At 62.5% G+C, this 114026-nt stretch carries 102 protein-coding genes and 2 pseudogenes (2 of these 104 only partly in view); 45 read left to right on the plus strand and 59 right to left on the minus strand.

What is annotated here, in order from left to right:
* Nucleotides 1-196 carry the beginning of a hypothetical protein gene (locus AB7A72_RS11200; RefSeq protein ID WP_369460001.1) on the minus strand. Its footprint begins 245 nt before the window's first position, so only the first 196 of its 441 coding nucleotides appear in the window; it begins with the start codon at nucleotides 194-196; its stop codon lies off the left edge, out of view.
* Nucleotides 197-554: 358 nt separating this feature from the next.
* Between AB7A72_RS11200 and AB7A72_RS11205 the strand changes: the two genes are divergently transcribed.
* A complete protein-coding gene (locus AB7A72_RS11205; RefSeq protein ID WP_369460002.1) occupies nucleotides 555-4637 on the plus strand; it encodes a CheR family methyltransferase in 4083 nt (1360 codons plus the stop codon).
* A 323-nt stretch (nucleotides 4638-4960) separates the two neighbouring features.
* Here AB7A72_RS11205 and AB7A72_RS11210 read toward each other — a convergent pair whose 3' ends face one another.
* On the minus strand, nucleotides 4961-5452 hold the full coding sequence (locus AB7A72_RS11210) for a hypothetical protein (protein WP_312463207.1): 492 nt from the start codon (nucleotides 5450-5452) through the stop codon (nucleotides 4961-4963).
* A 298-nt stretch (nucleotides 5453-5750) separates the two neighbouring features.
* The gene (locus AB7A72_RS11215; RefSeq protein WP_312835963.1) at nucleotides 5751-5918 is read right to left on the minus strand and encodes a hypothetical protein; all 168 of its coding nucleotides are present in this window, start codon (nucleotides 5916-5918) and stop codon (nucleotides 5751-5753) included.
* Between the two features lie 97 nt (nucleotides 5919-6015).
* Here AB7A72_RS11215 and AB7A72_RS11220 point away from each other — a divergent pair, with 97 nt between their 5' ends.
* Nucleotides 6016-6858: an aminoglycoside phosphotransferase family protein gene (locus AB7A72_RS11220; RefSeq protein ID WP_239812729.1), complete on the plus strand. Its 843-nt coding sequence runs from the start codon at nucleotides 6016-6018 to the stop codon at nucleotides 6856-6858.
* Nucleotides 6859-6957: 99 nt separating this feature from the next.
* Here AB7A72_RS11220 and AB7A72_RS11225 read toward each other — a convergent pair whose 3' ends face one another.
* The gene (locus tag AB7A72_RS11225; protein WP_369460003.1) at nucleotides 6958-7707 is read right to left on the minus strand and encodes an SDR family oxidoreductase; all 750 of its coding nucleotides are present in this window, start codon (nucleotides 7705-7707) and stop codon (nucleotides 6958-6960) included.
* Between the two features lie 135 nt (nucleotides 7708-7842).
* On the opposite strand from AB7A72_RS11225, the gene AB7A72_RS11230 reads away from it, so the two are divergent.
* Entirely contained in the window at nucleotides 7843-8760 is a 918-nt protein-coding gene (locus AB7A72_RS11230; protein ID WP_369460004.1) for a LysR family transcriptional regulator, read from the plus strand.
* Here AB7A72_RS11230 and AB7A72_RS11235 read toward each other — a convergent pair.
* The gene (locus AB7A72_RS11235; RefSeq protein WP_369460005.1) at nucleotides 8754-9389 is read right to left on the minus strand and encodes an HAD family hydrolase; all 636 of its coding nucleotides are present in this window, start codon (nucleotides 9387-9389) and stop codon (nucleotides 8754-8756) included. The genes AB7A72_RS11230 and AB7A72_RS11235 overlap by 7 nt on opposite strands.
* A 261-nt stretch (nucleotides 9390-9650) precedes the next feature.
* Between AB7A72_RS11235 and AB7A72_RS11240 the strand changes: the two genes are divergently transcribed.
* Complete coding sequence (locus tag AB7A72_RS11240; RefSeq protein WP_369460006.1) at nucleotides 9651-10118, plus strand: GNAT family N-acetyltransferase; 468 nt, start codon at nucleotides 9651-9653, stop codon at nucleotides 10116-10118.
* A 119-nt stretch (nucleotides 10119-10237) separates the two neighbouring features.
* The gene (locus AB7A72_RS11245; protein WP_369460007.1) at nucleotides 10238-10624 is read left to right on the plus strand and encodes a hypothetical protein; all 387 of its coding nucleotides are present in this window, start codon (nucleotides 10238-10240) and stop codon (nucleotides 10622-10624) included.
* Nucleotides 10625-10770: 146 nt separating this feature from the next.
* Here AB7A72_RS11245 and AB7A72_RS11250 read toward each other — a convergent pair whose 3' ends face one another.
* Nucleotides 10771-12153 (minus strand): midcut-by-XrtH protein, encoded by a 1383-nt coding sequence (locus AB7A72_RS11250; RefSeq protein ID WP_369460008.1) that lies wholly within the window; start codon nucleotides 12151-12153, stop codon nucleotides 10771-10773.
* 462 nt (nucleotides 12154-12615) lie between these two features.
* On the opposite strand from AB7A72_RS11250, the gene AB7A72_RS11255 reads away from it, so the two are divergent.
* Both AB7A72_RS11255 and AB7A72_RS11260 read left to right on the plus strand, forming a co-directional pair.
* On the plus strand, nucleotides 12616-13290 hold the full coding sequence (locus tag AB7A72_RS11255) for a response regulator (RefSeq protein ID WP_369460009.1): 675 nt from the start codon (nucleotides 12616-12618) through the stop codon (nucleotides 13288-13290).
* A gap of 9 nt (nucleotides 13291-13299) precedes the next feature.
* Nucleotides 13300-15072, plus strand: coding sequence for a hybrid sensor histidine kinase/response regulator (locus tag AB7A72_RS11260; protein ID WP_369460010.1), 1773 nt, complete (start codon nucleotides 13300-13302; stop codon nucleotides 15070-15072).
* Nucleotides 15073-15184: 112 nt separating this feature from the next.
* Here the strand turns inward: AB7A72_RS11260 and AB7A72_RS11265 are convergent, their stop codons facing one another.
* The gene (locus tag AB7A72_RS11265; protein WP_369460011.1) at nucleotides 15185-15484 is read right to left on the minus strand and encodes a hypothetical protein; all 300 of its coding nucleotides are present in this window, start codon (nucleotides 15482-15484) and stop codon (nucleotides 15185-15187) included.
* 631 nt (nucleotides 15485-16115) lie between these two features.
* Here AB7A72_RS11265 and AB7A72_RS11270 point away from each other — a divergent pair.
* The 6 genes from AB7A72_RS11270 (at nucleotide 16116) to AB7A72_RS11295 (ending at nucleotide 22287) form a co-directional block, all read left to right on the plus strand.
* Nucleotides 16116-17153 carry an aliphatic amidase gene (locus AB7A72_RS11270; protein WP_239812576.1) on the plus strand — a complete coding sequence of 346 codons (1038 nt, stop codon included), beginning with the start codon at nucleotides 16116-16118 and terminating at the stop codon, nucleotides 17151-17153.
* Nucleotides 17154-17227: 74 nt separating this feature from the next.
* Nucleotides 17228-17710, plus strand: a complete 483-nt coding sequence (locus tag AB7A72_RS11275; RefSeq protein ID WP_239812575.1) for an AmiS/UreI family transporter — start codon at nucleotides 17228-17230, stop codon at nucleotides 17708-17710.
* A gap of 5 nt (nucleotides 17711-17715) precedes the next feature.
* Nucleotides 17716-18558: a CbbQ/NirQ/NorQ/GpvN family protein gene (locus tag AB7A72_RS11280; RefSeq protein ID WP_369460012.1), complete on the plus strand. Its 843-nt coding sequence runs from the start codon at nucleotides 17716-17718 to the stop codon at nucleotides 18556-18558.
* A 13-nt stretch (nucleotides 18559-18571) separates the two neighbouring features.
* Nucleotides 18572-20374: a nitric oxide reductase activation protein NorD gene (locus AB7A72_RS11285; protein WP_369460013.1), complete on the plus strand. Its 1803-nt coding sequence runs from the start codon at nucleotides 18572-18574 to the stop codon at nucleotides 20372-20374.
* 141 nt (nucleotides 20375-20515) lie between these two features.
* Nucleotides 20516-21661, plus strand: a complete 1146-nt coding sequence (locus tag AB7A72_RS11290) for a transporter substrate-binding domain-containing protein (RefSeq protein ID WP_369460014.1) — start codon at nucleotides 20516-20518, stop codon at nucleotides 21659-21661.
* A 2-nt stretch (nucleotides 21662-21663) separates the two neighbouring features.
* A complete protein-coding gene (locus tag AB7A72_RS11295) occupies nucleotides 21664-22287 on the plus strand; it encodes an ANTAR domain-containing response regulator (RefSeq protein WP_239812571.1) in 624 nt (207 codons plus the stop codon).
* A gap of 142 nt (nucleotides 22288-22429) precedes the next feature.
* Here the strand turns inward: AB7A72_RS11295 and AB7A72_RS11300 are convergent, their stop codons facing one another.
* Nucleotides 22430-22987 (minus strand): GNAT family N-acetyltransferase, encoded by a 558-nt coding sequence (locus tag AB7A72_RS11300; protein WP_369460015.1) that lies wholly within the window; start codon nucleotides 22985-22987, stop codon nucleotides 22430-22432.
* Nucleotides 22988-23264: 277 nt separating this feature from the next.
* On the opposite strand from AB7A72_RS11300, the gene AB7A72_RS11305 reads away from it, so the two are divergent.
* The 8 genes from AB7A72_RS11305 to AB7A72_RS11340 all read left to right on the plus strand — a co-directional run bounded on the left by AB7A72_RS11305 (nucleotide 23265) and on the right by AB7A72_RS11340 (nucleotide 32841).
* Nucleotides 23265-24488 (plus strand): ABC transporter substrate-binding protein, encoded by a 1224-nt coding sequence (locus AB7A72_RS11305; RefSeq protein WP_312461086.1) that lies wholly within the window; start codon nucleotides 23265-23267, stop codon nucleotides 24486-24488.
* Entirely contained in the window at nucleotides 24488-25318 is an 831-nt protein-coding gene (locus AB7A72_RS11310; RefSeq protein WP_369460016.1) for an SDR family NAD(P)-dependent oxidoreductase, read from the plus strand. The genes AB7A72_RS11305 and AB7A72_RS11310 overlap by 1 nt, the downstream gene beginning before the upstream one ends.
* 52 nt (nucleotides 25319-25370) lie before the next feature.
* Nucleotides 25371-26354: a Bug family tripartite tricarboxylate transporter substrate binding protein gene (locus tag AB7A72_RS11315; RefSeq protein ID WP_369460017.1), complete on the plus strand. Its 984-nt coding sequence runs from the start codon at nucleotides 25371-25373 to the stop codon at nucleotides 26352-26354.
* 63 nt (nucleotides 26355-26417) lie between these two features.
* Nucleotides 26418-27596: an acyl-CoA dehydrogenase family protein gene (locus AB7A72_RS11320; RefSeq protein ID WP_313330860.1), complete on the plus strand. Its 1179-nt coding sequence runs from the start codon at nucleotides 26418-26420 to the stop codon at nucleotides 27594-27596.
* A gap of 3 nt (nucleotides 27597-27599) precedes the next feature.
* Nucleotides 27600-28751 carry an acyl-CoA dehydrogenase family protein gene (locus AB7A72_RS11325; RefSeq protein ID WP_369460018.1) on the plus strand — a complete coding sequence of 384 codons (1152 nt, stop codon included), beginning with the start codon at nucleotides 27600-27602 and terminating at the stop codon, nucleotides 28749-28751.
* An 11-nt stretch (nucleotides 28752-28762) separates the two neighbouring features.
* On the plus strand, nucleotides 28763-30880 hold the full coding sequence (locus AB7A72_RS11330; RefSeq protein WP_369460019.1) for an acetate--CoA ligase family protein: 2118 nt from the start codon (nucleotides 28763-28765) through the stop codon (nucleotides 30878-30880).
* Entirely contained in the window at nucleotides 30877-31452 is a 576-nt protein-coding gene (locus AB7A72_RS11335) for a nuclear transport factor 2 family protein (RefSeq protein ID WP_369460020.1), read from the plus strand. The genes AB7A72_RS11330 and AB7A72_RS11335 overlap by 4 nt, the downstream gene beginning before the upstream one ends.
* Nucleotides 31453-31647: 195 nt before the next feature.
* On the plus strand, nucleotides 31648-32841 hold the full coding sequence (locus AB7A72_RS11340; protein WP_369460021.1) for a porin: 1194 nt from the start codon (nucleotides 31648-31650) through the stop codon (nucleotides 32839-32841).
* Between the two features lie 66 nt (nucleotides 32842-32907).
* Here the strand turns inward: AB7A72_RS11340 and AB7A72_RS11345 are convergent, their stop codons facing one another.
* The 4 genes and pseudogenes from AB7A72_RS11345 to AB7A72_RS11360 form a co-directional block, all read right to left on the minus strand.
* Entirely contained in the window at nucleotides 32908-33555 is a 648-nt protein-coding gene (locus AB7A72_RS11345; protein ID WP_369460134.1) for a TetR/AcrR family transcriptional regulator, read from the minus strand.
* Nucleotides 33556-33899: 344 nt separating this feature from the next.
* On the minus strand, nucleotides 33900-34673 hold the full coding sequence (locus tag AB7A72_RS11350; protein WP_021028139.1) for an enoyl-CoA hydratase/isomerase family protein: 774 nt from the start codon (nucleotides 34671-34673) through the stop codon (nucleotides 33900-33902).
* A 1101-nt stretch (nucleotides 34674-35774) separates the two neighbouring features.
* Nucleotides 35775-37805 (minus strand): hypothetical protein, encoded by a 2031-nt coding sequence (locus AB7A72_RS11355; RefSeq protein WP_369460022.1) that lies wholly within the window; start codon nucleotides 37803-37805, stop codon nucleotides 35775-35777.
* Between the two features lie 379 nt (nucleotides 37806-38184).
* Nucleotides 38185-39150 (minus strand): annotated as a pseudogene (locus AB7A72_RS11360) (integrase core domain-containing protein).
* A 414-nt stretch (nucleotides 39151-39564) separates the two neighbouring features.
* Here AB7A72_RS11360 and AB7A72_RS11365 point away from each other — a divergent pair.
* On the plus strand, nucleotides 39565-40578 hold the full coding sequence (locus tag AB7A72_RS11365) for an HNH endonuclease (RefSeq protein WP_369460023.1): 1014 nt from the start codon (nucleotides 39565-39567) through the stop codon (nucleotides 40576-40578).
* A 445-nt stretch (nucleotides 40579-41023) separates the two neighbouring features.
* Here AB7A72_RS11365 and AB7A72_RS11370 read toward each other — a convergent pair whose 3' ends face one another.
* From AB7A72_RS11370 to AB7A72_RS11405, 8 genes are all read right to left on the minus strand, one after another.
* On the minus strand, nucleotides 41024-41848 hold the full coding sequence (locus AB7A72_RS11370) for an SDR family NAD(P)-dependent oxidoreductase (protein WP_369460024.1): 825 nt from the start codon (nucleotides 41846-41848) through the stop codon (nucleotides 41024-41026).
* A 2-nt stretch (nucleotides 41849-41850) separates the two neighbouring features.
* Entirely contained in the window at nucleotides 41851-42864 is a 1014-nt protein-coding gene (locus tag AB7A72_RS11375) for a branched-chain amino acid ABC transporter permease (RefSeq protein ID WP_239812551.1), read from the minus strand.
* A 64-nt stretch (nucleotides 42865-42928) separates the two neighbouring features.
* The gene (locus AB7A72_RS11380; protein ID WP_021028133.1) at nucleotides 42929-43810 is read right to left on the minus strand and encodes a branched-chain amino acid ABC transporter permease; all 882 of its coding nucleotides are present in this window, start codon (nucleotides 43808-43810) and stop codon (nucleotides 42929-42931) included.
* A 17-nt stretch (nucleotides 43811-43827) separates the two neighbouring features.
* Nucleotides 43828-44520, minus strand: coding sequence for an ABC transporter ATP-binding protein (locus AB7A72_RS11385; protein WP_369460135.1), 693 nt, complete (start codon nucleotides 44518-44520; stop codon nucleotides 43828-43830).
* 55 nt (nucleotides 44521-44575) lie between these two features.
* Nucleotides 44576-45349: an ABC transporter ATP-binding protein gene (locus tag AB7A72_RS11390; protein WP_369460025.1), complete on the minus strand. Its 774-nt coding sequence runs from the start codon at nucleotides 45347-45349 to the stop codon at nucleotides 44576-44578.
* A 14-nt stretch (nucleotides 45350-45363) separates the two neighbouring features.
* A complete protein-coding gene (locus AB7A72_RS11395) occupies nucleotides 45364-46116 on the minus strand; it encodes an SDR family NAD(P)-dependent oxidoreductase (RefSeq protein WP_369460026.1) in 753 nt (250 codons plus the stop codon).
* Between the two features lie 48 nt (nucleotides 46117-46164).
* Nucleotides 46165-47085, minus strand: coding sequence for an SMP-30/gluconolactonase/LRE family protein (locus AB7A72_RS11400; RefSeq protein ID WP_369460027.1), 921 nt, complete (start codon nucleotides 47083-47085; stop codon nucleotides 46165-46167).
* A gap of 97 nt (nucleotides 47086-47182) precedes the next feature.
* Complete coding sequence (locus tag AB7A72_RS11405; protein WP_369460028.1) at nucleotides 47183-48835, minus strand: long-chain-fatty-acid--CoA ligase; 1653 nt, start codon at nucleotides 48833-48835, stop codon at nucleotides 47183-47185.
* Between the two features lie 254 nt (nucleotides 48836-49089).
* Here AB7A72_RS11405 and AB7A72_RS11410 point away from each other — a divergent pair, with 254 nt between their 5' ends.
* The 4 genes from AB7A72_RS11410 (at nucleotide 49090) to AB7A72_RS11425 (ending at nucleotide 56055) form a co-directional block, all read left to right on the plus strand.
* Nucleotides 49090-50754 (plus strand): flavin-containing monooxygenase, encoded by a 1665-nt coding sequence (locus AB7A72_RS11410; RefSeq protein ID WP_369460029.1) that lies wholly within the window; start codon nucleotides 49090-49092, stop codon nucleotides 50752-50754.
* 104 nt (nucleotides 50755-50858) lie between these two features.
* Nucleotides 50859-52964 carry a 3-hydroxyacyl-CoA dehydrogenase NAD-binding domain-containing protein gene (locus AB7A72_RS11415; RefSeq protein ID WP_369460030.1) on the plus strand — a complete coding sequence of 702 codons (2106 nt, stop codon included), beginning with the start codon at nucleotides 50859-50861 and terminating at the stop codon, nucleotides 52962-52964.
* Between the two features lie 57 nt (nucleotides 52965-53021).
* The gene (locus AB7A72_RS11420) at nucleotides 53022-54206 is read left to right on the plus strand and encodes an acetyl-CoA C-acyltransferase (RefSeq protein ID WP_369460031.1); all 1185 of its coding nucleotides are present in this window, start codon (nucleotides 53022-53024) and stop codon (nucleotides 54204-54206) included.
* A gap of 1 nt (nucleotide 54207) precedes the next feature.
* Nucleotides 54208-56055, plus strand: coding sequence for an acyl-CoA dehydrogenase (locus AB7A72_RS11425; RefSeq protein ID WP_369460032.1), 1848 nt, complete (start codon nucleotides 54208-54210; stop codon nucleotides 56053-56055).
* Between the two features lie 221 nt (nucleotides 56056-56276).
* Here the strand turns inward: AB7A72_RS11425 and AB7A72_RS11430 are convergent, their stop codons facing one another.
* The 5 genes from AB7A72_RS11430 to AB7A72_RS11450 all read right to left on the minus strand — a co-directional run bounded on the left by AB7A72_RS11430 (nucleotide 56277) and on the right by AB7A72_RS11450 (nucleotide 61459).
* On the minus strand, nucleotides 56277-57539 hold the full coding sequence (locus AB7A72_RS11430) for a YiiX/YebB-like N1pC/P60 family cysteine hydrolase (protein ID WP_369460033.1): 1263 nt from the start codon (nucleotides 57537-57539) through the stop codon (nucleotides 56277-56279).
* Nucleotides 57540-57629: 90 nt separating this feature from the next.
* A complete protein-coding gene (locus tag AB7A72_RS11435; protein WP_369460034.1) occupies nucleotides 57630-58217 on the minus strand; it encodes a hypothetical protein in 588 nt (195 codons plus the stop codon).
* 245 nt (nucleotides 58218-58462) lie between these two features.
* Nucleotides 58463-60166, minus strand: a complete 1704-nt coding sequence (locus tag AB7A72_RS11440; protein ID WP_369460035.1) for an ATP-binding protein — start codon at nucleotides 60164-60166, stop codon at nucleotides 58463-58465.
* Between the two features lie 310 nt (nucleotides 60167-60476).
* Complete coding sequence (locus AB7A72_RS11445) at nucleotides 60477-61106, minus strand: hypothetical protein (protein ID WP_369460036.1); 630 nt, start codon at nucleotides 61104-61106, stop codon at nucleotides 60477-60479.
* Between the two features lie 116 nt (nucleotides 61107-61222).
* A complete protein-coding gene (locus tag AB7A72_RS11450; RefSeq protein ID WP_369460037.1) occupies nucleotides 61223-61459 on the minus strand; it encodes a hypothetical protein in 237 nt (78 codons plus the stop codon).
* 620 nt (nucleotides 61460-62079) lie between these two features.
* Between AB7A72_RS11450 and blaOXA the strand changes: the two are divergent.
* The 3 genes and pseudogenes from blaOXA to AB7A72_RS11465 all read left to right on the plus strand — a co-directional run bounded on the left by blaOXA (nucleotide 62080) and on the right by AB7A72_RS11465 (nucleotide 65073).
* Nucleotides 62080-62886, plus strand: a pseudogene (blaOXA, locus tag AB7A72_RS11455) (class D beta-lactamase).
* Nucleotides 62840-63826, plus strand: coding sequence for a polysaccharide deacetylase family protein (locus AB7A72_RS11460; protein WP_369460038.1), 987 nt, complete (start codon nucleotides 62840-62842; stop codon nucleotides 63824-63826). The pseudogene blaOXA and the gene AB7A72_RS11460 overlap by 47 nt, the downstream one beginning before the upstream one ends.
* A gap of 320 nt (nucleotides 63827-64146) precedes the next feature.
* On the plus strand, nucleotides 64147-65073 hold the full coding sequence (locus AB7A72_RS11465) for an NAD-dependent epimerase/dehydratase family protein (protein WP_369460039.1): 927 nt from the start codon (nucleotides 64147-64149) through the stop codon (nucleotides 65071-65073).
* Between the two features lie 138 nt (nucleotides 65074-65211).
* On the opposite strand, the gene AB7A72_RS11470 is transcribed toward AB7A72_RS11465, so the two are convergent.
* Nucleotides 65212-65712 (minus strand): MerR family transcriptional regulator, encoded by a 501-nt coding sequence (locus AB7A72_RS11470; RefSeq protein WP_369460040.1) that lies wholly within the window; start codon nucleotides 65710-65712, stop codon nucleotides 65212-65214.
* A 236-nt stretch (nucleotides 65713-65948) separates the two neighbouring features.
* Here AB7A72_RS11470 and AB7A72_RS11475 point away from each other — a divergent pair, with 236 nt between their 5' ends.
* Nucleotides 65949-66785, plus strand: coding sequence for an alpha/beta fold hydrolase (locus AB7A72_RS11475; protein WP_369460041.1), 837 nt, complete (start codon nucleotides 65949-65951; stop codon nucleotides 66783-66785).
* Between the two features lie 221 nt (nucleotides 66786-67006).
* Here the strand turns inward: AB7A72_RS11475 and AB7A72_RS11480 are convergent, their stop codons facing one another.
* Together AB7A72_RS11480 and AB7A72_RS11485 are read right to left on the minus strand one after the other, a co-directional pair.
* On the minus strand, nucleotides 67007-68809 hold the full coding sequence (locus AB7A72_RS11480; protein ID WP_369460042.1) for an NHL domain-containing protein: 1803 nt from the start codon (nucleotides 68807-68809) through the stop codon (nucleotides 67007-67009).
* 641 nt (nucleotides 68810-69450) lie between these two features.
* Entirely contained in the window at nucleotides 69451-70407 is a 957-nt protein-coding gene (locus AB7A72_RS11485) for a DMT family transporter (protein ID WP_369460043.1), read from the minus strand.
* Nucleotides 70408-70515: 108 nt separating this feature from the next.
* Here AB7A72_RS11485 and AB7A72_RS11490 point away from each other — a divergent pair, with 108 nt between their 5' ends.
* A complete protein-coding gene (locus tag AB7A72_RS11490; protein WP_369460044.1) occupies nucleotides 70516-71490 on the plus strand; it encodes a LysR family transcriptional regulator in 975 nt (324 codons plus the stop codon).
* Nucleotides 71491-71672: 182 nt separating this feature from the next.
* On the opposite strand, the gene AB7A72_RS11495 is transcribed toward AB7A72_RS11490, so the two are convergent.
* The 10 genes from AB7A72_RS11495 to AB7A72_RS11540 all read right to left on the minus strand — a co-directional run bounded on the left by AB7A72_RS11495 (nucleotide 71673) and on the right by AB7A72_RS11540 (nucleotide 80933).
* Nucleotides 71673-72653: a tripartite tricarboxylate transporter substrate binding protein gene (locus AB7A72_RS11495; protein WP_369460045.1), complete on the minus strand. Its 981-nt coding sequence runs from the start codon at nucleotides 72651-72653 to the stop codon at nucleotides 71673-71675.
* A gap of 18 nt (nucleotides 72654-72671) precedes the next feature.
* The gene (gene catC, locus AB7A72_RS11500; RefSeq protein WP_313331778.1) at nucleotides 72672-72950 is read right to left on the minus strand and encodes a muconolactone Delta-isomerase; all 279 of its coding nucleotides are present in this window, start codon (nucleotides 72948-72950) and stop codon (nucleotides 72672-72674) included.
* 22 nt (nucleotides 72951-72972) lie between these two features.
* Nucleotides 72973-74322, minus strand: a complete 1350-nt coding sequence (locus AB7A72_RS11505; RefSeq protein ID WP_369460046.1) for an MFS transporter — start codon at nucleotides 74320-74322, stop codon at nucleotides 72973-72975.
* 30 nt (nucleotides 74323-74352) lie between these two features.
* On the minus strand, nucleotides 74353-74769 hold the full coding sequence (locus AB7A72_RS11510; protein ID WP_369460047.1) for a RidA family protein: 417 nt from the start codon (nucleotides 74767-74769) through the stop codon (nucleotides 74353-74355).
* A 99-nt stretch (nucleotides 74770-74868) separates the two neighbouring features.
* Nucleotides 74869-75666, minus strand: a complete 798-nt coding sequence (gene benD / locus AB7A72_RS11515) for a benzoate diol dehydrogenase BenD (protein ID WP_369460048.1) — start codon at nucleotides 75664-75666, stop codon at nucleotides 74869-74871.
* Nucleotides 75663-76700, minus strand: coding sequence for a benzoate 1,2-dioxygenase electron transfer component BenC (gene benC, locus AB7A72_RS11520; protein ID WP_369460049.1), 1038 nt, complete (start codon nucleotides 76698-76700; stop codon nucleotides 75663-75665). Before benC ends, benD begins: the two co-directional genes overlap by 4 nt.
* 17 nt (nucleotides 76701-76717) lie before the next feature.
* The gene (gene benB, locus AB7A72_RS11525; RefSeq protein WP_369460050.1) at nucleotides 76718-77227 is read right to left on the minus strand and encodes a benzoate 1,2-dioxygenase small subunit; all 510 of its coding nucleotides are present in this window, start codon (nucleotides 77225-77227) and stop codon (nucleotides 76718-76720) included.
* Nucleotides 77224-78588 (minus strand): Rieske 2Fe-2S domain-containing protein, encoded by a 1365-nt coding sequence (locus AB7A72_RS11530; RefSeq protein ID WP_369460051.1) that lies wholly within the window; start codon nucleotides 78586-78588, stop codon nucleotides 77224-77226. The genes benB and AB7A72_RS11530 overlap by 4 nt, the downstream gene beginning before the upstream one ends.
* Nucleotides 78589-78721: 133 nt before the next feature.
* Entirely contained in the window at nucleotides 78722-79657 is a 936-nt protein-coding gene (gene catA / locus AB7A72_RS11535) for a catechol 1,2-dioxygenase (protein ID WP_313333061.1), read from the minus strand.
* 64 nt (nucleotides 79658-79721) lie between these two features.
* Complete coding sequence (locus AB7A72_RS11540; RefSeq protein WP_369460052.1) at nucleotides 79722-80933, minus strand: muconate/chloromuconate family cycloisomerase; 1212 nt, start codon at nucleotides 80931-80933, stop codon at nucleotides 79722-79724.
* A gap of 143 nt (nucleotides 80934-81076) precedes the next feature.
* On the opposite strand from AB7A72_RS11540, the gene AB7A72_RS11545 reads away from it, so the two are divergent.
* Both AB7A72_RS11545 and AB7A72_RS11550 read left to right on the plus strand, forming a co-directional pair.
* A complete protein-coding gene (locus AB7A72_RS11545) occupies nucleotides 81077-82030 on the plus strand; it encodes a LysR family transcriptional regulator (RefSeq protein WP_312461214.1) in 954 nt (317 codons plus the stop codon).
* 526 nt (nucleotides 82031-82556) lie between these two features.
* Nucleotides 82557-83357, plus strand: a complete 801-nt coding sequence (locus AB7A72_RS11550) for a hypothetical protein (RefSeq protein WP_369460053.1) — start codon at nucleotides 82557-82559, stop codon at nucleotides 83355-83357.
* Between the two features lie 303 nt (nucleotides 83358-83660).
* Here the strand turns inward: AB7A72_RS11550 and AB7A72_RS11555 are convergent, their stop codons facing one another.
* On the minus strand, nucleotides 83661-84281 hold the full coding sequence (locus AB7A72_RS11555; protein WP_369460054.1) for a LysE family translocator: 621 nt from the start codon (nucleotides 84279-84281) through the stop codon (nucleotides 83661-83663).
* Nucleotides 84282-84385: 104 nt separating this feature from the next.
* Here AB7A72_RS11555 and AB7A72_RS11560 point away from each other — a divergent pair, with 104 nt between their 5' ends.
* Nucleotides 84386-84841: an Lrp/AsnC family transcriptional regulator gene (locus AB7A72_RS11560; RefSeq protein WP_312461222.1), complete on the plus strand. Its 456-nt coding sequence runs from the start codon at nucleotides 84386-84388 to the stop codon at nucleotides 84839-84841.
* Between the two features lie 245 nt (nucleotides 84842-85086).
* Here AB7A72_RS11560 and AB7A72_RS11565 read toward each other — a convergent pair whose 3' ends face one another.
* The 7 genes from AB7A72_RS11565 to AB7A72_RS11595 all read right to left on the minus strand — a co-directional run bounded on the left by AB7A72_RS11565 (nucleotide 85087) and on the right by AB7A72_RS11595 (nucleotide 95637).
* A complete protein-coding gene (locus AB7A72_RS11565; protein WP_369460055.1) occupies nucleotides 85087-89136 on the minus strand; it encodes an InlB B-repeat-containing protein in 4050 nt (1349 codons plus the stop codon).
* 721 nt (nucleotides 89137-89857) lie between these two features.
* Entirely contained in the window at nucleotides 89858-90772 is a 915-nt protein-coding gene (locus AB7A72_RS11570) for a dienelactone hydrolase family protein (protein WP_369460056.1), read from the minus strand.
* A 513-nt stretch (nucleotides 90773-91285) separates the two neighbouring features.
* On the minus strand, nucleotides 91286-91516 hold the full coding sequence (locus tag AB7A72_RS11575) for a HEPN domain-containing protein (protein ID WP_369460057.1): 231 nt from the start codon (nucleotides 91514-91516) through the stop codon (nucleotides 91286-91288).
* Between the two features lie 5 nt (nucleotides 91517-91521).
* A complete protein-coding gene (locus AB7A72_RS11580; protein WP_369460058.1) occupies nucleotides 91522-93468 on the minus strand; it encodes a sensor histidine kinase in 1947 nt (648 codons plus the stop codon).
* On the minus strand, nucleotides 93366-94058 hold the full coding sequence (locus AB7A72_RS11585; RefSeq protein WP_369460059.1) for a LuxR C-terminal-related transcriptional regulator: 693 nt from the start codon (nucleotides 94056-94058) through the stop codon (nucleotides 93366-93368). The genes AB7A72_RS11580 and AB7A72_RS11585 overlap by 103 nt, the downstream gene beginning before the upstream one ends.
* 112 nt (nucleotides 94059-94170) lie before the next feature.
* A complete protein-coding gene (locus tag AB7A72_RS11590; RefSeq protein WP_369460060.1) occupies nucleotides 94171-94476 on the minus strand; it encodes an excalibur calcium-binding domain-containing protein in 306 nt (101 codons plus the stop codon).
* 132 nt (nucleotides 94477-94608) lie between these two features.
* The gene (locus tag AB7A72_RS11595) at nucleotides 94609-95637 is read right to left on the minus strand and encodes a DNA topoisomerase IB (protein WP_239812516.1); all 1029 of its coding nucleotides are present in this window, start codon (nucleotides 95635-95637) and stop codon (nucleotides 94609-94611) included.
* A gap of 304 nt (nucleotides 95638-95941) precedes the next feature.
* On the opposite strand from AB7A72_RS11595, the gene AB7A72_RS11600 reads away from it, so the two are divergent.
* On the plus strand, nucleotides 95942-96163 hold the full coding sequence (locus AB7A72_RS11600) for a hypothetical protein (protein WP_369460061.1): 222 nt from the start codon (nucleotides 95942-95944) through the stop codon (nucleotides 96161-96163).
* Between the two features lie 205 nt (nucleotides 96164-96368).
* Here the strand turns inward: AB7A72_RS11600 and AB7A72_RS11605 are convergent, their stop codons facing one another.
* Nucleotides 96369-97718 (minus strand): aminotransferase-like domain-containing protein, encoded by a 1350-nt coding sequence (locus tag AB7A72_RS11605; RefSeq protein ID WP_369460062.1) that lies wholly within the window; start codon nucleotides 97716-97718, stop codon nucleotides 96369-96371.
* A gap of 144 nt (nucleotides 97719-97862) precedes the next feature.
* Between AB7A72_RS11605 and AB7A72_RS11610 the strand changes: the two genes are divergently transcribed.
* Genes AB7A72_RS11610 through AB7A72_RS11625 form a run of 4 tightly spaced genes read left to right on the plus strand, consistent with a single transcriptional unit; the run spans nucleotide 97863 to nucleotide 100426 of the window.
* Nucleotides 97863-98306: a VOC family protein gene (locus AB7A72_RS11610; protein WP_239812513.1), complete on the plus strand. Its 444-nt coding sequence runs from the start codon at nucleotides 97863-97865 to the stop codon at nucleotides 98304-98306.
* Complete coding sequence (locus AB7A72_RS11615; protein WP_369460063.1) at nucleotides 98303-98935, plus strand: LysE family translocator; 633 nt, start codon at nucleotides 98303-98305, stop codon at nucleotides 98933-98935. The genes AB7A72_RS11610 and AB7A72_RS11615 overlap by 4 nt, the downstream gene beginning before the upstream one ends.
* Nucleotides 98936-98983: 48 nt before the next feature.
* The gene (locus AB7A72_RS11620; protein WP_369460064.1) at nucleotides 98984-99829 is read left to right on the plus strand and encodes a PhzF family phenazine biosynthesis protein; all 846 of its coding nucleotides are present in this window, start codon (nucleotides 98984-98986) and stop codon (nucleotides 99827-99829) included.
* Nucleotides 99830-99850: 21 nt separating this feature from the next.
* Nucleotides 99851-100426, plus strand: a complete 576-nt coding sequence (locus AB7A72_RS11625; protein ID WP_369460065.1) for a DinB family protein — start codon at nucleotides 99851-99853, stop codon at nucleotides 100424-100426.
* A gap of 5 nt (nucleotides 100427-100431) precedes the next feature.
* Here AB7A72_RS11625 and AB7A72_RS11630 read toward each other — a convergent pair whose 3' ends face one another.
* Nucleotides 100432-100539, minus strand: a complete 108-nt coding sequence (locus AB7A72_RS11630) for an LPXTG cell wall anchor domain-containing protein (protein WP_369460066.1) — start codon at nucleotides 100537-100539, stop codon at nucleotides 100432-100434.
* Nucleotides 100540-100670: 131 nt separating this feature from the next.
* Entirely contained in the window at nucleotides 100671-100814 is a 144-nt protein-coding gene (locus AB7A72_RS11635) for a hypothetical protein (protein ID WP_369460067.1), read from the minus strand.
* Nucleotides 100815-101268: 454 nt separating this feature from the next.
* Here AB7A72_RS11635 and AB7A72_RS11640 point away from each other — a divergent pair, with 454 nt between their 5' ends.
* Entirely contained in the window at nucleotides 101269-102012 is a 744-nt protein-coding gene (locus tag AB7A72_RS11640; protein WP_369460068.1) for a sulfite exporter TauE/SafE family protein, read from the plus strand.
* Between the two features lie 199 nt (nucleotides 102013-102211).
* A complete protein-coding gene (locus AB7A72_RS11645; RefSeq protein ID WP_369460069.1) occupies nucleotides 102212-102583 on the plus strand; it encodes a response regulator in 372 nt (123 codons plus the stop codon).
* A gap of 34 nt (nucleotides 102584-102617) precedes the next feature.
* Here AB7A72_RS11645 and AB7A72_RS11650 read toward each other — a convergent pair whose 3' ends face one another.
* From AB7A72_RS11650 to AB7A72_RS11675, 6 genes are all read right to left on the minus strand, one after another.
* The gene (locus tag AB7A72_RS11650; RefSeq protein WP_239812497.1) at nucleotides 102618-104591 is read right to left on the minus strand and encodes a response regulator; all 1974 of its coding nucleotides are present in this window, start codon (nucleotides 104589-104591) and stop codon (nucleotides 102618-102620) included.
* 5 nt (nucleotides 104592-104596) lie between these two features.
* The gene (locus AB7A72_RS11655) at nucleotides 104597-105472 is read right to left on the minus strand and encodes a sensor histidine kinase (RefSeq protein ID WP_239812724.1); all 876 of its coding nucleotides are present in this window, start codon (nucleotides 105470-105472) and stop codon (nucleotides 104597-104599) included.
* Between the two features lie 65 nt (nucleotides 105473-105537).
* Nucleotides 105538-106554 (minus strand): ATP-binding protein, encoded by a 1017-nt coding sequence (locus tag AB7A72_RS11660; protein ID WP_369460070.1) that lies wholly within the window; start codon nucleotides 106552-106554, stop codon nucleotides 105538-105540.
* Nucleotides 106545-106961 carry an anti-sigma regulatory factor gene (locus tag AB7A72_RS11665; RefSeq protein ID WP_239812495.1) on the minus strand — a complete coding sequence of 139 codons (417 nt, stop codon included), beginning with the start codon at nucleotides 106959-106961 and terminating at the stop codon, nucleotides 106545-106547. The genes AB7A72_RS11660 and AB7A72_RS11665 overlap by 10 nt, the downstream gene beginning before the upstream one ends.
* Nucleotides 106939-107313: an STAS domain-containing protein gene (locus tag AB7A72_RS11670; protein ID WP_239812494.1), complete on the minus strand. Its 375-nt coding sequence runs from the start codon at nucleotides 107311-107313 to the stop codon at nucleotides 106939-106941. Before AB7A72_RS11670 ends, AB7A72_RS11665 begins: the two co-directional genes overlap by 23 nt.
* Before the next feature lie 10 nt (nucleotides 107314-107323).
* Nucleotides 107324-108160, minus strand: a complete 837-nt coding sequence (locus AB7A72_RS11675; protein WP_312526813.1) for an STAS domain-containing protein — start codon at nucleotides 108158-108160, stop codon at nucleotides 107324-107326.
* 408 nt (nucleotides 108161-108568) lie between these two features.
* On the opposite strand from AB7A72_RS11675, the gene AB7A72_RS11680 reads away from it, so the two are divergent.
* The 4 genes from AB7A72_RS11680 (at nucleotide 108569) to galE (ending at nucleotide 111542) form a co-directional block, all read left to right on the plus strand.
* On the plus strand, nucleotides 108569-109177 hold the full coding sequence (locus AB7A72_RS11680) for a hypothetical protein (RefSeq protein WP_369460071.1): 609 nt from the start codon (nucleotides 108569-108571) through the stop codon (nucleotides 109175-109177).
* A 16-nt stretch (nucleotides 109178-109193) separates the two neighbouring features.
* Entirely contained in the window at nucleotides 109194-109763 is a 570-nt protein-coding gene (locus AB7A72_RS11685; RefSeq protein WP_239812492.1) for a cysteine hydrolase family protein, read from the plus strand.
* Between the two features lie 19 nt (nucleotides 109764-109782).
* Nucleotides 109783-110262 (plus strand): DUF421 domain-containing protein, encoded by a 480-nt coding sequence (locus AB7A72_RS11690; protein ID WP_312461324.1) that lies wholly within the window; start codon nucleotides 109783-109785, stop codon nucleotides 110260-110262.
* Between the two features lie 215 nt (nucleotides 110263-110477).
* Nucleotides 110478-111542 (plus strand): UDP-glucose 4-epimerase GalE, encoded by a 1065-nt coding sequence (galE, locus tag AB7A72_RS11695; RefSeq protein WP_369460072.1) that lies wholly within the window; start codon nucleotides 110478-110480, stop codon nucleotides 111540-111542.
* A gap of 21 nt (nucleotides 111543-111563) precedes the next feature.
* Here the strand turns inward: galE and AB7A72_RS11700 are convergent, their stop codons facing one another.
* The 4 genes in view from AB7A72_RS11700 to AB7A72_RS11715 are tightly spaced (at most 21 nt apart) and all read right to left on the minus strand, a layout consistent with a single transcriptional unit that may run on beyond the window.
* On the minus strand, nucleotides 111564-112214 hold the full coding sequence (locus tag AB7A72_RS11700) for a D-sedoheptulose-7-phosphate isomerase (RefSeq protein ID WP_256460975.1): 651 nt from the start codon (nucleotides 112212-112214) through the stop codon (nucleotides 111564-111566).
* A complete protein-coding gene (locus AB7A72_RS11705; protein ID WP_239812489.1) occupies nucleotides 112211-112702 on the minus strand; it encodes an adenylyltransferase/cytidyltransferase family protein in 492 nt (163 codons plus the stop codon). Before AB7A72_RS11705 ends, AB7A72_RS11700 begins: the two co-directional genes overlap by 4 nt.
* Nucleotides 112703-112723: 21 nt before the next feature.
* Nucleotides 112724-113905, minus strand: coding sequence for a lipopolysaccharide heptosyltransferase II (gene waaF / locus AB7A72_RS11710; protein WP_369460073.1), 1182 nt, complete (start codon nucleotides 113903-113905; stop codon nucleotides 112724-112726).
* Nucleotides 113896-114026 carry the end of an SDR family oxidoreductase gene (locus AB7A72_RS11715; protein ID WP_239812487.1) on the minus strand. The gene runs 613 nt beyond the window's last position, so 131 of the gene's 744 nt are visible here — the last part of the coding sequence; the start codon falls outside the window, past its right edge — the gene reads right to left on this strand; its stop codon occupies nucleotides 113896-113898. Before AB7A72_RS11715 ends, waaF begins: the two co-directional genes overlap by 10 nt.

Consider the following 114026-nt stretch of genomic DNA (forward strand, 5'->3'; position numbering starts at 1 on the left):
AGTCGCTGCAGGTGCGGATGGCCACGCCGGCTTCTTCATCGGTCTGCAGCGCAAAAGTACGGCAGCCGCAATCGCATTTGGACGAGGCAAACCGGGTGGCCTCATGGCCATTCGCAACGCTGTAGCTGCGCAGCTCGGCTTGGGTATCGCCGGACGTCGTCCCGTACATGAAATCGCCCTTTTTCGTCAGTGCCATTGGTGTTGTTCCATTCTTCAAGGTGGGCATACCGGCAGACCTGAGCCCAGGCTGCCTCGATCGGCTGAATTTTGCCTGAATGCAGGGTGAATCGGCGCGAAGGGGCCAGGGCGGGGTGGTTGCCGACCATCCCCACGCCAAACAGGCCGCGCTGTAGGTGACCAGCACGATCCTGACTCTGTGGCGAAAGCCTCTTGGCGCTTTGGCACAAGAAAGGTACGCAATTCAGGCGCAATCTTAGGCGGGCTGTAACGGTATATCGCCCATAATGTTCCTTCGCCGATTCGGGCAACAATATCTCGCTTAGCGTTGGACTCACTACCAGGTCGGTCCTGGGCGGGCTTCAGAGGGACGCATCATGAGCGAACACAATACCAGCCCGCCGTGTAAAACCATCCAGTTGTCAACACTGCCATTTCCCGTGGTGGGCATTGGCGCTTCCGCTGGGGGCATTTCAGCAGTCATTCGTCTGCTACAGCATGTGCCGCACGACAGTGGCATGGCTTTTGTGGTGGTGCTGCACCTGTCGTCCAACCACGAGAGCCACGCGCCGGAGATATTTCAGCACGCAACGCCGATGAAGGTCGTCCAGGTCAGAGAGACGACTGCCATCGAAGCGGACCATGTCTATGTGATAGCACCGGGCTCTCAGCTGCAGATGGATGACAGCCACCTGGTCGTCGAGCCGGGCCAGCGTCCCCGCGGTGCCCTGGTGACCATCGATGTGTTTTTCCGCACGCTCGCCATCGCGCATCGTGAGCGGGCGATTGCGCTGGTTCTGTCGGGTGGCGGCAGTGACGGCTCCGTGGGCCTTGCCGAGATCAAGCAGGAAGGTGGCGTCACGATGGTGCAGAAGCCTTCGGACGCAGAGCACTCCAGCATGCCCAATGCGGCTGTGGAAACGGGCCTGGCCGACTTCATACTGCCGGTACACGAGATGGGCCAGAAGCTGGTGGACTTGTGGCAAAACGCCCGCACCATGCTGCTGCCCCAGGTGCCCGAGCCGCAGCCTGAGGCATCGTCTTCTGCAGAGATCGAGGACGAGATGGCGCAGAGAGCCATCCGCGACGTTCTCGATATTCTGTTGCAACGTACGCAGAATGATTTTCACCACTACAAGCTGGGGACGGTACTGCGACGGCTGCAGCGAAGGATGCAGATCACCCGGCAGCCCAGTCTGCAGCATTACCGCGAATACCTGGTCAGCCATCCGCAAGAAACCAGCCCGCTGCTGCAGGACATGCTGATCAGCGTGACCAGCTTCTTTCGCGACCGCGAAGCCTTTGACATGCTCGACCAGCTCTACGGGCAGTTGCTTGCCAAGCAGCGTCCGGAGCAAGCCAGAGCTTGGGTGGTAGGTTGCGCGACCGGTGAGGAGGCTTACTCGGTGGCCATGATGCTCAACGACCACGTGGCCGAGATGAAGAGCGTGAGTGCACAGATATTCGCATCGGACATCGACGAGCGGGCCTTGGCCCGCGCGCGTACGGGCCACTATCCATCGGGCGCCGCCCACGATATCTCTGCGACACGTTTGCGTCGGTATCTGGAGCCCACTGACAACGGCCTGCGTGTCAAGAAGGCACTGCGCGAGCAGATCCTGTTCACCCGCCACAACGTGTTGCGCGATGCGCCTTTCTCGCGGGTCGACATCATTTCATGCCGCAATCTGCTGATCTACCTGGACCGTTCCATCCAGATTGAGGTGCTCAAGGTCTTCCACTTTGCGTTGAATCCGGGCGGGCTGCTCATCTTGGGCTCGGCGGAAACGGCAGACGCCATGCCCAACCACTTTGCGGTGGTGGACAAGAAGCACCGCATCTACCGCGCCACCCCATTGGCGGCTCAGCGCCGCGAGTTGCTGCCGCTGCGCACGGTCTCGATCCCTACCGCACCCGTGCCTGAGCTGGAATCGCAGTCATCTCCGATTGCTGATCTGCACCAGCGTGTTTTGCAAGTCCATGCTGGCGTCAGCATTTTTGTTGATGCGCAGTTCAAGATACTGCATACCAGCAAGGGTGCGAGCCATTATTTGCGCTATGCCGAGGGCCAGCCCTCGCAAGGGCTGATGGAATCCCTGCTTCCCAAGCTCGTGCCATCGCTGCGTCCAGCGCTGTTGCTGGTGGCCCGCGAGGGCGGCAGCGCAGCTGCTCGGCCGGTCACCATCGATGGAGAAGTGGGCCCGATTGTGGTGCGCATGTCTGTGTATGGCGGCTCGCTAATGGCTGCCAGCGGCCAGCTGCTGATCAGGTTCGAAGAGGTGCATCAGGACCTGGGTATGGGCAGTGAAGGCGTCGATCCCGCCGTGGATATCCTGGAGAGGGAGCTGCAGCGGCTGGGACAGCAGCTGCAGGGGACATTGGGTGAATCGGTCTATTCGGACGAGGCATTGCGCGCCTCGAATGAGGAGCTGCAGTCGATGAACGAGGAAATGCGTTCAACGACGGAAGAGCTGGAAACCAGCAAGGAAGAACTTCAGTCGGTCAATGAGGAACTGTCTACCGTCAACTTTGAGCTCAAGCACAAGGTGGAGGAGGCGGACCGGGTCAATGACGATCTGAGCAATCTGATCGCGTCGATGAACATCGCCACGCTGTTCGTAGACCGCGATCTCCGCATCAAAGGATTCACACCGCTGGCAAGCTCGGTGTTCAGCGTTCTGTCGTCGGATGTCGGGCGGTCCTTGCTGGACCTCACCCACCGCCTCAAGCATGAGGGGCTGAGCGAAGATGTGCAGCATGTGATCGCCACCCTGAGCCCGATCGAGCGCGAGCTGGCTTCGGCAGATGGCCGCTGGTACCTGATGCGTGTCTCGGTCTACCGCACCAGCGAAAACCGTATCAATGGCGCCGTGCTCAACTTCATTGACGTAACCGAGCGCCGCCAGGCGCAGGAGGCTGTACGCGTTCGGGACGAGCGCCTGCGCATGGTGGCAGAGACCACGCGTGACTATGCGATGGTCACCATGGACAGTGCAGGCGCCATCACGGGCTGGAACCGAGGCGCCGAGCTGATGTTCGGCTACACCGAGCTGGAAGTGCTGGACCAGCATTTCCGCATGCTGTTTTCACCTGAAGACCGCCAGGCCGGTCAACCCGAAGAAGAGCTGCGCCAGGCCCTTGCAGAGGGCCGCGCTCTGGATGAGCGTTGGCATCTGCGCAAGGATGGTTCGCGCTTTTACTGCAGCGGAATCACCAGCTGCTTTTTTGAGGGCACCACCCATGCGTTCGCAAAGATTGCGCGCGATCTGACCGAGCGGCAACGCTTGGAGAAGCAGCAGGCCGATCTGCTGCGTGCCGAGCAGCAGGTGCGCAAGCGCCTGGAATCCGCTACCGCCGCGCGCAGCGAGTTTCTGGCGGTGATGTCCCATGAGCTCAAGGGGCCGCTGAACCTGATGCTCTTGAACGCCGAGGTGCTCAGCCGCGCCGAGCAGATCCAGTCCGCTGCTCCGCTGATCCGGGCCGCTGAAAACATCAAGCGCACGGTGCGCTCGCAGGCACGCATCATTGATGACCTGCTCGACCTGTCGCGCCTGAACACCGGAAAACTGGCATTGCAGCCAAGCACCTTCGCCGTTCGGCCATTGATTGATCGCATCATTGAAGCGATCCAGGTCCATGCACGCACCAAGCAGATTTCGGTGAGCTGCAGCGGAGACGATGTCACCATCGAAGCCGACCCTATTCGCATAGAGCAAGTCATCTGGAACCTGGTGAGCAACGCAGTCAAGTTCACGCCGCCTGGAGGCACGGTCAAGGTGGCGGTGGGCGAGAGCGATGGCTGGGCTTCCATCTCGGTGGCGGACAGCGGCAAGGGCATTGCGCCGCAGTTTCTCCCGTATGTCTTTGACATGTTCATGCAGGAAGATGGCAGCGCCTACACCCGCAAGTCCGAAGGGCTGGGGATTGGGCTTGCGCTCGTCAAGAGTCTTGTAGAGCTGCATGGCGGTGAGGTGGGTGTGACTTCCTCCGGGCTTGACCAAGGTGCCTGTTTTACCCTGCGTCTGCCCTTGCTGGTCGGCTCCAGGGGCAGCCCGCAGCCCGGAAAGCCCGGTGGGCTGCCGTCGCAGGGCGTGCGCGTGCTGCTGGTCGATGATGACGAAGATGCGCTGGAGCTGACATCACTGCTGCTGGAAGACAGTGGTTTTGCGGTAACCAAGGCGGGAGATGCCAGCCAAGCCATTGCGCATGCCCAGCAGTCCGATTTTGACGTGATCGTTTCCGATATTGCGATGCCCGTCATGGACGGGCGCCATATGCTCAGGGAGCTCAAACACTTGCCGGGCACGGCCAATGCAGCGGCCATCGCGGTCAGCGGCTTCGGACGGCCGGAAGATGAGCAACTGTCGCTGCAGGCGGGGTTCGACCTTCACCTGAAAAAGCCCATCACGATCCAGGTGCTGGTGACCGCCATCGGCATGTTGCTGGAGCGGGCGCGCTGAGATCAGCAACGCAGTTGCAAGCTGGGCACAGGCGGCTCCTCGTGGCTTGGGCTGATGACCTGGCCTGTGGGTGATGACGAAATGCTGGGCGGCTCCGGGGAAGCCGTCCGACACAAACCATGCGGTGGAGGCGAAGCTATGCCAAAGCAGGCAAGAGTTGCCGGGAGCGTCGGCTTGCCGCCGCCATCGGCCCAGCTTCACATCTGGCTTATTCCGCAAAAAGCGCCGACCCCACAATAAACACGGACTCCTTGGCCACCATGTGCAGCAACGTCGCAGCGATTTCTTCCGGCGTGCCAAATTGGGCCAGCGCGGCCTGAAGCTCAGTCCTCGCCGGGACGCGGATAGCCTGCATCGGCCCAACGTTGCGCAGACGCTCGGCTGAGGCTATGGTCCGGCCGGACGCGAACCTTGGCCAACGCGCTGCCATCCTCTGCGGTGGCGGTGAGGGTCGCGGAGGGATTGTCCTCGTCGGGCTCAATATCGAGAGAGACGGTCACGCGCGATCCATTCACCACGATCTGGATGTCCTTGTGCAACTGGGCCGCCAGGTGCTGCTCATGCCGCCGCATGACTTCGTGGGCAGTCTTGACGAGGGTGTTGAAGGCAGAAACGTCAAGCGGCTTGGGATTTTTCTTGTCGCGGCCCATCGTCCATGGCCCCACCAGGCTGGGCTCGGCCTGGCCGTCCTGGGTCATGGCAACCGCCCAGCCATCGTCGTCTTCATTCTTGATGACGCGGGCCTCCCAGCCGTTGTGATGCCAAAGGCAGTCTTCGAAGACGGAGGCAGCTTCTTGTTGGAGCTCTTCAGACATTTTTGGGCCTTTGTGAAAACTATCAAGGGCAGAATTTTACTGTATATTCATACAGTCTTGCGTGCTTGGGTCTTATCTTAACGGTGTCGGCTTCAGAAGGTCGTCAGCAAGCCCGGTGTTCAAAGCGGCTGACATCAAAGATCCAGGCCGCGTAGTTGCGTCAATCGCTGGCATCCACAGCCTAAAGCTGTCACTGGCAGCAAATGCGTCAACTGCAGCTTCAAGACCCAGGCAGTAACTGCGGCGCAGCGGTCTAAGCCCATGCGCCGGCACCTGCTGCCCCCACCTCACATCTGGCTCATCCCCCCATCCGCAATAATCTCTGTCCCCACAATAAACCCAGATTCCTTGGACGGCAGGCTGCCACGATGGCGCGGTGCTCGTCTTGTGACGCCTTGAGGCCGAAGCGGTGTGATGGCTGGGTGCGCAGTTGGATATCGATGCTGCGCACCAGGTCTTCGATCATCTGCAGCAGTCTGGCGCGGGCGCAGGCGGCACCTGCCCCCATGTTCATCAACGGGCTTGCCGCTGGATGCCTGGGAACTTCCACGACAATCTGGGGGATGCCAGACCTCGACCTCCATCTCTTCCAAGCCCATCTCCAGCGCTGGGGCGCGCAGCCCGCTGGCAGGCCTTTGGCCACGTCTACCAGCGATCTTCTGCCTGTCAGTCTCACGGGGAAGTGGAATGGCCTCCCGGCGATGATCAAAATCAGCCGAGACCTGGACGAGCGCATCGGCGGGCAAGTGTTGCAATGGTGGGATGGCGCCGGTGCGGCTCGCGTTTATGCCTCCGATCCGCCGTCAGGCGCGCTGCTGATGGAGCGGGCCACGGGCTCCAGGCATTTGCTGCGCATGGCTTTAGAGGGAGAAGATGACGCAGCGACGACCTGTATCTGCCTCAGCCTTCATCAACTGCATTCCCACCGGCCTTCTGCGCCGCCGCCTGAAAACCTGCTGCCCTTGGCGGATTTCTTTCGATCGCTGGCGCCGATGGCCGCGCAGCAGGGCGGCCTGATGGCTGAATGCGCAATGGTGGCGCAAGAGCTGCTGCAGGATCAGAGGGAGCAGGTCGTCCTGCATGGGGATGCACACCATAGCAATATCCTCGATTTTGAACAGCGCGGATGGCTCGCGATAGACCCTAAGCGCGTCACCGGTGAGCGGTATTACGACTACGTGAATGTGCTGTGCAACCCGGACCTGAAGACCTGTACCGACCCGGAGCGCTTTGCGCGGCAGTTGGCCGTGGTGGTCGATGTGGCAGGCCTGGAGCGTCAGCGCCTGCTCCGGTGGGTGATGGCCCATGCCGCGTTGTCAGCGGCCTGGTTTTTGGAAGACGGATGCAGAACCGAGGCCGATGAGGAGTTGGCTGTTGCACAACTGGCCAGGCAGGCGTTGGCTTGACGATCCCATCGCTGCGGTCTGCTCGGTTGCTTCCACTACCTGTTCCCCTCCGCCTGGCCCATGGGGGGGGCGTTTGCGGCAGAACGTGCGCCCACCCCCTCACATCTGGCTCATCCCCCCATCCGCAATAATCTCCGTCCCCACAATAAACCCAGATTCCTTGGACACCAGGTGCAACACCGTCGCAGCGATTTCTTCTGGGGTGCCAAAGCGGCCCAGTGGAATCTGCGTCAGGATGCCGGCAGCCATGGCCTTGGCTTGGTCGGGGGCCAGGCCCAGCTTGCCGTAGAGCGGGGTGCTGACGGGGCCGGGGCTCACGACATTCACGCGCACGCCCTGCGGCAGCAGTTCGGCCGACAAGGTCTTGGCCAGGGAGATCAGCGCGGCCTTGCTGGCGGCGTAGACGCTGGAGTTGGGCATGCCGATGTGGGCGTTGATCGAGCCGTTCAGCACGATCGATCCGCCGCGCGTCATCAGCGCCGCCAGGCGTTGGATGAGGAAGTAGGGGCCTTTGACATTGGTGTCAAAGCTGCTGTCCCACAGCGCCTCATCGATCTGCGGCAGCGGGCCAAACTTGGCCACGCCGGCGTTGATGAACACGCCATCGATCACGCCCATCTGCGTTTGCAACTCGGCCACCAGTGCGGCTTGGGCTGATACGTCACCCGCTTCACTGACCAGGGCCAGCGCGTTGGGGCCCAGCTCAGCCTTGACGCGGGCCAGGCTGTCGGCATCGCGGCCGGTGGTTGCTACCCGGGCGCCTTCACGGGCAAAGGCGATGGCGGCTGCAGCGCCGATGCCACTGCTGCCACCGGTGACCAAAATGTTTTTTCCTTCAAAGCGGTTCATGATTTTTCCTTCGGTTGTTTCGTTGATGTCTTGCTGGGTTATCAGCCCCAATGCAGGGCTGATGAATGAAGTATCTGCCGATGGATCGCGCTACAGACAGCAGGATTTCGATGAACTCGTGCAAAAATACCGAACATGTTGAGTCTCGAAGATCTCCAGCTGCTCGAAGCGGTGCGCGCCACCGGCAGCCTGTCGCGCGCGGCCGAGCGGCTGGGCAAGGCCGCGTCCACCGTGTCCTATGCGGCGCGTCAGCTGGAGGAGCGGCTCGATGCCCTGCTGTTTGACCGTGCGGGCTACCGCATCGCGCTCACGCCTGCCGGCTTGCTGCTGGTGGAGCAGGGCGCACAGTTGCACGCCCAGGCGCGGCGGCTGACGGAGCGGGTCAAGCAGGTGGCGCGGGGCTGGGAGTCCGAGCTGCGCATCGTGACCGACGAGCTGGCCAACATCGAGGCTTTGCTGCCATTGATCGCCGACTTTGACGCGCTCAAGAGTGGCGTGCGCCTGCGCATGGCCCATGAGGTGCTGGGCGGCACCTGGGAGGCCTTGCTGGACCAGCGCGCCGACCTGGTGGTGGCTGCCACGAACGAGCCGCCGGCGATGGCGCATCTGCAATGGTTTGAGCTGGCGCAGCTGGAATGGGTGTTTGCCGTGGCACCGCACCACCCGCTGGCACGCGAGGCACGAGACGGGCAACCGCTGTCGGTGGAGGCCATCGCCGCGCACCGCTCGGTCGTCGTGGCCGATACCTCGCGCCTGGCGGTCGCCCGCAGCTACGGTGTGCAGACGCACCAGGAGCGCCTGGCGCTGCCCAGCATGCGCGCCAAGATCGCTGCCCAGGTAGCGGGACTGGGCGTTGGCTGGCTACCGCTGGAGAAAGTGCGCGATCACCTGGCCCACGGCAGCCTGGTGGCGCTGGCCACGCAGGACCCGCGTGACCCCAACCTGCTATTTGTCGGATGGCATTCGCACCGCGCAGGGCCGGCGCTGCAGTGGTGGGTGGACAAGCTGCGTGATCCGCGCCTGGTGCCGCCATTGCTGCATAGGAACTACTGAGCCCGTTCGCTGATCTCCATCCCCAGTGCCCGCAATCTCGCCCGAAGATCGTCAGCACCTACAAAATGGATCGCTTGCATTCCCTGGCGCATTGCTGCCTCGACATTGCGCGGGCTGTCGTCAATGAATACCGCCGATGCAGGATTCAGGTTGAAACGGGCGATGACCAGCTCGAAAATTTCTGCTTGGGGCTTGGCAAGGCGTTCATGGCCGGACACCACGATGCCGTCGAACCAGGCAAGAAAATCGAAGCGCGCCTGCGCAATCGGAAAGGTTTCGGCGGACCAGTTGGTCAAAGCGAGCAGACGCAGCGGCTGTTGCCGCAGCTCCTTGAGGATGGCAACGGAATCGTCGATCGCTCCAGGCACCATCTCCGACCAGCGGTCGAAGTAGGCGCGAATGGCGGCCTCCTGCGCCGGATGCCGTTCAATGGCCTCGGCAATGCCTTGCTTCCACGGCCGGCCCCGATCCTGCTGGTCGTTCCACTCGGCGGTACACACCTCCGCCAGAAAGGCTTCCATGCCCGCCTCATCGCCCACAAAGATTTTCCGGTACAGATGTCTGGGATCCCACTGGATCAAAACGTTGCCAAGATCGAAGATGACGGTGTCGATGGGTGGTGTTTTCATCTGAACGGTGGGTGCGGCCCACTTTAAAAAATTGGTTCTCAGCGCCTCGGGGCGCCTTGTACAGCGGCGGCCTGTAGCTGCGTGAAAGGGGTCACCGCAGTGGAGGCCAGCGCAACGCAGCCGTTGCGATGCTTGTCCTGGCCCGGGGCACAACAGCGTGCTGCGGCGAAAGGCGCTCTTCCTGCGCTGCAAAGCCTGCTGCATCGCCTCGCGATGAGGCATGATCCTGCCAGCCAACCAGTTTAAAGGGATCCATTGCCCATGCCTGCTGTCCCCGACCTCGTATTCCGCCCAGCGCTGGACGCTGATCTGCCGCAGCTCTATGCCTGTGATCCGTATGCACAGGACCATGAAAGCAGACGGTCCGAGCTCAGGCGCATGGCCGAGCAAGCCTCCTGCATCGTGGCCGTCGAGGGCGGCCTGCTGCTGGGGTTTGCGGTGCTGGAATACCACTTCTTCGGATGCGGTTTCATACCGCTGGTGTGCGTCGCTCCCGCACACCGCGGCAAAGGGGTTGCGCTTGCTTTGCTCATCGAGCTGGCGCATCGCTGCGTCACCCCCAAGCTGTTTACCAGTACGAATGCTTCCAATGCACCGGCGCAGAGCCTGTTTGTCCGCGCGGGTTTCATGCGAAGCGGCATCGTCGAGAATCTCGACCCGGGTGATCCTGAGCTTATCTACTTCCAGGATCTAGCCAGCGGCAAGGCGCAGCAGCCGCTGCATCCATAGGGGGCGAGCACCGGGGGTGCCGTGGCGTTGGCGCTGCTTGCCCGCACCTCTGCCGGCCCACCTGGAGCCGGGATTGGCATACACTCCCCCGCATCTCTCCATTGCGCTATAACCCACCCGTGACGACCCAGCACCAGATAACCGACGCCGAACTCCAGGCCTTTGCGGCCGAGGCGGCAGCCCAACCCCGTTGCGCTGAATGCACACCGCTGTGGCGGCCGGGTTGGGAGTCGATGTCTGCCGCCGCGGGTACCGACCACCTGGCGTTGCTGGGCGCGCTGGGCAGCGAAGCGTCGTGGGAACAGCTGGAAGAGTTTCATCCAGCGGGCACCAACCTGTGGTCGCCCGATGCCCCGATAGCACCTGGCTGGCACCCCTACACCCGCAGTACCTTGTGGCGCTGCGCCCGCTGTTCGGGGGCATTTCTCCGGTACACCGAATACGGCGGCTATTACTTGGAAGAGCGCATCCGCCCGCTGTGGGCGGATCTCATCGTTCGGCGCTAGAACAGGCGGCGCCGGAGCGGCTGGACCGCCAACGGGCCGGTCTGCCGCGGCCACCGGCCATCAAGACCCGGGGCCATCAGACGGTGGAGGCTTGTTCCGCTACGCATGGCCGCTGATCAAGCCTGCATCATCGGCAACTGCCAGATTTACTGCGGCTCGTTCCAGCAGGAGTACGGCAGTGTCCAGGTCATTGTCTTGGTGTTGCCGGGTACAAACACATAGCCGTCCGGCGCGGTGGAGGTGACGATGGTGAACCCCGAGGTCAGCGCTTCCCGGTTCGACACGAAATTGTTGCTGTCGTAGGTGGCCTCGGTGGCATTGCGGACATAGCTGCTGACGGTCGTCACGCCCGTCTCATTGAAGGTGGGCTCGTTCACGAGACGCGGTGCATACGCATAGAGCAGTCCATCCAGTGGCTCGGACGAGTTGTAGGGGTAGCTGGCAATGATGTCCGTCGTGCAGGTGTTGGTGGGCGCAGCGGTGACGCTGATGGGCAGAAGCGGCGCGGGCGGTGTGCATGAATAGGCTTGCGTGGTGCAACTGGCGCCCGGTGCGATTTCTGAATTCACCGCGCAGCTTCCCGTTTCTGCGGAATTGCCGTTCGCGGTGATGCGCATGCGCACGCCACTGGTGTTGGTGACGGTCAGCAGCGGCGCAGGATCGGCGTAGGGCACGCTGCTGTCTGCCAGCGTGCCTCCCGCTGGGTTGACAAGTTCATAAGGGCCCGCTGCGCGCACTGATTCGATCCATGATCCACCCCCCAGCGACAACAGACTGACCGCCGCTGCCATGCCTGCGATGGCCAGCATGCGCGCTTTGTAGCCATCGTGGCGGCTGCGCCAGGCGAGCACTGCGATGAGTGCTGCCAATGCTGCCACTGCAAAAATGCCCAGGCTGGGAACTGGCGTGGTAGGTCCCACAGGCACCGTGACCACCGGCGTATAGCCCAAGGATATGTCGCAGGTGTTCACGACCTGGTCGGTGACCGTGATGGATATGGCGGTCGGTGGAGCGCATTTTTCCGACAAGGTTTCTGCGGTCATCTCGCCGGTGGAATTATTCATTCGGAATCCCCCAGGGAAGCACACCTGGTATTCCATTGAATACCTGCCCGGGGGCACCGAAGCGGCTGCTTTCACTGCACCCGTCGATGTATTCAGCGTCACTCCCGGATGGGACGCCGGGGTTACCACGGCCAGTTGAAAATAGTGGATGCTGGCTGGCTCCACCCTGTCCGGCTCAAAGGTGTCATCCATACTCCAAAACACCGTGTCATTCGCCAGCACATTGGCAATGGCGATCGTGTCCGCGCCGGAAGGCGTACTCCCTGAGTCTGGTGACGCGCTGAGATAGGTCGCTTCCGACACTATCTGACAGGCTTGGAGCGTGGACATGTAGATTTGGCCAGCGGGACACACCAGCAACGATGAATCCTGCGCTTGCGCCTGCGTCAGCCCGCCAAGCACAAGCAGCAAGCTGCACATCATGCGCTGTCGTGCTCTGCCAAAACAGGATTTGAAATTTATCATGGCGCCGCCTCTCGTTTGAGAATATCTAGCTGAAGTTATTCCAGTGCAGCACCATTATTTTGGTGATTTATTATTTTCTGTATGCGTGTTTTTCCTATCCCTATTAATGGCTTATAAAATGCTTTTCCAATGAATTTTTTAAGAAAACCAAAGATATTTCAAATTAATAAAAGAATTTTAATATCTGGATGTGCTAGGGATTATCTGCAAAACTCCCTGCCGTGGCCAGAATGCGGGCCCGGGCGATTTACGGCGTTGTCTTTCTTGTCTATCGCATTGCACTGATTTCAAACGACCTCTTGCGTCTCATCTGGTCCGCGCCCATTCGATGGGGTCTGCATACGATCCCCCTGGAGCGCCTGGCCGCCGCAGCGGTCAGCCCGCATCAGCAGCGGTACTGCCATCCATCTATAGGACAAATAGCTGGGGTTGCCTGCACGCGGTCCGCGTCATACTGTGCATATGCCTGCCCGTCCCGCCCATCTGCTGTTGATCGATGACCACGCCTTGTTTCGGACAGGTCTGCGCCTGATCGTGCAGGAGCATCCGGAGGTGGGTGCCATTTCCGAGGCCGGCTCCATCGCCGAGGCCTGTGCGCTCGCGCAGCGTGCCCCAGCATCGGGTGGGGGTGGGGCGGTTGACCTGGTGTTGCTCGATATCATGCTGCCCGGCATGAACGGGTTCGATGGCATGCCCTCGTTGCGCAAGGCATTTCCGCAGGCGCGTATCGTGTTTGTGTCGGCCAGCGTGGCGCCTGATGGCGTGCGCGAGGCGCGCGCACAGGGCGCCGATGGCTTTCTGTCGAAGTCCGCCAGCGGCAATGACATTCTGCAGGCCATCGGCGCGGTGCTGGCGGGGCAGCCCTGCTTTGCGGTGCCAGCGTCCTCCGGCCCGCTGCCGGATGGGGTCGCGCTTACGCCGCGTCAGCGTGATGTGTTGCGCCTGCTGAGTGCCGGCAAGCCCAACAAGGTCATTGCGCGGCAGCTCGACTTGAGCGAAAGCACAGTGCGTGGGCATGTGACAGCGATCTTTGCGCAACTGGGCGTCGACAACCGCAGCGCCGCCTTGCTGCGCGCGCAGCACCTGGGCCTGGTGGATGTATTGCCTGCCTATGCCGGGCCTGCGTCCGCGGCTTGAAGGCCTGGTATGCCCAACGACGCAAGCCTTGCCCCTCTTTGCGCCGCCGAGCAGACGGCTCTCGTGGATCTGCTCTACCGGCAGTCGCACGCGATGCTGTTCATCAATTTCGTGATCCCCATTCCAGCGGTCGCCGTCTTCTGGTCCCATCTGCCGCACGCGCTACTGCTGGCCTGGGGTGCATCGATCATGCTGGTAACGCTTGCACGCATTGCGCTGGCACGTGGCTGGAGCCGCCATACGCAGAACCCCGCAATGGCCGCAAGGGCCGACGCCAGCCGGGTCTGGGCCTGGCGCTTTGCCGTGGCCTGCGGGCTGTCCAGCGCGCTGTGGGGCGCCATGGGCTGGGCGTTCTACCTTTCAGACCAGCCGCAGTTGCTGGCGTTCCTGGCCTTTGTCATCGCGGGCATGTCCTGTGGCTCCATCACCTCCTTCGCCGCGTTTCCTCCAGCAGCCGTGGCAGCGCAAACGCTGCTGATCCTGCCCTTTGCGGTGCGCAACCTGGGCCAGGGGCATGGGTTGCCGCTCGTCTACGGGGTGTTCGCGCTGTGTCTGTATGGCGCCAACCTGTTCTATACCCGGGTCTCCTACCGCACGCTGGTGGACAGCGTGCGCCTGCGCTTCGAGAATGCCGCGCTGGTCGATCAGTTGAAGAAAGAGCGCGACCGCGCAGAAACCGCCAACCGGGCCAAATCGAAATTTCTGGCCGCCGCCAGCCACGACCTGCGCCAGCCGCTGCACGCGCTGGGACTGTTTCTGGACTCGCTGCAGCGCAGCGCCCTGTCGGAGCGGCAGGCAGAGGTGTTGGGGCATGCGCGCGCCGCCTCGGTCGCCGCATCCGAAATGCTCACGACGCTGCTGGACTATTCGCGCGTTGAAGCGGGGGTCGTGCGCACGCAGGAGGCACCCTTTGCCATCCAGCCGCTGTTGAGTGCGCTGGAGCGGGAGTTCGGAGCGCAGGCCGATGCCGCAGGCTTGGTCTACCGCTCGCGGGAAACCACGGCAGCGGCATTGGCGGACAAGGCATTGGTGGATCTGGTGATGCGCAACCTGTTGTCCAACGCGCTGCGCTATACGCAGACCGGTGGCGTTCTGGTGGCCTGCCGGCGCCGGGGCCAGCAACTGGCGCTGGAGGTGTGGGACACCGGCTGCGGCATTGCGCCCGAGCACCTGCAGTCCATCTTTGAAGAGTTCCACCAGCTGGGCAACCCCGAGCGCGACCGCCGAAAGGGCCTGGGACTGGGTCTGGCCATCGCACAACGCCTGGCCTTGCAACTGCATACCCGCATCGACGTGCGCTCGCTGCCCGGGCGTGGCTCGGTGTTCCGCCTGTGTTTGCCGCTGTGGTCGGGTGCGCTGCAGAGCGTGCCGGACCCGCTTGCAGCCCCTGCTGCATCCGAAGACCGCCTGGCCGGGCTGCACATCGTCGTGATCGATGACGACGAGGCGGCACGGCGCGCGATGCAATCGCTGCTGGAGAGTTGGCATTGCCACTGCACCTGCGCCGAGTCGGGACCGGATGCATTGCAGCAGCTCAGCGCCACAAAGCAGCCTCCGGATGCGATCATCACCGACTTCCGTCTGCGCAACGGCGAGACCGGCAAGGAAGCGCTGCAGCTGCTGCGGGAGCATGGGCAGCATCCCGTGCCCGCCATCATCGTTACCGGAGACACCTCGCCGCAACGCCTGCGTGATGCGCAGTCCACGGCGGCCCTGCTGCTGCACAAGCCGGTATCCACGGCGGACCTGCAGCAGGCGCTGATCCGGCTTTTGCACCCCTAGCCACTGCGCCATGGTCTTGGGGCATGCGCGCAGCCCAGGCGGCCCAGGCCGCAGACAGGCTGCTACCGGTCCCCGGTCGCGTGCCCGATCAGCCCGGTACCAAGGACCGGCATCACTGCGGCTCCCGGAGCAGCTGCGCGTATTGTCGGTAGCCCCCTACCGCTGCGACGACGACCCCGATACCGACTCCCCAGGCTACGGGGACACCGAAGCCCAACACCAGCAGCAGGGTCAGGCCGATGCTGACCAGCGCGATCCACACAGCGGTGACGAAGTCAAAACGGGCCACTGCGATGGCGTCATCGGCGATGCCGCGACTGGCATGGCCCCGTTTCTGGCGCTGGCGCCTGAACACCCATACATCGGCAAAGAACGCCGCGACCCCGGCGATAAGATCGGTGACGAGACTCATGGTGGAAAGGCTTTCGTTGCAGTGGTTGGGGCCTTCAGCAGATGGTTGGGCCCATGGTGCTGATTACGATCGCGAATGTAGCCGAAAAACAGGAAACCGGAGCCACCCCGGCCAAACAGGCCAAGCTGGGCATCGCGCTGTCTGCGCAGGCGGCCACGGCGGCAGGTGGTTTTGGTGGGCACTGGACCAGCGCGCGGGGGTGCTGCACTGCCAGCCTTGCACCGCTGTGCCCATAGGTGCTGTGCCTGGCGCGCATCGGTCCGGTTCCTGCAGAGGGCCAGGCGCGGCTTGCCAAATACCACCATCGCTCACCAGCTGCAACCGGTAGATGTTCTAGGCGGCCATCGCCACAATCGCTTTAACATGGCTTGGCGGCGGACCAACGCCACGCAGATTTCGTTGCAGATTTTGACATCAGCTGCCAAGGTTGCCAGCGCAGATGTCCGGCAATAAAGCCCGAATCGATTCATTCCAGAGTCGATTCGGGCTTTTTTTTGTCTGCTTTTGCATTCCCGTTTTCCGAACCCTGCATGGGTTCGCAGGCGGAGCTTTGCCTACGCTGCTCTGAAACCCCTGCGCTGCTGCCCGCCGGACCAGTCGCACTTTTTTCTCACCAACCTGGAGCACAGCCATGAGACATGGAGATATTTCGAGCAGCAATGATTGCGTAGGGGTTGCCGTCGTCAACTACAAGATGCCACGCCTGCACACCAAGGCCGAGGTGCTGGACAACTGCCGCAAGATCGCAGACATGGTAGTGGGCATGAAGCGAGGGCTGCCGGGCATGGACCTGGTGGTGTTCCCCGAGTATTCGACGCACGGCATCATGTACGACGCCAAGGAGATGTACGAGACCGCTTCGGCCATTCCCGGTGAAGAGACGGCCATCTTTGCCGATGCCTGCCGCAAGGCCAATGTCTGGGGCATTTTCTCGCTCACCGGAGAGCGCCATGAAGAGCACCCCAACAAGGCGCCCTACAACACCTTGATCCTTATGAACAACCAGGGCGAGATCGTGCAGAAATACCGCAAGATCATGCCCTGGGTGCCTATCGAAGGCTGGTATCCCGGCGACTGCACCTATGTCAGCGAAGGCCCCAAGGGCATGAAGATCAGCCTGATCATCTGCGACGATGGCAACTACCCCGAGATCTGGCGCGATTGTGCGATGCGCGGCGCCGAGCTGATCGTCCGCTGCCAAGGCTATATGTACCCGGCCAAAGAGCAGCAGATCATGGTGTCCAAGGCCATGGCGTTCATGAACAACACCTACGTGGCCGTGGCCAATGCGGCGGGCTTTGACGGGGTCTACTCCTATTTCGGGCACTCGGCCATCATCGGTTTTGACGGCCGCACCCTGGGCGAGACGGGTGAAGAGGAAATGGGCATCCAGTATGCCGAGCTGTCCAAATCGCTGATTCGCGACGCCCGCAAGAACGGCCAGTCGCAGAACCACCTCTTCAAATTGGTGCACCGGGGCTACACCGGCACCATCAACTCGGGCGACGGCGACAAGGGCGTTGCCGCCTGCCCCTACAGCTTCTACAGCCAGTGGGTCAACGATCCCGAGGGAACGCGCGAGATGGTCGAGTCGTTCACGCGCACGACAGTGGGCACCCCTGAATGCCCCATAGAGGGGATTCCGCACGAAGCGCCCCAGCACCGCTAAAGCCGGCACCCCAGTGGGCATGGCCGCCCGGTAGCGCGCAGCCATGCCATCCGATAAAAAACAAGGAGACAAGCATGCTGGGTATTGCGCTTTTTTTCATTGGTGTCGTGCTGATCGTCAACGGTGTGGGGCTGAGCGGCCGCATGGATGCGCGGGACTCTGCGCCGGTCAATCTGCTCGTGGGTTTGCTGGCTTTGTTCCTCAATGCCGTAGGCATTCTGCGTGCAGACACCGACCCCGATTTTTTCGCTGCCGCAGGCGGCCTGCTTTTTGCTTTCACCTACCTGTACCTGGCGGTGGTGCAGTGGTGGGCCCTCAAGGGCGTGGGCCTGGGTTGGTACTGTCTGTTTGTAGCGGTCAGCGCGCTGGCATTTGCCGCCACTGCGGGTGATGTCCGCGTCATCGCCATGTGGCTGGTCTGGTCGAGTCTGTGGTTTTTCTTCTTTCTTGCGCTGGGGTTGGGCAAGCAACTGCGCTTTCTGGCGGCCTACACGGTGCTGGTGGGCATTGTGACCTGCTGGATTCCAGGTTTGATGTTGTTGACGGGGAAATGGTGAACATGATGAACGCAAAAGACCCTCTGTTAGCCGCTCGCGGCGATGACCCGCTGGCCGGGTACCGCCTGGCCCAAGAGCCGTTTTACCGGTCCGCGCGCAATGAGATCGCGCTTTACGAACAGGCCTACCGGCACCGTATGCCGCTGATTCTGAAAGGGCCGACCGGATGCGGAAAGACGCGCTTTGTCGAGCGCATGGCCTGGGCGCTTCGGCGCCCGCTCATCACGCTGGCCTGCAACGAAGACATGACCGCCTCTGACCTGGTCGGCCGCTACCTGCTCGATGCCGATGGCACGGCCTGGCACGACGGGCCGCTCACCATGGCGGTGCGCTACGGTGCCATCTGCTACCTCGACGAGGTCGTGGAGGCACGGCAGGACACGACGGTCGTCATCCATCCGCTTACCGACGCGCGCCGTGTGCTTCCGCTCGACAAGAAAGGGGAGGTCGTGCACGCCCATCCGGATTTTCAGCTGGTGGTCTCCTACAACCCCGGCTACCAGAGCAGCGCCAAGGACATGAAGCCCTCGACGCGGCAGCGATTTGCCGCGCTGGAGTTTGACTACCCCGACCTTGCCACCGAGGCCGACATCGTCGCGCACGAAGCGGGCATAGACCATGCGCAGGCCGAGCGTCTGGTCGCGCTGGCCCACAGCACGCGCGCGCTCAAACACCATGGCCTGGATGAAGGCGCCTCCACCCGCATGCTCATCTATGCCGGCTTGCTGATGCGCGATGGTGTATCGCCCGCCGACAGCTGCGACATGACCATCACCCAGGCCTTGACGGATGACCCCGATACCACCGAGGCGCTGAAGAAACTCGTGCATGCCAAATTTGGTAACTAGAAAGCACACCGCCATGGCCCCACCATCCGCGCCTCTGTACAGCGAGCGCTCCGCCACCACCTGGATCGACGACGACACCTTGGCTTTTGAGCGCCTGGCCAGGCTGGCATCCGGTCTGGCGTTGACGCAGGTGCAAGTCCATCCGTTGCAGGCTGCCAGCCCGCGTCAGCAGGCGGGCGGACTGCTGGGCGGCGCAGCGGCCCGACCCGCCTCTGCGCAGCGCGCCATTGTGCTGGCTGCAGACGAGGGGGCGTCTTCAAGCGCGGTGCGCTTGGTGCTGCCGCCGCTGCACGGTGTGCCCGACGCTGAGCGGAGCCACCGGCACACCGCGATGGTGGCGCATGCTGCGGCGCATCTGCTGCATTCACCCGCGCGCCAGCCGAGCCAGGCCTTGAAGCCCATGGGCATGGCGGTCGTCTCGGCGATAGAAGACGCCCGCGCCGAGCGCCTGTTGCTGCGCGACTACCCCGGCGCACGCCCCTGGTTCGAGGCGCAGATCGCGCCTGAGCCCGAGGCGGGAGACCTGGGTTTCACCGCCTTCATCGCGCGGCTGGACCGGATCTTGTTGCAGGTGGACAGCGGTAGCGCCAACCACTGGGTGCACAAGGCGCAGCAACTTTTTGAAGACACGGTGCACCGGCATGGACTGGAAGACTATGCGGCATTCCGTGCCATTTCCTCCATCCTCGCCAATGACCTTGGCCAGATGCGCGTGCGGATGGATCCACAGCACTACGCCGGGCCTACGCTCTACCGGGATGACAACAGCTACCTCTGGGCGCATCCCGAATCTGAAGACAACCAGGACGAGGCCTTGCATCTGCCCCAGGCCGCCGCGCAACCGCAGGCGGCGCGCCCTAGAGACGCGCAACAGCCACCCGAGCCGGCGCAAACGCCCCAGGCGGCCGAAGAGTTCGAGATCGCCCGCTTTCACTACCCGGAATGGGACTGCCAGCGCGAGCAGATGAAGCACGATTGGTGCCAGGTGATCGAAAAACTCCCCGCGTGGCAGGGGCTGAGCGAGATCGGCGGCCCGCGCCCCTCCAGTACCACCCGTGTTGACCGTCTGGCGCTGCGCCATCCCCACATCCTCGACCGGCACCACCGGCTTCGCCGCCAGTGGGAGGGCGATGCGCTGGACCTCAATGCAGCCATCGAGGTGCAGGTGGACATGCGGATGCAGCTGCGCCCCGATCCGCGCCTTTTCATGCGCGCCGGCAAGGGCCCACGCCCTGGCAGCATGTTGGTGCTGCTCGACATTTCCGAATCGGTCAACGACCTAGGCCCCCAGGGCCAGAGCCTGCTGGCTTTGGAAAAGCAGGCCGCATGGTTGCTGGCGCAGGCCAGCTCGCGCAGCGCTGAGCGCTTGGCCATCCATGCGTTCTCGTCCAACACCCGTGCCGAAGTCAACTACTACCGCTTGCTGGATTTTGGCCAGGTGCACAGCCGCGCCACGGCCGCGATGATCCAGGCGGTGCGCGGGCGCTTTTCCACCCGCATGGGCGCGGCGCTGCGCCACGCCAGCAGCTTGCTGCGCAACGAACCTGAAGGGCAGCGCAGCCTGTTGGTGGTCACCGATGGCGCGCCCCACGATATCGATGTGCACGACAAGCGCTACCTGATCGAAGACGCGCGGCATGCCGTTCAGGAAGCCAAGCGTGCCGGTGTGCGCGTTTGCTGTCTGGCCGTCGATGCCCAGGCCGATGCCTATGTGCGCCACATCTTCGGCTGGCGGGGTTACGACATCGCGGACGATGCCGCGCAACTGGTGCCGCGCCTGACCAGGATGAGCGCGCGCCTGGCCGCTGGGCGCTAGATGCGCAGGGCGCTGTCCAGCCTGGCACAGAACAGGCAAGCCAGCGCCCGCAGTTGCGCTAAGCTGGCTGGCTTGCAGCCATTTCACCGTGCCCGCTCCACTGCACAGCGCAGGGGTGCGGGACAGACCAGGAGACAGGTTTTGGCAAACAACGATCCCTTGCGCGTCGGCATTCTTTTTTCGGAAACTGGCACCACGTCCACCATCGGTCAATCGCAGCTGCAGGGCAGCCTGCTGGCCATCGACGAAATCAACAACGCCGGTGGCGTTCTTGGGCGGGAGCTGGTGGCCGTGCGCTACGACCCGGCGTCCAACCCTGCCGAGTACGCGCGCCTGGCCGAGCAGTTGATCATGCACGACCGCGTCAACACCATCTTTGGCTGCTATATGTCCAGCAGCCGCAAGGCCGTGCTGCCCGTCGTCGAGAAATGGAACAAGCTCTTGTTCTACCCCACGCTCTACGAAGGCTTCGAGTTCTCGGCGAACATCATCTACACCGGCGCCGCCCCCAACCAGAACAGCGTGCAGTTGGCCGATTTCATGACCAGCAGCTTTGGTGCGCGTGTATACCTCATCGGCTCGGACTACATCTACCCGTATGAATCCAACCGCATACTGCGCGAATTGGTTCTGCAGCACCCCGAGGGCGACATCCTCGGCGAGCGCTACCTGCCGCTGACGGCCACCGAGCAGGACTACCAGACCGTCATGGACGATGTGCGCCAGAAGCGCCCTGACTTCATCTTTTCCACGGTGGTCGGCGACTCCACCGCCCGGCTGTACCGCGCCTATGCCGATGCCGGGTTCGACACCAGGGAAATGCCGATTTGCAGCCTCACGACGTCGGAGGCCGAGATCGGACAAATGGGCTTTGACATCGCAGCCGGCCACATCACCTCGGCGCCTTATTTCCAGTCGATCCCATCTGCCGCCAACCAGCGCTGCCTGGCCCACCTCAAACGGCTATTCGGCGATGACTGCCGCCCCAATCTGTGCTGGGAAGCCTCGTATTTTCAGATGCATATGTTCGCCAATGCCTTTCGCCGCTCGGGCAGCGACACCGTCAGCGAGTTGCTGCCTCACCTGCTGGGCAGCGAGTTTGATGCCCCGCAGGGGCGTGTGCGCATCGATCCCGGCAACCACCACACCTGGGTCTACCCCCGTATTGGCCGGGCCAATGCGCAAGGAGCGTTCAGCATTCTGCGCGAGGCCAAACGCGCCGTATCGCCTGACCCTTATCTGGTCACCCATTCCCTGGGCGACTGGACGGTGAAGACCGAGGTCTGAGCGTGAACCAGCAGCAGCCCCGCGCCACCTCGCAGCACCTCAAAGAGCTGCGGCAACTCAACATCATCCTGATGCACCCCGATGATGCCGATGGCTTGCTGCTGGCCCAGCAGCTCCAGCGTATCGGCTGCCAGGTGCGCAGCGTCTGGCCACCGGTGCAGCAGCTGCCGGGCGACCCGGATATCGTGCTGTTGGCGGTACGCCCTGATTTTTTACACCTGCTCATGCCGTGGGCGAGCGGCGAGCAGGCGCCCGCCCTGGTCGCGGTGGTGAACTATGAAAACCCCACCATCGTGTCTGCCGTGCTGGAGCTCAAGGCCCAGGCCGTCCTGCCTTCGCCGATTCGCTCCTTTGGCCTGCTCTCCACCTTGGTCGTTGCGCGGCAGATCCACAAGGAGCACCGGCAGATGCAGCAACACGTGCACAAACTGCAAAACAAGCTGCTGGGCCAACGCCGTGTGACCGACGCCAAAGCCATCCTCATCGCCACCCACCAGGTCAGTGAAGACCGCGCCTACGAAATGCTGCGCGAGCAGGCCATGAAAAAGCGCGTATCCGTCGAAGAGATCGCCCAGGCCATCATCGGCGCGAGCGAATTGTTGGGGATGAAAGGCAAGCCCGAGTAATTGCAGCCGGGTTGTGGGGAGGCGTGGAAGACCCTCGGTCTGCTGCAGAGATGGCCATGGGCGCATGGCACCGAGGCGAGGCTGACAGCCCGCAGCAGCCCATCTGCCCATCCCGCCGCCGTCCCATTACTGCACTCGCCGGCTACCGTGTAGAGGCATAGAGACAGCCGTTCTTCAATTGCCCCGAAGGGGTGATGCGCTCATTTTTCATCACGCCCTCCAGCAGCATCCCCGCGCTGGCGCAGGTCGCGCGGCTGCCCGCGTTGTCTTCATCGGTGCGCGCAAACACCCGCCGCGCCTTCAATTGCGTAAATGCCAAGTGCAGCACTGCCGTGACCGCTTCCTTCGCAAATCCGTTTCGGTGCATGCCAGTGCGCATCCAAAAACCCATCTCCATGCTGGGAATGTCCCAGCGGATCGTGTGCAGGCCCACGCTGCCGACCAATCGCTGCTGGTGGTCCCACACCAGAAATGCCAGGCCCGTGCCGTTTTCGCGGTCACGCATGCTCGCCAGGCAGAAGTCTTCAGAGGCGGATGCCGAGGGCTCATACAGTGCCCAGGGCAGCGAGGTGGGCCAGGCGCGCAGGCTGTCCAGGCTTTCTACGACGGCAGCGTAAACGGCTTGGCCATCGCCGGGGCCGGCTAGGCGCAAGCTCAGGCGGGGTGTTTGGATGGGGGTGTCGACACTGTCAGGGAACATCGGCGCTTTCATGGGTTGAACAAAGCCGAGCGCAGGGCGCCTGTGGCGCTTCTCAGGCCTTGGATGCCAGCCAGCATAGCCTGTGCGCCGTACCCCAAGCCCCATCCACCCCGGGCAAAACACACCCCTCCCAGCGACCAAGGGTTAGCACTGAAAGCCATTCAGGCTTTTGTTTGTACTATTTACCTGTCGGCAGGTATGTAGTCCAACACCAAGATCTGGACGGCCGGCCAAAGACACGGTTCATCGCAAAAAAAGAGCTGATCAAGGAGACAACGTGAAATCTGTACGCCCGCATGCATTGCTTTTGTCGTTACTCGCGGCCATGGCCGCGCCGTCTGCTTCCTGGGCCCAGGTCAGTGATGACGTGGTCCGCATTGGTGTGATGGGGGACCAGACGGGGCCTTACTCGGGCAACGGCGGGCCCGGCCATGCGCTGGCCGTCAAGATGGCGGTCGAGGACTTTGGTGGCAAGGTGCTGGGCAAGCCCATCGAGGTGGTGGTGGCCGATGACCAGAACAAGCCCGATATCGGCCTGAGCATCACCCGCCGCTGGCTGGATGTGGAGAAGTTCGACACGATCGTCGGCAACTCCGCCTCGTCGATCGCGCTGACGGTGGCCCAGCTGATGAAGGAGCGCAGCAAGCCCTACCTGATCGCAGGCACCACGACGGCCGACCTGACCAACAAGGCCTGCTCGCCGATGAATTTCAACTTCGTTGCCGACTCCTACGCGATGCCCAAGGCGGGGGTGAAGGCGCTGCTGAAGCAAGGCGTCAAGAGCTTCTACTTCATCGCGGTCGACTACGCCTTTGGCCAGGCCTACCTGGATGAGGCCACGCGCTTTATCAAAGAGGGGGGCGGCAAGGTGGCCGGGGTCACGCGCCATCCGCTGGGCACGGCCGATTTCTCGTCCTACCTGCTGCAGGCGCAGGCCAGCGGTGCCGAGGCGATTGTCATCATCAACGCGGGGCTGGATCTGTCCAACGCGCTCAAGCAAGCGGCCGAGTACCGCATTGCCCGGGGCGGCCAGAAGGTCGCCGTGTTTGGCATGACGATCAACAGCGTCACCGCCATGGGCCTGGATGTGGCCCAGGGCCTGCAGCTGGCGCTGCCCTTCTACTGGGACCAGAACGACGAGACCCGGGCCTGGTCCAAGCGCTTCATGGCGCGCTACAACAATGGCGCGCCCACCTACCTGATGGCCGGTGCCTACAGCGCCACCACGCACTACCTGCAGGCGGTGCAGGCCGCCGGTACCGACGAGGGCAAGGCCGTAGCGGCCAAGATCCGCGAGCTGCCGGTCAACGACTTCTTCTCCAAGCAGGTCAAGGTGCGGGCCGATGGCCAGGTGCTGCGGCCGCTCTATGCGGTGCAGGTCAAGACACCGGCGGAGTCCAAGGCCAAGTTCGACTACTACAAGATCATCGGCACCATCGCGCCGGAAGACGCCTGGCGCCCCGCCTCCGAAAGCGTCTGCGACCTGCTCAAGGGGCAGTGATGGGCCGCACCCTCGTCACCGGTGCCGCACGCGGCATTGGCCGCGCCATTGCGCTGCGCCTGGCCCAGGATGCCCATGACCAGGGCGCTAGGGCGCAGCTGACCCTGCTGGACCAGCATGCGGCTGAGCTGGATGCGCTGGCCGCCGAGCTGCAAGCGCTGGGCGCCCAGGTCCAGGTGCTGGCGGGTGATCTGTCGGGGCTGGACTTTGCCGCCCAGGCGGTGGCTGCTGCCGTGCAGCGCTGGGGCGGGCTCGATGGGCTGGTCAGCAATGCGGGCGCGGCTTTTCCCGGTGCGCTGAGCGATTACCAAGTCGCCGACTGGGACCGGACCTTTGCGCTCAATGCGCGGGCGCCGTTGCTGCTGGCCCAGGCCGCCCTGGCGCCGCTGCGTGCCAGTGGCGGCAGCATCGTGGTCATCACCTCGGTGTCGGCCAGCCATGCCACGCCGCCGCTGGGCGCCTACAGTGCCAGCAAGGCGGCAGCGCTGATGCTGGTGCGCCAGCTGGCGACCGAGTGGGGCCCGCTGGGTGTGCGCACCAATGCGCTCTCACCCGGCTTGATCGCCACGCCCGGTACCGCGCTGGCCTATGCCGACCCGGCCGCCAAGGCCCACCGCGAGCAGCGCGTGCCGCTGCGCCGCATTGGTGAGCCGGGTGATATAGCCGGTGCCGTCAGCTTCTTGCTGAGCGATGCGGCTGCCTACATCAACGGTGCCGAGCTGGTGGTCGATGGCGGACTGGCCCACACCATGATGGCCTCGCTGCCCCAACAGGCCTGGCAGGACCAGGCGGCGCAGAGCCGCTTGCCCCAGGCCGCTGCCGCAGGCTAGGCCGCAACGGGCCAGCCCCTAGCAACAACATATTTTGTGATGGAGACCTGCCGTGTCTATCTCTCAAAAATTCAAGCGGGCCGCCAGCTGGGGCGTGCTCATCGGCGCCTGGGCCGGGGCGGTGGTACAGGCGGCGGAGTTCCCTGACAAGCAGGTCACCATCGTCGTGCCCTATGCGGCCGGTGGTTTTACCGACCAGGTGGCCCGCGCCATTGCGCCGGTGCTGGCCGAGAAATGGGGCAAGCCCGTGGTGATCGACAACCGTCCCGGCGGCGGCACCACCATTGGCACGGCCCTGGTCGCCCGGGCTCCCGCCGATGGCCATACCCTGCTGCTGAGCAGTCTGGGCTACCTGACCAACCCGCTGATGATGCCCCGCCTGCCCTATGACCCGCAGGACCTCAAGCCGCTGATGATGGTGTCCGAGTCACCCAGCGTGCTCTATGTCGGCAAGCAAGTGCCCGCCAACAACCTGGCCGAGTTCGCCAGCTATATGCGTGCCAACGATGGCAAGGTGGCCTTTGCCTCATCTGGCGTCGGCTCCAGCCCGCATATCTGTGCCGAGATGCTGGCCTCGGCCGTCGGCGCGCACATCATCCACGCGCCCTACCGGGGCAATGCCCCGGCCTTGAATGCCTTGATGGCTGGAGAGGTGGCCGCCTTGCTCGATGCCCCCAGCTCGGTCAGCTATGTACAGGCCGGGCGCATGAAGGTGCTGGGCGTTGCCAGTGACAAACCGGTGCGCAGCGCCCTGCCGCTGACCCCGTTCTCCCAGTCGTCCGCGCCCGAGCTCAAGCCCTACAGCTGCAGCAGCTTCTTTGGCTTCTTCATGCCCGCCAAGGTGCCCGCAGCCCTGCAGCAGCGCATCTACCGCGATCTGCGCGCGGTGGTGGAAGTGCCCACGGTGGCCGAGGGCGTCACCCGCCCCGGCGGCGAGCTGCACCTGCTCGGCCCCGAAGACTTCACGGCTTACCTGGATGCCCAGCGCCCGCGCTGGGCCGCCGTGATCCGAGAAAAGCACATTACCCAGGAATGAGGGCAGGGGGCCCTCAGCCCCTGCCAACCCCTTGTCGTTTGATTTGACCTTGAACCCGGAAACATGACAGCAACCACCGATCCCTATGCCGACTTTCGACAAACCCTGCGCGATTTTGCGCAGCAGCACTGCCCGCCCGCGCTGAAAGCCAAGGTCCGCGCCAACGAGAAGCTGGGCCGCGCCGAGATGAGCGCGTGGGCCAAGATCCTGCAGCGCAAGGGCTGGAGCGCCCCCAACTGGCCGATCGAGTGGGGCGGCACCGGCTGGGACATGCAGCAGCGCTACCTGTTTGAAGAGGTGATGGCGCAGGAAGACTGCCCGCCGCTCTACCACCATGGCATCGGCCACATCGGCCCGGTGATCATGCACTTTGGCACGCCCGCGCAAAAGGAGCGCTACCTGCCGCGCATTGTGGACGGCAGCGAATGGTGGTGCCAGGGCTACTCCGAGCCTGGCGCCGGCTCCGACCTGGCCTCGCTGCGCACCGCAGCGGTGCGCGACGGCGATGACTATGTCATCAACGGCCAGAAGATCTGGACCTCCCATGCGCAGGAGGCCGACATGATGTACACCCTCGTGCGCACCTCCAAGGAGGGCAAGAAGCAGGCTGGTATCTCCTTGCTGCTGGTGCCGATGAATGCGCCCGGCATCGAGGTGCGCCCCATCCCGACGATTGACCACTGGCACCATGTCAACGAGGTGTTCTTGCGCGATGTGCGCGTGCCCGTGGCCAACCTGATTGGCGAAGAGGGTGGCGGCTGGGCCTGCGCCAAGTTCCTGCTTGACCGCGAGCGCCTGTCGCCCGCCACCGTGCCGCGCCTGGTGCGCCTGCTGGAGCAGATCGAGCAGCCGCTGCGCGAGCGCGGCCGCACGCAACAGGGCGCCAGCCAGCACATGCTGCTGGAGCGCCTGTTCCTGGCGCAGGCAGCCGTGGCGGGCGCCAAGGAGATGCTGATCAGCGCCATCGACGAAGAGATGCAGGGCACCCTGGCCTCGTCCAAGTCTTCGGCGCTCAAGCTGTTCTGCTCCGACCTGGCCCAGCAGATCATCGGCATTGCCTTTGACATGAGCCCCGGCTACGCGGCCCGCCTGATTCCGAGCCTGCCCGAGAGCAGCCCCGCCGATGTGGAGCTCAAGCGCGAGCTGATCCACACCTACCTCTTCTACCGCTCTCGCACCTTGGCCGGTGGTACCAGCGAAGTACAAAAAAACGTGATTGCACGCGATATCTTTGGAGCCTGACCCATGCCTTTTCAAGCCTCTCCCATGTTTCCGGGCGATTTGTACGACACAACGCTGCGGGTGGCAGCCGATGCGGTGGCGGTCAATGCCGCTTTGACCGAAGCCCAGTCCTCCGTCCAGGCCAGTGACAGCTGGCAGCAGTTTCTGGAGCTCGGCTGGCAAGCCGTGCTGGTGCCCGAAGCCAGTGGCGGCGCGGGCTCGACCTTCGCCGATGTGGCCTCGATCGCAGAGGCCGCTGGCCGCTATGGCCTGACCACGCCGCTGGTGGCACGCTGCGCCGTGGTGCCAGCGGTGCTGGGTGCCATACCCGGCCGCGACGATGTGGCCCAGATGCTGGGCCTGCTAGCGGCCGGTGAAGTCTCGATCGCCCCCGTGTTTGCGCATGACGGCAGTTGCAGCCTGACGGCGATGGTCGATGCCGAAGGCGTGCAACTGCAGGGCAGCCTGCGTGGCATCGACCTGAGCGAGCCCGCCAGCCATTTGCTTTTTCTGGCCCGCAGCGCTGCTGGCGAGGCCTTGCTGCTGCTGGCCAGCCGAGACCAATTAGGCGGCAGCCTGCAAAGCTGGGCTGGCCACGACGGCCGGCTGACCGCCGACCTGAGCCTGAAGGCCACGCGCCTGCCCGCCAGCGCCGTGCTGCAACGCGGCCGGGCGGCCGTGGCTGCTGCCGAGCGCGCCAATACCGTGGGCGCGCTGGTCTGCTGCGCGCAGATCGTCGGCGCCATTGGCGCGATGGTGGAGCAGACCATCGAGTACCTGAACACCCGCCAGCAGTTTGGCGTGCAGCTCTCCACCTTCCAGGCGCTGCGCCACCGCACGGTAGAGATGTATGTGGCCTATGAGAGCGTACGCGGCATGGTGCGCGAGCGCGTCGTGGCCTTTGACCTTGGGGATAGTGATGCGCATGCGGTGGCGCTGCTCAAGCACTACCTGTCGATCGCTGCCCGCCAGGTGGGCGAGTCGGCCATCCAGCTGCATGGCGGCATCGGCATGTCGCGCGAGCTGCCTGCCGCCCGTCTGGCCATGCATGCGATTGGCTGCAGCCTGCAGTGGGGCGACCGCTACGAGCAGCTCGACAGCCTGGCAGCCGACATGGCCGCCGAGATCGCGGCTGAAGTCGCCGCTGAATCGGCACCCACCGCCGCCCGCGCCTGAGAGGAGCCGCCATGAGCCACGCATCTTCATCCCTCGACGCCTTGTTCCACCCCCGTTCGGTGGCGCTGGTGGGCGCTTCGTCCGATCCCGAACGCATTGGCGGCCGGCCGCTGCGCTTCATGCTCGAAGCCGGCTTTGCCGCACCCATCTACCCGGTCAACCGCAGCGGCGCGCTGATCCAGGGCCTGCAGTCCTACCAGAAGGTGTCCGATATCCCTTTCCCGGTCGACCAGGCCATCATCTGCGTGCCGGTGGCCGGGGTGGAAGAGGCCGTGCGCGATGCCATTGCCAAGGGCGTCAAGGCCATCCAGGTGATGACGGCCGGCTTTGCCGAGATTGATGCAGCCGGCCGCGCGCTGCAGGACCGCATGGTGGGCCTGTGCCGCGCAGCCGGTGTGCGCATGCTAGGCCCCAACTCGCTGGGCCTGCTGAATGTGCCGGCCCGCTTTTTCTCGACCTTCTCCACTTTTCTCAACGGCGCCCAGCCCCGGCCGGGCGCCATCTCGCTGGCCACGCAAAGCGGCGCCTTTGGCTCGGCCGCCTATGGCATGGCCACCTTGCGCGGCCTGGGTTTCAGTAAGATCATCGCCACCGGCAATGAGGCCGATGTTGATGTGGCCGAGAGCATCGACTACCTGGCCGACGACCCCGACACCCGCATCATTTGCGCGGCGGTGGAATCCTGCCGCGACGGCAACCGCCTGCGCCGCGCCTTGCTCAAGGCGGCCCGCGCCGGCAAGCCGGTGCTGATCATGAAGGTGGGGCGCACCGAGCTGGGTGCCGCTGCTGCCTCCACCCACACCGGCTCGCTGGCCGGCAACGACAAGGTCTACGACACGGTGTTCCGCGAATGCGGCGCGCTGCGGCCCGAGTCCATCGAGGAGATGCTGGACATCGCCTACCTCTACACCGTCAGCGGCGTGCTGCCGGCCAATGACGAACTGGGCGTGTTCACCGGCTCGGGCGGCATCGGCGTGCTGATGGCCGACGAGGCAGGCGCGCAGGGCATGGAGCTGCCACCGTTGCCCGCCCCCGCCCGCGAGGCGACCCTGGCGCTGCTGCCCTTTGCGGTGGCCGCCAACCCGCTGGACATGACGGCCCAGGTCACCTCGGTAGCCAGTGGCACCGCGCGCACCCTGGGTGTGATGCTGGAGCACACGCGCTATGGCGCAGTGCTGGGCTACCTGGCCCATGTGGGCCTGTCGCCCGAGCGCTTTGCCAGCACCCAGCAAGAGATTGCCGCGCTGGCCGCGCAGCACCGCGAGCGCCTCACTATCCTGGTGATGCTGGCCTTGCCCCAGGTGCGCAGCGCGCTGGAGAAGCAGGGCGTTGCCGTTTTCGAGGACCCGACCCGCGCCGTGCGCGCCGTTGCCGGCCTGGCCAAGATTCGCCAGCGCAGGCAGGCGCTGTACCAGCTGCCCGGCAGCGTACCGCCCGCTGCGCCCGCGTTGGCACTGGACGATGTGCATACCGAAAGCGGCGCCAAGCGGGCGCTGTCGGCTGCCGGGCTGCCGGTGCCGCCGGAGTACCTGTGCAGCACCGCCGCCCAGGCGGCCGCAGCAGCGGCAGAAGTCGGTTTTCCCGTGGTGGCCAAGATTGTCTCACCCGACATCGCGCACAAGACCGAGGTTGGTGGTGTTCTGCTCAACCTGCAGGATGCTGCTGCCGTCGAGCGCGCCTTTGGCACCTTGATGGACCGCGCCCGCACAGCGCGGCCCGGTGCCCGCCTGGAGGGCGTGTTGATCGCCCCGATGCTCAGTGGCGGCGTGGAGGTGATCCTGGGCCTGCACCGCGACCCGACCTTTGGCCAGATGGTGATGTATGGCAGCGGCGGCACGGCGGTGGAGCTGTTCCAGGATGTGGCGCTGGCATCGGCACCGCTCAGCACAGCCCGCGCCCAGGCGCTGGTCGATGCGGTGCGCTCCAGCCAGCTGCTGCGCGGCTGGCGCGGCGGGCCGCACTACGATGAGGCCGCACTGGTGCAGGCGCTGTGCCGGCTGTCGGAGTTTGCGGTGCAGCATGCCGACAGCATCCAGAGCGTGGACATCAACCCGCTGATGGTGCGCACCCAGGGCGCCATGTGCCTGGATGCGGTGATCGAGCTGCGCGTGCAGGAGGCACAGCCATGAGCAGCGAAGCACGACTGGCCCAGCTGGAGGCGCGGCTCCAGGCACTGAGCGACCGCGAGGCGATCCGCGAAGCCCTCTACTCCTACTGCCGGGGCATTGACCGGGGCGACGAATCCGCCCTGCGCGCCGCCTACTGGCCCGATGCCACGGACCGCCATGGCGCCTACCAGGGCAGTGCGGAAGGCTTTATCCAGGCAGCGCTGCCCCAGCTGGCCAAGGGGCGCTACATCCACAACATTGCCAACCTGTCCATCCACCTGAACGGCGATTCTGCCGCGGTGGAGGCGTATTTTCTGGCCTACCAGACGGACACCGATGCCGCTGGCGCGCCGCGCGCCACCTTCTTGTGCGGCCGCTATGTCGATCTGTTCACCTGCCGCGCCACGGCCACCGCCGCGCGCGAATGGCGGGTGGCCAGGCGCGTGGTGGTTTACGACTGGCAGGACATCTGGGCCGCGCCCACGCAGGACGAAGCCACGCGCTTTGGCCGGCGCCTGCCCCTGGGCGCCAGGGCGCCTGACGACCCCTGGTACGCGTTGATGCGCGAGGTGGCCATGCCCGCCAGTCCCTAAGCGCGTCCCCGCTCTGGCGGATCGCCTCCGCCCCTTCTGCCCCTGCATCTGACTGCAGGGACTCCTTTTCTCACTGCCTTGCCTAGCGCGGTGGGGATCTGCTCGGTCTAACAAAACAGCAAAGCGTTTTCACCGTGGTCGTGCATGGGGCCAGGCCCGACCACGTCTTTCCAAAAGTACTACAGGAGACACACCATGAAAGCCAACAAGCCCAGACTTCATCCGCTGCTTGCAGCACTCATCGCTACCACGGCGGCCGGGGGCGCAGCGGCGCAAACCGCGCAGACCCAGGAACTCAAGCAGATCACGTCGCCAGCCGGGGGGCTGGCGCTGGGCAGCAGCAGCTCGGTGCAGGTCTATGGCCTGATCGACAGCAGCGTGGCCAGCGTATCGATGCAAGGCCAGCGCGCCACCAAGCTGGAGAGCGGCCACATGATGGGCTCACGCCTGGGCTTCAAGGGCAGCGAGGACCTGGGCGGCGGCCTGCGTGCCAACTTCCAGCTGGAGATGGGCATCAACACCTCCAACGGCGCGCAGCAGCAAAACCAGGGCTTTGGCGCCAAGGCCTTTGGCCGGGGCTCGCTGATCAGCCTGACCGGCAACTTTGGTGAGCTGCGTATGGGCCGTACCCTGGCATCGCTGCCGACCGAAGTGCAGGCCGTGGGTGACCCCTTTGGCCTGGGCGGCGGCGGCAACCTGCAGGGCATCCAGCCATCGCCCGGCCGGCAGAACAACAACATCCTCTACCAAAGCCCGTCGATCGGCGGCTTTATCGGCAAGGCGGCCTACACCATCAGTGAGTACACGCGCCAGAACATCGACATCGAGCACCGTGCCCACCAGTACACCCTGGCGCTGTTCTACAAGAACGACGCCTGGAGCGCGGCCGTATCGGCCACGCGCATGACCAACCCCACGGATGGATCGGCGACGCGCTATTTCAACTCGGCGCTGGCCTATGACTTCAAGGCCTTCAAGCTGTTTGGCTCGTTTGCCACCTTCAAGAACCCCGGCGCGGCCATTACGCCGACCGTGAACACCGGCCTGGACAACAGCGGCCAGCTCGCCGGCTTCCCCTCGGTGGGCTACTACGAAGGCCAGGACGACCGCAGCTTCTCGATCGGCGCCTCGGTCAAGCTCGGCCCAAGCACCTTGCTGCTCAACGCCATCGACCTGAACGACACCGGCCCGCTGAACCGCGATGCGCGCCAGTACGGCGTCGCCTATCTGTACCCCATGTCCAAGCGCACCACCTTGTACACGGACTACGGCTATGTGAAGAACAAGAACGGCGCCGGCTACACCTTGACCGGCGCGGTGACCGCTGCCGGCTTCACCAACAACGGCAACAGCAATGCCTACCGGGTGGGCATCATCCACAGTTTCTGATAGCTGACGAAAGCAACAAGGCCCAGGCGCTTGCAGCGCCTGGGCCTTGTTTGATGGGGCGTAGCTTTAGCGTGTTGGATTGCTAGCCAGCAGCCCCTGGAAGATCATGTCAATGTACTGCTGCACCACCTGGCGGGTGCTGAGCCGCCCGGTGGGCGAGTGCCAGCGGGGCAGCTGGTTGAGCACGGCCAGCAGCATGCGGCTGGCAATGGTGGGGTCCACCTTCTGGAACACCTGGCTGTCAATGGCCTGTTTGACCGCGTCGCGCAGCAGTTTTTCATACTCGTCACGCAGGGCCAGGTTCTCGGGGCGGGGCTTGGCATTGTCGCCAAACCAGAACATGTTGGAGCCAGCGATCCAGGAGTCGCGGTTGCGCTCCATATAGTCGGCTGATGACAGCATGAACTCGCGCACCTTACCCTCTGGGGTGGCCACCTTGCCCATGGCTGCAGACACGTAGTTGACGAGGGTGCGCATGCCATCGACCAGGATGCTCTCGTAGAGCGCATCCTTGTTGGGGAAGTGGTAGTAGAGCGCGGCCTTGGTGATCTGGGCCTCTTCGGCAATGTCGCGCAGCGAGGTGCCATCAAAGCCCTTGGTGGCAAACAGCCGCATCGCTATTTCTATCAGTTGCTCTTTCCGGTCTTCCACACGCATGCGCGTGCTGCTGCCTTCTTCGGGGGCGTCGGAGGGTTTCGTCGTGTTTTTTTGCATAGTCACCAAAATTTATTTGCCCTGATATCGCCCGGGAGACGGTCGATCCGCACCCGGCTGCTTGTGGCTTCTGGGCGGTGGCACCATCATAGTTCAACGAAAATCATCCATCCATCGGGCCCAGCCCGACGCTTTCTTGCGGCCGTTAAGGCTGCGCTGGCCGGGTGTGGCAGCCCTGGGCCAGCTGCAGTGATCGATGATTCTCGGCACGTGTGAGTGAGTTCCGCTCACAGGGCCCCAGCCAATACGAGGTCTGCGATGGAGGCTCGCCGCCCCCAACAAGGCTTGGCGCAGCTGGCGAGGCAAAGACCCATCAGGGTTGAGTAAGCGGCTATTAGCAGATCTCAGCGGCCCTTGTAGACCGGCTCGCGCTTTTCCAAAAACGCCTGCTGCGCCTCGCGCGTGTCTTCCGTCTTGGACAGCGCCACGGTGTTGCCTTGCTCGTAGCGGTAGGCATCGCGGGTGGGCATCAGCAAAGTCATGCGCGCGGCTTCCTTGGCCAGGCGCAAGGCGATAGGGCTCTTGGAGGCAATCTCGCGCGCCATCTCCATCGCATAGGGCATCAGCTGGTCGGCGGGCAGGCAGGCTTCGATCAGGCCCAGGCGGTACATCTCTTGCGCCGACACCTTCATGCCGGTAAAGAACATGCGGCGCGCGCGCGATTGGCTGAAATAGCGCTGCAAGAAGGTGACACCCCCCGCCAGCCCCACATTGATTTCAGGCATCGAGAAATAGGCATCTTCCGAAGCCACCCAGATATCCGAAGCCATCACCAGCCCAAAGCCAGCCCCCAGCGCTGGCCCGTTGATGGCAGCAATGATGGGCTTGGAGCACTCCATGATCGCGTTGTTCGACTCGCGCACCAGGCGGTTGTGGCGGCCATAGGCACCCGGCTCACCGGCCAGGTTAGGGCGCTCGCGAATGTCGGCACCGGCCGAGAACACCTTGCCCGTGCCCGTGAGCACGATACAGGCCACATCGTCGCGGTCAGACAGCTCGTCAAACAGCTCCATGATCTCGTTGCGGAACTCCTTGTTCTGCGCGTTGACGGGAGGGCGGTTGAGGGTGACAACGGCAATCTTGTCCTTGATATCGACGATGAGCGTGTTGTAGGCCATGCAGGGTCTCCTGGTTGAATACTAGTAATTTACCGGTCGGCAAGTAAATATTAGCGAATAACGGCGGAGGGCTCAAGCGGGTTGGTACGGGGGAGGGGTGGGGGTGTCGCTCAGGTGATTGGGGGACTGAAGGGAGCGCAGGCCAGGACGGATCCAGCCTGATTTGTCAGCTGTCGGTGATTGCAGAGGTTCGAATTTCTCGTTCCGCGACCTAAGCTTGTGGCATATACGTTGAAAGTTCAAGGATTTGGATGCGCCGTTTGGTGGGTTGACGGATCGCAGTGCTCTGAGTGCATTCGTACCACGTTACGCAGCCTTCGAAGCTGTAGTTGCAAGAGGAAACTTCAGGCGTATGGCAGTCAGTCCACTCAACCGGTTAATAGTTCGTGCTACCTGCGTTAGTTCAGCGAGTTGTCTTGCATTAAGCTACGGATCGTTGATCCGTAAATGCTCAAAGTTGTGGAGCGACTGCAAGATAAGCGTCAGTTGTGAATGGCTGTTTTAAAGATCACGAGCTTATTAGTGCCGATGCATATTGATCTGCACTGGCGATGGAATATTATCCAGGCAACGAGATAGCCTTTGAAATCATAGTCTGTGAATAATAATAGAATAGCTAATCATCTCATCCTTTTGGCGTCTATTATCTTTTCTGGCAATTTATTTGGTGCAATCCTTTTTATATTTCTGTGGCTTGAATTATCGCCGATTTCCTGCTGAGCTCTCTTTTCCCGATCCCGTATCTGGGTTGATATGCTCCATAGCCGATCGCGCTTGGGTAAGGCATTGGGGGGGCTAAGCCTCATTTTAATCTTATTGAATACTAGGCTAGTGCATCTTGAGTTATAACTGCAAAAGAGCTAGCTATGCAAATTCATTAGCTTGATCTCGTCAATCATTTCCTGGATGATGACTTTGAATCTCAATTAAAAATGATAACAGACCATTTGACACAATATAGCCTGATTTGCATTTGTGCTTTGAGGTTTAGTTCATTGGATGTGTGCTGGTATTAAATTATCTGCCAGCACAGCTCTTTGCTTTGGTAGGTCGTGCGAAGATACGCAGAGCAGATAGCGGCATCTTGTTAAAATTTGAATTTTAATCGTTCCTGATTTTATGACTTTTCAGAAGCTGGATATAATCTAAAGATCCGTGTACATCATTGCCGGAGATTATGCATCTTTTAAATGTACTGAAGTTGTTGAGAAAATCATCTTTGCCTGATGATAATCTTATCATATGAAGAAGATGCGGTACGCTTAAAAAAACGAAATCATGAATTGGATCTTGATCTTTTGATATTTTTATGATTTCAGCTCTTAATCTTGTAACGTCATCAATAGTTTTATTGCATCTCTTTATTTTATCTTGGTCATGAAATTCAGGATCTGAGAAATTCTTTCCTATAAAATTTCTCAAAATTGACATAGATATCAATCTATTCTGTAACATGCCCCAGTCAAATAGTGAAATAGAAATGCCGTCTATTTCTTCTCTTTGTTTTAAAATTATCCCATTTTTAAATTCTATTTTTTTATTTGTCAACATGCTTAAGTAGTGAGTGAGAATTTGTTTTTGAGACGAGAAGAAGGAGAGTGACAGATCAATTATTGCGGATGCAGGGTCGCCCGACAATGCTGCAGCAGTAATTGTTTTCTTTTTTGATTCTAAAAATATAGTTTTCTTTTCACTCTCAATGACAACGTCGCATTCAAAAGATTTACCTTTGAATTCATATTCTTCTGAAAATAATGTTGGTTGTATTTTCTCTTTATTTAAAAAGTCAAATAGGAATTTCTCAATAGATTCGCCGACGTTTGAATCGGTATCTTCATACACTCCTCTGAGGGTTGTCATTAATGCGGTAATTAAGCCAATGCCAGCTAATGCAGGATCTAGCATTAAATATTTATTGCCTTTTTGCCAAATGAGTGGTTTGCTGTGGAGATTTAATTTCTTTGAGTCGTTAGGGATAATATAATTTTCATTTACTTCAAAAGTTTTATGCGTAATAGAGTTAAGTATTTTGTTGACGGTGAGCTTATTCAAGCAGGTTGCTTTGCAAATACTCTCAACTGTGTAGAAAATAGTAATTCCATTGTGCGGGTATGGTTTTACGAGTATTTCAGCAATTTTAATAAAATCGTTTAAGTCCCATTGGATTTTTTCCTTGATATATTTATTGTCTACCCAGGAGAATAAATTTTTCAAGTATTCTAGACAATCATCTGGTGATAATTGTTTAAAGCTAAAAAATACTTCCCTAAGAATTGCATCAGTTATATACTTGGGCAGTGTCTCTGCATCTACAAAGTTCAATTCAAATGCATTAAATACTTCAACATCGTAAGTTGAAATAAATGCTGTAGATAGGTCAATGAAATAATTAATGCTTTCGGCTTTGACATTGTGCGGGGTTTCAATAAGGTGCTTTGACGATATGTTTAATATGTAACCGATAGGCATTGACGCACCTTCAATCGGCAGAGGGTTAGTTTTAGCTAAATTAGGAATTGAATATCTTTCATTTCTGTACCACATCCTGCCTCTCATATCTTTGAATAAATGCTGGATTATTCTTCTTCCTCCTATTTCTTTGGCTAGTTGGTTAATTTTAGTTGCGATCGATTCTTTGGTTTTGTCCGTTAATACAAATGTATTTCCGCTGATATTGACTTCGTATCCATTTTTTGCAAGAAATAAAGCATTGGCCGCTACTATTTTGTCTTTCTCAGGTACATCGATTTGATCGTCATTTATGTAGCAGGAGAGTAGTATTATTTTCTGTGTGATAGCAATCCATTTTTCCTTTTGATCTAATCTTATGGTTTCCCGATTTCCGAGATAGTAATGCAAAGTGCCGCAAATAAAGCTATACTTAAACTTTAAATCGAATAATTGCTCTCTTCTATAAAGCGCACTTTTAAGTTTTCCAAGAAAAATTCCGCCCTCGCTATTTAGTACCTGTTCTTTTAAAAATCCGCCTAAAAAATTATTTGCCCAATAACTCGTTATTTGATCAGTTTTAAAATAAACACACAAATCTTCAAGTGTGCTAAAGACTGGCGCTTTTGAAATTGCCTCATCGCATATTTCAATAAATCTAATTACATCATCTTCTTTTATCATGAAATTCCTTTGAGGATTAATGTGGTATATTAATTTTATTAACTAATTCTATCGCGCTATTGAATCTGTGCTAGTATTTAATGCTTGGTTTATAAGCTGTTTCTAAACGTCCCATTTAAATAATTTCTTGCGTAGACATGAACTTTTTAGGGCGAGTATCATAGTGTATTGTAAAAGAATGACACTTTTGGTAAATGGGGCAAGAGCATCTCTGGCGAAGAGTTATTTGTCAGTCTTCAGAAACAATACCCCGGCTGTCACAACGGTGCGCAGTTTGCCTATTATTACCACCGAGTTTTGCTAATAATTCATTACAACTCTTATCATGTTAGAGGGTAGAGGCAAGTGTGCAGAGTGGAGCAATGTCAAGAATTAAGTTTCATGCAGTTACATTTGGGTGCGGACCATTATAAGGCCGCTTATTGAATAGCTCACGATGCTTTCGGTGCCACTGCTCTACATAGCCTGGATGGGCGTTTTTGCTTTGCAGCGCTGATTGTGGTAATTGGTGGTTGTACAAGGCCGCGTAGCGCATCAGCGTTTGCTCTAAATCCTCGGCGCTGTTAAAGCGATGGGTCTTGAGGACACCAGCGATGCTGCCGCTGAAGCGTTCAATCAAGCTGTTGATTCTGGGTGTCCGGAGCCGCTTCAGGCGATGCTGGATACCCAGTTGCTCGTACAGGAAATCCAGCTCATGGCTGCAACTAGGCTCTTTTGCCAACTGGCGAACAAGGTATGTGTGAACTCCTTGCCGTTACATGTCAGCAGCCTGGTTATCTTGGTCGGAGGTACTTTGTGCAGGCCTCTCAAGAAGACCTTGGTGCCCGCTGCCGTTTTGGCAGGCCTGATCTGCACAAACACCCAGCGCGTGGCCTTGCCGATGGCCACGAACAAATAGCGGCGCTTGGTTTCGTCCTGCATCAGGGCAAGTGCTTCACATCCATGTGCAATTAGCCGGGAACATAGATCTTAAAGGCCTTGTGCCCTTTTTAGGCTCGGCGGACTTGAGGGTATTGAAATTGCCAACGTCGTGCCGTCGTTGGCACCGGTCCAGGCCCGAACGCGATACCTTGCTGCAGATGAACTCGCGGGCAACGGCCTTCCAGTCATCAAGTAGATGCAGCAGCGCTGGGCTCAGATGCACCACCGCCATTTCTTGCGCGGGTGTGAGCTATGTTTGAAGGCGATGCGCGGTGTGAAAGCGGTCTTGAAAGCTATGGCGCTTCTTCCATTTGTTGACCGTCTGCTCAGTACTGCCAAAACGCTGGGCTAGCACGCTGGTGGTCTCATCGATGGCAGCGATCAGGGCGCGAACTGTTGGGGTGGCGCGTGCATTCTTGTGCAGGCTATTTGCATGACGGGCTTCCGGTGGACTGCACCGACTGCACTAGCTCACGCAGCACCTCGTGAGTATGAACAGCAGATAGCGATTTTTTATCTGTGCAATTTACATGGATGCGGCATGTAGTCACCGAGGCAGATTATGGAAATATGCGATCAATCGGCGTTTTTTCGGACTAATTCAGCGCGCCCAACATTCAGTTGCCGACGATTTGGTTTTTTAAAATCTGTGCATGCAGAAAGATATCAATGAGCTTATACTATCTAACGATGAATTTATTTTGAAAATTTGAATTTCTCGTTGGACAAATTTTTCTTAATACCTCTTATGCAACTTGAGCCGGTGTAACTAATAGTCTCTAATTGTTAGTATAATATTGGAATTAAGCCAAATGGAATTCTAATAGTTAGGGTGTTTATGGTCGAAAAATTCAAAGTTTTTGAGGATGATGAACTCGGTTATCGAGATTGGTTAGATCAAAATAGTAATGGATTCGTGTTGAACTCAGAGCGTCCTCCACGCCCAAATTACATGCGATTGCATACGGCAGAGTGTCATCACATCAAGTATCCAGCCACGCATGCAAATACTGATCCCTTTACCAGCCGTGGATACATGAAAGTTTGCGCCAATGATCCAGCTGACCTACTTGTTTGGATGGAAGCTAAAGGCGCTACCAAATTTTCTCATTTGTGTAGCAAGTGTGGAGTCGCTGACTTAATAAAAATTGCTGAAAAATTACAGTCTAAGAGCACAAAAAATGATTGGACTGAGCAAGAATTGCGCGCTGCTGTAATCTCATATTTGAAAATGCAGTCCAAAGAATTGAATGGTGAAGCTTTTTCCAAAAAGCAATTCTACGAAATCTTAGCTGGAGAGTATGGGCGTTCTTCCAAAGCATTTGAGTATCGCATGCAGAACATATCCTACGTTCTTTCGCTGATGGGCAGGGACTGGATTGCAGGACTAAAGCCTGCAAAGAATGTTGGTAGAAAAGTTGCCCACGCTATTGAGTCGTTGGTCCTAGAGTTGACTCATAGTTTTAATTCTCCCTTTGTAGCATTTGAAATAGAGGTTCGAGAGAAAGTAGACGACAAAAGGCAAGAGATACCCATCGGCAACAGAAATCCTGGCACAACTCGCACCGAGGTAACCCAGTTTATACGCGACCCTGCGGTTAAAGCCTGGGTGTTAAAACAGGCTGCAGGGATTTGCGAGTGCTGTGGAGCCTACGCGCCTTTTGAAAACACAGACGGTCAGCCGTTCCTAGAGGTTCATCATGTTCGTAAGTTGGCGGCCGGAGGTTCGGATACCGTCAGCAACGCTGTCGCGCTATGTCCCAATTGCCATCGTGCAATGCATTATGGGATAAAAGCTAAAGAGCTTGTAGACCTATTAGTTTGCAAAGTCATTCGCTTAATTCCTGAATAAATTCTGTGGAACCATGTGAGGTTGATTATTGCTAAGGTCAGGCTTTGTATTTAATTTGGTTGCGAATGCATGCGGATAAATTGCATGCAAATCAGTCATGTTTATGCTGACCTTAGCAGCGGATCTTCTGTGGGCGGCACGTGGAGGCGTTTATGTGCGGAGGTTGAATGCAAGCTGATTGCATTAAATTTTCATCTCTCCACTGCCGATTTTTGCTGCAGTCGCTGAAGAATTTTTTGTTGAAGCGATGAGTGGCGCAGAAGTTCAATTGGTTGCTGGCGTTGAGTAATAAATTGGTACAAAGGGCAATTTGATTTTTTTAAATTCTGACACATAGTCAGCTGTTTTTGCACAAAAATCATATGCTCGCTGGTTATATGGCAAGCTAAAAACCAATGCATATAAATACTATTCAAAATTTTTCCCGCCTCAACACCTCCACCCCCTAAACCGCCACCGTCCCCCCATCCACCGGCAACGTAACTCCATTCACATAACTAGCCAGCCCCGACACCAAAAACACCGCCGGCCCGGCCAGTTCCTGCGGCACGCCAATCCGCCCGGCAGGAGTCCGCTGGATAAAGCCTTGCAGGCGCTGCGGGTTGTTGCGGGTGGCTTCGGTCATGGGGGTGTGGATGACGCCGGGGGCCAGGGCGTTGACGCGGATGCCGTCGCGGCCCAGGTCGAGGGCCAAGGTTTGGGTGGCCATTTTGACGGCGCCTTTGGAGGCGGAGTAGCCCATGGCGTTGCCCTGGGCGATAAAGGCCGCGCCGGAGGCGATGTTGAGGATGCAGCCGCGCGTAGCGCGCAGCGCAGGCAGCCAGGATTGCACCATGTTGTAGAGGCCAAAGACGTTCACATCGATGACCTGGCGCAGGTGGCGCGATGCCTGGGGGTGGTCGATGCCTTCGCGGATCAGCAGGCCGGCGTTGTTGACGAGGGTGTCGACCGGGCCGATGTCGCTGCCGACGTGGGCGGCCAGCGCCTGGCAGGCCTCCAGATCGGTGACGTCGAGCGCAAAGGCCCAGCCGTCTACGCCTGCGGCTTTTACCTGGGCCAAGGTGTCGGCGCAGCGTGCAGTGTCGAGATCGGTCACGATGACGCGGGCGCCAGCCTTGGCAAAGCTGATCGCAATGGCCTGGCCGATGCCGCTGGCCGCGCCGGTGATGAGGGCCAGGCGGCCTTGCAGCAAGCCGGGCGTCTCGGGGAAATGGCTGGGGGCCTGGGCTGGGACAGGGGCTTGCGTGGGTACGGATGTTAGTTCGCTCATGCTTATGCTCCTTGTCCAGTTTGGCTGCGGCTCTGGCGTTCGGCTTGGTTGTGGGCCTCCAGCTGCGGTGCCGCCTGTCGTGCCTGGCGGGTTTCCAGCCAAGCGTAGAGCTGGCCGATGATGCCCTTGCGGAACAGCATCACGACGACGACAAAGACGAGGCCCTGGATGATCAGCACCCACTCGGCCATGGCGACCAGGTAGTTCTGCATGCTGACGATGATGGCCGCGCCAATGACAGGGCCCAGCAAGGTCTGCAGGCCGCCGACGATGCAGATGAGCAGCGCCTCGCCCGAGGTGGTCCAGTTCACATCGTTGAGCGTGGCCAGCTGGAAGGTGATGACCTTGAGCGCACCGGCCAGGCCGGCGAGCGCGGCTGACAGCACAAAGATCACCAGCTTGTAGCGCAGCACCTGGTAGCCCAGCGACTGGGCGCGTGCCTCGCTGTCGCGGATGGCGCGCAGCACCTGGCCGAAGGGCGAGTAGACGATGCGGTAGATGAGCCAGAAGGCGGCGGCGACCAGGGTGGCGGCAAAGTAGTACAGGGTGGTGTTGTCGGCCAGCGAGATAAAGCCAAACACCTCCGGCCGGGGCACGTTCTGGATGCCATCCTCACCGCCGGTAAAGGGCAGGCGCAGCGCAAAGAAGTAGATGACCTGGGAGAAGGCCAAGGTGATCATCGAGAAGTAGATGCCATGGCGGCGGATGGCCAGCAGCCCGGTGACGACGGCCACGGCCATCGCGCAGAGCATGGCCAGCAGGATGGCGGCCGAGCCATCCCAACCCCAGACCTTGATGGCATGCGCGGCCGCGTAACCGGCCGTGCCAAAAAACATCGCATGGCCAAAGGAGAGCAGGCCGGCGTAACCCATCAGCAGGTTGACCGATGCGGCCAGCAGCGCGTAGCACATCAGCTTGATCAGAAAGACCGGGTAGGCCACGAGCGGCGCCAGCAGCAGGGCCACCAGCGCCAGCACCAGCAAGATGGTGTTGGTGCGTTGTGAGAAGAAATGCATGTTCAATCCTTGGGAAAGACAAGAGCTTGGGTGGAGACCCAGAGGGCAGGGCGGTGCGGGCGCATCAGTGCGCTCTGCCAAACAGGCCGTTGGGGCGCACGGCCAGCACAATGATCATCACGATGAAGATGACCACACCGGCACCTTCGGGGTAGATGACGCGGGTCAGGCCCTCGATGGCGCCCAGTGCAAAGCCGGTGATGATCGATCCCATGATCGAGCCCATGCCGCCGATGACGACCACGGCAAAGACGATGATCATCAGGTTCGAACCCATCAGCGGGCTGACCTGGTAGATGGGCGCGGCCATCACGCCGCTGAAGCCGGCCAGGCCCACGCCCAGCGCATAGGTCAGGGTCAGCATGCGCGGCACATTGATGCCAAAGGTGCGCACCAGCGGCGTGTTCTCGTTGGCGGCGCGCAGGTAGGCGCCCAGCTTGGTTTTTTCGATGAAGTACCAGGTCACCAGGCAGACCGCTAGGCCCGCCAGGATCACCCAGACGCGGTACATCGGCAAAAAGCTCAGGCCCACATCGATGCCGCCTTGCAGCGGGTTAGGGTAGGGCTGGCCGCTGACGCCGAACCACAGGCGGAACGCGCCCTCCATCAGGATGGAGATGCCAAAGGTGAGCAGCAGCGCGTAGACATGGTCCACCGCGTACAGGTGGCGCAGCATGGTGCGCTCCAGCAGGATGCCAAAGGCCGCCACCACCAGCGGCGCCAGGATCAGCGCCCACCAGTAGCTCAGCCCCAGGTAGTGCAGCAGGCCCCAGGCCACAAAGGCGCCCAGCATGTACTGCGCGCCGTGGGCAAAGTTCACCACATGCAGCAGGCCGAAGATGATCGACAGGCCCAGGCTCATCAGCGCGTAGAACGAGCCATTGATCAGGCCCACCACGAGCTGGCCGATCAGCGCGGCTGTCGGGATTCCGAAAAGAGTATCCATTGTGTTGTCTCCACCTGTCACAGTCCCAGCAGTGCTTCGATCTCGTCACGCCGCGTTTCCAGCTCGGCGCGGTGGAAGTGGCTGGCCACGCGCCCTTCCTCGATCACGTAGAAGCGGTCGGCCACCGATGCGGCAAAGCGGAAGTTCTGCTCCACCATCAGCACCGTGTAGCCGCGCGCTCGGATCATCTCCAGCGTCTGGCCGATCTTCTGCACGATGACCGGGGCCAGCCCTTCGGTAGCCTCATCGAGCAGCAGCAGGCGTGCGCCGGTACGCAGAATGCGGGCAATGGCCAGCATTTGCTGCTCACCGCCCGACAGGCGGGTGCCCGGGCTTTTGCGGCGCGCCTGCAGGTTGGGAAAGACCTGGTAGATGTCTTCCACCGTCAGCCCGCCGGGGTGCAGCACGGGCGGCAGCATGAGGTTTTCTTCGGTGCTGAGGCTGGCAAAAATGCCGCGCTCTTCCGGGCAATAGGCCACTCCCAGGTGGGCAATGGCCTCGGGCGGCAGGCCTTCGGTGGGCTTGCCCTGGATGCGGATCTGGCCCTCACGCTTTTTGAGCAGGCCCATGATGGCGCGCAAGGTGGTTGTCTTGCCGGCGCCATTGCGGCCCAGCATGCAGACGACCTCGCCTTCGCCGACATGCAGGTCGATACCGTCGAGCGCCAGCGTTTCGCCATACCAGGCGCGCAGGTTCTGCACCTGCAGCATCTGGCGCGGTGCGGTGTTGGTGTTGCCGTTGTTGGCGTTGGCGTTGTGGGTGTTCTCAGGCATGGGCGGCCCCTCCGACATAGGCTTCAATGACCCTCGGGTCGCGCGATACCTCGTCATAGCTGCCTTCGGCCAGCACCTGGCCGGCCTGCAGCACGGTGACGGTCTCGCACAGCTGCGATATCACCTTCATGTTGTGCTCCACCATCAGCACGGTGCGCCCCTGCGCCACCTTGCGGATGAGCTCTACCACCGGCCAGATGTCCTCATGGCCCAGGCCTGCCATGGGCTCGTCCAGCAGGATCATCTCCGGCTCCATCGCGATCGTGGTGACCAGCTCCAGCACGCGCTTGCGGCCATAGGGCAGGTCGCAGGCCTTGACGTTTTTCCAGCGCGTCAGGCCCACGCTATCGAGCAGGTCCATCGCACGTTCGTCCAGAGCGCTCAGCACCTTGACCGAGCGCCAGAAGGTGAAGGTGCCGCCGGTCTTGCGCTGCAGCGCAATGCGCACGTTCTCCAGCACCGTCATGTGGCTGAAGACAGCCGCAATCTGGAACGAGCGCACGAGGCCCAGCGCCGACACGCTGGCCGGGTCGCTGCGCGAGATATCACGCCCGTTGAACAGCACCTGGCCCGAGCTGGGGCGCAGGAAAGTGGTCAGCAGGTTGAAGCAGGTGGTCTTGCCGGCCCCATTGGGGCCGATCAGCGCATGCACCGAATGGCGCTTGACCTTGAGGTTCACGTCCTTGACGGCATAGAAACCGCTGAACTGGCGGCAGAGCTGGCGCGCTTCCAGGATGGGGGCATCGGCCTCGGGGGGAGCAGTCATCGCAGCGCCTCCGGTCAGATGAAGGACTGGGTGGCGCCGCCGTCGACCAGCATCGATTCGCCGGTGACAAAGCGGCTGTCGTCAGACGCGAAAAAGCAGGCGGCGCGGGCAATGTCCTGCACCGTGCCCAGGCGCCCCATCGGCGTCTTGGCGATGCGCAGGCGCACTTTTTCTGCATCGACATTGATGCCCACGCCTTCGGTCGGGATGGAGCCGGGGCAGACCGAGTTGACGCGGATGCCGCGTGGCCCCAGCTCTGCCGCTGCTGCGCGTGACAGGCCCAGCGCCCCGGCCTTGACGCCGCAGTACACCATGCCCTGGGGCATGCCGATAAAGGCGGCCGCCGAGGCGATGTTGACGATGCTGCCGCCGTCGTCCATGGCTTCTGCTGCCGTCTGGATGCCCCAGACGATGGAGTTGAAGCCGGTGCCCACCATGCGCTGCAGCGCCTCTGGCGTGATGTCGGCAATCGGGCCGTAGCGCACCCAGATGGCGTTGTTGACCAGGATGTCGAAGCGGCTGTAGCGCTGCTTCAGATCGGCAATCGCGCTGCGGAAGCTGTCGCGGTCGGCCACATTGCCGCCATAGGCATGGGCGCGGCCGCCCTGGGCCACGATGGCTGCGGCCACCTCAGCGGCCTTGTCCTCGGCGCGGTCCAGAATGCCGACGCTGCCGCCCTCGTCAGCGATGGCCTGGACGATGGCGCGGCCGATGCCTTGTGCGCCACCGGTCACGAGTGCGACCTTGCCTGCAAAGCGTTGTGTCATGGTGTTTGTCTCCTGGTCTCAATAAAAATAAGGTTCGCCGCACCGGTCTCAGCGGGGGCTCTGGCTGTCGTCAAAACGCGCTTCTTCCAACCCTGTCGCCGCCAGGCCGTCGATGACGAAGACGGCCCCCGCATCCGGGTGGCTGGAGCGCAGCAGGTTGCCGCTGTTGCTGATCGAGGTGAGGTAGAGGGTCTGCAGCGCCGGGCCGCCAAAGGCCGGGCAGGTGATGAAGGCATCGGCGGGGAAATCCACCGTGGCCGCCAGTTCGCCATTGGGCGTAAAGCGGGCCAACTGGCCGTTCAGCACCATGGCCACCCAGAGATAGCCCTGGGCATCGACGGTGGCGCCATCGGGCGCCAGGCCCAGTGCGGCGGTGTCGATAAAGGCCTGACGCGCGCCGCAGGCGCCGGTGGCCGGGTCATAGGCATAGCGCCAGATCTGGCGCGCCGGGCTATCGGCAAAGTACAGCCAGCGGCCGTTGGGGCTGAAGCAGGTGGCGTTCGCGACCTGAAAACCCTGGTCCAGCTCGCGCAGGCGGCCATCACCGCTCAGCTGGTAGAGCTTGCCGGTGGGCGACTGCGGCGTCATGCTCATCGAGCCGACCACAAAGCGGCCACCCCGGTCGCAGCGCCCGTCGTTCAGGCGCATGCGCTCAGCGCTGTGCTGCACCTGCACGCCCATCGGCGTGGTCTGGCCGCTGTCCGGGTCCAGAAAATGGAAGTCATCCTCCAGCGCCAGCAGCAGGCGCCCGCTGCGGCACAGCGCGATGGAGCCGATATGGGCATGCAGCGCCCACTGCTGCTGCCGGCCATCTGCCGGCCAGTAGCGGTGTACCAACTGGGCGCGGCCATCAATCCAGTACAGCGATTGCGTGGCCACATCCCACAGCGGGCATTCACCCAGCAGATCGCGCTGGGGCAGCAGAGGATGGATGCGCGCGGCCAACGCCGGCGCGGTGAGGGCGTTCATGTCTTGTCTCCTGGTGCGGCAGCCAACGGGGCGTGGCTGCTGCGGCTGCGCCGGCCTTTTCTGGTGGGGCCGTGCGCGTACCGGGCGGGTGTTTTAGTTAGTGGGCAGCTGTTGCGGCCGGCAGCTGGTAGCCTTTGAACTGCTCGCGCAGCCGGGTCTTGAGCAGCTTGCCGGTAGCCGTGTGGGGCAGCTCATCGACAAACTCCACCGCATCGGGCAGCCACCAGCGCGCGAGCCGGTCCTTCATGAAGTCCAGCACGTCCTGGCCGCTCACATCGGTGCCGGGCTTGCGCACGATGACCAGCAGCGGGCGCTCTTGCCAGCGCTCGTGGTGCACGCCGATGACGGCGGCTTCCTTCACAGCGGGGTGCGCCAGCGCCAGGTTCTCGATGTCGATCGACGAGATCCATTCACCTCCGGACTTGATGACGTCCTTGGCGCGGTCGGTGATCTGCACAAAGCCTTCGTTATCAATCCGGGCCACATCGCCGGTGCTGAACCAGCCTTGCGCATCCAGCGCCGAGCCGGCTTCTTGCCCGTAATAGGCGGAGATGACCCAGGGGCCGCGCACGCGCAGCTCGCCAGGGGCCGGATCGCCGGGCGGCAGCTGCTGCCCCTCGTCATTGAAGATGGCCACATCCACGCCATACATGGGCCGGCCCTGGCGGGCGCGCACATCGATGCGCTCATCGCGGGCCAGTGCCTCATGCTGGGGCAGCAGGGTACTGACGGTGGCAACAGGGCTGGTCTCGGTCATCCCCCAGGCCTGGTTGGCGGTCACGCCCAGCAGGCTGTCGAACTGGTCGATCATCGCGCGGGGCGCGGCAGAGCCGCCCATCATGATGCGTTCGAGCTTCAAGGCATCCTTGTCGCCGGCGGGCAGGCTTTCCACATACTGCAAAAAGCCCATCCAGACGGTGGGAACGCCCAGCGAGAAGGTGCAGCCCTCGTCGCGCATCAGCTGGTACAGCGCCTTGCCACTCAAGTCCGGCCCGGGCAGCACCAGCTTGGCGCCGCACATGGCGCTGGCATAGGGCAGGCCCCAGGCGTTGACATGGAACATCGGCACGGTGAGCAGCACGCAATCACGGGCGCGCAAGGCCAGGCCATCGGCCGCGCAAACCACCCAGGAATGCAGCACCGTGGAGCGGTGGCTGTAGAGCACGCCCTTGGGGTTGCCGGTGGTGCCCGAGGTGTAGCACAGCGATGAGGCGCTGTCTTCGGCCAGCTCGGGCCAGTCAAAATCGCCCGCGTCCTCGGCCACCAGGTCCTCGTAGCACAGCAGCGGGGCGGGCAGGTCCATGGCCGGCATCTGGCCGGGCTGGCACAGCGCCACATAGGCCTTCACGGTTGAGAGGCTGGGCGCCAGCTCGGCCACCAGGCTGGCAAAGCTCAGGTCAAAGAACACATAGTCGTCCGCCGCGTGGTTGAGGATGTAGCGGATCTGGTCGGCAAACAGGCGCGGGTTGACGGTGTGCAGCACGGCACCGGCGCCCGATACGGCGTAGTACAGCTCCAGGTGGCGGTGCGTGTTCCAGGCCAAGGTAGCCACGCGTGCACCGCTGGCCATGCCCTGGCGCAGCAGGGCGGCGGCCAGGCGCCGCGAGCGCTGGGACACGGTCAGCCAGTTCGAACGCGTGAGCGCGCCATCCGGCGTGCGGGAGACGACTTCCACCTGGGGATGAAAGCGTGCTGCATGTTCCAGCAAGCCGGAAATCCGCAGCGCGCGCTGCTGCATTAGCCCTTGCATGTTGCTCCTTGTTTTGTTTTATATACCTGTCGGCAGGTAAAAAGTTTAGCAGCCGCAGCAGCGCTGCAAGCCCGGGATTACCCTGGACCTGTCCCCTCCAAAACGCTTGCGGGGAAACCCTGTTGCTTACCGGTCGGCAAGTAGGCATGATGCAGCGAGAACAAGGCGGAGGCGGCCTGCCATCCCCTATCGAGCCGGTGCCCCGCTGCGGTGTGGCGGGGCGGCCGGCACCAGCCAGCAGGAGACAAAGAGCAATGGACAATCACACAATCCACCAGGTGGATGCGGTCATCGTGGGCGCCGGTTTTGGCGGTCTGTGCGCAGTGCACAAGTTCCGGGAGATGGGGCTGAAGATCCAGGCCTTCGAGGCTGGCGGCGATGTGGGCGGCGTCTGGTACTGGAACCGCTACCCCGGCGCGCGGGTGGACCTTCCCAGCATCGACTACAGCTTTTCCTTCTCGCCCGAGATCGAGCAGGAATGGACCTGGTCCGAGCAGTTTGCCGCGCAGCCCGAGCTGATGCGCTACTTCAATTTTGTCGCCGAGCGGCTGGACCTGCGCAAGCACTACCAGTTCAACACCCGCGTCGACAGCGCCCGCTGGGACGATGCCCGCCAGCTGTGGGTAGTACGCACCAACCGGGGTGAGTGCTATGAGGCGCGCTACTGCATCATGGCGACCGGCCCGCTGTCGGTGCCCAAGGAGCCCGAGATTGAAGGCATTGCGCGCTTTGGCGGGCAGATTTTGCGTGCAGCGCGCTGGCCGCATGAGCCGGTGGATTTCAGCGGCAAGCGCGTCGGCGTGATCGGCACCGGATCGACCGGCATCCAGATCGTGCAGGAAGTGGGCAAGCAGGCGGGCGAGCTGTTCGTGTTTCAGCGCACGCCGAGCTTTACGATGCCGATGCGCAATGTGCCGCTGGAGCCCGCATACGTGGCCGAAGTCAAGCGCCACTATGCCGGCATCCGTGAGCTGGCGCGCAACAGCAATGTGGGTGGCGTGCGGCCGCAGTCCAGCCGCCCGTTTTTCAGCGTGACGCCAGCGCAGCGCCGGGCGCTGCTGGAAGATGCCTGGCTGCAAGGCGGCCTGGCGATGCTGGGCACCTTTGCCGACCTCATGCAAAACGAGCAGGCCAACGAGGAAGTGGCCGAGTTTGTGCGCGGCAAGATTGGCGAGGTGGTGGACGACCCGGCCACCGCCGAGGCGCTGAAGCCGCGCGGCTACCCCATTTTTGCGCGCCGCCCCTGCCTGGACACCGGCTACTACGAAACCTACAACCAGCCCCATGTGCATCTGCGCGACTGCATCACGGACCCGATCGTGTCCATCACCGAGAAGGGCGTGCGCACGCAATCGGGCGAGGTGGAACTGGATGTGCTGATCTTTGCCACCGGCTACGACGGCCTGACCGGCGCGCTGCTGGCCTTTGAGGTGGAAGGGCGCGACGGCCTGACCGTGCAGCAGAAGTGGAAGGAGGGCGCGACCTCGTGCCTGGGCATCATGATGCATGGCTTCCCCAACCTGTTCATGACCACCGGGCCCAACGGCCCTTCGGCGCTGGCCAATGTGGTGCGCACCAGCGAGAACGATGTGGACTGGACGGCCGCTGCCATCCGCCACCTGCAGGCCCATGGCTTGAGCAGCATCGAGCCGAGCGCGCAAGAAGAGCAGGCCTGGATGGACCTGGTGCATTCGCTGGCGCCGCGCACCCTGCTGTCCAAGGCCAAGACCTGGTATGTGGGCGCTAACGTGCAGGGCAAGGCCCCGGGCCTGACGATGTTTACCGGCGGCTTCCAGAAGTACCGCGAGCACTGCCTGGCTGCTATCCACAAGGGCTTCAGCGGCTACCACTTTGCGCAAAAGCGCGAACGCGAGCGCGCGGCAGACGCCAGCGCAACAGTGGAAAACGCCGCGCACTGATACCCTGGGTTTTCAAGCCCCTGGACGGCCGCATGGCCCCCGGGGGCTGTGCCTGCCTGCACCCCGCAGGGGGCATTGTTGTCTTCCACCAAGAGCTGCCAGCCATGAGCAACGTCACCTTTCACAGCGCAGACGGGATAGGCCGTATCTGCATCTCCCACCCGCCGTTGAACCTGTTCTCGCACCGCCTGCTGACGGGGCTGAGCGCCGCGCTGGCGCAGTTTGAGGCCGATGCCTCGCTGCCGCTGCTGCTGATCTACTGCGAGGGCCCGTCCTTTGTCGCGGGCGCGGACATTGCCGAGTTCGACAACCCGGCCTTTTCTGCCGAGGCCATCAATGCGCTGCTGAACCGCATCGAGGCGCAGACGCGCCCGGTGGTGGTGGCCCTGCATGGCACGGTGCTGGGCGCCGGCATGGAGCTGGCCTTGGCCTGCCACTACCGTGTGGCGCAACAGGGCACCAGGCTGGGCCTGCCCGAGGTGAAGCTGGGCATTCTGCCCGGCGCAGGCGGCACCCAGCGCTTGCCGCGCCTGGTGGGCGCAACGCTGGCGCTGGACATGATGCTGAGCGGCCGCCCGGTGCCCGCGCAAGAGGCGCTGGCCAGCGGCATCGTCGATGCGGTGGAAGAGGGCGACCCGCTGGCATTCGGCCTGGCCTTTGGCCGCCAGTTGCTGGCCAAAGGCGGCCAGCCGCGCCGCTTGAGCGCGCAAAGCGCCCCGCCCGGCGAGCACAGCCCGGCCATTACAGCAGCGCTGGACGCTGCGCGCAAGAGCCCGCAGTACCCCGCCAAGGAGGCCATCGTGCTGTGCGTGCAGCAGGCGCTGAATGGGGACTTTGCCAGCGGCGCGCGTGCCGAGGCCGAGGCCTTCAACCGCCTGCTGCCATCGGCGCAGTCGCGCGCACTGCGGCATCTGTTTTTTGCGCAGCGCCGCAGCCGGCAGATTCCCGGTCTGGAGCGGCAGGTGCCGGCCGGAAAGATCGAGCAGGTCGGCATTCTGGGGGCCGGCACCATGGGCAGCGGCATTGCGATGTGCTTTTTGAACGCCGGTATCCGCACCGTGCTGGTGGATGCTGCAGCTGCTGGGCTGGAGCGCGGGCTGCAGCTGATTCGATCGACCTACGAAGCCCAGGTGGCCAAGGGCCGCATGGGTGCCGAGCAGGCCAGCGTGCGCCTGGCCTTGCTGACCACCTCACTGGACGACCAGGCGCTGGCGCCCTGCGATCTGGTGATCGAAGCGGTGTTTGAGGACATGGCGCTGAAGCTGCAGGTCTGCCGCCGCCTGGGCGAGGTCTGCAAACCCGGCGCCATCATCGCCAGCAATACCTCGACCCTGGATGTGGATGCGCTGGCCCAGGCCACCGGGCGGCCAGCCGATGTGGTCGGCATGCACTTCTTCAGCCCGGCCAACATCATGCGCTTGCTGGAGGTGGTGCGCGGCGCGCACACCGCCCCGCAGGTGCTCAAGACCGTCATCGACCTGGCCGGCAAGATCGGCAAGACGCCGGTGGTATCGGGCGTCTGCTTTGGCTTTATCGGCAACCGCATGGCCGAGGTCTACCTGCGCGAGGCCGAATTTTTGCTGATGGAAGGCGCAAGCCCCGCGCAGATTGATGAGGCCGTGCAGGCGCTGGGCCTGGCGATGGGCCCTTGCCGCATGCTGGATATGGCCGGGCTCGATGTGGGCGCCAAGACCGTCATCGAATGCGGCAAGGCCGGCGGCCTGCCGCCCGATGCCAGCTACCGCGCGGTGGTGCGCAAGATGTTTGAACTGGGCCGCTTTGGCCAGAAAACCGGCCTGGGCTACTACCGCTACGAGGGCCGCCAGGCGCTGCCCGACCCCGAGACGGGCCGCATTGCTGCAGAACTTGCCCAGGCGCATGGCATTGCCCAGCGCGGCGATATAGCAGCGCAGGAGATTGTCGAGCGCCTGCTCTACAGCATGGTCAACGAAGGCTGCAAGATTCTGGACGAGGGCATTGCCTACCGCGCCAGCGATATCGATGTGGTCTGGGCGGCCGGCTATGGCTTTCCGGATTTTCGGGGTGGGCCGATGTTCATGGCCGAGCAGATCGGCCTGGCGCAGATCGTGGAGCGGCTCGAGCACCAGGCCACGACGCGCGGCAACCGCTATGGCTACTGGAACGTATCGCCGCTGCTGCAGCGGCTGGCCGCTGAGCGCCAGGGATTTGACAGCTTGCAAGCGGCCTGAGGGCCTGAGCACCAGCGCCTCAGCGCCGCAACCCCATCACCATCCAGGAGCACCGCCATGAAAGACGCCGTCATTGTTTCCACCGCCCGCACGGGCATCGGCCGGGCCTACAGGGGCTCGCTCAACCACACCCGCTCGCCCCACCTGATGGGCCACACCATCGAGCACGCGGTGGCGCGCGCCGGGGTGGACCCGGCGGAGGTGGACGATGTGATCGTCGGCTGCGTGCTGACCGGGGGCACCGCCGGCATGAACCTGGCACGCAATGCCTTGCTGGCCGCAGGCCTGCCGATGAGCGTGGCGGGCCAGACGGTAGACCGGCAATGCGCCTCCGGCCTGATGGCGATTGCCAGCGCAGCCAAGCAGGTGCTGGTCGATGGCATGCAGGTGGTGGTGGCAGGCGGCTGCGAGAACATCACCGCCGTGCAAACGCCCTATATGGAATGGGCCAGCCGCGAGCGCGACCCGGCCGTCATCGCCCATGCGGCCCATGCCTATATGCCGATGCTGCAAACGGCCGAGCATGTGGCGCGCCAGTACCGCATCAGCCGCGAGGCGCAGGATGCCTATGCGCTGGAGTCGCAACTGCGCACCGCACGCGCCCAGGCCGCTGGCCTGTTCGACCGCGAGATCGTGCCCTTCAGCACCCAGATGGCGGTGACCGACAAGCTCACGAAGGAAGTCAGCCTGCAGGACGTGACCCTGGCCCGCGACGAAGGCAACCGACCCGACACCAGCCTGGAAGGGCTGGCCGCCCTCAAACCGGTGATCGAGGGCGGCGTCATCACCGCCGGCAATGCCAGCCAGCTGTCGGATGGCGCATCGGCCTGCGTGGTCATGGATTCGGTACTGGCCGAGCGCCGGGGCCTGGAGGTGCTGGGCATCTACCGGGGCATGGCGGTAGCAGGCTGCGCGCCGGAAGAGATGGGCATCGGCCCCATCTATGCGATCCCCAAGCTGCTGGCCCAGCACGGGCTGGGCGTGCAGGACATTGGCCTGTGGGAGCTGAACGAAGCCTTTGCCTGCCAGGCGCTGTACTGCCGCGACCAGTTGGGCATCGATCCCGAGCGCTTCAATGTCAACGGCGGCGGCATCTCCATCGGCCACCCCTATGGCATGACGGGCGCCCGCATCGCCTGCCACGCGTTGCTGGAAGGCCAGCGCCGGGGAGTGCGCTATGTGGTGGCCACCATGTGCGTGGGCGGGGGCATGGGGGCCGCCGCGCTGTTTGAGGTGGCCTGAGATGCAACTCGACTACGCCAGCATCCGCCAGACCCTGGATTTTTTGCTTTATGACTGGTTAGACGTAGAAGCGCTCAGCCGCCATGCGCGCTATGCCGGCCACGACCGGCAGACCTATGGCGCGGTGCTGGACCTGTGCGAGCGGCTGGCCGCCGACAAGTTCGAGCCCTTCAACCGCCTGGTCGACCAGCAGGAGCCGCATTTTGACGGGCAGCAGCTGCATCTGCCCGATTGCACACCGGCGGCATGCGCTGCCTATGCCGAATCGGGCATGCTGGCGGCATCGCACGACTACGAGGTGGGAGGGATGCAGCTGCCCTGCGTGGTGGAGATGGCGGCCAATAGCATGGTTTCGGCAGCCAGCATCGCCCTCAAGGCCTATTCGATGCTGACAGCGGCCAATGCCGGACTGCTGATGGCCCATGGCACGCCCGCGCAGCAAAAGGCGTTTGCGCTGCCGCAGCTGCAAGGCCGCTTTTTTGGCACGATGAACCTCAGCGAGCCGCAGGCCGGCTCCAGCCTGTCGGACATCACAACGCGTGCTGTGCCCGATGGAGATGACTTTGCCAACGACCCGCTGGGCCCGCGCTACCGGCTGGCGGGCCGCAAGATGTGGATCTCTGGCGGCGAGCATGCGATGGGCGAGAACATCGTCCACCTGGTGCTGGCCAAGGTGCCCGACGACAGCGGCCAACTGCCCGCAGGCGTGGGCGGCATCTCGCTGTTCATCGTGCCCAAAGTCCTGGTCGATACCGAAGGCCGGGTGACCGGCGAGCGCAACGACATTGCACTGGCCGGGCTGAACCACAAGCTCGGCTACCGGGGCACCGTCAACACCTTGCTGCACTATGGCGAGCAGGGCGGGGCCATTGGCTACCGCGTGGGCGCGCTGGGCGCGGGCCTGCAGTGCATGTTCCACATGATGAACGAGGCCCGCATCCAGGTGGGGCTGGGCGCCACGATGCTGGGCTACGCCGGCTACCTGCAATCGCGCGACTATGCCCGCCAGCGCCCCCAGGGCCGCCCGGTCGCTGCCGGCCAGAAGGTGGTGAAGAACGCGCAGCAGCCACAGGTGCCGATTGCCGAGCATGCCGACGTCAAGCGCATGCTGCTGGCGCAGAAAAGCTATGCCGAAGGCGCGCTGGCGCTGCAGCTGTACTGCGCCAGGCTTGTCGATACCCAGCGGGCCGGCGCGCCGCAGCAGGCCGATGCCGCCCAGTTGCTGCTGCAGGTGCTCACCCCCATCGCCAAGAGCTGGCCCAGCCAGTGGTGCCAGGAGGGCAACAGCCTCGCCATCCAGGTGCTGGGCGGCTATGGCTACACGCGCGACTACGCGGTAGAGCAGCACTGGCGCGACAACCGGCTCAACATGATCCATGAAGGCACTCACGGCATCCAGGCCCTCGACCTGCTGGGCCGCAAAATGCGCATGGACGGCGGCGCCGCCTGGGCCTTGCTGCACGCCGAGATCGCACAAACCGTCGCCGCTGCCAGAATGGTCCCCGCATGCACCCCCTGGGCCGACAGCCTGGCCACCGCCACCCAAGCCCTACAAGCCGCCACCGATGCCGCCTGGTCCAGCGGCAACGCCCAACTGGCCCTCGCCAACGCCACCGCCTACATGACCGCCTTCGGCCATGTCACGCTGGCCTGGTTGTGGCTGGATGTCGCCGTCAAAGCGCATGCTGGCATGGCCGCTGCCGATGCGAGTCAGCAGGCCTTTTTGCAGGGCAAGCTGAATTGCGCACGCTATTTTTACGCTTATGAGCTGCCGCTGGTGCAGGCCTGGCTGGCGCCAGTGATGGCGGGGGAGGGGTTGTTTTTGGAGGTGGAGGGGAGGGGGTTTTGAGAGGGCAACGATCTGTCTTCGTGGCGGATGTGTTGAGGCCCCTTTCAGCGCATGATGTAACTTCTATAGGTGGGTTGAGCGTCATTCGTTCGCTCGAAGTGAGGCTTGCTGGGCATAGCGACTTGCGAATACGCCGATTGCATAGAAGCACGACAGCTTTAGGCTGACTGCGGTCGTCCAGCTTTGGTGAGCTAATGACCGCTGAGGCCGGTAGCAGCCAATCAGAAAAGCCTCATAGGTTCGTCGACGGAGCGGGTGCGGAAACAGTCGTCGCAAAGCCGAAGCGTCCCTGGCCCGGCCGCCGGCCTGCTCACCAAGGCGTAATCACGGATCGGTTCATCCGCACAGACACTGCATACGTCAGAGCTTCCCGCCGCCTGAATGGCCGCTTCCGTCATTGCGGCTTGTTTTGGATTCCATTCGCGCAACGAAGCAAACCATTCAGGTGTATGGGGACGAAGGAGATTGGTGGGCGCGGGCTCGAGCAGTCCTCTACGCTCAAGCCAGGCAGTTGCCGCTTTGACGCGCCGAGCATGAAACTGGGTCAGGAGGTCGTACAGCTCTACCTTCAGCGCGAAGTATTGACGAGGGTGCAATGTGTTCAAGGTCACGTAACCCGCATGGTTCAGGACAAACCGGTTTTGGCACAGCTTCTCGTCTCCCAGTAGCTCTTCGCAGTATCTCTGCTTGCGTTCCCCCGAGCCATCATGCCCCTCCATCAAAGCGACGTGATACTGCCAGGAATTCCTTTCGAATTCCTCTCGCCAAAGCTCCAGGTACCTTGAAGAGCGCAGGGCTTGGACAAAGTGAGCATCTCCCTCCGGATGCTCCACTAGGTAGGCATCGATGTCGTTGAGTGATTCAATGTCAGAACACAGCTTACGGGCCTCCAGAAGCAAGGCATTGGTTGAGTCGCGCATGGCCTGGACGTTGTCAGTATCCTCACGCCAGTCCGCCTCTTCTTCCGGGCTGAGATTCCTGAGCACATTAGGCACTTCCGTAAGCGCCGCGCTCTTCATGAGCTCCCCGGGATGGCAGAAATCAGCATCTGATACCAAGTTCACGCCTGCATCGCGATAGGCTTGTGCAACCAAACGGGAGCAGAACTGCCTCCTGCCAGCCACGAAACCAGCCAACACGCTCTTGGCAGCGCCGGTCATCGTGTATCGAGTACCAACCCTAGCTCTGGCGAAGGAGATGACTGAGCGCAGTTGGTCAGTTGTCAGTGGCTCCACAAGTCGAAGCACATGACCCGCGCATCCTGGCTCAAGAATGATCCGCTCAAGGTTGCGTGCATGAACACCGTCGCCAGTAGAATCGATCACACTCGACTTACCTACACAGATCATGGCGTGAGAGATGTCTGCGCCAGTGATTTTGCGGATCGTTTGGCTCACCGGTTCGGGCGTGGTCGTCAGAACAACATCGCCGACTTGGATGAGGCCGGTGACGAAAACCCTAGGCCGCAGTTCCGATTCGCTCATTTCACAACTCCGATTGAGCACCGATTCGGCGCAGATACTGAATGAGGGGGGCGTAGCTATCTGGCGGCTCCGAAACGAGCTAAAAAACATCTACAGCAACGAGGGAAGCTGCGCGGTACAAAGGTAATCGATAAGGTCGTCATTCTCCAGCACTGATGCATAGAAAACATGCTCCCATGCGTTCAGCGACGGCTCCGCCGCTCCGACCCTGAATGTTTCCAGTGTCTGACGGATATCCTGCCCGGAGTTTCTCATCGCAGAAGTCAGCCGTAGCAGTCGCCTATACTGGTTGCGAAAGTAGGTTGCATATCTGAGATGGATTGCCAGCTCGCGTATATGCTTACGGACCAGCCCAGCGTCGGCCTGCTCCAGATGATCCGCGATCTCCAAAGAAAAGGCTGGCGCTTCAAATGGTGCCTCTATTTTCAGGTACACCACCCGTTCAGCTACAAAGACATCGAAATACGGATGGATGAAAAATCGCGGAAACCTCGCATCTCCCACCTTCGTCCCCTTGGCAAGCTGGCAGGCGTCGCACATGGGGAAGAGATTGACAGGCGTCACGCAGAAATGAGGGTAGACGTCTTTGGGAAGATAGTGATCGAGCGTATTCGGGCGCCCCAGTTCGCCGCATGCGGGGCATATCGGTAACTCGTGCTGCCGCATGTCTTGCAACATCTGGCCTTGGACTGACGTCTTTGTCGGCGAGAGATAGAGGGTCAGAAAGGATGTCTTTCGGGGCTCAATTGCAGGCCACAATGTAACGCTAGGGGGCGCCCCGGACGAATTGAGATACTGCTGGACTCTCTGCCGCCATTCGCCTTCAAGGGCCGCAAAGTACGCGGAGTTGCGCCCCCCGGCTCGCTCCGCGACCAAGTCAGACACCAGCTGAACGCTGTCGACCGTAGGCGTCGGTAAACGCATCACCACCGGGAACCACCCTTCATCGCCTTGATCTGCACGATCAGCTCTTCGTTGAGATCGTCGCCCATCGCTTCGATGAGCGCATCCGCCGAGCCGAGCTCGCGATACTTCTGCTTCAGCCACTTCTCGAATGGTTTGGAGACGACGTTGTCGCCGAAGACATACGACGAAATCCTCTGGATGTCTCCGCCAAAGGTCTGGAACGGTGGATTCGAGATCACCAGGCCGTCATCCGTACGTTGAAAGACATGCACGCAGTCAGCCGGAACTTCGCGGACGATCACCTCAGAGTGGGTAGCGAGCAGCGCCTTCGAGTTGAAGCTGGCGAGGATTTCCTTGAGCATCTCGACGAACTGGATTTCGAGGGTGGGGTGCAGGAACAACTCCGGCTCGTCGATCAGCACGAGACTGTTCCGACGGATGGCTCCCAGAAGGTTGATGACGATATAGGCGAAAAGACGCTGTCCCGAACTAAGTTCGATCTGAGCGTCGTCTTTGAAGAATGTCACGCCGGATTCGGTTAGGCAGGCATCGAGCAGGCGGCTTGGCTGCAGTTGAGGCATGGTATGGGCCGCGACCGGTACGTAACGCCGAACGCCGACTTTCGCCACAGTGGGTCCGTCTGTCACATTCTCCGCACTGAGGAAGAGGGATCGGACCCGCTTTTGCGGGTCAATCTCCACCGCTGCATAGTCGAAATCGAAAGCAGTCCGAAGCACAGCTTCCATGGTGCTGATCTTCCTGGCCCAGTCCGTGACGGCCTTGAACTTCTGATCGTCTGCGACGCACGCGATGATCGCCTGAGCAGCGTTCTTTCTCGGAAACTCATGGGACAGCCTGATCGCTCCAGGCTTGCCGTCCAGCTTTTCTTTCCCACGTCCTCTGAAGCCAAAGTACCGGTACACGTCCTTGTCTTGGACCTGCAATCCGACCATGTCCACCGGAAATCGCTCGAAGGGACTGTAGGAAACGACAACGACCTGGCTGAGATTTGGCGGCTCGCGGAAGCCAAGTTCACCCTTCGCCGGTCTGACCCAGGCATCAACCATCTGGTGCAGTACGCGCGACTTGCCAGAGCCGTTCGGCCCGATTAGAACATTGATGTCATGCGGAAGCAGGCTTTCCGAGTCGAAATCGAAAGCCACCATCGATTCCGACTTGAAGACGTCCTGGAAACTGAACTGGAAGTTCTTGGTGGCGATAGCAAGATTTTCGAGAACCTTCCAACCGTCCAGGTAAGCCGCAATGCTGCCTCGCTCCCGCTGGAGTGAGCGTTTGAAGCCGTCCGTCTTCACAAGCGCCGTCGCATTTTCGTCCAGACTGCGTCGCACCAGCAGACTGGCGTCACGGAGCGCTGTTGCGATCTCAACAGTCGCCTCAACTCCCAGGTGTGCCTTCAACTGCTGGTAGAAAGTGATCTCCGTTGGAACCGAGACGTAGTCGATTCCAGGAGCAGGAAAGACGCCATCCCATCCAGCCTGGTACAAGTCGTCCAGAACTTGGTAGGAAGTCGCCCGATCCGAAATCAGAAGACGTATTCCAGCAAGATCGATTATTTCACCATCGATTCGGCAAGTAACGCCAAAGCTCGTCTCGAAGCCAAAGTCGTCCCAGTTATCCCAAAGTAATTCAAGAGAATCACCTGAACCGACTGGCGCCGGATTCCTGCGGCCGCTACGCCTTCCCGAATAGCAAACCTTCAACTTGTTCTCCTAAATTGCTGGTGAAAAGTCTCATTATGTTACATGGAATAGTAGGGTAGAGGGCCTGGTACACACGCGCAGTTGTACGGGTCTACGGCCACTTACACAGGCTGCTCGCCTCGAGTTCGCCGCTCGTTTCATGCGGCATGCATGGAGCATACTCAAGCAGGCGCGCTTTTCTTGGTGAAGAGCTAACAGGGTCGCGCTCGACAGCAATGCTGCAGACACCGGGCGTTAAAGGCTCTCCTAATAAAGACGGAAACCGCTGCACAACAGCCATTGGCTTGGCCAGAGCAATCCCTTAGCAAAATCAATCCGCCCTCAGCAAACGAGGCCGCATTGCTGAGGGCCCCTCAACTTTCAAGTAAGCGATCCTGATCTTGAAGCGCTTTTTCAGCGATTGAAGTGCAGCTTCCAATTCGCTAGTGTCATCGGTCAAGGTTTTCACGATGAAGCGATCAGTTGCGGGATCGTAGTGGCCGCTGTATACGAGTTCCAGCAGATTTGCATCCTTGGCCAGCGTTTCGCCGATGGTCTGGTTGATCTGCGCTGCCTCGGTTTTGTTGAGCTGGCTGTTGACCAGCGTCACTAGCGCATATTGCGGCTGGGAGGCGATGTACTTTCTGTCCTGGGGGCGGAGGTTCTTGACATATACCTTCAGCGATGGGTAGCCCGCCCGGGTATTGTCCATCTCGGATTGCATGTGGCGGTCAGAAAAGTAGGCCACCAGTTCCTCGTTGAGTTGGGCGATAACGGCAGATGCCTGGATGTGTTGGTTGACGGTCCCCGGGCTCAGATCCTTGTTGCCGTTTTGAAGAAGGTTCTCCTTGACGGCTTCATAGAGGGGGCTGCCGGGCGGAAAGGTCGAGACCGTTTGCGCAGTGGCCATGCCGTTGAGAAATACGACCAGCAAACACCCAACCATACGGCTCTTGAGCATCGTCCACACCTTTGAAAAAAATGGGCATGTTGTTGCCCGAAGCCCGAATGGGGTTTCAAGCAGTGACTCTATGTGGCAGGTCAGGAGATATATGGGAGAGTTGAGGCCGTTTGCAGTCAGCCACGCAGCGACATGCCTAAATCCTGCAGATCCTGCACGCACCGTCGCAGGTGCGCCTGCATCTTCTCGGTTTGCACCAGCATCGGCTCCAGCGCATGGCTGCAAGCATCCACCGCAGCAGCAAACGCAGCCACCATCTGCACGCACACAGCATTTTGCAAAGCCGCGTAAAGCGCATCAGGGCCAGTAACACCCGCTGGCAGCACCACGGCAGCGGCTTCCGTTGGCAGCACCGGCAACCCATAGCCCCCCAAATGCCCTCGCAGTGGCTCGCGGATCTCTACCTCAACCCGCGCAGCAACCTCAGCAGACCACACAGACAGCGGACCCGCGTACAACTCCAACAACCCAGGCAGCGCTGGGATGGTCTTGCGCCAAGCGGCGCGCCGCATGGCTGCCTTGCAGTGCTGCAGCCGCTTTGCTCCTGGGCCAAAGCCAGTTGCAACTGCTGCAGCCGGGGCAGCTGGGGCAGCTGGGGCAGCAGTTCAGTGTCGATGGCGCCTTGCACGTTTTCTTCCAGGTGGTGCAGCAGCCACCCCGGCCGGTTTGCGCTGTTGGCAGGCCTGGGCGGGGGCCAGTATTTCAGTGATGGCGGGAGAGGGGTGGTTGGTGGAGGTGGCGTCGGGCAGTCTTTGAGTGGCGGCTGAAGCCCGCAACGGCGGTGCCTCGGGCGAACTGGCGCAGCTGCGCCGGCATCATTTTGTGAAATACGCGACGCGCGAGGCCAGAACACTGCGACACTACCCCCACATTGGGCCGGCATCTTCGGGTTCTCGCGGTCGCAGGACCTGCAGGACGCTCCACCGGCATGCCCGGCGCCCTAGTCCTCTCCTTTCTTTTGGAAACCTTCAACATGTGCAAACGCGCTCTCCAGGCCACTGCCGCCGCAGTGGTCTTCGTTCTTTCAGCGCCCTTCGCCACCGCACGTACGCTGTGCACGCTGATGGCAGACGCCGATTCCGGCCAGCTGCTGGTGCAGCAAGGCCCGGCTTGCTCCGAGCGCGTGACACCTGCCTCGACTTTCTAGCTCGCCATCAGCCTCATGGGCTACGACGCGGGAGTGCTCAAGGATGCTGCAGAGCCTGCCTTGCCGTACCAGGCGGGCTATCCGGATTGGGCGGGCGATGCCTGGCGGCGGGACATCACGCCGACCACCTGGATGCGGGATTCGGTCTTCTGGTACTCGCAACAGGTGGTCAAGCGGCTAGGGCAGGAGCGCTTCGCGCACTACGTGAAGGCATTCGAATATGGCAATGCCGATGTCTCTGCGGTACCGGTCGATGAACCGGGGCAGAACGGGGTCTGGGTGATGGGTTCGCTGCGTATCTCCGCCGAGGAACAGCTCGCGTTCATGCGCAAGATCGTGCGCCGCCAACTGCCGGTGAGTGCACATGCCTATGACATGACCGCCGGCATTTCGAACTACGGCACCGAGGTCAACGGCTGGACTGTGCATGGCAAGATGGGCACCGGGTCGCCGGGCAGCGACCACCGCTATGACGCGAACCATGCTTATGGCTGGTACGTCGGCTGGGCGACCAGGGGCGCGCGCAGGCTGGCGTTTGTGCGCCTGATCCAGGATGCGCAAGCCCTCAAGCCCAACGCAGGGCTGCGTGCGCGCCAAGAGCTTCTTGGGCTTTTGCCAACCGCTGACCAGTAAGAAGGGCATCGCCATGGTCGTGCTGCGTCGCGCGCTTGCCGCCGTTCTTTTGCTTTTCAGCGCGTCCTGCGTTCCTGCCCAGACCTTGGCGCTGACGTTTGATGATGGCCTGGACCCTTCAACCGAGCCTGCGGCCGCATCCTGGAACCGGCAGATCCTGAAGTCGCTCCGCGATGCGGGCATCTCGTCCATGGTGTTTCCGTCACTGGTGCGTACCGGCCAGGGTGAGGGGCTGGACCTCATCGGGGACTGGGGGCGTGCAGGCCACGCCATAGGCAACCACACGTCCCGGCACCGCAGCCTGGGGTCGCCTCAACTGCCGCTTGCGGACTTTATTGGCGATGTCAAGGAGGCCGGCGCCGTGCTGAGCCGGATACCTGGCTGGTCGAAGATGCTGCGCTTTCCGTATCTGAAGGAAGGCAACATGCTGGCCAAGCGGGACGGCATGCGCCTGTGGATGCAGGCCGCAGGCTACAGGGCGGCTCCGGTGTCGATCGACGCGAGCGACTGGTACTACAACCAGGTGTATGTGGCCTGGCTGAACGAAGCAAATGCCGCCAAGGCCGACCAGGTGAAGGCCGCGTACATCGCACATCTGCTGGACCGAGCGGCCTACTACGACGGCCTGGCCCAGCAGGTCCTGGGCCGCAGTCCAGCCCATGTGATGCTGCTGCACACCAACAGGATCAATGCTGCCGCGCTCGATGAATTGATCTGGGCATTCCGGGAGCGCGGGTGGAGTTTCACCACGGCCAGGAGCGCCTTCGATGACCCGATCTACACCGAGCAGATCGATACCTTGCCAGCAGGCGAGAGTATCCTCTGGGCCAGCGCCAAGGCGGCGGGGATACCGGGTCTGCGCTACCCGGCCGAGGATTCCGTCTACGAGGCGCCCCCGCTACGCGCCCAGGGACTGATACCGGCGCACATGCCGCAGTAATGCACTGGCAAGGGGTTTGACGATGGTGCGGCAGGGGAGCCCAGCTGGGCAGTGCCAGCAGCTCGCCGTCTCTCGGCATCGGTTTGCGCAACACCACCCAGCGCAGCGGGCGGCGGCCCTCAGCGCAGTAACTGTGCCAACCAGCGGCGGCGGGCCTGTGTACGGCCTTCGGCAGGTGGGCGATGCCCCTTTGGCGCGCAAAGCCTGCGGTCTGGTCTTCTGCCCGAAGCCGGACGGGTGCCGTGAGCGCTTGACATTCAACTTAACTTGAACCTTAAGCTCGCTGTCTTCTCACCACATCCGATGCTGCAAGGGTAGACATGCAAACCATCTTGGGGGCCAATGGCCAAATCGCGACCGAGCTGGCGCGTGCGTTGAAGCGCCACTACACGCAGAACCTGCGCCTGGTCAGCCGCCAGCCGCGCAAGGTCAACGGTACCGACGCACTGGTCCGTGCCGACCTGCTCGATGCCATACAGACCCTGGACGCAGTTCGTGGCAGTGAGGTCGTGTATTTCACCGCTGGCCTGCCGCCGGACAGCGCATTATGGGAAACGCAATTTCCGGCCATGCTGCGTAACGCACTCGATGCCAGCCGGGCAGCGGGTGCCAAGTTTGTCTACTTTGACAACACTTATATGTATCCGCAAAGCGCGCAGCGGCAAACCGAGGAAACCGTTTTTGCCCCGAGAGGGCGCAAGGGCCGCGTGCGGGCCTTGATGGCAGAGATGGTGCTGGCCGAGATGCAGCGCGGCGATATCCCCGTCGCCATTGCCCGTGCGCCCGAGTTCTATGGCCCTGGCAAGACCCAGAGCGTCACCAACACGCTGGTGATTGCGCCGCTCAAGGCTGGCCGAAAGGCCAAGGTACCGGTACGGGATGACACGCTGCGTACGCTGATCTGGACGCCCGATGCCAGCCGCGCGATGGCGATCATTGGCAATACGGAGGATGCATACGGCCAGACCTGGCACCTGCCTTGCTGGGACGAGCGCCTGACTTACCAAGCCTTTGTACACCTGGCCGCCACCACTTTCGGGGTGGCGCCACGCTACCGCGTGCTGAGCCACTGGGCGCTGGTGGCTGCGAGCTGGGTGTCCAAGCCGGTACGCGAGCTGCGCGAACTGCTACCGCGCTATGCGCACGACCTTGTTTTTGATTCGTCCAAGTTCCGGCGTCGCTTCCCGCACTTTGTGGTCACCAGCTACGAACAGGGTTTGAGGCACATCGCGCAAGCATCCTTCTGAGCACACCGCGCTCCCTGCAAGGCGCCGCCCGGCGCGAGGATGGCGGCCACCCTGTGCCGGCCAGGGCGCTAGGGCTGCCAGAGCGGAGCCGGACCGGCCCGGGAGGTGTTTGCCGCGCCATGCGATTTGAAGACCTGCTCAGGTGCCGGCGCCGTTGGCCCGCTGCTTGCGCGCGGCACGCATCAGCTGGCCCATCTTCTCTTCGGCAGCGGTTTCAGAGGGCAGGAACGCAGACTGCTGTGCCAGCACATGGGTGAGCACACGGCGCGCGTTGTCCTGGCAATCCATGTCATCTGGCCGCGCCTCTATGTCGGCCAACAAGGCCTGCACCTGCCTTTTGCTGGTTTGCAGTTGTTTTTCCATGGACTTGATGTCGGCCAGTTTCTGGCGCAAGGTGGCCACGACCCCGTCATGGTCCCATCCTTGCAGGCCGCGTGGCAGCAATGCGCGAATGTCCTCCAGGCTGAAACCCACCTTTTGCGCCATGACCACCCACTCCAGCATTTGCACCATCTCCGGCGGGTAGCTGCGGTAGCCGTTCAAGCCCCGCTGCGCCGCTGGCAGCAGACCGCTTTGCTCGTAGAAGCGGATGCGCGATGTGGACAGACCTGTGCATTTGCTCAGTTCACCAATATTCATACGTCATTCTCGTGATGCATTGAACTTCCCTGCACGTTGAAGCTTACTGCGCTGGCAAGGCCAGTGCTGCAGAGGCGGTTGGTGGTGCAGGCCCTCCACCCGCCATGCCAGCGGACGCAACCGGGCCATTGCCGCACGCGGCCCCCTGACAACGTCTTACACAGCGGTGCAACAGCCTTGTTTTAACGTTCACAGGCTTGGCACCCTTCATTTTCGTCAACCGCTAGGAGTTTTTCATGTCTTTTGTCACTACCAAAGACGGCGTCCAGATTTTTTACAAAGACTGGGGGCCCAAGGACGCACAGCCGATCGTCTTTCACCATGGTTGGCCGCTGAGTGCTGACGACTGGGACAACCAGATGCTGTTCTTTCTTGCCCAGGGCTTTCGCGTGGTTGCGCATGACCGCCGTGGCCATGGCCGCTCCAGCCAGGTCAGCGAAGGCCATGATATGGACCATTACGCGGCGGACGCTGCGGCGGTAGCCGAGCATCTCGATCTGCAGCGGGCCATCCATGTGGGCCATTCCACCGGCGGTGGGCAGGTGGCGCGCTATGTGGCCCAGTTCGGTCAGCCCCAGGGACGGGTGGCGAAGGCCGTCCTCATCAGCGCCGTGCCCCCATTGATGGTCAAGACCCCGGCCAACCCCGAAGGCACACCGATGGAAGTTTTTGACGGTTTTCGCGCCGCGCTGGCCGCCAACCGTGCGCAGTTCTACATCGACGTGCCCACTGGCCCCTTCTACGGCTATAACCGCGCTGGGGCCAAACCGGTACAGGGCACCATCCAGAACTGGTGGCGCCAAGGCATGATGGGCAGCGCCCAAGCGCACTATGAAGGCATCAAGGCATTTTCAGAAACGGACCAGACGGCCGACCTGAAAGCCATCACCGTGCCCACCTTGGTGCTGCAAGGCGATGACGACCAGGTGGTGCCCTATAAAAACGCGGCGGTGCTGCAAGACCAGTTGCTGGCCAACAGCGAGTTGAAAATCTACAAGGGCTATTCGCACGGCATGCATACCGAAAACGCGGATGCCATCAACGCAGATCTGCTTGCGTTCATCCAAAAGTAAGCGCTAGAAGACCGGGGCGCCCTGCTGATGAGCCGCCTTGGACCATGAGGCAATGGTCCATGGTGGGCGCGCCGAACGGCGCCCTGGGTGGAGAGGCACCCGCATTCAACCCATGGGGGCCTCAGCCGCTGATGGGCGTCTCCCCATCGACAGCGTTCCAGCGCAGGACAGGCTTTGGTATCTCCATCCACTGCCGTTGCGCCTTGCACGGCTTTGCGCCATCAAGACGCTGGTGGCACAGGCACGCGCTGCGCAGGCCGGCGTGCTCGCCAGCCACCGGCCATCAGCATCAACAACACCAGCAGTATCGAGCCCCACTGGCCCAGCATGGGCACTGGGGTGGCTACCGCGTTGACGGGGACGCCGCCAACGATGGTCAGCGTTGCTGGCGCCGTGTTGTTGGCGGTATTGCTGTCTGTGCTATCGGTCACAGCCGCTGTGGCAGCAAAGCTGCCTGCCGCTGTGGGCGTGCCGGTGATGGCGCAGGTGACACTGCCGCCGACTGCGAGATTGGCAATATTGCAGGCGCCTAATACCAGGCCTGCGGGCAGGCCGGTCACCGAAGCGGCAGCGCTTGCACTGGCAGGCGCCGTACCACCGTTGGTGATGGTGATACTGCCGCTATAAGTCGTTCCAACCGTGCCTGCGGGGAGGTTGGTGCTCACGGCCAGGTCTGGAAAAGCACCCACGGCAATGGTGGCGGTGGCGCTGTTGTTGCGGGGGTCGAGATCGGCCGTATCCGTGGCAGCCGCCGTCACAGCGAAGCTGCCTGCTGTGGTAGCGGTGCCGTTCACGCTGCAGGTGACGCTGGCGCCGGCGGCCAGATGGGCCACATTGCAGCTGCCCAGCGTGATTCCATTGGGCAGGCCTGTGATGGACACGGAGGCAGCGGCATCTGCCGGTCCGGAGCCGTTGTTGGTGATGGTGACCGTGCCGCTGTACGGCATGCCGACCGCAGTGCTGCCAGGCAAGGCGACTGCCATCACCAAGTCGGAAAACACCACCTTGCGGACCACCCTGTTATAGGCGTCACTGATAAACAGGGCGCCTGCGCTGTTGAACGCGACCGCCGAAGCGCCTCTCAGTTGTGCATTGGTAGCAGGACCCCCATCGCCTGAATAGCCGGCAGCACCGGTTCCGGCCACCGCCGTGTTGACGCCATTGGCGTCCACTTTGAGGACGTTGTTATCCTGCCCGTTGGAAATATAGAGATTGCCGACACGGTCAAAAGCGAGGCCCGAGGAGTAGCGGCTGGTTCCCATGTCATTGCTGAAGTTTGCTCCTGGCACCGAGCTGATGATTCCCCCGGCATCGATCTTGCGCACGACCCGGTTCTGTACATCGGCCATGTGCAGATGGCCCGCTGCGTCAAAGGCAAGTCCGGTGGGGAAGTTCAGGGCCGCGCTGGTGGCGGCTCCTCCATCGCCGCTGTAGCCCGCAGAGCCCACTCCCGCAACCGTGGTGATGGCGCCGCCGCCATCTACTTTGACAACGAGGTGTTGAAACGCCAGCGACGTATAGAGTTTGCCGCTGCTGTCCACCGCTATTCCGAATGGACTGCGGCCATTCAAATCAGAGAACAAGGTCACCGTGCCGCTGGCATCGATCTTGCGAATCCCTCCCGCCATCGAGCCCACATACAGGTTGCCAGCGTTGTCGAACGCGAGTCCGGTGATCTCGCTAAAGGAAGCGCTGGTGGCAAGGCCACCGTCCCCACTGTTTCCCGCTGCTCCATTGCCCGCAAACGTGGTGATGCTTCCATTGGTATCCACCTTGCATATGACATGGCTTTCGGCTATGTATAAATTGCCTTGGCTGTCCACTGCGATATCGTTGCCGCCGTACTCCAGATTGACCTGGGTCGCGGGCCCACTGCTGCAATTGCTGAGACCCGTACTGGTGGTGCCGGTGCCCGCCACTGTCGAGATGGTCTGCGCCTGTGCGATACCGGTAAGGGCGAGCAAGCCGGTGATGACCAGGCTTCGCCCGGCAAAAGACGAGCCAATAAAGCGCTTGAACCACATGGGAAATACTCCTGAACCCCCTAGATCTGTTATGAGGGGATGGTGATCATTGGTTTGGTATGGGTACCGTCATCCAGCTGCACGCTGAGAGGTCAATAGCCAGGGCAAGCAGCCATTCATTGGACTGGTCATTGGATGACTGGGTGCCTATAAATAGGCAATGCTTGCCGAGTCAAGGGGGTGAATGGCCGGCATCACAAAAAAATAATATATATGCTTGATGCGGGTCTATTGGGTAATAGAAGGCATGACTATGGCGGCAATATTCCATGATATGGATATCGGATGGCTGCAAAACACCTCCTGCTGGTGCCGGATAACTTTGAGGCATGACCGGCTTTTACTCCATTCGGACAATCACGTAGAAATAAACAAAGAGTTTTGAATGAAATCAAAAATACCAGCTGCGCGCTCGTTCGGATAATGGGAGGGTTTGAATGCCTGTGGCGCTGAAAATGCAAGCTCCGCGGTGTTAGCTGCGATAAACGCGTGCCATTTATCCCGCGGTGCAGCCATGCGCCCACTTTCCCGGGCAGCGCATCCCGGCCTCAGGCCTTGCCGGCGTGCCCCAGGAGGCGCCAGGTGGATAGGCAGGAGCCTGCGCTCCATGCCGCGCATGGCACCCTCTTGCCAGCGCGCAATCATGCAGCCTGCGGGCGCAGATCCTGCCAACGATAGCCCAGCACTGCCAACACGATGGTGCCCATGCCCAACCACTGAGGCAGGGTGGGGTGGGTGCCAAACCAGAGAAGATCCACGGCCAACGCAACTGCCGGGTAGATAAAACTCAGCATCGCCACTGCCGGGGCGCTCAGCCGCTGAAACGCACCGTACATCAGTCCGTACATCCACGCGGTGTGCAGCAGCCCCAGAATCAGCACGCAGACCACGGTGCTGGCACCGGGAAGACCGGTGCTGTGGCGCATGGCCTGCAACAGTGCAGGGGCGGACCAGCATGCCAATGCGGCGCCGCCTGCCAGCATCTGCACCATCGCAATCTGCGCGGGCGCGATGTTCTTGACCCGCCGGGTGCTGATGACGGTGGCGGTGTAAAGCGCGGCAGCCAGCAGCGCCAGCGCTATTCCCCATACCGGCGCGCTCGCGGACGGGGCCACACTGGCCACGGCATCCGTGCCCAGCCCACTGCTCAGTACCACGCCGCACAGTGCCGGCACCATCCATAGCAGCTTGCGCCAACCGATCGCCTCGCCGCCCAGCGCTGCCGCCAGTACCAGCATGAAAGGCTGCACATGGTAGACCACGGTGGCAACGGCGATTCCCACGTAGGCATAGGCATGGAACAGCGCCACCCAGTTGGCGACCAGGGCCACGCCACCGAGCACCATGGAGAGCCAGCCCGACCTGCTCGGCGGCACCCAGGCTCGTTGCCACAGGATCCACAGGCCCAATCCCAGCGCGCCAAGCAGGCAGCGCAGCAGGACGACATGCTCTACCGGCAAACCACTTTCGATGACGACCAGCCCGATCGTCCCTGACAGAGCCATTGCGGCCACCATGCGCCAGGTGCCGCCGCCTTGCACTGCAGTGAATGCACTGGCCTTGACTGGAGGGATGCCCGCTACGCTTGAGGAGTTCATGATTTCATCGACGAGATAAGAGGATTGCGATGGTCAGGCCTTTCGATAGAATTGACAATATGGCTTGAAATCAATTAATTGTTGCCTGTGATGCAACGATCGATGCCCATGAATACCGACTCTCTTCCGCTCGCCGACATGCAGGTATTTGTCCAGGTGGTGGCCCAGCATAGTTTTGCCGGTGCGGCGCGCCACCTGCGCCTCACCACCAGTGCCGTGAGCCGTAGCGTAGGCCGCCTGGAGTCCGAGCTGGGGGTGAAGCTGCTCAACCGCACGACCCGGTCCTTGTCGTTGACGGAGGTAGGTGCGGCCGTGCACGCCGATTGTGTGCTGATGCTGCAAAGCGCCGAGCTTGCGGTGTCGCGTGCCACTGCCCACCGCCAACAGCCGCAGGGCGTGTTGCGCATGAGTGCCCCCTTGGTCTTTGGCGATTGGTGGCTGGCCCCGCTGCTGCCCGGTTTCTGCGCGCTTTTCCCCGAAGTGCAAGTCCAGCTGACCATGCGCGATGAACTGCTCGACCTGACCGCCGAAGGGCTGGACCTGGCGATCCGCATCAGCGGGGCCGATGCGCTGCCGCCCGCGATGGTGGCTCGGCCGCTCAAGCGCATTCATTATCTGCTGGTCGCGCACCCAGCCTACCTGCAGACCCGGCCGCCCATCACCGAACCCCAGGATCTGATGGCCCATCGATGCATGAGCCTGGGTTATGGGCCGTTTCAGAACGTGGTGGAACTTGCTTGTGTTGCGAGCCCTGCTGCACCCCCCGTCAAGCTGCGGCTGAACACGCCCATCACGATTGCCAGCAGCCATGGTTTGCTCAACGCGCTGCAATCCAATGCCGTCGCTGGCATTGCGCTCATGGCCGAATTCGTGGCCTGCAACCATCTCGCCCAGGGCAGCCTGGTGGAGGTGCTGCCCGGTTGGCAGTTGGTGGGAAGCTATGCCCCTCGGACCGCCTATGCCTTGCATGCACCAGGCCCCCATGTACCTCCTAAATTGCGGGCCATGCTGGACTATTTGCAAAGCCAGACCGCCGAGGCGGTGACGAGCGGCACACCTCTTGCAAGTGCTGGTTCCAGGTAGCTCGGCAGGCAACAGCCGCCACTGGTCCGCATACCGCTCCAGCAACGCAGGCAGCGCTGGGATGGTTTGGCGCCAAGCGGCGCGCAGCATGGCCGCCTTGCTTTGCTGCAGCTGCAGCAGTTGGGGCAGCAGTTCAGTGTCGATGGCGCCTTGGACGTCTTCTTGCAGGCCAGGCTGCGGCGTCAATCCAGGCGGATGCCGCGCTCTTTGATCAGCTTGCCCCAGCGCGCCAGCTCCTGCTGCAGGTGCGTGGCCAGTGCCTGGGGCGTGCTGCCAATGGGCTCGGCGCCCACGCTTTCGAGCTTTTTGAGGGTATCGGGCTGCTGCATCGCGCCGTTGAGCACCTGGTTGAGCCGGGCCACCACCTGGGGCGGTGTGCCGGCTGGCGCAAACACCGCAAACCAGGGTGATACCTCGTAGCCGGGCAGGCCGGCTTCGGCAATGGTAGGCACATCGGGGAGTGCGGAGGAGCGCTTGGCAGTGGTCACACCCAGCGCGCGCAGCTTGCCCGACTGGATATGGGGCCGCGCCGAGGTGATGCTGTCAAACATCAAGTCGACCTGGCCGCCCAGCATGTCGGTAATGGCCGGGCCGCTGCCTTTGTAGGGCACATGCATCAGCGCCACCCCGGCGGTAGAGGCAAACACCTCACCGGCCAGGTGGATGGAGGTGCCGTTGCCAGCGGAGGCATAGCTGAGCTTGCCGGGGTTGCGGCGCGCATGGGCCAGCACATCCTGCACCGATGTGTCGGGGCTGCGGGCGGCATTGACCACCAGCACATTGGGCACCACCGCCAGCAGGCTGATGGGCGCAAAGTCCTTGACTGGGTCATAGGCCAGCTTGGCGTACAGCGCCGGGTTGGTGGCCATGCCGATCGAGGTGATCATGATCGTGTAGCCATCGGCAGGCTGCTTGGCGACATAGTCGGCGCCGATATTGCCACCGGCGCCGGGCCGGTTCTCGACCACAAAGGGCTGGCCCAGCTCGCGCGCGGCGCGATCGCCCAACGTCCGGGCAATCACATCCATCGCGCCACCCGGCGGAAAGGGCACCACCCATTTGATGGGCTTGGCCGGCCAGGCGGCATCGGGTTGTGCCATTGCGGCGCCTGGCAGCGCCAGCGCTGCCAGCAGCAGGGCCAGGGTTCTGCGTTGCATCGTCATATGCGTTTGCCTGTCTGCTTATCGGATGGAGGAGGGGTGCTTGGCCAAAGGCGTCACTGTTATCTGCATGTAGGGGAACAGCGGCAGCTGGCTCAGCGTGTTGTGCAGCTCGTCGTTGCTGGCTACATCGAAGACGCTGTAGTTGGCGTATTCGCCCACCACGCGCCACAGGTGCGGCCATTGTCCGGATTCCTGCAACTGCTGCGAATAGGCTTTTTCCGCAGCCTTGATGCGCGCGGCCTCTTCGGCGGGCACGCTGGTGGGGATGTTGACGACCATATGAACGAGATAGAGCATGGGCTTTTTTCCTGAGGAGCGATCAAACGGCGGGGCGCACGGCAGCAACGACGACCTGGGGCGCCTCTTGCTTGCCACGGTAGTAAAGGATGAAGAAGCCGATCGCGAGCGCTGCCACCAGGCCCGGCACGGCAAATACCAGGAAGTTCATCTGCAGCGGCAGCGCTGCGGCCATCAGCCAGCCGCCCAGCAGCGGGCCCACAATGGCGCCGGTGCGCCCCACACCCGAGGCCCAGCCCAGCCCGGTGGAGCGGATGGCCTGCGGGTAGAACTGGGCGGTGTTGGCATACAGCAGGATCTGCGTGCCGATGGTGGTGGCGCCGGCTATCGCGATTAGCAGGTACAGCACCGGCATGGGGCTGTTGAAGCCCAGCAGCGCGATGGCCACGGTGCCCAGCGCAAAGAAGGCCAGCACCACCTTGGGCAGGCTGAAGCGGTCCCCCAGCCAGCCGCCGGCTATGGCGCCGACGACGCCGCCAAAGTTCAGCATCAGCAGGAACGACAGGCTTGACCCCAGGCTGTAGCCGGCCGTCGCCATCAGCTTGGGCAACCAGGAGCCCAGTGCATAGACCATCAGCAGGCAGCAGAAGAAGGACAGCCAGATCATGAAGGTGCCGATCGCGCGGCCCTTGAGGAACAAATCAAGCATGGGTACGCCTGCGCCCTTGGCATCGGTCTGCAGCAGCTGCACCTCGCTGCCCAGGGCTACATCGGGCGCTACCTGCGACAGCATCTGCCGCGCCTTGGCCTGCTGGCCCTGGCGCAGCAAAAAGCCCACGGACTCGGGCAGCTTCCACACAATCAGCGGCAGCAGCACCAGCGGCAGGGCGGCGGCCAAGAACATGGCCTGCCAGCCAAAGCGCGGCAGCATGTAGATGCCCAGGCCCGCGCAGAGCACGCCGCCCAGCGAGTAGCCGCTGAACATCAGCGCCACCAGGGTGCTACGCGCGCGCCTGGGGGCGTACTCGTTGATCAAGGCCACGGCATTGGGCATCAGGCCGCCGCAGCCCAGGCCGGCGATAAAGCGGAAGATGCCAAACTCGGTCGGCGAGGTGGCAAAGCCGCTCATGAAGGTGGCGATGCTGAACAGCACAAAGCTGATGGCCACTCCTTTTTTGCGGCCGATCCGGTCGGCCAGCGGACCAAAGATGAAGGCGCCGAACATCATGCCGAACAGCGCATAGCTGCCCAGGGCGCCGGCCTGCACCGGCGAGAGGCTCCACTCCTTCATCAGCACCGGCAGCACGGCGCCGTAGATGAACAGGTCATAGCCATCAAACACCAGCAGCATGCCGCATAGTAGGGTGACCATCCAGTGGAAGCGCGTAAAGCGGGCGTTGTCTATGACCTGGTTGACGTCCAAGGTTGTCATCTCTGTCTCCTTTTATAGGGGCTGGGGGGTTCAGCCCGGTTGGGCTTCATGGGCCGGTATCACTGCAATGGCCTTGATCTCCACGATGTAGCCGGGCGCGCCGCCCAGCATGTGCGCGCCCACCGCCGTCCAGGCGGGAAGCGGGTGGTTTTGCAAAAAGCGGTTGCGCACCTGCATGAACAAGGGCAGGTCGCGCATATCGGTGTGGAAGCTGGTCAGATCGACCACATCGGCCAGGCTGGCACCTGCGGCCTCCAGCACCCGCTGCAGGTTGGCAAAGGCCTGCGTGATCTGGGCTTCGCGGTCCTCGACCAGCTGCAGATCGGGCGTGCGGCCGATCTGGCCGGATACATAGACGGTCTGCCCGACCCGGATGGCCGGGGCATAGCCGATCTGCTCGTACACCGCCTCCATGCCGGGCGGAACAATGGCTTGGCGATCAGTCATGGTGTCTCCTGGACCCGCGCATTGCTGCAGCCTTGCAGTGCGGCGCGGGCGCGGTTTTTCTTTTTTAGCGTGGGTAGGGCGGTCGGCGGCGGGCTGCGCTCAGCCGTTATCGCCACCGGCTACAGGCAGCACCGCACCGGTGATGTAGGCCGCCTCGTCGGAGGCCAGAAACAGGATCGGGCCGACCTGGTCATCGAGGCTGCCGTAGCGCTTGAAGTAGTTGGACTCGGTCACCTGCTGCACGGCCTCGCGCATCCAGGTTTGCTCCTCAGGGCTGTCGCCTGCGGCATTGCGCGGCACCCGCCGGGGCGGCGCGTTGGTGCCGCCGGGGGCCGAGGCGACGACGCGGATGTTCTGCGGCGCATATTCCATCGCCAGCGACTGCGTCAAGGCATTGACGCCGCCCTTGGCCGCCGAGTACGGCACCCGGCGAATGCCGCGCGTGGCGTTGGACGACACATTGACGATGGTGCCGCCGCCGCGTGCCAGCAGATGCGGCAGCACAGCATGGCAGGCGTACAGCGTTGGCATCAGCGAGCGGCGGATTTCTGCGTCGATCTGCGCGGGCTCGAACTCGGCAAAAGGGCGCATGCGGATCGCGCCGCCTACGCCGTTGACGAGGATGTCGATGCCGCCAAACAGCTGGCTCGCCCGCGCCATGGCAGCCTGCGCGCCCTCGTAGGTTTCCAGGTCGGCCACCAGGCCAGCGGCATGGGGGCTGCCCGCCTCGGCCGCCACCTCGGCGATAAAGTCGGCCCGGTCGACCAACAGCACCTGGGCGCCTTCGGCCACGGCGCGCAGCGCCACGCCCCGGCCAATGCCCTGGGCCGCGCCGGTCACCACCATCACCTTGCCGGCAAAGCGTTGGTAGCTTGCGGGGTGCAGGGGCGCGTTCATGCCAGCGCCTCCGCCACGGCGGCCAGCGGTTGGGTGGGCGTGAACTTCTCGTAATGGAAGTGGGTGGGCACTATGCCTTCGGCCTTGAAGTGCTGCTGCACGGCATCGACCATGGGCGGCGGGCCGCAGAGGTAGACATCGACATTGCCGCCATGCAGCGCCTGGGCTGGCAGGTGGTGGGTGACATAGCCCTGGCGCGCGTGCGCGGTCTGCGGATCGGCCACGCAGGTGCTGAAGCTGAAGCCCGGGATCTGCAGCGCATAGGCCTGCAGGCGCTCGACCAGCACCAGGTCCGCATCGCGGGTAACGCCATAGACCATGTGGATGGGCTGGGTGGCCCCATCGCGGGCCAGCACTTCCAGCATCGACAGGAAGGGCGCGAGACCCGTGCCGCCCGCCAAGAACAGCAGCGGCCGCGTGACTGCACGCAGGTAGAAACTGCCCAGTGGCCCGGTCATCTGCAGCGGCTCGCCGGCGCGGGCGCCCTGGAGCCAGCTGCTCATCAGGCCGCCCGGCACCTGCTTGATCAGGAAGCTCATGCGGCCATTGCCGGGCGCGGAGCTGAACGAGTAGGACCGGTGCAGGCTGCTGCCCGGCACGCTGATATTGACGTACTGCCCGGGCAGAAACGCGGGTGCGGCGTCTGCCACATCCAGCACCAGTTCATAGGCGGCATCGCCAAGGGGCTGCACTGCGCTGACTGTGGCGCTGAACTGGCCGGTGCCGGTCTTGCAGGCGGTGGAGGGAACCGGCACCGCGATCACGCAATCGGACTGCGGGACCATCTGGCAGGTCAGCACCATGCCCTGGCCGGCCTCATCCTCGGTCAGTGCGTCGTCGATGTAGTCGTCGCCCAGGTCGTAGGTGCCGCTTTCGGCCTTGCACTTGCAGGTGCCGCAGACGCCGTCCGAGCAGTCCATTGGCAGGTTGATGCGGTTGCGGAAAGCGGCATCGAGCACCTTCTCGTTGGCGCCGCAGTCCACAAAGCGGGTGACCCCGTCCTCAAAGTTCAGGGCAATGCGATAGCTGTTCATGGTGGTCTCCTGGCGTGTCAGATGTGGTAGACATCAATGACCTGGCGGATGTAGTCGTTCTTGAGAACGATCTTCTTGCGGGCGATCAGAAAGCTGTCAGCCACTTTGCGCAGGGTCAGAAAGACCGTGCCAAAGAAATGATCGGTCTGCTTGTAGCGGTGGCTGAGCGTGTGAAAGTTGTAGCGCAGCTCCACCGTATCGGCCTGCTCGGCCAGCACTTCCACATTGCTGATCATGTGGTTGGTGCGCGGCTCGGGCATTGAGGCGCTGGAGCGCTCGGTCTTGATGCGGAAGACCCGGTCCTCCAGCCCATTGCGGTTGGGGTAGTAGATCAGCGAGATCTGGCTGTGCGGGTCGTCGGTGAGCTGGTCATCGTCGTCCCAGGCGGGCATCCAGTACTCGGCGTCGGGCGCGTAGAGCGCCAGCCAGGGCTCCCATTCGCGGTCGTCCAGGTAGCGGGCCTCGCGGTACAGAAAGGCGCAGATGGCGCGGTGGTCGGCCGTGTTGCTGTGGCTGTCCGTGCTCATCGCTGCACTCCTGCGCGCTCTTGCTGCACGGCCTTGCGCATGGTCTTGGCCCAATAGTCGTGCTGGCAGACAAACAGGCCTTCGTCCTCGCTGCGCTCACCGCTGAGCAAGGGGGTCATGCCCATCTTCTTCGCGTTCTCGTCGGGGCCCTCGATCCACAGCGGCGCGCCCCGGCTCATGTCGTTCCAGCGCACGGCGCTGCCGGCGTAACCTGCCTGGCAGGCGCGGAACTCTTCCAGGTCATCGGCCGTGCCCATGCCCGAGACATTGAAGAAATCCTCGTACTGGCGGATGCGGGTGGCGCGGTCTTGCGCGCTTTCGCCCTTGGGGCCAAAGCAGAAGATGCTGATCTCCGTCTGGTTCACGTTCAACGGGCGGGCCACGCGGATCTGGGTGCCGAACTGGTCCATCAGGAACACATTGGGGTAGAGGCAGAGGTTGCGGGTCTGGCGCACGATGACATCGGCGCGCTCCTGGCCCACGCGCTGGGCCAGCTCTTCACGCTGGTTCCAGATCGGGCGCACCTCGGGGTTCAAGGTGTTGGTCCACAGCAGGATGTGGCCGTTCTCGAAGCCATAGACGCCGGCGACCGACTTGCTCCAGTTGTTGGCATCGGTGGCCTTGGTGCCTTCGGCATTGCGGCGGCTCATCGTGGCGGCATAGTTCCAGTGCACGGAGCTGACGTGGTAGCCATCGCAGCCGTTTTCCATCTGCATCTTCCAGTTGCCGTCATAGATGTAGCTGGAGTTGCCGCGCAGCACTTCCAGGCCTTCGGGCGCCTGGTCGACGATCTGGTCGATGATGACCCGGGTCTCGCCCAGGTAGTCCTCCAGCGGCTGCACATCGGCGTTCAGGCTGCCAAACAGAAAGCCCCGGTAGTTCTGAAAGCGCGCCACCCGGGTCAGGTCGTGCGAGCCGTTCTTGTTGAAAGTGATGGGGTACTCGGTGGTCTTCTCGTCCTTGACCTTGAGCAGCTTGCCGGCGTTGCTGAAGGTCCAGCCGTGGAACGGGCAGGTGAAGCTGCCCTTGTTGCCGTGCTTTTTGCGGCACAGCATTGCGCCCTTGTGTGCGCAGGCGTTGATCACCGCATGCAGCTCGCCTTGCTTGTCGCGGGTGATGATGATGGGCTGGCGGCCGATCGACGTGGTGTAGTAGTCGTTGTTGTCGGGGATCTGGCTCTCGTGCGCCAGGTAGACCCAGTTCGACTCGAACAGGTACTTCATCTCCAGCTCGAACAGCTCGGGGTTGGTGAAGATGTCGCGGCGGCAGCGGAAGATGCCGGCGTCCTTGTCGTCTTGCAGTGCCGTCTCGAGCAGCTGTTCGACGGCGCCGAAGCGGTCGGCAGAGGCAATCGTGGTCATGGTGAGGTCTCCTGGGGGTACAGCTCCGCCTCGCTACGCAGAGTGCGGGGCGACAGGCAAGGGGCGGGAGGATGGGTCTCGGCGCTAGGGCACTGCCTGCTCGGCAGCACCCCGGCCCTGTGGCGTCAGGCGGTCAGGCTGCCAGGCGCGGGCGGTCCACGATCTGGTTATCGACACCGTCCACCAGCGCGCTGAGCCGGATGTCGAAAACGATTTCTGCAAACGGGCCGCTCAGACCGTGGGCGCGGATGCTGGCTTCGTCGCTGCGCTCGGTCAGCGGGGGCACCAGACCTTCGCGGGTGGCGTAGGCAAAGTCGTCGAACACCAGCGGATCGCCATCGATGTTGATCTGCGTGGTGAGCTTGCGGTGGCCATCGGCCGTGACGAAGAGGTGGATGTGCGCCGGGCGGTTGCCGTGGCGGCCCAGCTGGTTGAGCAGGGCCTGCGTGGGGCCATCGGGCGGGCAGCCGTAGCCCATGGGCACGATGCTCTGGAATTTGTAGCGGCCTTGCGCATCGGCAATGATGGTGCGGCGCATGTTGAACGGCTTTTGCTCGCCGGTGGGATCGAAGTGCGAGTAAAAGCCCTTGGTGTTGGCATGCCAGACCTCGACCTGCGCCCCGGGCAGCGGCTGGCCATCGGCGCCGTAGACGGTACCGTGCATGATGAGCGTATGGCCAGCGGTGTCGCTGCCGTCATCGAGGCGGCCATGGCCGTGCACCACGGGGGCGCCTGCCACGTAGAGCGGGCCTTCAATCGTGCGCGGTGTGCCATTGGCCACGCCCAGCGCGGCGTCTTCGGCGTCCATGCGCATGTCAAAGTAGCGGTCCAGCCCCAGGCCGGGCGACAGCAGACCGGCCTCGCCGCGCGCACCGAGCTGGTTCAGGTAGGCCACGCCGGCCCAGTATTCGTCGGGTGTGATATCCAGGTCCTCGATGGCCTTGAACAGGTCGGACAGGATGCGGTGGATGATCTGCTTGGTGCGCGGGTTGCCACCGTCCTGGTTGAGGCCGCTGGCCAGACGCAGAAAATCCTGCACGTCGGGGGTGTGGAAGATAGGGGCGCTCATCGTAGTCTCCTTGTCATGAATTCTTGGGGTCAATCCGTCTGTCCGTCTGTCCGTCTCGGCGGCGTCAGGCGGCGGCTGGCGCGGCGATCGGCACGGTGATGCTGCCGCGGTCCCTGCGGAAATGCCGCACGCGGTCTTCATCCAGTGTGATGCCCAGGCCCGGGGCCGTGGGTACCGTCAGGTGGAAATCCTTGTACTCCAGCGGCGTGGCCAGAATCTCTTCAGTCAACAGCAGCGAGCCGAACAGCTCGGTGCCCCATTGCAGTTCGCGGAAGGTGGAAAACGCATGGGCCGACGCGATGGTGCCCACGCCGCCTTCGAGCATGGTGCCGCCGTACAGTTCGATGCCGGCTGCATCGGCAATGGCCGCCACCTGTTGCGCCGCCTGCAGCCCGCCCGATTGCTCTGTCTTGATCGCAAACACATCGGCGCCGGCCACGCGTGCCAGTGCCAAGGCGGAGGCCGGGCCGGTCAGCGATTCATCGGCCATGATGGCGATCGGGTAGCGGCCTTTGAGGCGGGCCAGTACATCGGCGCTGGCCACCGGCTGCTCGGCCAGTTCGCAGCCGGCATCCACCAGACCGGCCAGGCCGTGGTGCGCCTCCAGCTCGCTCCAGGCCATGTTCACATCAACCCGCACCGAGGCCAGATCGCCCAGCGCCTTCTTGATGGCCGCTACGTGGGCCACATCATCGCGCACCGCTTTGCGGCCGATCTTGAGCTTGAAGATCTGGTGGCGGCGCGTCTCCAGCATGCGCTGCGCTTCTTCGATGTCGCGGCCGGTGTCGCCCGAGGCCAGCGTCCAGGCGACCGGCAGGCGGTCACGCAGGCGGCCGCCCAGCAGCTCGGACACCGGCAGGCCGGTGCGCTGGCCCAGCGCATCGAACAGTGCCGTCTCCACCGCGCACTTGGCAAAGCGGTTGTCGCGGATGGCCTGGTTCAGCCGCGCCATCAGCGCAGGCACGCGGTTGGCGTTGGCGCCCACCATCTGCGGCACAAAATAGGTATCGATGGCCAGCTTCATGCCCTCGGGCGATTCCGCGCCATAGGCCAGGCCGCCAATGGTCGTACCCTCGCCAATGCCCACCGTGCCATCGGAGCAGCGCACGCGCACCAGCATCAGGGTCTGGCCGTTCATCGTGGCCATCGACAGCTTGTGGGGGCGGATCGTGGGCAGATCGACCAGCAAGGTCTCCACCTGTTCGACGACAACGGAGCCTGCTGCCGTATATGCCGCAGGTCGGGCGCTGTCTTGGTGCGGGTGTGTGTTTTGCATAGGTGCTATTGAACGACGCAGGCCCGCACTTGATCCAACACCAAATTTGTCTTGTTTCATACCTTGCAGGTATGGTGTGTGGTTTGATTATTAAAAAACAATGACTTAAAATCGCTGCATTCCCATGTCTATGGTTTTCCCTGATGGATCTGCGCCATATCCGGTATTTCGTGGCCGTGGCCACTACCCGCAACTTCACCCGCGCGGCTGAGCAAATGCATATTGCGCAGCCGCCGTTCAGCCGCCAGATCCAGCAGCTGGAGGACGAGCTGGGCGTGCAACTGATCCAGCGCAACAGCCGCCCGGTGCGCCTGACCGAAGCAGGGCGCCTGTTTTATGAGCAATCGCTGCAGGTGCTGCAGCGGGTGGACCAGATGAAAAGCGCGGCCCGCCAGGTGGGGCTGAACCAGCGCCAATCGATCTCGATCGCCTATGTGGCCTCCACCTTGTACGGCGGACTGCCGATGCTGGTGCGCATGTTCCGCAAGCGCTACCCGGACACCGACGTGCACCTGGTGGACATGGGCTCGATCCAGCAGATCCAGGAGCTGCGCTCGGGCCGCATCGACCTGGGATTTGGCCGCATCCGCACCAATGACACCTCGGTCGCGCGCACCGTGCTGCGCGAAGAAAAGCTGGTGCTGGCCATTGCGCCGGGCACCCCGCTGGCCGCCGACACCGGCCGCATCCGCCTGCCCGCGCTGGCAGGCCAGCGCCTCATCGTCTACCCCAAGGACCCGCGCCCCAGCTTTGCCGACCATGTGCTGGGCCTGTTGCATGACCAGGGCATACAGCCCGCCGAGGTGCATGAGGTGCGCGAGCTGCAGGCCGGTCTGGGCCTGGTCGCCGCCGAGATGGGCGTCTGCATCGTGCCCGCAGCGGCACGCCTGCGCTCGGACCTGGTCTACCGCCTGATTGACGACGAGCGCGCCACCTCACCGATCATCCTGAGCCACCGTGTCAATGACGACTCCTGGTACATCGCGGCGATCAAGGAGCTGACGGCCGAGATGTATGCGCAGAACCCGCCCTGGCTGGATTTTGAGACGAATGCGTTTCCGGCGGGGGATAGCTATGGGCTTGCTGGGAAGCGGTGAGAGGCTTGCTGAGCTCTTGGAGTCTCAATTGCGGGTGGGGGTGAGTGAGCGCTTTGTCTGTTCTCAGATTATTGCGATGATCGTAGAGACGGGCGTTGACGAATTTAATGGCGATTAACGACCCTGAGCAGAGTTGGTTTCACGCAAATGCTGTCGGTCAGACCCTTCCCCAGATCACACAATAAAGCACCAGGGTATGAATCCCTAGGCCTCTAGAAGTCAGTGCTCATCAATGACCGTCAGGTTTACCCTGGCCTCGCTGAAGGAAACCTCCAACTCTAGGCTTACAGACCCGCATACACAACCCTAGATACGTCGTTGTTTCACCTTGTCGTAGTTTGCGCTGTCTGCGGCTTCATGTCTCGTCTCAAACGTAAACCTGCGGTTTGCTGGGGTAATGCTAGCCGTTCTTGTTGCTCGTTGTCACACTAGAAGCTGCAAATTTCATTTTATGCACGTGGGAGTTTTGCACAAACTCGCCCGAGATACTTAAGATAGGGCCGGACACATCAACAGGACACACTTCATGTACCAAAGAAATTTACACAATATTGTCCTCTTTGCCTTGCCAGCCATCCTCTCGGCTTGCGGAGGTGGTGGCAATGACGATATCGCTGAGTCTGCGGATTCGGCCGCTTGCTTCAACGCCGGTTTTTACCGCCCAGGGACCGAAATTGCTTTCATGCAAACCCAAACCACACGAGCTGCTGAATCTGTCAGTCCGTCGACTTATGTAAACTCTCTTTTTCACCGGGTTGTAGGCGAAGAGGAAAAAGACGGTGTCAACATAATTCTTGTGGACTCCAATGAAGATACGTTTGGCCATTCTCGTTATGCCATCGAAAACGGTGTGCTGCTCTATTACGGTTTCGGCAATTTAGATACCCAAATTTTTTCCAGAAAACAAAGCTTGACACCAGCACGTACATCCGTGATTGCTATGCAGCCTGGCCAAGTCACTACGCAGAATTTTGTGCAGACGAATGAAGGATATTTGAAGGGTATTTATACACAGAGCATTTCTAACGTTGCTTACAACAGAACCTTTGTAGGCGTAGAAACCGTCACCACCTCGCTGGGTCAATTTTCTGCTTGCCGTTTTGATATCAAGACCCAAGCCAAGGAAGCGGATAGCGGCAGGCTCACCCTTGATGCACAGACCACTTCTTGGGTGGCTGCTACAGGTCCTTACCGAGGACTCTCCCTCAAAGAGGACTCAACTGTCACTACGTACGGCTATGTTGATACTAGCGCAACTGAAGCTACTAAATACACCAGCACTATTGCAAAAGAAACCATTCAAGTGAACCAATTCGATATCAAATAGCGGATCGGATGTGGCTTGTTTGCACTACAGGGACTTTCTGTTAATGCAAAAAACCTAATTCGGTGGATTTGAGGGGGCCTGGTGTTTACTCACAGTTTTAATGTTGAATGTCAGCTTTACGGGGATGGGCTGACTGACCGGTGATGGCCTATAGCGTACGACTGATGAGTAGAGTCATTCGATCGAAAATTTCAGAATAGTCCCTTTCAGCCGCATCCTAAGCCCATGGGTCAGCGATCTATTGACTAGGCAGAGCAGAAAACCGAAGGCGTCGTAACTGCTCATCAGCTTTCACCACATCCATCAATGCATCGCCCGCTCAGCCAGCAGCAACAACGCGATACCGACCATCAGCGCGCCAGACACACGAGATACGACCAGTGCCGCGCCTGGGCGTGTACCCAGCACGCGCTGTGCGGCCAAGCCCACGGCCAGATACACGCCGCAGCAGCTCAGCGCGTGCACGGCACCGAGCACCATGATCTGCAGTGCGACGGGCCATGCACTTTCGGCGTGCACAAACTGCGGCAGCAACGCCAGGAGCAAGAGAATCAGCTTGGGATTGAAGCCGCTGATGCCTGCGCCTTTGCATGCCCATTTCCATCCGCCTCCCACCAGCCCGGATTGGGCACTGACGCTGGCCCCAGGGCTGCGCAGCATGGCCACGCCCATCCAGAGTAGATAGGCCGAGCCGGCCACCGTGAGCACCGTCAATACCACAGGGTGGCGGGCGACCAGCGCGCCAACGCCTGCGGCCACGGCCGCAGTGGCCAGCAAGGCGCCACAGGCCAGACCGACGACCGCTGCGCAAGCCAGGCGGCGCCCCCGCAAACCTGCAGAAATGACATAGGCCCAATCGGCACCCGGGGTGATAACCAACGCAAACGACACCGCCCAGAAGGCGGCTACAGCGGTCAAAGGCACAGTACTTCTCTCGTCAAGCAAAGGACAGAAGGATAGGCAAGATGTAGCAGAATGTGCTCTCAATAAATTCCGATAAATGACAGAAAAGTGGAAGCTATTACAGAATGAATGCACTGGACCGGAAAATTCTTGCAGCGCTGGAGCTGGATGGGCGCTTGAGCCTCACCGACCTGGCTGCTCAGGTGGGGCTGAGTTTGTCCTCCTGCCACCGGCGGGTGCGCACCTTGGAGGAGGCGGGGGCCATTCGCGGCTACCGTGCCGATCTGGCACCTGCGGCACTGGGCTTGGAATTTGCGGCCATCGTGTTTGTCACGCTCAACAGCAGCAAGGTCGTGCGCGACTTTGAAAAAGCGGTCGCCGAGCTGGACAACGTGATCCAGGCCCAGCGGCTCTTTGGTGACCCAGACTATCTGCTGCAGATCGTCGTCAGGGACTTGCCTGCTTTTCAGAAGCTCTACGACGAGAAGCTGACGGCCTTGCCGGGGATGCAGCGCATGACATCGACCTTGGTCATGAAGGATGTGGTGATCAACCGCCCGCTGACCTCGGCGTTGGGTTGATCGGCGCCGCCAGGCACGGCACCCAAAGCCTGGTCCACCCTCCAGATTGCAAATTCAATGCTGGCCGCGTGCTAGGCTGCACCGCAAATGGGGCGATGCGCGCCGTGCGGCCCATCTGGCGCAGGGTGTTTTTTGAGCCTGCCATTGCGCCATGGACCAGTGGCAGCGCCGGATCGGCGTGCTTGTCTGACCACTGCTGGCAAGCGGCGCGGCTGAAGGCGCGCAGACACCTTCAACAGCATGCCCTAGGCGTTTCGCTGCCGCCAAGCTGCGAACCCGATGCCAATGGTCATCAACATCCATACCAGCTTCGCCCACTGCCCCAGCATCGGAACCGGTACCGGTACTGCGGCCGGTTGAACGGCGGTCGGCGCTACCGGGTCGACAATGGTGCCGTTCTCCTGCCAGTCGTCGTCGCCTTTCTGCCCGTCGATCACGGTGAATGTCGTGGTGTTGCCGCTCACGCGCAGGTTGCTCGGTGTGAAATAGCTGGGCGGTGCTCCAGCGCTTTCCTGCCCCCACTTGGTCAGTCCGCCGACGGGTTGCGGCCAGTCGATGCTGACCGTGACGGGGGTGGTGTCACAGCCCATCAGTTGAAATTTGAACATGCCCATGGGCAACAGCTGGCCGGCAGGCGGAGCAACGGGCGCCGCAATGAAGGCGGTGTTGGCGGCATCGACCCGGCAGGTATCACCGCCACCGGTGAAATGCGCCGTGGCCTCGCCACCGGCGGCATCCGGCGAAATGGTAATGCCGCTAAAGGTGGTGATTGGAACGAACTTCGCGGTGACCTTCTGCGGGGCTTGAACATTCAACAGGTTGCAATCAGAACCGCTGCAATCCTGCGCAAAACCCGCCAACGTAAAGCCAATGGCTGGGCTGGCCGTGCAATGGGCGTCAGCGCCATGGGGCACCGGGTTGGGGCTACAAGTGACGGTGCCACCCGCCGCTGGTTGGGCCACCACGGAAATGGAATAGGCCTTGGCCTCAAAGCGGGCTGTGACCGTTTGCTGCCCTTGCGGTTCGAACACACAGACCGGCGATGTACCCGCCGTGGAACAAGCCCCATCCCACCCAACGAAGACATGGGCATCATCAGAATGGGCCGTGAGCGTCACGTTGACGGGATCGCTTTCGCTCTGAAATTCAGCGCTGCAGGGGTGGTCGGCTGTGCACTCGGCCAATGAACCCGAGCCCGGCAGATGGGGGCTAACCGGCACACCGGTCACCACACCAGCGCCCGACACGTTGACGACCAGCGTGCGCAGACCGACACGCCGCTCCACCGCACCCACATCACAGCGCGTGCCCTGTGGCCGCGATACGCCGCGCTGGTCCATGGCCATGCCTGGTTCGCAGCCGACACCGTCGAGCAAGGGGCTATCCGGTTCGGGTACCAGCACATCGGCCATGCCGCCGTGCAACACGGACGGCTGCGAAGCGAGCCGCGCAGCCGCGACCGACGTGCTGCCTCCCGCAAAACCTCGCTGGCTGCTCATCAGATTGCCCGTGCCTTGGCTTGTACTGCTTCCGTCTCGAATGGCGTCCACCACCACCTGCGCCGTGCCGCTTACCGCGCCCACTGCAGCAGAACGATGGATCTCCAACGCCGCTACGCCGCCTGTTGCACAGGGGTTGGTGCCAGCGGTGCATTGGGCATCGCCCAGGCTGTAGACGGCGGCGCCGTCAGCATGGCCCGGTGCAGGGCGCTGCGGATCCGAGCTGCGTCCAAATGGAAGGTTGGCTCCGTTGTCAGCAGGAGCGGCGCCAGCGACAACCGCGTTGTCCGACAGCGTGACATGGTCCAGCCGCAGTGTGCCTGCGTAGTTGAACAGCGCACCACCATAGCCGGCACCCCCAGCGCCGTAGCTAAAGCTTTGTCCCCCGGCTGCCTGGTTGGCATGCAGGCTCACGTTGAGCAGCGTCACCGTGCCAGCATCGTTGAAAACCGCACCGCCCATGCCGGCGCCGGCTCCTCCCTCCTTGCCTCCAACCCCTCCACCAAAACCACCGGCCTCTCCCCGGGGGTAGGTCGGTTTTGGTTCTGTATCACCCACCTTGACGATTCCATAGCCGCCGCCACCGGCACCGAAACCGCCGCCGCCGGCTGCTCCACCAAAGCCGCGGGGGACCGATGTCGCACCCCCGCCTCCAAATCCGCCCCAGTTGCTTCCGGTGCCGTAACCACCGCCGCCACCAAATCCCCCTGAGGCGCCGGCGCCGTTGGACATGCAAACGGGCTTTCCGTCTGGCCCCACATAACAGGACACCTCTGCCGAGGCACCGCTGTTGGGGCCGCCGCTGAAGTGCTCGCCCGTCGCTGCATCTGCGTTGGCAGATGCGCCAACGCCTCCGCCTGCGGAGCCAACGGCATAGCTGAAGCTCCCGCTGTACCCGCCTGTGGCCTGGTTTGCGATGAAACTGCTGCGCTCTGCCACCAGCACGCCACGGTTGAAGATGGCGCCACCCGCCCCCAGTGCACCGCCACCCGCAAAGCCCCCGCCCCCCCAGGCCACACCGCCTGTCAGGGTGACGCCCCGCAAGGTCAGGCCGCTGCCCACGGAGGCATCAATGTCAAAGAGGCGAAAGCATGAACCCGCCGAGCAACCGGCATTGGCTGCGGTTGCCGACAGCACTACGCCTTGGGTAAGTCCCGCCGTGGCGTCGATGGTGATCGATTTTCCACTGATGAAGAATGCACTCGGTCCAAACTGCGTGACATGCCGCTGCGTGAACGATCCTGGCACCAGCGGCCACTGGGGAGGCGGCAGGCAAGTGGCTCCAGCCTCCTGATTGAGCTTCAGGCAATTGGTATGGCGCGTGAGCGAGATGGTCTGTCCGTCGAGCTCGGCTGCAAAAACGATCTTCTCGCCGTGGCGAGCGCTGTTGATGGCATCGCGCAACGTGCTGCAGCGGCGATCGCCACTGTTGGCACTGCACTGCGCGCGTCCCAGATCATCACCGGGGCCGATGTCGCCCACGCTGGTGACGGTAATCGTTCCAGGCTGCGCCTCTGCCACCGGCTCGAAGTTGGCCAACACGGTGCCCGAGCCCATGACGGTATCGAGCTTGCAGGCCGTGGCGGTATCGGTGCCCGCACAGATGCCGCCCCAACGGTAAAGCCGGTAGCCCGGTGCTGCCGTGGCGGCGCAAGTGGTGGACGTGCCTTGGCGCAGTGGGTTAGGCGAACAGGCCACGACCCCGCCGTTGCCCGGCTCGGCAACGGCATGGAGAGTGATCATCAAGGCCTTGAAACTGATGTTCAAGTCGCAGTCGGCGTTGGGCATGCCCATCACATAGATCCGGTTGCCGTCGATCCGGCGCAGCGGGCAGGTGGTCGTGGCGGTGTCGAGTTGATAGCCGAGCTCCGGCTCAATATCGAACCGGGCACCACTGCCTTCACCGCCAAAGGCTACAGGCAAGCGCGACGGCACCGCTGCGCCCCCAGGACCCGTGACAACAGCATTGATATGCGCCACCCGGGAGGGGTCAGGCGAACGTACCAGCAGCACCATGCCTGAAAAGCGGGCTGGCGCCATAAAACCTGCATCGTCGCTGCGAAAATCCACCAGCCAGGTGTTGTCGCCGTCAGAGAGCAAACTCGACCACACGCGACGCTGCGAGTTGAGCCAGGGCACGGTGGGAAACGCCGCTCCCGATGTATCCGGCTCGCCAGTGGCCAGTGCATAGAGCTCATCACGGCCCGGCAAACGCCAGTCGTTGAAGCCATCACGCCCGGCTCCTGCGTTTTGCGCGTTGGCGGCGCGCACGGCATCAAAGGCCTCGCCAAGACTCCAGTCGCGCACGGTGCCGGTACAGGTATTGGCCTGCGCGTCCCAGGTCAGACCTTCGATGCAGCGTTGCCACATCAGGCCCGTGGTTCCATCGGTCACCAATGCGGGATTTTGCGGGTCAAAAACAAACGGTCCGGCCGCCTGTGCCACGGCACATGCCAGCCCCGCGCACAAAACAGCCAGCCGCGCAGCGAGCGCGGTGATGAAACGAAGCAGAACAGAGTTTTTCATCGGGGGACCTCCGGCATCGGCTGCGGTTGCCACGAGGTCAGCGCGGTGTGCATGGCGCAAGATGAAGCAAGGGCGTAAGAGGGTATTCAGGCCGGTAGCAATGCCACAGCTGCGCAGCTTTAGCAAAAGCTGCGGCTTATGGAGGACCTTGGTATCTGGCGCTTCGCCATTGCTGGCGCGCAAGCCATTTGACATGCTGTTCAACATCAATTCCCCCCGCTTATAAAAATGGAATGGGGCCCGGCGTAATCGGAGCTTTTTCTTCGTCACGCCTTCTCTGCTGCTGCACCCCTCAACATGGCTGCCAGGCGCGACAGCGCCATTGCCAGCTGGCCCCTACTTGCACCGGCAGGGGCGGCTTCACTGCCGCAGCGCTGGAGGCCAGACGCAGGTTCTGAGTGGTTGCGCGGTGATGCTACGGAAATAAACGATTCTGCGAATCACGTAAATTAGTGAGAGAGGACGCGCCCGTCGGTGGCAACGCGGCGTCGAAAAGGGCAGGGTTCTGGCGTGGCCGTCCACCGGTCTTTCCCAGGCTTTTCATTTGCAAGCAGTCAAAAAGCCTGCCAAATCCATAGGAACCAGCACACCCGAGCCCCATCGCCATTTCAAATTTCAGATTCAAAAGAATACGAGTCATGTGCAATACATGATGGCCACCTGCGCGCGGCTCCTTGGGGCAAAGGTGCGGGGTTACGGTCAAGGCATTGGATGCCGAGAGCTATGAGATGCCGAGCCACCGCGGCACAGTGCGTTTCAGCAGCACAGATGCAGCGGCGCAGTTGCCGCCAGATGCCGCCCTTTCTGACGGCACAGGTAGCTTTAGGGTCACCTTTGCCTTACGGGAGCCTAATGCTGAGATTTTTGGACAGGCAGAGGTGGAGGTGGTGCAGGAGGGCAGGGAGACCGGCCCCTCGCGCGCGGCTGGCCTGGCAGCGACTGCCTAGCCAGCAGTGGCTATTTGCACGGGATTGCGATGGGGCACGAGAGCTCAATGCGCCAAACTGGCCCTATTGGCAAGCCGCATATTCAGTGTGCCAAACAGGTCGCGCTTAGCGTCTGCTGTGAGACTGTGACCAACACCGGGATATACGTTGACCTGCAGATTCTGTTTGCCATGCATTGAGAATTGGCGCTGCAGATAATGCACAGACTCCAAGGGCTGGCTGTCGTCCTGCTCGCCCACGCCGACCAAAATGGGGATATCTACGTTAAGGTAATCCGCCATAGGATCCACATCCAGAATATCCATCCACCAGTAAACAGGGTTGCCATACCAGCTGTCGTTGAGGTCAATGGGCTTGCCTGCATATTCCAGTGCAAAGGCGTCCACGTCAGGCACCTGATGTGACGGAGCATGCTGTTTCATCACTTGGAGTGACTTGCGCATGGTGTAGCCACCACTGCCGATGACCACCAACTGGTTGATGCGCGGATTCAAGGCCGCAGCACGAACCGCGGCATCGGCTGCTTCCGAGACACCAATAACCACGACATTTCTAGGACTGAAATCGAGCTGGTCGAGCTTGGTGTTGATGAACTCAGAGAAGTCTTTCATGCGCTGCTCTGAGATGTTAGCTCTGATGAAATCTTCGCCACAGGTCGTCGCCTGGTCCAGGTCGCCGACATACCGTTTGTTCAATGCAAACAGCACGCCATGGAAGCGAATGGCTTCGAAGTAATCAGGTGTGTGATGCTTCATGCTGACGCAGCCTGTTGCACCATAAGTAAATATCACCGTATCGCGTTGCTGCCAATCCCCGGCATGGACTTGGTAGTACAAGGTGGACACCCCGTCTGCATAGGTCATGGTCTGTGCGGGCAGTGCCTTGTCTGCCAGCTTTGGGCCCTGTTGGCAGGCCGTCACAAGCAGGGCTGCTCCTAGGATAGTCAGCGTGCGAATCATTGCGTTCATCCGTACTTGATTTTTTTTTTTTTTTGAAGTGGAGGCGAATGTACCGCAAAAATCCAGGAGATTAATCTGAGGTTAAGCGAATTTGAAAGCAAGCGCTAACCAGAATGTATGCAGATATATAGTTTGGATGGAAAGTGTTGGTCATTTAATGACCAGCATGCGCTGATTCGCCGTCTTTGGTCCTCGATAAGCCCATGCTGGATTCTATTTTTCTCATGGCGAATGAATATTGGTATGCTTGATCGATTAGCCATATAGGAAGCTTCAATTCCCAACTCCGCAACCAAACTCCGCCTTCGCTGCCGCAGCAAATTCAGCAAGCGGAGGGTTGCAGGCGATAGCACGCCGGAATGGGCCACGCTGCATGATGGGTGACTGGTGCTGAGCTCTTTGGATTAGCAGAGGAGGAGGTAGTGCAGGAGGGCAGGGTGACGAGACCCTAGAGCAGGGCTGGCTTGGCAGCGGCGGCTAGGTCAGCGGTTTGCCTTTTCGACGCTTGTACCATCACTCGCCCTCAAGAGCATGTTCCGTGGCAGTGACAAGGCCAGTTAAAAAACGGATGGCTTTTTCCAAGTCATCGCGTTTGACCCTGTGAGGTACAGGTGCCCCGGCGGTGACTGGTTTCGAGCGATGAACCACATCTCCACGGCGGCTGATGAGTTGATCCAGCGTCTTTTTTGCTAGCGCAGTATCGAAGTGAAGCCATTTCCATCCTGCGATCACATCGACCTGCAAATGTTTCAGGCCTGAGGTACATCCCGCACTTCAGCCGCAGTCGGCAGCGGCACCCGCAACTCCACCATCGTCCGCCCCCCTCGCGACCCCACCGACAGTTGCGCGCCCAGGCGCTGCGCCCGGGCCTGCATGCTGCGCAGGCCGGTGCCGTGCGTGGGGGTATTGGCTGCCTGGGCCGCAGGCAGACCTACGCCGTTGTCTTGCACCTGCACCAGCAGCTGGCCGGCCTCGCGGGCCAGCACCACGTCCACGCGCCTGGCCTGGCTGTGTTTGAAGGCGTTGGTCAGGGCCTCCTGCAGAATCCGCAGCACATCCAGGCTGGCGCTGGTTGGCAGGTGCAATTGCTCGATATGGCTCAGCTGCCAGTGCACCTCGATGCCATGCACCTCGAAGAGCTGGCTCATGCGGTGGCGCATGGGGGCGAGCAGCTCGCCTAGCGACAGCTCGCCATAGTGCTGGGCGGAGGCCAGGTCGATGATCAGCCGCAGGTCATCGCGCATGCCTCGGAGCATGCCCAGCACCTGGTCGGGCGGTAGCGGCCCGCGTGTGCGTTCCAAGGTGGTGATATTGCCGATCAGCATGCCGCCCAGGCCATCGTGCAGGTCATGGGCGATGTTGACCCGCTCGCCAAGCCGGGCCTGCAGCAGCTCCAGTTCATGGCGGCCAGCCAGCGATTCGGTCAGCTCGGCGCGGGCCTCGGCCACATGGTGCTGCATCTCGTCGTTGAAGCTCTCGACGCGCCGGGTGTTCTGGACAAAGGTCCAGGCCAGGGTCAGCGCAATGCCCACGGTGGCCAGGGGCTCCGTGTAGGTGGCCAGGTAAAAGTTGTCGTCCACGATGCGGGTGAAGACCAGCAGGTCATGCGCCATCGCCAGGGCGCTGGCCAGTGCCGTGAGCGACAGCAGGCGCTGGGCCTGGTTGCCGTTGCGCCAGGCCAGGCCGACAAATACGCCAGCGGTGGTGAACAGCAGGGCCGACGAGGCCCAGGCCATCACGTTGCGCATGTCTCTCAGCTGCGCCTCGGGCACCAGCAAGGTGGCGGCCGACAGCACGGCGATGGCCAGCCACATGCCCGCTTCGCGCCTGGGCCAGCGGCGGCCCATGAAGCGCAGCACAAACATGGCATTGCAGCCGTGGTAGAGCACATAGGCAACCGACACCATGGCCGCGTAGGTGTTGAGGTTGTGGAAGGGCCAGGGCGTAGCGCTGACAAAGTTCACGGTAAAGCCCACCCAGGCGGCCTGGCGTGCGGCGTACCAGCCATAGGCGGCCTCTTGCCGGCGCATCAGCCACAGCACCAGGAAGAAGCAGCCCAGGGTTGCCCCTACGCCCAGGTGCAGCCAGTTGAGGTTGTGCCGTACCAGGTAGCTGCGCTGCTGCGCCGTGCGCAGCAGCTCGGGTGGGCCGATCTCGACCGGGCCCAGCGCAGGCTGGTAGGCGTAGTAGCCGCTCACGCGGATCAGCAGCTCATTGCTGCCGCTGTGCAGCAGGGGCGCCGGCAGCACCAGGTAGCGTGGCGTGTTCCAGGCGCGGGTCATCGGCTCGGTGAGCTGCGGGTCGCGCTGCAACTCCACACCGTTGACCGCAATGACCCCGGCTTGCATCAGGTAGTGGATGTAAAGGCCCTGGGTCTGCGGCTGGCCGGCAATGTCCCAGCGCAGCCGGTACCAGACGACACCGCTGTAGCCAGGCCATTGCTGGTTCCAGTCGTTGGGCACCTTCACCGGCACCCAGCCGGTAGCGGGTGGCTGCTGGGCATCCCAGTCCGAGCGCGCAGCCTCGGCCGTGCCCGGCCAGGGTTGGGCCTGGGCCTGCGCGGGCAGCGCCAGGCACAGCGCCGCCAGGCCGATCAGTGCAGCAAGCCATGCTCGCGCGCACGCCGCAAGGCCTGCGTGCGCGAGCTTACCGCCAGTTTGTCGTAGATATGCCGGATATGGGTGTCTATGGTCCATCGGGATAGGTGCAGGCATTCGGCGATTTCGCGGTTGCTCATGCCGGCGGCGACATGGTCCAGGATCTGCCGCTCGCGTTCGGTCAGGGCCTCGCGCAGCGCGGGGTCGGGTGGCTGCGACGGGGTGGCGGGGCGGCCGGCCGGGCGTCCCACCAGGTCGAGAATGCGCCGGGCAATGAAGGGGTCGATGGGCGCGCCCCCCTTGAGCACATTGCGCACCGACAGCGCAATCTCCAGGTCGTCGCGCTCCTTGAGCACATAGCCGTTGGCGCCTGCGCGCAGCGCGCCCAGGATCATTTCCTCGGTGCTCCAGGCCGACACCACCAGAATCGGCAGCTGGGGGTTGCGCGCACGCAGCCAGCCAATCAGGTCGATGCCATTGCCATCGGGCAGGCCCAGGTCGATCAGCGCCATCACCAGCGGCTGCAGGCCGCCGTCGGGCGCGGTCACCCATCGCTGGCATTCCGCCAGCGAGCCGGCCCCGAGCAGCTGCTCGCGCCCCACGCCCACCGAGCCCAGCACTTCGCCCAGCCGGGCCAGCATGTCCGGATCGTCATCAACCAGCAGTACGGGGAGGGGGGAAACAACCATCGCTACATTTTGACGCAAAGCGGATGGTCTGCCATCCCGCATTTACGGTAAATGGGCGGGCTGCTGGTGCATGGTGTTGCCAGAGCAGACGGAGAGGGCCAGCCGACGCCCGCTACGGGCGTTTGTTGACGGTGCACAGCTGACGCTCGCAAGGCACGCCGTCGTTGTCGCCGTCCATCTGGGTATCAGGGCAGTTCTGCAGGAAAAAGGTGGCCTCCTGGCAGGAGGTCATTTGCGAGCACCGGGTGCGGCCGTCGCACTTGAACAGCGGGTGGGCAACGCTGGAGCGCGGGGTATCCGGCTCGGAGAGCACAGGCTCGGAATCGCCCTGCAGCGACGCCGCCTGCTGATGCGCATAGCGGCTGTACACCGCCCATGCGGCCAATGCAATCAGCAGACAGATGACGGGCCTGAACACGGTCTCCCCTTTGTTGAGTGTTAGTGAGTGTAACTACTCTAGCCCAAGTGCTGTGCACGCTGGGGAGGGGGAAGCCCTTGAACTTGGTGCGCATCCGTTGCCGGGCCTGCGGCAGCGCCATGGCTGCCGCGATCACGGGCGTTGCTTGGCGCCTCTCTTACTGCGGGCCAAAAAAGCCATCAGCGCACGTTCGGCCGCATGCAATCCCGAGCTGCCCCGCAGCTTGCCGGCGTACGCGTCGCAACGGGCCCCCGCTTCGGGGCCTTCGCACACCTCCATCACCAGCGGGTGGATGTAGAACTTGCGGCAGACGGAGACCGTGTTGCCCAGGTGCTGGGCCACCTGCTTGACGATGTCGGGCGCGGTCAGCGGCGTATCACTGCTGCGCGACTGCAAGGCCAGCGACAGTGCCAGCACGCTGGCATGCCAGGTGCGAAAGTCCTTGGCGCTGAAATCTTCCCCTGCAATCTCGTGCAGGTAGGCGTTGACATGCTCGGAGCGCAGTTGCTTGCGCTGCCCGTCGTCATCGAGGTACTGGAACAGGCGCTGGCCCGGCAAGTCCTGGCAGCGCCGCACGATGCGGGCCACGCGGGGGTCTTCGAGCTCCACGCGCTGCTCCACACCGCTCTTGCCTTTGAAGGCCAGCTGTATGCGCGATGACCGCATCTTCACATGGCGGTTGCGCAGGGTCGTCAGCCCAAACGATCCGTTCTCGCGCGCATAGCTGTCGTTGCCAATACGCAGTGCGGTGGTGTCCAGCAGCCGGACCACGGCAGCCGACACCGAGGTCTGCGTGGTATCTCCGGCCTTCAGGTCGCGCTGAATGCGCCGGCGGATCAGCCCCAGCTTCGCCGCAAAGGCCGCCATGCGGTCGAACTTGGTCTGCTTGCGTTGCTCTTGCCACAGCGGGTGGTAGCGGTACTGCTTGCGCCCCCGTGCATCGCGGCCGGTGGCCTGCAGATGGCCTTGCGGATCCGGACAGATCCAGACATCGGTGTAAGCGGGCGGTATCACCAGCTTGCGGATGCGATCGAGGTGTCCGGCGTTGCGAATCACCTGACCGCGCTGGTTCTTGTAGACAAAGCCATCCCCCTGCGGGATGCGCTGCCACCCCGGAGTTGCGTCCGTCACATAGGCCAGCGGCCTGGGGAGTTTGACCATGGGTGTGCCTTTGTGCCTTCGCGGTGGGTGATGCGCTGAGATTAGCGGGCGCCGATGTGCGGCGCTGTCAGAGCGCAGCTTGCGACGGCGGGTCGTTTGCGCGCATTTGTGTTTCGGACGGAGCCGGGCGCTGGGCCTGCCGGTGCAGCGCTGCAGCCAGGCCGCGTGCGGTGCAAGCGCCACAGGCGGGATGCACGGATGTGTAGGCACAGGACTGTCGTTCTTGTAGTCCAGGCCATGGCTGATAGTTTTTGCCCCATAAATATGAATATTCAATTTTCCAAAGAAAAACAAGGAAAACCAAATGTCAACGCATGCGGATGACCAGAAGGACCCGGGGGTGAGGCTGACGGCATTGAGAGAAGAGGGCGCCGAGTTGCTGGCACGCAGGCCGGTGCCCGGCAGCAGCGACCATGCACGTCTGGCCTGGATCGACGCCGAGATCGCCGAGGTGACGCAGCGGCTGCCGCGCGGTGGCAGCCAGCCTGCAGCGCACGATCGGATGCCTCCAGGCTGTGCCGGCTAGAAATCCCCAGTACAGCCGTCAAGGGCCTTCGCTCAAGAGGGTGGATGCGGGCCGGGATGCGCGGCAATGCGTCTTTGAAAAGCGGCAGGCACCGTACAACGCCCCGGCGGGGAGCTTGCCGCCCTCCGGCCACTGCAAGCGGCACATCCCGATGGTGGCCGGGGCGCCGGGCTGCCGCTTTGCCTCGGCGCGCTGGCGCGTCCCTTCACGCCGCGCTTGCGCTCAGCAGGGCTGCCAGCAATGCCAACGCGGCATTCAGATCGTCCCAACTGGCGGCACCCAGGCAGATGCGCAAGCCGCTCGCACTGTCACTGGGTCTGAGCACCATGCTGTCGGGCGGTGTCAGTTGCACACCCCTTGCTGCGGCTGCCGCCACCAGGGCCTGGGCAGCGTCGTGTGGCATCGGCAGCCAGACGTTGTAGGCATCCGGGTGCGCGACCAGGCCGCTCGAACCCAGCAGTGAGACGGCCAGCTGGGTGCGGCGCTGCGCCTCATGGCGCAAGTCTTGCTGGATCGACGCCACGGCGCCAGATGCCAGCCAGTCATCGACCACGGCACAGGACAGCGCGGATGGCGCCATCGGCATCTCGGCCAGCAGCGCCTGCGCGGCGGGGCAGTGGCTTGCGGGCAAGGCCAGCATGCCGATCTGCAGCCCCGGGCCCAGCGATTTGGAGAGCCCGTTCACATGCAGGCAGATGTCGGGCGCCAGGGCCGCGATGGGCGGCAAGCCAGGAGAGGAGGCTGCGTACACGCCGTCTTCAATGATCCAGGCGCCTGCCTCGCGGCAGATATCGGCAATGGCCTGCCGCCGCCCGATCCCCATCGAGGCGGTGGTCGGATTGTGCAGCGTCGGCGTCACGTACACCACGGGATTAGGATGGCGCTTGCGCCTTGCCAGCGCTTGAGCAAGTGCCTCGGGCACCATGCCTTCGGCATCGATCTCCACCCCTTGCGCCCGGTATCCCTTGCGCCGCATCAGCGCGATGGCACCGGGGTAGGTGATCCTTTCGGTCAGGACCAGGCCCTGCCGGTCACACACCAGGTCGAAAGCGAGCGCCAATGCCTGGCGGGCGCCGCTGGTCAGAAACAGATGCGCGGGTTCCACGTTCAGACCCAGCAGGCTCAGCCAGTGGGCGAGTACGCGGCGGTGTTCATCATGGCCGCCCGCCGGTGCATACAGATTGATGTGGTCTGCATCGATCCTGCGCGCAATTGCCACCAACGTGCGCGCCAGAAGGCGCGCGCCCAGCGCTGCCGGCGGCGCGTTGCTGGACAGATCGATATGCCGATGGCCATGGGCCTGCTGGATCGCCACGAAGGTGCCCCGTCCCTGGACGCTGCGCGTCAGGCCGCGCCGCTCCAGCAGTGCGTAGGCCTTGGTCACGCTCCCCAAGCCGATCTGCAGGGTCTTGGCGAGGTCCCGGTGGGCTGGCAGCCGATCGCCTGCGGCCAGCCGCCCTTCAACAATGTCATCGGCCAAAGCCAGCGCCAGTTGTTCGGCCACGGTGGCCCCTTTGCTGGCCAGATGGGGAATCCAGGGGGATGCAAGCAGCACGGGATCGCCTCCAGAAAAATATTAGTGTCACGTTACACTATTTAATTTATCCAATAGTGTAACGTGCAGGTTGGTGCTTGCAGAGAGCAGTTGTCGTTGTGAAAAGCGCCCCGGCGCTGGTGCCGGGAAGGCCTGGAGGGCGGTATGTTCAGTCACATTACGGTCGGTGCACGGGAGCTGGAGCGAAGTGGCCGCTTCTATGACGCGCTGCTCACCCCGTTGGGGCTGGCGCGCAGAATGGTCACGCCCGATGGCGGGCCTGCCGCGCTGTGCTGGGCCGCGGCAGATGCCAGCTTGCCGCGCTTTTACGTCTACCGCCCCTTCAATGGCGCATTGGCAAGCGCTGGCAACGGCAGCATGGTGGCCTTTCTTGCACCGTCCATCGAGGCGGTGCATGCCGCCTATGCCGGGGGCCTGCAGCACGGCGGCGGGGATGACGGTGCCCCCGGGCCGCGCCCCCGCTATGGCGCGGGCTATTACGGCGCCTACCTGCGCGATCCGGACGGCAACAAGCTGCATATCGTCCATCGCGCCGACCTGCTGCCCCGGCGCATGGAGCGCACGCCCGCCAAGGACTCGCTGCCATGAGCGCAAGCCAGATCGCCCTGGTCTACGGCACCTACCTGATTGCCACCACCAGCCCTGGGCCCAGCAACATGGCCATCATGGCCAGGGCCATGCGCAGCGGACGGCGGCCTGCGCTGGTCCTGGCCGCAGGGGTCGTCACCGGCTCGCTCTTTTGGGCGATCCTGGCGGCGACCGGCGTTTCGGCGGTGCTGACCGCCTATGCACAGGCGCTGGTGGCGCTCAAGATCGCCGGCGGCCTCTATCTGCTGTGGCTGGCCTCTCGCGCAGCCAAATCCGCGATGAAGCGGGGCCACGATGCCAGTGGGGTGGCCCTTGCGGACGAGCAGCCACGCTATCGGTCCCTCTACCGGCAGGGCGTGCTGATGCACATCGGCAACCCCAAGGCTATTTTGTCCTGGGTGGCCATCATGTCGCTGGGCCTGCGCGAGCAGTCCCCTGCCCAGGGGCCGCTGATGGTGGTGGGGGGCTGTGTACTCCTGGGCATGCTGGTGTTCGGTGGCTACGCCATCCTCTTCTCGACCCCGGCAATGGTGGCGCTGTATGCGCGTTTGCGCCGAGGGATCGAGGGCGTTCTCTCGCTGGTGTTTGCGGTGGCCGGCCTGAGGCTGCTGGCGATGCGCGGCGGATGAACCGCTGCCAGCCTCAGCGCCGACCATTTCATCAGAAGGGACCTCTCCATGGCTTTGGCTATCCATATCGTCGACGTTTTCGGCGCCGGCCCCTGCTCGGGCAATCCTTTGGCCGTTGTATCCGGCGCCGAGGGGTTGCACACGGCTGAGATGCTGCGCTTGACGCGCTGGCTCCACTTTTCCGAGACTGCCTTCGTGTTTGCGCCTACCGATGCGCAGGCCGATTACCGGGTCAGAATTTTCACGCTGGACAGAGAGATGCCGTTTGCAGGCCACCCGACGCTTGGCAGCTGCCATGTGTGGCTGGCGGCCCACCCCGAGCGCGCGCAGCAGGCGCAGATCGTGCAGGAATGCGGCGCAGGGCTGGTGAGGATTCGCCGCGAAGGCGAGCGGCTGGCATTCGCAGCGCCGCCGCTGGCCCGTTTTGGCCCACCGACGCCGGCAGAGCGCGACCAGGCGCGGCAATTACTAGGTTTGGACGACAGCGACATTCTGGATGCCGCCTGGATCGACAACGGCCCCGGCTGGCTGGGGCTCAGGCTGGCGTCGGCGGAGAAAGTGCGGTCGATCGATCCCGCCAGGCGATGGCCGACCCGCATGGACATCGGCGTCATCGGCCCGCACCACGGCGCAAGCGGCTCCGGTTTTGAAGTCCGGGCCTTTTTTACCGACCATCTCGGCGCCATCGTTGAAGACCCCGTGACAGGAAGCCTCAACGGCGCATTTGCGCAATGGCTGTTCGGTACCGGTCTCATCGGTGACGACTACGTGGCCACCCAGGGCGCCTGCCTGGGCCGGCAAGGCCGCATTTACCTGGCCCGCGACGATGCCCAGCAGGTGTGGGTCGGCGGAGAAACACGCACCCATGTGGCGGGCGCGTTGCGCGGCCTTTGACAGCATAGAAGGATCTCGGTCATGACAACCAGCTTGCAGAATGCATCCCTTCCCTCCCCGCCCGGTGATGGCCCGGGCAGCCCGGCTTCGGCGATCAGCACCTTGAGGATGCTGGTGCGCTACAAGCGTTGGGCCAATGGGCTGACATTCGACAGCGTGCGCGAGCTCCCTGAAGGGGAGGCGTTGCGCCAGCGGCCCACGCGCTTTGGCAACATGGTGCACACCTTGAACCATGTCTACGTCGTCGACGATATCTTCCGCCACCATCTGCTGGGAAAAAGGCACGGCTACACGGCACGCAATACCGATGGCACGCCCGCGGTGGACGCTTTATGGGCGTCTGTCCAGGAGATGGATGCCTGGTATATCGATCTGGTCGACAGCTGGTCGAATGACGATCTGGCGAAGGTCGTCCGTTTTGAGTTCGTCGGCGGTGGACAAGGCGCGATGACCCGCGAACAGATCGTTCTGCATGTCGTCAACCACGGCACCTACCACCGTGGCTTTGTCGGCGACATGATGTACCAGGTGCCGTTCATGCCACCGTCCAACGATCTGCCGGTCTTCATCCGCGACCATGTCCAGGGGCGGTACTGACACCGTCAGCTGCGGCGCCTGAAGAAGCTGCCCACACCCGCCAAGCCCATCAACGAGGACAGTGCCAGCAGGCCCAGGAGGCTGGTGGCAGGCACAGGCGTTGGTGCTGCCACGGGCGGCACCGTGGCTGGGGTGTCGGTATCCGTCGCCGAGCCATTGGAAGGCGCGCCAAAAAGGAGCCCTGACCGACGCAGGCACCCGCGCCTGCCGTGGCCGCTGCCGTCAGCGGCGCACGGCTTGCCCATCAGCAGTTTCCCTTTTTGGCCTGGCCGGGCGGGCAACCATGGGGATGCGGTTTTTTGCCGGCGTCGTCATAGTAGCCGTCGCTGTAGACCGCGCAACCGCTGAGCACCCAGGCCAGCGCAGCGAGTGAGAAAAGCTTTTTCATAGAACTACCTGAAGTGATCAGAGGTTAAGTTTATAAGCTTGGCCCCGTGTGGCGGTAAATCATGGTTTCGCCATTGCTTTGCGGCGAAGCAGTCCGGGCCGCTGGCAGCCAACCCTACCGCCTGCCAACGGTCTTGGCCTCGCGGGCCGTGCCAGCCGCCCGTGCGACGACGGTAGCGTTGCGCATCCGCTGCCATTGCGGGCGCGGTGGCGGCCATCCTCAGGGTGGGCCGAAGCAAGGACCGCAAATTCCGAATTGTGCTGCGGTGTGGAAACCCGTCCAATAGCACCCTATGGCGTTGCGCTGCAAGCCCGCTGGCTGGTTGGGACCGCCGGGGGGCTGCCGCGTTGTCTTGCTGGCCATGGGCCCCGCTGCACGACACGCCTGGTGTACCACGGACCGGTGTGCGGCCCCTGTAGCGAGGGCTGTGCAAAGGGCTGCCTCAAGGTTTGGAATGAATGATCTGCTTTTCCACGGGTTGCTGACCGCTACCTTCGTTGTTGCCGGAATGGTCAAGGGCGTCACCGGCATGGGGCTGCCTACGGTGGCCATGGGGCTGCTGGGCATGGTCATGCCCCCGGCGATGGCGGCGTCGCTGTTGGTCATGCCTTCGTTGGTGACCAATGTCTGGCAGCTTTTTTCCGGCGGCGCTGTGGCAGGGCTCGTGCGGCGCCTATGGCCGATGCTGGTGGCCATTGTGTTCGGTACCGTGGGTGGCTCCGCGCTGCTGGTGTACATCGACCCCGCCTGGTCCGGCCTGGCGCTCGGTTCGGCGTTGGTCGTCTACGCGCTGTATGCATTGTGGGCACCGGCGCTGTCCGTGCCGCGCGGAACCGAACCATGGCTGTCCCCGGCCGTGGGGCTTGTCACGGGGCTGGTGACAGGTGCCACCGGTGTCTTTGTGGTGCCTGCCGTCCCGTACCTGGGCGCGCTGGGACTGCCAAAGAACGAGCTGGTGCAAGCACTGGGGCTGTCGTTTACCGTGTCGACCCTGGCCCTTGCGGCAGGCTTGCTGCTGAATGACGTGTTTCGCGTCCACCAGCTGGGCCTGTCGGCGCTGAGCGTGCTGCCTGCGTTGGCGGGGATGTGGCTGGGCACCCGCATAAGAGCGCGTATCAGCCCCAGGCGATTTCGGCAGTGCTTCCTTCTTTTCCTGGTCGTATTGGGGCTGGAGCTTGCTGCGAGGCCCTTCTTCTGAGGCCAGGCGGGCTTTGCCAGCTGGCAGACGCCTTCAACCCCCAGGCCGACGCGCGCGCCAATGGCTGGGCGGTGTGGCCGCTGTCCCACACTGCAAGCAGACCGCTCCGGCAGAGGCAGCGGGCCGTGGATCGCAGAATGGCCAAAGATGCTTTTTCCCAGCCGCAACGGCGGCGGAGCATGCTGTAACGATGGAAGCCATGATCACCTATCTGTATGTAGAGGATGACGATGACATCCGCGAAGGCTTTATGGCCGTCATGGAAGCGCCGCACCGCAAGATCGTTGGCGTGGCCGATGCGGAAGCTGCACTCGCGCTCGATGGCCACGAACGCTTTGATGTGCTGGTGACCGATGTGAGCCTGCCGGGTATGTCAGGCAGCGATCTGGCCCGGCAGTGGCTGGTAAATGACAGCCAACGCCATGTGCTGCTGATATCCGGCTATGAGTTCAAGCAGGGTCTGACCAATATCGGCACCAACGTGCGGGCCCTGCTCAAAAGCTGCGAGCCCGAGGACCTGGAAGCGATGTTGACGAACATCGAGACGCTGCTGGCCGCCCAGCGCCAATAGGTGCTAAAGGACCGCCCACGCGTGTCCTGCGCAGTCAGGCGCGCGGGTTGTCGCTCAATGACTTGATCAGCGCCACCAGTTTCTGAGGCTGCAGCGGCTTGGCCATATGGACATCAAAGCCTGCGGCAAGCGCAGCCTGCCGGTCCTCTTCGCGGCCAAAGGCCGTCAGCGCAATCGCCGGAACGCGGGAAAAGCGGTCCTGCGCAGCGCGTATATGGCGCATCAGCGCATAACCGTCCTTGCCGGGCAGGCCGATGTCACTGACCACGATGTCGGCTTGCGACGATTGCAGCGACGCCAGCGCGCTGTCAAAGTCTCCTGCGAGCGCAACGCTGGCGCCACGCTCCTGCAGGATCAGCACCAGCAGATTGGCGACTTCCGCATCGTCTTCAACGACGAGGATGCGGATGCCGCCCAGTTCATCCTGCCCGCCATCCTGGGCAGAGCCCGCAGATTCGTGCTTGGGCAGCTCCTTCGGGGCGCCATGGCCCAGCGGCAGCGTCACCGTCACCAAGGTACCCAGACCCAGGCCTTCGCTGGCCACCGTGATGGTGCCGGCATGCAGATCGACCAGGTGCTTGACGATGGGCATGCCCAGGCCCAGGCCGCTGGCAGGGCGGCTGCCGGGGCTGGCAGCCTGGGTGAATTTTTCGAATATGCGCTCCAGAAAGGCCGCTTCGATGCCCTTGCCATGGTCGCGCACGCTGAGTACCAGCTGCGTGTCCTGCACAGCCAGCGCCACCTCGAGCAGGCCTGCATCCTGCGAGAACTTCACGGCATTGCTCAGGATGTTCCAGAACACCTGCTGGAACCGCGCCGGATCGACCAGTGCCTTGCGGCCCTGGGTGTCCATCGCCACATGTAGCACCAGCTTCTTGGCATCGATCGCCGCCTTCAGCGAGTCAAGCGAGGAGGTGATCAGTGCCGCCGGATCCACCCATTCCCGCTCCAACGTCAGTTTGCCGGAATTGATGCGCGAGACGTCGAGGATATCGCTGATGATGCGCGCCTGCGTGCTGGCATTGCGCTTGATCGCGTCCAGGTTTTTCGCGAACTCAGGCGGCGGTGATTTGCGCAGCACCTGGTGCACATTCATCATGATGGCGCTCAGCGGGTTGCGCAGCTCATGCGACAGCACGGCGACAAAGTCATCCTTGGAGCGGCTGTAGCGCTCCGCGGTGGCGCGCGCCGCCTGCTCACGCTCGAGCAGCTGCTTGCGCTCGAGCTCCAGCTGGATGCGGTTGGAGACGTTGGCCACGGCGGCCACGCGCAGCTCGCCGTTGACGCGAGCGGCCATGCTCCACTCCACATGCAGCGCTTGGCCGGTGGCGTCCAGCAGCACCACTTCCTCGCGCCACAGGGCCTGGCTGCTTTGGGGGGCGCACATCGCCTCGATGCGGGCCTGATGACTGGGTGCGGCAAAGGCCGATACCGGACGGCCCAACACCTCTGCGGCGCTGCGGCCCAGCATCTCCAGCATGGCCGGGTTGGCATCCACAAAGCACCCGTCGTCGTCGATCAACGCAATGCCGCTCTGGGCCTGCTCGTAGATCGAGCGGAACTTGGCTTCGCTGCGGTGCACCCGCACTTCGGCCATTCTGGCACGTACCAGTGCCTGGATGGTCGCCACCAGCATCGCCGGCTCGGCCGGGTGGGTCAGGTAGGCATCGGCGCCGGCGTTCAGGCCTGCGACCTTGTCGGTGTCCGCGACAAAGGCCGCAGACAGATGCACGATCGGCAGCGACATGGTCTGCTCCCGATCCCGCATCATCGCGCAGACTTCGAAACCGCCGATGTCAGGCAGGTGGACATCCAGCACGACGGCGGAGATATCACCGAGCGACAGATCCAGGGCTTCCTGTCCGGTGCCTGCTTCGACCGTCTTGAAGCCGGCCGCCCGCAGGGCGCGGGCAGTGGCATAGCAAGTCGCAGGGTTGTCATCGACCACCAGCACCGTGTGCTTCGAGCGGTCGATGCTGACATTGAGCCGGGCTGAGACAGAGGGCATGGCGCTTAGGAGGGTGAGCTTTCATCAAAAACATGCGCGGACGCAGGCGCCACGCTGATCGGGATCGTGACATAGAAAGTCGAGCCCTTGTGCGCTTCGCTCTCCAATGCTACTTCGCCGCCCAGCAGTTCGGCAAGCCGCTTGCTCAGCGACAGGCCCAGACCTGTGCCGCGCAGCCGTTTCTGGATCGGGGAGTCGATCTGGGAATAGTCCTGGAAGATCGCGTGGTGGAACTCCGGGGCAATCCCGATGCCCGTGTCGGCCACGGCAAACTGCACGGCCTGGTCCGACACCCGCTTCGCGCTGACGCGGATCTCGCCGTGCTGGGTGAATTTCAACGCGTTGCTGATGAAATTGCGCAGGATCTGTGCGAGCTTGCGGTCGTCCGAGAACAGCTTGGGCACGCCATGCGGCTCTTCAAAGATCAGCACCACGTCGGGATTGGTGATCACCGGTTTGAACATGCCGCGCAGCGCGGAGAACACATCGACCATCTCGAACCAGCCCGGCGACACCTCGATGCGGCCGGCCTCCACCTTGGCCAGGTCCAGCAGGTCGTTGACCATGTCGGCAAACTCGGCCGATGTGGTCTGGATGAAACGCACCTGCTTTTCCTGCTCGTCGGTGAGCGGGCCGTCCACCCGGTCCTGCAGAATGCGCGCAATGCTCTGTATCGCGCCGATCGGTGTGCGGAATTCGTGGCTCATATAGGCCAGAAAACGGCTTTTCAACTCGGTCGCCTGGCGCAGGTTCTCGGCCTGGGCATCGAGCTCGGCGTAGAGCGCCAACACGCCGCGGTTGGTCTCGTCGAGCTCGGCACGCAGGGCCTCCAGCTCGGCCTGGGTGGCGGCCAGCGTCCGGGCCATCTCGTCCGCGGGCATCGGAGCGGGGGCCGCCGGGCCCGCTGCGCCGCCAGGCGGTGGGGTCACGTGGTTCATGGTGTCTTTCATTCTGTGCGGCGCACGATGAGCACGGTCACATCGTCGCGCCCGCGTCCGTAGTCGCGTACCAGTACCGCAACGGCCAGGCCCGGGTCACGGCCGAGCAGCGCGGTCACCGCCTCTGGGGGCCAGCGCGATTGCAGGCCATCGCTGTGGCACACCACCATCGCGTGCGCGGGCCAGTCCATGCGAATGTCCTGCACCTGGCGCATCTGTACCCCGACGGTGCCGTGTTGCACCAAGACCGACCGGTTGTACACGCCGCTCACCAGCCGTATGGCGACATTGCCGGCACCGGCAGCCAGCAGCGTGCCGGCCTCGCCATCGAGCTGCACGCAGGTCACCGCAGCGCCGCGTGTCATCCGCAAAGCGGCATGGGCATCTTCGAGGCCGGCCTTGATATCGCCAAACGGCTGCTTCAAAAACACCTCGACTGCCGCCTGTGAGGCTTCGGCCGCACGCACACCATGGCCCAGGCCATCGGCGACCAGCAGTGCCGCGCGCGGGCCATCCAGTGCCAGAGCCCAGGCATCGCCGCAGACGGTTTCGCCCGGCGCCGGCACGGCCATCACCGACACGCGAAACGCCCGCTGCTGCGCGGATTGCGTGGTCGCGGGCCGAAAGCGCGCCAGCACCACGGTGCCCTTGCCTGGCTCGGAGTGGATGTCGAAATCCGCCGACAGGCGCTCCACGGCGCCCAGGCCTGTGCCCGGCGTGCCTCCCGTCGAGTACCCGTCGCGCATCGCCTGCGGCAGATCGGCAATGCCGGGCCCCTCATCGACCGACAGGATCTCCAGCTCGGGCGCATCGCCACTGCGGGTGGCGATCCACAGCTGCCCCTGCTGCGCATGCCGGCAAAGGTTGTTGCCCAGCTCGTTGACGACAATCGCCGCCTGGCCAGCCAGCACATCGTCAAAGCCCAGCGTGCGCGACAAGTGGGCGACATGGCGCCTGGCTTCGCCCACGCAACTGGGGTCGGAGACGGAAAAGGCGCGGTGGGTCGTGCCCTGAATTATTTCCATCGGGTCACGCTGACGCAGGTGCCAACCCCCACCGTTGATTCCAGCTCGAAGTCATGGACCAGCCGCTTGCTGCCCGACAGTCCTAGCCCCATGCCCTTGCCCGAGGTCCAGCCATCTTTGAGGGCCAGGCCCAGGTCGGGGATACCCGGCCCCTGGTCCCGAAAGCGCAGGCGAAGCCCCTGGCGCAGGCCATCGGCCAGCAGCTCCCATTCCATGTCACCGCCCCCGCCGTAGACCACCGTATTGCGCGACAACTCGCTGGCAGCCGTGATCATCTTGGTCTGGTCGACCAGCGAGAACTTCAGCTGAACGGCCAGCTTGCGCACCATCTGGCGGCTGGCGACGATGTCAGCCTCACTGCGCAAGGGTACGGAGCCCTGGGTTTCATGCGACAAAGTCATCTCCATCAGCGCGGGCTTGCAAAAGCGCCATCCCGCGGCTCACATTCAGTGCGGTTTTGACACCGTCGAGCGACATGCCCAGCTCTACCAGCGTGATGGCGACCGCCGGCTGCATGCCGACAACCACCGTGGTGGCATCCAGAATCTGGCCAATGCCCGATATCGCCGCCAGCATGCGGCCCACGAAGGAATCGACGATTTCCAGGGCGGAGATGTCGATCAGCACGCCGCTGGCGCCCGTCTTCGAGATCTGCTCGGCCAGGTCATCCTGCAGCGCCATCGCAGTCTGGTCTTCCATATCGATCTGGATGGTGACGAGCAAGGTCTGCCCCATGCGCAAAATAGGAATGCGGTACATGCTGCGTCGCCTACTTGGTCTTTGTGAAGGTATAGCCGTTGCGCTTGAGCGCCAGCGCCAGTGCATCGGCCAAGGTCGCCTTGGTCGTCACCGACTGCAGGTCGATGCCCAGATGCACAATGGTTTGTGCAATTTGCGGACGGATGCCGCAAATAATGCAATCGGCGCCCATCAGGCGGATGGCGGTCACGGTCTTGAGCAGGTGCTGGGCCACCAGGGTGTCTACCGTCGGCACGCCGGTGATGTCAATGATGGCCAAGGCCGACTCGGTCTCCACGATGCGCTGGAGCAGCGACTCCATCACCAGCTGCGTCCGGCTCGAATCGAGCGTGCCGATCATCGGTACCGCCAGCACACCCTCCCACAGCTTGATGACCGGGGTGGACAGCTCCAGCAGTTCCTCCTGCTGGCGGGAGATGAGTTGCTCGCGTGTGCGCTGGTAAGCGTCCATCGTCCATTGCGCCAGAGCATCGACGTACCGCGTCACCTGTGCAATCGCCTCGACCAGCGCATGCGAGTCCGTGGCCAGCTCCCGCTGCAAGGCTTCGAAGATCGGTTGCTTGAGCGCCAGCACAAAGGCACTGGTGCTGCCTGCAGTGCTGCCCTGCGCCGCGCGCGAGGCGGACAGGCGCTCCAACGCTGCCTTGGCCGGCTGCCATGCAGCCGAGCCGGAGTTCTGCAGATCACCGGAGGCCACCGCGGGCAGCAAGGCCGTCAGGATTTCTGCGGCCTCGGTTCGCGCTTTTTCCGGGGCCTGCGGACCGCTGGCAGCCAGCACCCAAGAATCGACCAGCGCGGATTTCTCGCGCTCCAACAACCCGACCAATAACTGCTGATGAGTGCGCACGGCAACCCCTTTGTGAACGTCAATATATTTACACCTGTAAGAATTATGGTGCAGCGCCACTGCGGCTGGCCCCGTCAGCAGGGTTCTGCCTGCATGTCGGCGCCTTGGCCTACACAACGGGCAGGGCTGTGGGAGATTGGTACCCCTTGCCAAACAGGCGTTTGCGCTTCTCCCGATGAGATCGCGCCAGGGCCCCAGGCCAGCCGCCAGAATATGTGTCCGCGCACCGGAGGAGGGCATGGCAAACAGCGTGCCTGGCACGCCCTTCAAGCCCATGAATCCATGTAAAAAAGTTCAATTTTGGTTTTTTGGATCGGCGGCTACAGCGCTATACGCCAACTCCTACTTGGAACCTGCGAGGAGGAAGGCCACCATCAAGGGCATCTTTTCCACCCACAGGAGTCCACGATGACCAAACCACGCTATGACGAAGCCGCCTTGAAAGACCTGCTGCTGCAGATGATGGAGACTGAACTCGGGGGTGAGCAGGTCTACCGCGCTGCACTGGACTGCGCGGTCAACGAAGACCTCAAGAAGGAATGGCAGGAATACCTGGACGAAACCCTGACCCACCAGAAAATCGTGCGCGCCACCTGTGAAAGGCTGGGCATCAACGCCGATGAGGCGGCCCCGTCGCGCCAGGTCGTCAAGCACATTGGCCTGTCGCTGGTCAAGGCGATGCAGCTGGCGAAGGCCGGCGGCGATCCCCGGGCAGCCGAAGTGGTCGCCTGCGAATGCGTGGTCCATGCCGAAACCAAGGACCATGCCAACTGGGAGCTGCTTGGCAAGGTGGCAGACGTGGCCAAGGGCGACACGGCCAAGGCATTGAAGGAGGCACATAGCCAGGTGGAGAAGGACGAGGACCACCACCTCTACCACACCCAGGGCTGGTGCCGTGAGCTGTCGATCGCGCGCATGGGCATGCCAGCGGTGCTGCCGCCGCCTGAAGAAGTGAAGAACGTCGAGACGGCCATCGGTGCCTCCCGGGCCGAGCAGCAGCGCGAGCGCATGCTCTGAAGAGGGGCGTCTGCCCATGCCTGCCCAGCCGTCCTTGCAGCCCACGCGGCTGCCTCGCAGCCAGGTGGCGATGCTGTTGGTGGATGTGATCAACCCGTTCCAGTTTCCGGGAGCCGACCGCATGCTGCCGGACATTCTGGAGGCAGCACGCGCCATCGCGCAGCTCAAGCGCCGCATGCGCCAGCGCGGGGCCATCGCCGTCTATGCCAACGACAACTACGGCACCTGGCACAGTGAGTTCAGCGATGTGCTGGGCAACTGCCAGGCGTTGCCGGGGCTGCGCGGCGATGTTGCGCAAATGCTGGCACCGCACGCGCAGGACCTGCGCGTTCTCAAACCCCAGCATTCAGGCTTCCATTCCACCCCTTTGCAGCATCTGCTGTCCAAGATGGGGGTCAAGAAGGTCGTCGTCGTCGGCTTCATCACCGATATGTGCGTGTTCACGACGGCGACCGATGCCTGCATGCTGGGCTACCAGGTGGCGGTGCCGTCCGACTGCACCGCCAGCGTGACGGCCGAGCGCAAGTGCGCCGCACTCGCGCAGCTGAAAACCGCGTTTGGCTGCTCCACGGCCAAAGGCCGCTGAAACGTCCCAAGAGGTGTTCATGTTCGAAATGGATCTGGATGTGTGGGAGCTCATCGCCAGAGGGGCGGTGGTCTATGTCGTGTTGCTGCTGCTGATGCGGATGAGCGGCAAGCGTACGGTCGGCCAGTTCACGCCGTTTGATCTGCTGGTGGTGATGCTGCTGAGCGAGGCGGCGGGGCCCTCGATGGTCGGCAAGGACCAGTCGCTGTGGGGCGGGCTGATCGTCTGCGCAGTGCTGCTGCTGGTCAATGCCCTGGTGGCCTTGGTGACGACCCACTTCGGCGCGGCCGAGCGCATTTTGGAGGGAGAGGCGGTGCTGCTGGGCCGCGACGGGGTGCTGTTCGACGCCGTCAGAAAGCGCCACCGCGTCTCCCGCAACGAGATCAACACCGCCTTGCGGGCATGCGACTGCGAGATGGACCAGGTGCAGTCGATGTTTCTGGAGGCCGATGGCCAGATCACGGTGCAAAAAATCCCGTCCGCGCGCAGCGAACGCTGACGCCGCAAACGCTGACGCAGCAACCGCTGACGAGGCCGCGCGGACCCGGGCGCGGCTGCGGTGCAAGGCACAGCGCCCACGCCACACCGCCCCGCCATGCCCATGCAGGCATGGCGATTGCCGCCGGGGCTGGTACCGCTCCATGTCAGGGGCACCTGCCGTGCTGCGGGTGCGCTGACCTCCATCCTGGGGAGCGAGGCCCACGGAGAGCGCGCATGCACCTGCTGGTGACTGGCGGCGCAGGCTATATCGGATCGCATATGTGCCTGCGCCTCCTCGAACACGGCGATGACGTCACGGTCATCGACAACCTCTGCAACAGCGCCCCAGAGGCGCTGCGCCGCGTGCAGCAGATGGCAGGGCGCAAATTGCGCCTGGTGGTCGGCGACGTGCGCGATGGCAGCGCATTGCAGCAGGCGTTGACGGGCCCACACAAGGTAGATGCGGTGCTGCATTTTGCCGGACTGAAGGCCGCAGGCGCCTCGGTGGCGCTGCCGGTGCACTATTACGCCAACAATGTCGTCGGGAGCTTGCAGCTGCTGGAAGCGATGCAGGCTCAGGGCGTGCAGACCCTGGTGTTTTCGTCGTCGGCCACCGTCTACGGCGCGCCGCTGCCCGAGCACCTGCCACTGACCGAATCGGCCCCCTGCGGCAGCACGCAGAACCCCTATGCGAGCAGCAAATGGATGGTGGAGCGCTGCCTGGCCGATCTGCAGGCGGCGTCGCCGGACTGGCGTATCGCCTGCCTGCGCTATTTCAACCCGGTCGGCGCGCATGCCAGCGGGCGGCTGGGGGAGCACCCGATCGGCGTTCCCAACAACCTGATGCCGTTCATCAGCCAGGTCGCCAGTGGGCGCCGCGCCCAGCTGTCCATCTTTGGGGCAGATTACCCCACGGCCGATGGCACCTGTGTGCGCGACTACCTCCATGTGATGGACCTGGTGGAGGGCCATATGGCTGCGTTGCAGTACCTGCGTGGCGAGCGCCAAGGGGGGATGGTCACCGTCAACCTGGGCACCGGCCGGGGCTATTCGGTGCTGGAGATGGTGCGTGCCTTTGAAGCCGCCAACGGCCTGCGCATTCCGTTCCGGATCGAGGCGCGGCGGCCGGGCGATGTGCCGGCCTACTTTGCCGACGCAACGCGCGCCAGGCAGTTGCTGGGCTGGCGTGCCAGCCGCAGCCTGCACGACATGTGTGTGGACAGCTGGCGCTGGCAGCGCGACAACCCCGACGGCTACACCGAGCGGCATTGCGGGAGCCCGCTGGGCGCTCCCCGGTAAGGCGCCGCCCGGTGCCCCGGTTCAGTGCAGCGGCGCGGTGGTGCTGAGTTGGCCGTTTTTGTACAGGCCCTCTTCAATGAGCGCGCACAGCGCGTGGCCGACAAAGATATGCGCTTCCTGAATGCGGGCCGTGGTCGCGGAAGGCACGACGATCGCCGCATCGCACAGGCTGCGCAGGCGCCCGCCGTCGCGGCCGGACAGCGCGACGGTGCTGATCTGCAGACGCTGGGCGGCCTCGACCGCCTTGACGACATTCGCCGAAGTACCCGAGGTGGAGATGGCCAACAGGCAGTCACCGGGGCGCCCCAGGCCGATGACCTGGCGGGAGAACACCTCGCTGAAATCGTAGTCGTTGCCAATACAGGTCAGCGCCGAGCTGTCGGTGGTCAGCGCGATGGCCGCCAGGGGACGGCGGTCCTGCACAAAGCGGCCGGTCAGCTCGGCGGCAATGTGCTGGCTGTCGGCGGCCGATCCGCCATTGCCGCAGAGCATCAGCTTGCCGCCGCTGCTCAGGGTGCGCACCACCATCGCGGCGGCGTTCTGCACGTCGGCCTGCAGGCTGTCCAAGGTGTCAAACAGGCTCAGGTGCTCACGCAGTGCCACGGCATAGGAGCGCGGCTCTTCGGCGCTGAGCGGAAGCGGCGGGAGGGGCAGGTTCTTGAAGGCTCTCATGTGGAAATCCCCATGGTTTGGATATGGTGGGCGCGGCGTATCAGCGCGGTGGTCGAGTGGCCGGGCAGGTAGTCGAGGATGGCGGTGATGCCGCCCCATTGCTCCATCAGGCGCGCTTCCTGCAAGGTGCTTTCGTGGTAGTCGCCGCCCTTGACGTAGATGTCTGGCCGCAGCGCTTCGATCAGGGCCAGCGGGGTTTTTTCGTCAAACAGCACCACCAGTGACACGCACTCCAGCGCGGCAATCAGTGCGGCACGCTCGGCTTCCGGGTTCAGCGGCCGGCCGGGGCCCTTGGCCAGCATCTGGACCGAACGGTCGGTATTGATGCCGACCACCAGCGACGCGCCCTGCTGCTGCGCCGCTTCCAGGCATTCGACATGGCCCAGGTGCAGCAGGTCGAACACGCCATTGGTGAACACCAGCGGGCGGGGCAGCGCCCGGGCACGCTGCGGCATATCGGGGCGGGGGCAGATTTTGTCGGTGTACATAGGATGGGAGGCCTGTGGTGGTCAGGGAATGCCGCGCAGCAGCGCTGGCATCGGGGTGGTGATCAGGGGTGCATGGGCGCGCGAGGGCAACGGCTGCGCCACTGAAGGCGATGGCGCTGGCACCGGCAGTCCCAGCAGGTCGAGTACGGCGTGCACCACGCGTTCCGGCTCGATCAGCTCCAGGCAGTGGTGGTGCAGCTGCGGGCACAGGCTTTTGAGGCAGTTCCTGCAAGGCACGTCGTGGCTCAGCACTCGCGAGGGAGACTGCCATGGCGTGTGCTGCGGGTTGGTCAACGCATAGAGCACGACCACCGGCGTCTGCAGCGCCGCTGCGATGTGCGCCGGCCCGGTGTTGTTGCAGACCAGGGCGCGCGCACCGGCAATCAGCGCGGCCAGCTCACCCAGGCTCAGATGGCCCATCAGGTTGACCGGCATCTGCGGCATCTGGGCCGTGGCCTCGAGGGCCAGGCCGATCTCATCACGCGCGCCGCTGAAGATGATCTGCATGCCCGTGTGTGCCTGCAACTGCGCAGCTGCACGCCCAAAGGCCGCCGCCGGATAGCGCCGGGATGCGGCGCTGGCACCGGGGTGCACCACCAGATAGGGGCGGCTGGCATCGCCGCCAAAGGCGGCCATCGTCTCGCGCATGCGCTGCACATCCTGCGCGCTGTACTGCAGCTGCAGGCGCTCGTCGCGGGTCTCGAAGCCCACATGGCGCACCAGGTCCAACTGCCGTTGCACCTCATGGCGTGCCACGGCGATCGCCGTGTCGGTCTCCGGCACCCAGTCGCTCAGCAGCGCATAGGGGTTCTCACGCGCATGGGCCAGCCGCAGCGGAATGCCCGCGAGCCTGCAGGTCAGCGCGGCCGGCAGCGCGCTTTGCGTACAGACCGTGAACACCACGGCCGCATCGAACTGGTGCCGGGCCAAGGTCTCGATCAGGCGCAGATCGGTCTGCGCCGAACGGCTCTGGCTGCCAGGACCGCCAGACCAGGGCGCGTCATAGATGAGGGTCCGGTCGACCGCCTTGATGCGGCGGGCCGCCTGCGCGCCGGCGGCCGAGGTCAGCAAGGTGACGCGTGCCTGGGGGTGGCCGCTGTGCAGCGCACGCAGTGCCGGCGAGGTCATCAGCACATCGCCCATGTTGTCCAGGCGCACCGCCAGGATGTTGCGGGCCTGGGCCCAGCGGCTGTTCATGGCCATGAGGTCTCCTGGTCGGGCAGCACCATCACTTCGGCCACGACCGAGCCGCGCGGCATGCCCAGCAGAAACTGCACCATGCTGGCCACGTTGTCCGGGTCCTGCAGCAGCGTCTGGTCGATAT

Origin of the sequence: Comamonas sediminis, assembly GCF_041107495.1 — a bacterium.
In the GTDB taxonomy this organism is placed as follows: Bacteria; Pseudomonadota; Gammaproteobacteria; order Burkholderiales; family Burkholderiaceae_C; genus Comamonas; species Comamonas sediminis.

Coding starts and splice junctions, on each gene's coding strand:
- AB7A72_RS11205 (WP_369460002.1), top strand. CDS start 555: ATGAGCGAACACAATACCAGCCCGCCGTGTAAAACCATCCAGTTGTCA.
- AB7A72_RS11210 (WP_312463207.1), bottom strand. CDS start 5,452: ATGTCTGAAGAGCTCCAACAAGAAGCTGCCTCCGTCTTCGAAGACTGC.
- AB7A72_RS11215 (WP_312835963.1), bottom strand. CDS start 5,918: ATGATCGAAGACCTGGTGCGCAGCATCGATATCCAACTGCGCACCCAG.
- AB7A72_RS11220 (WP_239812729.1), top strand. CDS start 6,016: ATGCCAGACCTCGACCTCCATCTCTTCCAAGCCCATCTCCAGCGCTGG.
- AB7A72_RS11225 (WP_369460003.1), bottom strand. CDS start 7,707: ATGAACCGCTTTGAAGGAAAAAACATTTTGGTCACCGGTGGCAGCAGT.
- AB7A72_RS11230 (WP_369460004.1), top strand. CDS start 7,843: ATGTTGAGTCTCGAAGATCTCCAGCTGCTCGAAGCGGTGCGCGCCACC.
- AB7A72_RS11235 (WP_369460005.1), bottom strand. CDS start 9,389: ATGAAAACACCACCCATCGACACCGTCATCTTCGATCTTGGCAACGTT.
- AB7A72_RS11240 (WP_369460006.1), top strand. CDS start 9,651: ATGCCTGCTGTCCCCGACCTCGTATTCCGCCCAGCGCTGGACGCTGAT.
- AB7A72_RS11250 (WP_369460008.1), bottom strand. CDS start 12,153: ATGATAAATTTCAAATCCTGTTTTGGCAGAGCACGACAGCGCATGATG.
- AB7A72_RS11255 (WP_369460009.1), top strand. CDS start 12,616: ATGCCTGCCCGTCCCGCCCATCTGCTGTTGATCGATGACCACGCCTTG.
- AB7A72_RS11260 (WP_369460010.1), top strand. CDS start 13,300: ATGCCCAACGACGCAAGCCTTGCCCCTCTTTGCGCCGCCGAGCAGACG.
- AB7A72_RS11265 (WP_369460011.1), bottom strand. CDS start 15,484: ATGAGTCTCGTCACCGATCTTATCGCCGGGGTCGCGGCGTTCTTTGCC.
- AB7A72_RS11270 (WP_239812576.1), top strand. CDS start 16,116: ATGAGACATGGAGATATTTCGAGCAGCAATGATTGCGTAGGGGTTGCC.
- AB7A72_RS11275 (WP_239812575.1), top strand. CDS start 17,228: ATGCTGGGTATTGCGCTTTTTTTCATTGGTGTCGTGCTGATCGTCAAC.
- AB7A72_RS11280 (WP_369460012.1), top strand. CDS start 17,716: ATGAACGCAAAAGACCCTCTGTTAGCCGCTCGCGGCGATGACCCGCTG.
- AB7A72_RS11285 (WP_369460013.1), top strand. CDS start 18,572: ATGGCCCCACCATCCGCGCCTCTGTACAGCGAGCGCTCCGCCACCACC.
- AB7A72_RS11300 (WP_369460015.1), bottom strand. CDS start 22,987: ATGTTCCCTGACAGTGTCGACACCCCCATCCAAACACCCCGCCTGAGC.
- AB7A72_RS11310 (WP_369460016.1), top strand. CDS start 24,488: ATGGGCCGCACCCTCGTCACCGGTGCCGCACGCGGCATTGGCCGCGCC.
- AB7A72_RS11320 (WP_313330860.1), top strand. CDS start 26,418: ATGACAGCAACCACCGATCCCTATGCCGACTTTCGACAAACCCTGCGC.
- AB7A72_RS11325 (WP_369460018.1), top strand. CDS start 27,600: ATGCCTTTTCAAGCCTCTCCCATGTTTCCGGGCGATTTGTACGACACA.
- AB7A72_RS11330 (WP_369460019.1), top strand. CDS start 28,763: ATGAGCCACGCATCTTCATCCCTCGACGCCTTGTTCCACCCCCGTTCG.
- AB7A72_RS11335 (WP_369460020.1), top strand. CDS start 30,877: ATGAGCAGCGAAGCACGACTGGCCCAGCTGGAGGCGCGGCTCCAGGCA.
- AB7A72_RS11340 (WP_369460021.1), top strand. CDS start 31,648: ATGAAAGCCAACAAGCCCAGACTTCATCCGCTGCTTGCAGCACTCATC.
- AB7A72_RS11345 (WP_369460134.1), bottom strand. CDS start 33,555: ATGCAAAAAAACACGACGAAACCCTCCGACGCCCCCGAAGAAGGCAGC.
- AB7A72_RS11350 (WP_021028139.1), bottom strand. CDS start 34,673: ATGGCCTACAACACGCTCATCGTCGATATCAAGGACAAGATTGCCGTT.
- AB7A72_RS11355 (WP_369460022.1), bottom strand. CDS start 37,805: ATGATAAAAGAAGATGATGTAATTAGATTTATTGAAATATGCGATGAG.
- AB7A72_RS11365 (WP_369460023.1), top strand. CDS start 39,565: ATGGTCGAAAAATTCAAAGTTTTTGAGGATGATGAACTCGGTTATCGA.
- AB7A72_RS11370 (WP_369460024.1), bottom strand. CDS start 41,848: ATGAGCGAACTAACATCCGTACCCACGCAAGCCCCTGTCCCAGCCCAG.
- AB7A72_RS11375 (WP_239812551.1), bottom strand. CDS start 42,864: ATGCATTTCTTCTCACAACGCACCAACACCATCTTGCTGGTGCTGGCG.
- AB7A72_RS11380 (WP_021028133.1), bottom strand. CDS start 43,810: ATGGATACTCTTTTCGGAATCCCGACAGCCGCGCTGATCGGCCAGCTC.
- AB7A72_RS11385 (WP_369460135.1), bottom strand. CDS start 44,520: ATGCTGCAGGTGCAGAACCTGCGCGCCTGGTATGGCGAAACGCTGGCG.
- AB7A72_RS11390 (WP_369460025.1), bottom strand. CDS start 45,349: ATGACTGCTCCCCCCGAGGCCGATGCCCCCATCCTGGAAGCGCGCCAG.
- AB7A72_RS11395 (WP_369460026.1), bottom strand. CDS start 46,116: ATGACACAACGCTTTGCAGGCAAGGTCGCACTCGTGACCGGTGGCGCA.
- AB7A72_RS11400 (WP_369460027.1), bottom strand. CDS start 47,085: ATGAACGCCCTCACCGCGCCGGCGTTGGCCGCGCGCATCCATCCTCTG.
- AB7A72_RS11405 (WP_369460028.1), bottom strand. CDS start 48,835: ATGCAAGGGCTAATGCAGCAGCGCGCGCTGCGGATTTCCGGCTTGCTG.
- AB7A72_RS11410 (WP_369460029.1), top strand. CDS start 49,090: ATGGACAATCACACAATCCACCAGGTGGATGCGGTCATCGTGGGCGCC.
- AB7A72_RS11415 (WP_369460030.1), top strand. CDS start 50,859: ATGAGCAACGTCACCTTTCACAGCGCAGACGGGATAGGCCGTATCTGC.
- AB7A72_RS11420 (WP_369460031.1), top strand. CDS start 53,022: ATGAAAGACGCCGTCATTGTTTCCACCGCCCGCACGGGCATCGGCCGG.
- AB7A72_RS11425 (WP_369460032.1), top strand. CDS start 54,208: ATGCAACTCGACTACGCCAGCATCCGCCAGACCCTGGATTTTTTGCTT.
- AB7A72_RS11430 (WP_369460033.1), bottom strand. CDS start 57,539: ATGAGCGAATCGGAACTGCGGCCTAGGGTTTTCGTCACCGGCCTCATC.
- AB7A72_RS11435 (WP_369460034.1), bottom strand. CDS start 58,217: ATGTTGCAAGACATGCGGCAGCACGAGTTACCGATATGCCCCGCATGC.
- AB7A72_RS11445 (WP_369460036.1), bottom strand. CDS start 61,106: ATGCTCAAGAGCCGTATGGTTGGGTGTTTGCTGGTCGTATTTCTCAAC.
- AB7A72_RS11465 (WP_369460039.1), top strand. CDS start 64,147: ATGCAAACCATCTTGGGGGCCAATGGCCAAATCGCGACCGAGCTGGCG.
- AB7A72_RS11470 (WP_369460040.1), bottom strand. CDS start 65,712: ATGAATATTGGTGAACTGAGCAAATGCACAGGTCTGTCCACATCGCGC.
- AB7A72_RS11475 (WP_369460041.1), top strand. CDS start 65,949: ATGTCTTTTGTCACTACCAAAGACGGCGTCCAGATTTTTTACAAAGAC.
- AB7A72_RS11480 (WP_369460042.1), bottom strand. CDS start 68,809: ATGTGGTTCAAGCGCTTTATTGGCTCGTCTTTTGCCGGGCGAAGCCTG.
- AB7A72_RS11485 (WP_369460043.1), bottom strand. CDS start 70,407: ATGAACTCCTCAAGCGTAGCGGGCATCCCTCCAGTCAAGGCCAGTGCA.
- AB7A72_RS11490 (WP_369460044.1), top strand. CDS start 70,516: ATGAATACCGACTCTCTTCCGCTCGCCGACATGCAGGTATTTGTCCAG.
- AB7A72_RS11495 (WP_369460045.1), bottom strand. CDS start 72,653: ATGACGATGCAACGCAGAACCCTGGCCCTGCTGCTGGCAGCGCTGGCG.
- catC (WP_313331778.1), bottom strand. CDS start 72,950: ATGCTCTATCTCGTTCATATGGTCGTCAACATCCCCACCAGCGTGCCC.
- AB7A72_RS11505 (WP_369460046.1), bottom strand. CDS start 74,322: ATGACAACCTTGGACGTCAACCAGGTCATAGACAACGCCCGCTTTACG.
- AB7A72_RS11510 (WP_369460047.1), bottom strand. CDS start 74,769: ATGACTGATCGCCAAGCCATTGTTCCGCCCGGCATGGAGGCGGTGTAC.
- benD (WP_369460048.1), bottom strand. CDS start 75,666: ATGAACGCGCCCCTGCACCCCGCAAGCTACCAACGCTTTGCCGGCAAG.
- benC (WP_369460049.1), bottom strand. CDS start 76,700: ATGAACAGCTATCGCATTGCCCTGAACTTTGAGGACGGGGTCACCCGC.
- benB (WP_369460050.1), bottom strand. CDS start 77,227: ATGAGCACGGACAGCCACAGCAACACGGCCGACCACCGCGCCATCTGC.
- AB7A72_RS11530 (WP_369460051.1), bottom strand. CDS start 78,588: ATGACCACGATTGCCTCTGCCGACCGCTTCGGCGCCGTCGAACAGCTG.
- catA (WP_313333061.1), bottom strand. CDS start 79,657: ATGAGCGCCCCTATCTTCCACACCCCCGACGTGCAGGATTTTCTGCGT.
- AB7A72_RS11540 (WP_369460052.1), bottom strand. CDS start 80,933: ATGCAAAACACACACCCGCACCAAGACAGCGCCCGACCTGCGGCATAT.
- AB7A72_RS11545 (WP_312461214.1), top strand. CDS start 81,077: ATGGATCTGCGCCATATCCGGTATTTCGTGGCCGTGGCCACTACCCGC.
- AB7A72_RS11550 (WP_369460053.1), top strand. CDS start 82,557: ATGTACCAAAGAAATTTACACAATATTGTCCTCTTTGCCTTGCCAGCC.
- AB7A72_RS11560 (WP_312461222.1), top strand. CDS start 84,386: ATGAATGCACTGGACCGGAAAATTCTTGCAGCGCTGGAGCTGGATGGG.
- AB7A72_RS11570 (WP_369460056.1), bottom strand. CDS start 90,772: ATGATTCGCACGCTGACTATCCTAGGAGCAGCCCTGCTTGTGACGGCC.
- AB7A72_RS11580 (WP_369460058.1), bottom strand. CDS start 93,468: ATGGACCATAGACACCCATATCCGGCATATCTACGACAAACTGGCGGT.
- AB7A72_RS11585 (WP_369460059.1), bottom strand. CDS start 94,058: ATGGTTGTTTCCCCCCTCCCCGTACTGCTGGTTGATGACGATCCGGAC.
- AB7A72_RS11595 (WP_239812516.1), bottom strand. CDS start 95,637: ATGGTCAAACTCCCCAGGCCGCTGGCCTATGTGACGGACGCAACTCCG.
- AB7A72_RS11600 (WP_369460061.1), top strand. CDS start 95,942: ATGTCAACGCATGCGGATGACCAGAAGGACCCGGGGGTGAGGCTGACG.
- AB7A72_RS11610 (WP_239812513.1), top strand. CDS start 97,863: ATGTTCAGTCACATTACGGTCGGTGCACGGGAGCTGGAGCGAAGTGGC.
- AB7A72_RS11615 (WP_369460063.1), top strand. CDS start 98,303: ATGAGCGCAAGCCAGATCGCCCTGGTCTACGGCACCTACCTGATTGCC.
- AB7A72_RS11620 (WP_369460064.1), top strand. CDS start 98,984: ATGGCTTTGGCTATCCATATCGTCGACGTTTTCGGCGCCGGCCCCTGC.
- AB7A72_RS11625 (WP_369460065.1), top strand. CDS start 99,851: ATGACAACCAGCTTGCAGAATGCATCCCTTCCCTCCCCGCCCGGTGAT.
- AB7A72_RS11635 (WP_369460067.1), bottom strand. CDS start 100,814: ATGAAAAAGCTTTTCTCACTCGCTGCGCTGGCCTGGGTGCTCAGCGGT.
- AB7A72_RS11640 (WP_369460068.1), top strand. CDS start 101,269: ATGAATGATCTGCTTTTCCACGGGTTGCTGACCGCTACCTTCGTTGTT.
- AB7A72_RS11645 (WP_369460069.1), top strand. CDS start 102,212: ATGATCACCTATCTGTATGTAGAGGATGACGATGACATCCGCGAAGGC.
- AB7A72_RS11650 (WP_239812497.1), bottom strand. CDS start 104,591: ATGCCCTCTGTCTCAGCCCGGCTCAATGTCAGCATCGACCGCTCGAAG.
- AB7A72_RS11655 (WP_239812724.1), bottom strand. CDS start 105,472: ATGCCCGCGGACGAGATGGCCCGGACGCTGGCCGCCACCCAGGCCGAG.
- AB7A72_RS11660 (WP_369460070.1), bottom strand. CDS start 106,554: ATGGAAATAATTCAGGGCACGACCCACCGCGCCTTTTCCGTCTCCGAC.
- AB7A72_RS11665 (WP_239812495.1), bottom strand. CDS start 106,961: ATGGAGATGACTTTGTCGCATGAAACCCAGGGCTCCGTACCCTTGCGC.
- AB7A72_RS11670 (WP_239812494.1), bottom strand. CDS start 107,313: ATGTACCGCATTCCTATTTTGCGCATGGGGCAGACCTTGCTCGTCACC.
- AB7A72_RS11680 (WP_369460071.1), top strand. CDS start 108,569: ATGACCAAACCACGCTATGACGAAGCCGCCTTGAAAGACCTGCTGCTG.
- AB7A72_RS11685 (WP_239812492.1), top strand. CDS start 109,194: ATGCCTGCCCAGCCGTCCTTGCAGCCCACGCGGCTGCCTCGCAGCCAG.
- AB7A72_RS11690 (WP_312461324.1), top strand. CDS start 109,783: ATGTTCGAAATGGATCTGGATGTGTGGGAGCTCATCGCCAGAGGGGCG.
- galE (WP_369460072.1), top strand. CDS start 110,478: ATGCACCTGCTGGTGACTGGCGGCGCAGGCTATATCGGATCGCATATG.
- AB7A72_RS11700 (WP_256460975.1), bottom strand. CDS start 112,214: ATGAGAGCCTTCAAGAACCTGCCCCTCCCGCCGCTTCCGCTCAGCGCC.
- AB7A72_RS11705 (WP_239812489.1), bottom strand. CDS start 112,702: ATGTACACCGACAAAATCTGCCCCCGCCCCGATATGCCGCAGCGTGCC.
- waaF (WP_369460073.1), bottom strand. CDS start 113,905: ATGGCCATGAACAGCCGCTGGGCCCAGGCCCGCAACATCCTGGCGGTG.